The sequence below is a fragment of the Stenotrophomonas indicatrix genome (assembly GCF_002750975.1).
GTDB classification, from domain to species: Bacteria; Pseudomonadota; Gammaproteobacteria; order Xanthomonadales; family Xanthomonadaceae; genus Stenotrophomonas; species Stenotrophomonas indicatrix.
Genome location: NZ_PEJS01000001.1, coordinates 3,864,301 through 3,978,834, shown reverse-complemented (window position 1 = coordinate 3,978,834; position 114,534 = coordinate 3,864,301). Strand labels below are relative to the sequence as shown.

The following is a 114,534-nucleotide window of genomic DNA, read 5'->3' as shown; positions in this document are numbered from 1 at the left end:
CGCCCTGCGCGGCTGCTCCCATGATCATTCGTTCCCGTCCCCACGGCTGGCAACTGCTGTACATCCTGCGTGGCTCCATCGTTCCGGCCATCGCGCCGAAGGTGCTGGCCATCCTCATCCTGTCCATCGCGGTCGCCGCGGTGGTGGAACTGGCGCCGCCGATCGGCATCGAGCGCGTCTCGGTCACCCCGTTCACCCTGCTCGGCCTGGTCCTGTCGATCTTCCTCAGCTTCCGCAACAGCGCCTGCTACGACCGCTGGTGGGAGGGCCGCAAGCTGTGGGGCCAGCTTGTGTTCGAATCGCGCTCGCTGGCGCGGCAGGTACAGGTGCTGCTGGCCGACGACGCACCGCGCCGCCAGCGCCTCGGCTACCTGACCACCGCCTTCGCCTATGCACTGGCCGCGCGCCTGCGCGCCCGCGACGTCGCGCTGGCGGCGGTGCCATGGCTGGACGAGGAACAGCGCGGGCAGCTCGTCCAGCGCGGGAACGTGCCCGATGCGTTGCTGGCGATGATCGCCGCCGAACTGGCCCAGGCCCGTCGCGCCGGCACGCTCGATTCCATTCTTTATGTCCAGCTGGAAGAGCGCCTGCACGCGATGTCCTCGATCCAGGCTGGCTGCGAACGCATCCTGACCACCCCGCTGCCGTTCGCCTACACCCTGCTGCTGCACCGCTGCGCGTGGATGTTCTGCGTGCTGCTGCCGTTCGGCCTGGCCAGCTCGCTGGGCTGGGCCACGCCGGTGCTGTCGGCGGTGCTGGCCTACGCCTTCTTCGGCCTGGACCAGCTGGGTGAAGAAATGGAAGACCCGTTCGGCCTGGAGCCGAACGACCTGCCGCTGGACGCGCTGGTGCGCACCATCGAGATCGACCAGCTCGACGCCCTCGGCGAACGCCCGTTGCCCGCACCCCTGCTGCCGCAGGGCTACCTGTTGCAATAGCCACTCCCCGGAGCCTGCCATGCCTCATCCCCATTACCGCCCGCGGCGCATGCGCCATGACGAATTCTCGCGCCGCCTGATGCGCGAGAACACGCTGACCACCGACGACCTGATCTATCCGGTGTTCGTGCACGAACCGGCCGGTCGCGTTGCTGTGCCGTCGATGCCGGGCGTGGAGCGGCTGTCGATCGAAGAGCTGCTGAAGGTGGCCGAGGAAGCGCTGGAACTGGGCATCCCGGTGATCGACCTGTTCCCGGTGCTGGATGCCTCGCAGAAGTCGCTGGACGCCTCGGCGGCGTGGGCCGAGGACGGCCTGGCGCAGCGTGCGATCCGCGCGCTGAAGTCGCGCTTCCCGGAGCTGGGGGTGATGACCGACGTGGCTCTGGATCCGTACACCACGCACGGCCAGGACGGCATCATCGATGACAAGGGCTACGTGCTCAACGACATCACCGTCGAAGCGCTGGTCAAGCAGTCGCTGTCGCATGCCGAGGCAGGCGCGGACATCATTTCGCCGTCGGACATGATGGATGGCCGCATCGGTGCGATCCGTCGTGCGCTGGACGCCGACCACCACCTCAACGTGCGCATCATGGCCTACTCGGCCAAGTACGCGTCGGCGTTCTACGGTCCGTTCCGCGATGCGGTGGGCAGCGCGGCCAGCCTCGGCAAGGCCGACAAGAAGACCTACCAGATGGACCCGGCCAATGGTGACGAGGCGATGCGCGAGATCGCCCTGGACCTGGAGGAGGGCGCGGACATGGTGATGGTCAAGCCGGGCATGCCGTACCTGGACCTGGTGCGGCGGGTGAAGGAAACCTTCGGGGTTCCGACCTTTGCTTACCAGGTCAGTGGCGAGTACGCGATGATGAAGGCGGCGTTCGCCAACGGCTGGCTGGACGAGCGCGCCTGCGTGCTGGAATCGCTGCTGGGCTTCAAGCGTGCCGGCGCCGATGGCGTGCTGACCTATTTCGCGCCGCAGGTGGCGCGTTGGCTGCGCGAGCGCTGACAATAGCGCCCACGACGGACGGAGGAACACGCGATGGGACCTGAAATGGGTTGGATGCAATGGTTGATCTGGGGCACCGGTACGCTGGTGTTCGGGGCCATCATCGTCGGCGTGTTCGTTGCTGCCTGGCGCGCCGCGCGGCGCCCGCCCGAGCAGCTCTCCGCTGCGGCCCGGGTTGCCCGCGAGCAGGCCGTGCCGGAAAGCGTGCAGGCCGAACTGGCCGCCCTGAACCGGCGCAAGGACAACGGCCAGCTCAGCGAAGCGGAGTACGAACAGCAGCGCGCGAAGGTGCTGTCGCGCTGATCCCCGTGGCCCGGGACCCGGGCCATCCACGCATGGCGTGGATCTACTGGTAGTCGCCAACCTTGGTTGGCGGTCCGTGTGCCGACCGATGTCGGCACCGGCCAGACGACGTCATCCACGCATGGCGTGGATCTACTGGTGGCGCCAACCCTGGTTGGCGGTCCGTGTGCCGACCGATGTCGGCACCGGCCAGAAGGCGTCATCCACGCATGGCGTGGATCTACTGCATGCACCCGGGCACTGCCGCCACCTTCGGCACGGCCAGCCGGTATACATCCACGCCACCGGCGCGGGGCGACTTCGCCGCGCTGCTGGCCACCATCATTTCGCCCGGCTTGGCGTTGTCGACCACCGGCGCGCCGGTCCAGCCGCTGGCCTGGTTGAACGACAGTCCGATCGGCTGCAGCGCAGCGCCCGTCCATGCACAACCGCTGGTCCAGACCTGCGCGGTGTCACCGCTGCCCCGGCTGAAGGCCACCGCGCCAGCGCTGCCCAGCCAGTCGCCATCGGTTTCATCGGCGGGGCTGTTCAATGCCTGCAATGCCGTCGTCGGGCCTCGCACGCCCTGCGCGTCCAACGAGGCCACGAACAGGTCCCAGCCGGCACCACGGCCCTGCTGGCGGGCAAACAGCAGCTGTCGCCCGTCCGCGCTCAATGCCGGCCCGCGCTCTTCATGGCGGCCACCATCGCCTGCCAGCGCTTGCGGCGCCCTCATGCTGCCATCGGCGGCGATCGCCGCCCGGTACAGCCCCGACCGGCCCTCGCGGCCTGCGGCGAACAGCAGCCAGCGGCCATCGCGGCTGAAATACGGATCGCGCACCTCGCCGGACACCGCCAGCGGCAACGCCTGCGCCTGCTGCCAGCGGCCGTCGACCACGCTCGCCTGCCACAGCCCCCAGCCGGCCTCGCCACGGCGGGCGAAGACGATGCGCTGGCCATCGGCGCTGATCGTGGCCCGGCCTTCATCGGCACGGGTGGAGACCACGCCCATGCCTTCGATGCCGTACTCGTTCAACGCCATCGCCACCGGGGCAGAGAGTAGACTGGCGGCGAGCACCAGCAGGGTCGGGGCGATACGCATCATCCAGGTCCATGCACGAAAGAGCACCAGTCTAGCCAGCTTGAGGATTCCATGACCGATCGTTACGCCGTCTTCGGACACCCCGTCGCCCACTCGAAGTCGCCGCAGATCCATGCGGCGTTCGGTCGCCAGGAAGGCATCTCCCTCGACTACCGCAGCATCGATCTCGCCCCGGACGCATTCCTGGCCGGGCTGGAGGCGTTCGCCTCCGAAGGCGGTGTCGGTGCCAACGTCACCTCACCGCACAAGGAAGCGGCGTTCTCGGTGTGCACTACGCTGACCGCACGCGCGCGCCGCGCCGGCTCGGTCAATACCCTGCTGCGCAAGGGCGACCGCTGGCACGGTGACACCACCGATGGCATCGGCCTGGTGCGTGACCTCACCGACCGCCACAGCCTGGACCTGCGCGGCCGCCGCGTGCTGCTGCTGGGTGCCGGTGGTTCGGCGCGCAGCGTCGCTCCGGCGCTGCTGGATGCCGGCATCACCGAACTGGTGGTGGTCAACCGCACGCCGGAACGTGCCGATGAACTGATCGATGCCATGGGCGAGCCGGGCCGCGCGCTCAGCCGCTACTGGGACGATCTGCGCGACCTCGGTGATTTCGAACTGATCCTCAACGCCACCTCGGCCGGCCGCGATCGCGACGCCGAGTTCAAGCTGCCGCTGTCGCTGGTCAATTCGATGACCACGGCCGTCGACCTGAACTACGGCGAGGCCGCCATCGCCTTCCTGGCCTGGGCGCGCGCCGCGCAGTGCCGCAACACGGTCGATGGCCTGGGCATGCTGGTCGAGCAGGCGGCGGAGAGCTTCCTGCAGTGGCATGCCGTACGCCCGCAGACCGACGAGGTCTACCAGCAGCTGCGCGCCGGTGCCGGCGCCTTCGCCGGGCAGGACTGATCGATGGATACCCAGGCTCTGATGGTCTCCCTGCTGACCATGGTCGGCGTGCGCCTGCCGGTGCTGATTGCCCTGTGCGTTGGCCTGGTCTGGGTGATGGGCGCGCCGCGCGATCCGGCACGTACCGGCGCGCTGACCGGCCTGCTGCTGTTGCTGGCGTCCAGCATGGGCAGCCTGCTGGCCAACCTGGTGCCGATGTGGATGGTCAGCAACGGTGACTTCGGCGCGATCTCGCAGCTGAGTACCGTGCTGGGCGTGGTGCACTTCGGCCTGGCGATGCTGGATGCCGTCGGCACGGTCCTGCTGGTCTGGGCGCTGGTACGGTTGCTGCGGCTGCGCGCCGCTACACCCTGACTCCGATGGCGGCCTTGGCCGCGTCGGTAGCGTTGCGGGGCGTGCATCCAGCCATCGTGCGACGCGGCTGACCCTGTTCAGCGCCCGCGCCTCGGAGCCCGTGGCCGGCCATGCGACAATGGCCGGCCTGACCCCGCTACGGTAGTTCTGGCGTGACCGAAACCGTCGCCGCTCCACGCAAGCTCGATGACACCTTGAAGGACGCGATCCGCAAGGCGTACACGACGCTGCAGGCCAATACCCCCGGCTTCTCCACCCGCCGCTCGCAGAGCCAGATGATCGGCGTGGTGTCGCGTGCGCTGTCCACCAGCGGTGGCGTGGGCGTGGTCGAGGCGCCGACCGGCGTTGGCAAGAGCCTGGGCTACCTGACCGCCGGGGTGCCGATTGCCCTGGCCAGCAAGAAGAAGCTGGTGATCAGCACCGGTACCGTGGCGCTGCAGTCGCAGCTGGTCGAGCGCGATATTCCGAACTTCCTCAAGGCCACCGGCCTGGAGGCGACCGTTGCCCTGGCCAAGGGCCGCACCCGCTACCTGTGCACGCGCAACGCCGCCGAGGCGCACGGCGAGGGCGCGCAGAACGGCATGTTCGAGGACGAGCAGCCGCTGTTCGACCGCCCGCTGGCGCCGATCGAGATGGACATCGCCAAGCGCCTCACCGTGGCCTTCACCAGCGGCAGCTGGGACGGCGACATCGACAACGCACCGGAAACCATCAGTCCTGGCCTGCGCAGCCGCATCACCACCCCGGCCTCAGGCTGCGCGGGGCGACGCTGCGCGTACTCGGCGCAGTGCGCGGTGCTGCGCTCGCGCAACACCGTGCGCGATGCGCAGATCGTGGTCACCAACCACGCGTTGCTGCTGTCGGCGCTGTCCATTGGTGACAGCGACAACGGCCAGCCGATGATCGCCGCGCCGTCGGACATGCTGCTGGTGCTCGACGAAGGCCACCATGTTGGCAATGTGGCCATTGATCAGGGCGCGGCCAGCCTGGCATTGGATGAAATGGCCAAGCGCACCGGCCGCCTGCAGATCCTGATCGCCGGTGCCTACCGCGCGGTCGACAAGGATCGCCTCGGCAACCTGCTGCCGAACGAAGCCATCGACGCGGCCAGCAACGTGGCCAAGGGCCTGCGTGCGTTCCGCGACCACGTCGAGGCGGTATGGATGCCGGCGCCGGCCGACGAGGAGCCGATGTGGCGCGCGGCCAACGGACGCCTGCCCGAGGCCTGGCGCGAGCCGATCGAGGCGCTGGCCGACGATACCCGCAGCCTCTACAACTGGGCGCACGCGGCCACCGCGCAGGTCGCCAAGGGCAAGCCGGACGATCCGGCGCGCGAGCGCCTGCAGCGCAACCTCGGCATGGCCCTGGAGATGATCGAGCAGCAGTACAACCTGTGGCAGGTCTGGCGCCGCGAAGACAAGGAAGGCGCGCCCCCGATGGCGCGCTGGGTGACCGCCACCCGCGATGGCGACCTGGTGCTGCATGGCTCGCCGGTGTCGGCCGCGCACGTGCTGCGCAAGCTGTTGTGGGATGAAGTGGATTCGGTGGTGATGACCTCGGCGACGCTGACCGGTGGCGGCGACTTCCAGGCGCTGGCGATCGACAACGGCATCCCCGAAACCGCCGAGATGGTCTCGCTGTCCTCGCCGTTCGACCTGCCCAACCAGGCCGAGCTGATCGTGCCGCCGTTTCCGGTCACGCCCGATGACCGCGAAGGCCATCCGCGCGAAGTGGCACGGTACATCGGCAAGGAACTGGACTGGACGAAGGGCTCGATGGTGCTGTTCACCTCGCGCTGGAAGATGGAGAAGGTGGCGGGCCTGATGCCGGCCGCCAAGCGCAAGCAGGTGCTGGTGCAGGGCGAGATGTCGAAGACGCGCATGATCGACGAACACCTGCGCCGTGTCGCCGCCGGCGAGGGTTCGGTGCTGTTCGGGCTGAACTCGTTCGGCGAAGGCCTGGATCTTCCCGGTGAGGCCTGCACCACGGTGGTGATCACCCAGGTGCCGTTCGCGGTGCCGACCGATCCGCAGACCGCCACCCTGAGCGAATGGGTGGAAGCGCGTGGGCTCAATGCGTTCAACCTGATCGCGATCCCGCATGCGCTGCGCACGCTGACCCAGTTCGCCGGCCGCCTGATCCGCACCTCCACCGACACCGGGCGGGTGATCATCCTCGACTCGCGCCTGCTGACCCGCCGTTACGGCAAGCGCATCATCGACGCGCTGCCGCCGTTCAAGCGCACCATCGGCTGAGCCCGCACTGGTAGCGTCGGGCCATGCCCGGCGGAGAGCCTCAACCGCTTTCCGGCTTCCGGCAGGCCGGGTTGCCCATCGCATTGTGGTAATCGCGGTCGAAGCAGCGCAGGAAGGCATCGAGCACATCGAGATTCGGCGGCCAAGGGGCATCCACCTGCTGCCCGCCTTTGGTAGTGAAGTGGAAACGACCGTTCTTGATGTTCTCCGCCATCGTGGGTGGCGTCGGTATCGCGACCAGCGCGGCACGTGCCTTTTCCAGTCCGCTGCGATCACGCCGCAGGAACGCGATCGTGCCGTCCACGTAGGCGTTCCAGTAGCCGGGGTCGGTGTCCTTCGGCTTGTAGGTGCGCTGCATCAGCGCAATCGCCTGCGCGGTTTGCCCAAGCTCCGCGCGCAGCTGCCCTTCGTGCCAGACGAGGGTGGTGTTGCCCGTCGCCTTGGGCAATGCCGCATACGCGGCCAGCAGGTCCGCGGCTTCCTGGGTGCAGCCGCGATCGGCCAGCGGGCGCCAGCCCCCGTCCATGTCCTGGTCGAACATGCCCGGTTCCATCGCCAGCATCGCCGCGCGGTCGTAGCTGCAGTCAGGGGCCTGCGGCGGTTCGGCGCTCGCGCCCATGGCCACGGCCAGTGCGAGGAAAAGTGACGTCATCACAACCTCCGTGTCGGTGATGTTGGGATACCTTAGCGGACTACGAGGGAGGCTGCCGGCCAGCGGCCGGCACTACCGGTCTTCAGTCGCCCAGCAGGGCGGTGTTGCGCACGGCGCCCTTGTCGGCGCTGGTGGCCAGCAGGGCATAGGCCTTCAGCGCGCTGGTGACCTTGCGTGGGCGCGGTGCGCGCGGCTTCCAGCCCCGTGCATCGGCGTCGGCGCGGCGCTGGACCAGCGTCGCCTCCTCCACCAGCAGGTCGATGCGCCGCGCCGGGATGTCGATGCGGATGCGGTCACCATCCTCCACCAGTCCGATCACACCGCCGCTGGCCGCTTCCGGCGAAACGTGGCCGATCGACAGGCCCGAGGTGCCACCGGAGAATCGGCCGTCGGTCAGTAGTGCGCACTGCTTGCCCAGGCCTTTCGACTTCAGGTAGCTGGTCGGGTACAGCATCTCCTGCATGCCCGGGCCGCCCTTCGGGCCTTCGTAGCGGATCACCACCACGTCGCCGGGCTTCACTTCATCGGCAAGAATGCCGGCCACGGCGGCGTCCTGGCTTTCGAACACGCGCGCATTGCCTTCGAACACGTGGATCGATTCGTCCACGCCTGCCGTCTTCACCACGCAACCGTCGACGGCGAGGTTGCCGCGCAGCACGGCCAGCCCGCCTTCCTGCGAATAGGCATGTTCGAGTGCACGGATGCAGCCTTCGGCGCGATCCTGGTCCAGCGACGGCCAGCGCGTGGCCTGGCTGAAGGCCTCCTGGGTGGGAATGCCGGCGGGACCCGCCTTGAAGAAGGTGTGCAGGGTGTCGTTGTCGCTGCGCATCACGTCCCAGCGATCCAGTGCTTCACCGAGCGTGGCGCTGTGCACGGTCGGCACCGAGGTATCCAGCAGGCCGGCGCGATCCAGTTCACCGAGGATGCCGAACACACCACCGGCGCGGTGCACGTCCTCGATGTGGTACTTCGGCGTGTTCGGTGCCACCTTGCACAGCTGCGGCACGCGCCGCGACAGTGCATCGATGTGGGTCAGGTCGAAGTCGACCTCGCCTTCCTGCGCGGCGGCCAGCAGGTGCAGGATGGTATTGGTCGAGCCGCCCATGGCGATGTCCAGGGTCATGGCGTTGGCGAACGCGGCCTGGGTGGCGATGCCGCGCGGCAGCGCACGCGGGTCTTCGCCGCCATACCAGCGGTGGCAGAGTTCGACGATCAGGCGGCCGGCGCGACGGAACAACGCTTCGCGGTCGGCATGCGTGGCCAGGGTGGTGCCGTTGCCCGGCAGCGACAGGCCCAGTGCTTCGGTCAGGCAGTTCATCGAGTTGGCGGTGAACATGCCCGAGCACGAGCCACAGGTGGGGCAGGCGCTGCGCTCGTAGTCGGCGACCTTCTCGTCCGAAGCGCTGTCATCGGCAGCGACGACCATCGCGTCGACCAGGTCCAGCTTGTGCTCGGACAGCTTGGTCTTGCCGGCTTCCATCGGTCCGCCGGAGACGAACACCACCGGGATGTCCAGGCGCAGCGCCGCCATCAGCATGCCGGGGGTGATCTTGTCGCAGTTGCTGATGCACACCAGCGCATCGGCGCAGTGGGCGTTGACCATGTATTCGACGGCGTCGGCGATGATCTCGCGGCTGGGCAGCGAGTACAGCATGCCGTCGTGGCCCATGGCGATGCCGTCGTCCACGGCGATGGTGTTGAATTCCTTGGCGACGCCGCCGACCTGTTCGATCTCGCGCGCGACCAGCTGGCCAAGGTCCTTCAGGTGCACGTGGCCGGGCACGAACTGGGTGAAGGAGTTGGCGATGGCGATGATCGGCTTGTGGAAGTCGCCATCCTTCATGCCGGTGGCACGCCACAGGGCGCGGGCACCGGCCATGTTGCGGCCGGCGGTGGAGGTGCGGGAGCGGTATTCGGGCATGGCTGGCGGAACGGGCGGGCCGTACGACGTGGGGGTCGGTTGATCATGGCCAATTTTTTCGGTTGCTGCTGCAACCACCGGAGGCGGTCCGGCAGGGCTGCGCCCTGCACCTGCCGAATCAACGTCAACGTCAAAATCAAAAGCGGGCTATCCGCGGGATGGCGGGCTGGGTCCGGTGGCGGGGGACGCCGTAAATACGTCCATGTAGGCTCGGTCGCGCCATCCATGGCGCTCACGCCCCCGCCACCGGACCCACCCCGCCTCCGACAGGTGGCCGTGGGCCAGTAGATCCATGCCATGCGTGGATCAAGCTCGGGATGACAACGAAAATGAAATTCCGTTCATCTTTCCTACTTTGCCGATTCCGGTTGTTGGCCCGGATTTGGCATGATGGGGCATTGTTCCGACTTGAAGGCATGAGGCCATGAAACGTTCCCGCACCACCGCGCTGCTGCTGATGAGCGCTGCGCCGCTGCTGTTCACTGCCTGCCAGAAGGAAGAGCAGGTGCAGGTGCAGGAAGGCCTGTATACCTCGGTGGAGGCCTGCACCGCGGCTACCGCTGATCCTTCGGCGTGCCGCAATGCGTTTGCCGAGGCGCAGAAGAAGTCTGCCGACGCAGCGCCGAAGTACGCGACCAAGGAAGCCTGCGAACAGGATTACAAGCCTGAGCAGTGCGTGCAGCAGCACACCTCGGCCGGCACCTCGTTCATCGGTCCGATGATGATGGGCTTCTTCATGTCGCAGATGCTGAGCAACCGCGGTGGCCTGGCCCCGCAGGCGCCGGCTTCGGCGCCGGCCTACCAGGACAAGAGCGCCGGTTGGGCGCGTCCTGCCCCGGGTGGCAGCGGCGGCCTGAACACCGCCAGCGGCATCGGCGCGGGCAAGGCCGGGCTGGCCCCGGTCAGCAGCGAACCGAACCGTGCGGTGACCGCCAGCCGCAGCGGCTTTGGCAGCACCAGTGCGCGCCGCAGCGGCAGCAGCGTCGGCGGCTGATCGACCCATGCAACGTATCCGTATTGCCGAGCGCGCCCAGTGGCGGGCGCGCGCGGAGGAAGCCGGTTTCCGCTTCCACACCATCGACGGCCAGCCGTACTGGGATGAAAGCGCGTATTACGCGTTCACCCTGCGCCAGATCGAGCAGGACATCGAAGACCCCAGCGCCGAACTGCACCAGATGGCGATGGACCTGGTCGGCGATGTCATCGCCAGCGAGCGCCTGATGGACCAGCTGGCGATCCCCGCGCATTACCGCGACTGGATCGCCGACAGCTGGCGCCAGCGCCAGCCGCACCTGTACGGGCGCCTGGACTTGGCCTACGACGGCACCGGCCCGGCCAAGCTGTACGAACTGAACTACGACACGCCGACCTCGCTGTTTGAAGCCAGCTTCTTCCAGTGGCAGTGGCTGGAGGACCAGCGCAACGCCGGCCGCCTGCCGCAGCACGCCGACCAGTTCAACGCGATCCATGAAGCCCTGGTCGAACGCTTCGGCGAACTGGCCACGCAGCTGCCGCCGCCGCTGTATTTCAGTGCGGTGGGCAGCTCGGACGAAGACCGCGGTACGGTCGAGTATCTGCGCGACTGCGCTTCGCAGACGGGCCTGCACGGGCAGGCGATCGCCATCGAGGACATCGGCCTGTCCGAAGACGGGCGCTTCACCGCGCTGGACGATACGGTCATCGGCACGCTGTTCAAGCTGTACCCGCTGGAAGACCTGATGGCCGAGGAATTCGGTCGCGCGCTGCCGGGCTCGGGCGTGCAGCTGCTGGAACCGGCATGGAAGGCGGTGCTGAGCAACAAGGGCATCCTGCCGCTGCTGTGGCAGCGCAATGTCGGCCATCCGAACCTGCTGGAAGCACACTTCGATGACGGCAGCGCGCTGGCCTCGGGCTGGGTGCGCAAGCCGCTGTTCTCGCGCGAAGGTGCCAACATCGAGATGCACCTGGCCGACGGCAGCACGCAGCGCAGCGACGGTCCGTACGACGGTCCGGCGATCCTCCAGCGTGCGCATCCGCTCACCCGCTTCGAAGGCGGTTACCCGCTGATCGGCAGCTGGGTGATCGGCGACCACGCCTGCGGCATCGGCATCCGCGAGGACGACAGCGCGATCACCCGCGACAGTGCGCGCTTCGTGCCGCACGCGATCATCGACGAAGCGCCGACGCGGATCTACGTCTGATGGCGGTGCAACGCCCGCCCGGTCGGCGCGGGCGTCCTGCTCCCGTGCCGGGCCGTCATTTCGACGATGGTCGCGGCCTGAATGCGTTCGCCGACCGCATCGCGGTGCGCTGCCACCGCTGCGATACGCCGGGCTGGGTGCTGGCGAGCTGGCAGCCCTACCGTTGGACGGTGCGTTTCCGCTGCACCGGCTGCAGCGTTGCGCTGGACAGTGGCGACTGGGTGGGCGCGGTGTGCATGCAGGGGCGTCGGCCGTGCGGGTACTGCGGGCACCAATGGCTGTACGTGCATCGCCGGATAGCGTCGGGCGTTCGTTCGCCGGCCACCTTTCCCGCGCGATGTGGGCAATGTGGGCGCAGCAGCGATGTCGACGTGTCGGCCACCCCGCTGCGCGATGCCGAGCCGGCCGATCCACATTTCGGCCTTCCGCTGCATCTGGTGGAGCCGACCCGCGCAGGTCTGCTTTGGGCCTACAACGCCGAGCATCTGCAGGCGCTTCATGAGTACGCTGTCGCGACACTGCGTGAAACCAAAGGGCATCATCGCTCGATGTTCTCGCGGCTGCCGCAGTGGATGAAATTGGCACGGCATCGCGTGCTGCTGCAGCGCGCGGTGGAGCGGTTGCAGAAGCGCTTGCTGCAGGGGTAGTGCCGACCTTGGTCGGCGCCGTTGATGGTGTGCCAACCAAGGTTGGCATCTACCAAGGCGGAGCGTCGGTAGCGCCGGGCCATGCCCGGCGGTTGTGGTGATCCGCCGGCCAGCGGCCGGCATTACCGGTTACAGCAGCCCTTCGCGCTTCACCGCCAGATAGCGCTCCACCAGCGCGGCGGGCAGGGCATCGGCCGTGACGTCCAGCACCATCACCCGTTCGGCACGCAGCGCGTCATGCGCCTGCGCACGCTGTTGCAGGTACAGCGCGGCGGCACCGGCCTGCGCGGCATCTTCCACCGTGTGCACCTCGCCTTCCAGCGCAGCATCCAGCTCGCGCTCGCGCAGGCTGGCTACGCACACCAGATGACGGCGCTGCAGCAGGCGCACCGCCGCAAGCAGGTCTTCGATGTCCTCGTCGCGCACGTTGCTGACCAGCATCACCAGCGCGCGCCGGGGCTGGCGCAGTGAGACTTCGGTGGCGGCAGCCAGGTAATCGGTGGCCACGGCCTGCGGCTGCAGGTCATAGCTGGCGCGCAACAGATGCTGCACCGTGTCCATGCCGCGCTGCGGCGCCACCCAGCGACGCTCGCCGCCTACCGCGAACAGGCCGGCAGCATCGCCCTGGCGCAATGCCAGGTAGGCCACCACCAGCGAGGCGTTCAAGGCATGGTCGAAATGCGAGAGTCCGCCTTCACTGGCCAGCATGCGCCGGCCGCTGTCGAGCATCAGCAGCAGCTGCTGGTTCTTCTCGTCCTGGTACTCGCGCGAGATCAGCTTGCGGGCGCGGGCGGTGGCCTTCCAGTCGAGCTGGCGCAGGCTGTCGCCGATGCGGTACTCGCGCATCTGGTGGAAGTCGGTGCCTTCGCCACGGCGGCGCTTCACATGTGCACCGACCAGTCGCGAGGCCTGGTCGGCACTGAACAGCGCAAATCGGGTGAGTGGCACGAAGTTGGGATAGACCCGCACCTCCAGCGCCGGTGGCAGCGTGCGCTGCTGCCACCACAACCGCCATGGCGAGCGGATGCGCAGCTGCACGCCTTCGAAGGCAAAGCGGCCGCGCTGCTGCGGCTGCACGTGGTAATGCAGCGAACTGGCATGGCCCGCCCGCAACTGCACGCGTTGCGGCAGTGATTCCAGTGGCCAACCGCCTGGCACCAGATCGAATACCTGTACCTGCATGGCCTGCCCGGACTGCAGGCGCAGGCCGATCTCGCGGCGCACGCCCAGTGCCAGGGCTTCGGGCACGTCGCGCTCGACGCTGGGCGATGGTCGTCGCCGCTGCCGCCACAGATCAACCAGTGCCACCACCGCAACCAGTGCGCCGGCCAGCGCCCAGCTCCAGCGTGGCAGCAGCCCGGCCAGCACCACGCCGCCCAGCGCAGCCCAGGCCAACAGCAACGCCAGCAGCAGCGGCGCAGGCCTCATCGGCGCGGCGCTTCCACCTTGGCCAGCAGCGCACCCAGCACGTCGTCGGCACCCTGGCCTTCGATCTGCAGCTCCGGTGCCAATGCAATGCGGTGGCGCAGGGCGGGTCGGGCGATGTCGCGCACATCGTCGGGGGTGACGAAGTCACGACCGGCCAGCACCGCCTGCGCGCGCGAGGCACGCACCAGGGCGATGCTGCCGCGCGGGCCGGCGCCGACGGCGATGCCCGGCCACTGCCGGGTGGCGGCGACGATGCGCACCGCGTAGTCGATCACTTCGTCATCCACGGTGATTGCCGCGGTGGCCTGCTGCAACGCCAGCAGTTCGCCGGCACCGAGCACGCGCGGCACCTGGCTCAGGTCGAAATCACTGGCGGCACGGCCGCTGGTGATCGCCGCGACCATGCGCTTCTCGTCCTCCAGCTGCGGATAGTCGATCAGCACCTTCAGCAGGAAACGGTCCAGCTGCGCTTCCGGCAGCGGATAGGTGCCTTCCTGTTCCAGCGGGTTCTGCGTGGCCAGCGCCATGAACGGCGGTGCCAGGGTGAAGGCCTTGCCTTCGATGGTGACCTGGCCTTCCTGCATCACTTCAAGCAGCGCGGACTGGGTCTTGGCCGGGGCCCGGTTGATCTCGTCGGCCAGCAGCAGGTTGGTGAACACCGGGCCGCGACGGATCTTGAAGCTCTCGCTCTTCGGGTCGTACACCGCATGGCCGCTGACGTCGCTGGGCATCAGGTCGGGGGTGAACTGCACGCGGCCATAGTCCAGTTCCAGTGCCTGCGCCAGCGCGCGCACCAGCAGGGTCTTGCCGAGGCCGGGCACGCCTTCGATCAGCACGTGGCCACCGGCCAGCAGGGCGACCAGGATCTGGTCGAGCACATCGGCCTGGCCGATGAAGGCATGGCCGACGGCCTGGCGGATGGCGTCGACGCGTTCGATCAGGCGGGCGGTGGCGGCCGCCGGAAGTTCAGGGGCATCGGTCATAGCAGGGATCTCATCTGGAGCAGCAAGCGGATGCGCTCGCGCAGGGCGGAGGAATCATGCGGCGAAGGCGGAGTGAGTGCACTGGCGACTCGACTGACGGGCCATTGCAGCACTGCGGCGATGGCCTGGTCACGCGCAGCACCGTCGAGTGCCGCAGCGACGGGCGCGCGCAGGCGCAGGCGGTGCAGGAACAGCGCCTGCACGGCCAGGTACAGGCGCGTGCCATGGCCGAAGCGCAGCAGCAGTTCGCCACTGGCGCGGACGTGCTCCAGCAACGAACGGCGTTCGACCACCGGCGCGGGCAGGGCACTGCCGAAGCGTTGCGCGCGTGACCACAGCCAGCCGAGGATCGCCAGCAGCAGCGGCACCCACAGCGGCCAGCCCTGGTAGAAGATGCGCGCGCCCAGCGAGGGCGGGCGGCTGCCGTACACCAGCCACATCGTGCCGCGCCCATAGTTGGGATCGAGCAGGTAGCGTGTCAGGTCGCGGTGGGAGAGGTCATGCAGGCCATCGCGGGCAACGGCATCGGCGTCGACCGCGCGGCGGCGTGTTGATGCGGACGGGCCTTCACCGCGCATGACGTCCATGTCCGCCAGCACGTCGATGCGGCCCTTGCCGTGCGGCAGGCGCGCGAACACCAGTCCTTCCTGGCCACCCCAGCGGCGCTCGGCCGTGGCGTTGGCCTGGAAGCCCAGGCTGAAGCGTCGGCCGCCGCAGAACTCGACATGGCTCGGATCATCGACCACGTGGAAGGGCTGGCAGTCGCTTTCATGGAACAGGCTGTCCACGCCGATCCTGTCCAGCAGGGGGCCCTGCGTGCTGCTGGCATCGTCCTCGGCCGGTGGCTGCGTGCGCAGCAGCAGATGGCCACCCGTGCCGACCCAGTCCAGCAGGGCCTGTGCGGTGCGCGGCGGCATGTCGGCGGTGTCCTGCAGCAATACCACCGTATCGGTGGCCGCCAGTGGCATCTGTGCCAGGTCCAGCCGCTGCCGGGACTGCACCTCGATGCCGTCGGCGCGCAGCGCCTGGCCCAGCACATACAGCGGGTTGTAGCTGGCTTCGCCCTGCGGCGGCAGCACGATGGTCTCGGTCACCTTTTCGTGCGTGCGCAGGAACAGGATGGTCAGCGGCACCCCGAGCAGGACCAGCGCGCCGAGCAGCAACGACCAGAACAGGCGCGGGCTCATGCCTGCCACCCGTACTGCTGGCGCAGCGTGCTGGCCAACGCGTCGAAATCGCTGCGGCTAGGCAGGCGCCCGCCGTAGGCGGCGTACTGCCACATGCGCACGATGCGCGCGAACAGTTCACGGTCGGTGCTGTCGGACATGCGCCGCGAGGCACGCAGGCACTGTGCTTCGGTGGCACCGGGCGGCAACGCGATGCCGGTGCGCTCCACCAGCGTGCGCACGCTGGCGCGATACAGCAGCGCCAGTGCCTGCCGCGGCCGTCCCTGGTCCCACAGCAGCCCAGCCTGGGTCGCCACATCCGGCGGCAGCACCACCGGCATTTCCACCTGCTCTTCGGTGATCTGCGGTGCCTGCTTTTCCTTGCGGCGGCCGGAACCGCGCAACCACGGCAGCCACAGCCGCGCGGTCAACAGCAGCACCAGCAGCAGGACCCCCAGAAGCCCCCACAGGCCCCATTCGGCGAGCCGGGCCAGCCACAACTGGCCGCTCTTGCGCGACGTGCGGTCCGCGTTGCTGCTGCTGTCCTTCTGCAGCTCTTTCTTGTCTTTCTGCTTCTCGGCGGCGTCTTCGATCGGCTTCCATCGGCTGACCTGCCGCGTCGGCCGCTGCAGCGGATCTTCGTAGGCGCGGTTCACGGCCTGGCGGAAGCCAGCGGTATCCACCGGCGTGTCGCCGAAGATCAGCGCCGGTGTATTGGCCGGATCGTTTTCCGCAGTGGCCGCTTCTTCGGCTTCTTCAGCGTCTTCCGCTTCTGCGTCTTCATCGGCGCTGGCCGTGGTGGTCTGCGCGGCGTCCGGCGTGTCGGCGTCCTGTGCGTGCACGGGCGCCAACGGCAGCGCCAGGCACAACAGCAGCACCAACGAAGAGGCGACCGGCAGCAGGCGTTCGCGCAGGCGGCGCAGGGCGATTTCCACGTCCCAGGCTTCCATCTGCGTGCGTCGGTTCAAGTACAGGCCGAAGCCGGCGCCCACGTAGAACGGCCCGATCAGCGCCGCTGCCAGCCAGAACAGCAGGTTGAGGCCAAGCTTGGCCCACGCAGGCGCTTCCACGCTGACCATCGCCCACGCCGCGCGCCAGGATTCGGGCAGCAGTTCCAGGGGAATGAAGATGAAGATGGTTGCGATCGCGCCCACCACCAGCACCAGCTCGAATGCCAGGCAGATCACCGCCAGCACCAGCGCAGGGCCCGCAGCGCCGGCGGCCACTGCACGCCGGCGTGGGCCACGCTGGGCGGGCGCATTGCCCTCCAGCAGATTGACCGGCAGGCACAGGCTGCGCAGGCCGCTGAAACGGCGCCAGCCCAGATAGCCCCAGAAGCCGCTGCCGCCCCACTGCCGCTGTGCGCGCAGCGCATCGCGCGGGCCGACCCGTTCGCCGAAGATGCCGCGCGAGAGCACGTACAGCGGTGCGCGTTCGAACAACGGTTTGCACCACCACATCGCCAGCCACGCCCAGCCGAAGGCATCCAGCCACCAGGCCAGTGCATTGAACAGCACGAACAACGGCGCACTGGCCAGCAGCCAGCTGCCCCACACACCGCGGGCGTGGCGGCGGGCCAGCGCGCTACCCAGCTCCATCGCTTCCCAGCTGCTGCGCGCGCGCAGCACCACGTCCAGGTGGTCAATCCGCATGGCCACCTCCGCGTCCACCGCGCCACAGCCACAGCAGCACGCCGGCCCACAGCACCCCGGCCACGCTGAACTTCACTGCAGCCGGAATGTCGGCGATGGAGGACCAGAACGCTTCCACGAACGCGGCCAGCAGCAGCATGAAGGCCACGCCCAGGCACAGCCGCGCGCCGATGCGCCCGCCTTCGACCAACGCATTCACTCGGCGCCGCCGCCCGGGAGCCAGCAGTTTCATGCCCAGCTGCAGGCCGGCGCCGCCGGCAATCACGATCGCGGTCAGTTCGAACGCACCGTGGCCGGCCACAAAGCGCCAGAACGGGCCTCCATGGCCGATGTGCTGCAGGTGGCCGGCGACCGCGCCGATGGTGATGCCGTTGAACAGCAGCACCAGCAGCGTGCCCAACCCCGCCAGCAGGCCGCTGGCGAAGGTGCGCAGGGCGATGCTGATGTTGTTCATGATGTAGTAGCCGAACATCATCCAGTCGGTGCCGCTGTCGCGGCCCAGGCGCTCGGCCGATGGATCGTACATGCGCTCCATCTCGGCGATCTGGCCGTTGTCCATCAGCAGGTGGATGCTGTCCGGGTACACCTGCACCAGCACGAAGCAGGCCAGCGCGGGCACGGCGAACATCGCCAGCGCCGCCCACATGCTGCGCGCCTGGCTGCGTACCAGCAGCGGGAAATCAGCAACCAGGAATTCCAGCGCGCGCCGCCAGCGGGTCGGCGGCGTGCGGTACAGCACGCCATGGCCGTGCTGCATCAACTGCTGCAGGCGTTGCACCAGCTGCGGGCTGTAGCCGCGTTCGCGGGCCAGCGCCAGCTGCTGGCACAGCCGTCGGTAACGCTGCGGGAAGCTGACATCGCCGGCTTCTTCCGCGCCCGGCCTGCGCCGACGCCGACGCGAGGCACCGGCGCGATGCTGCAGCCACTGCTCCAGGTCATGCCATTCCTGTTGATGGCGGGCGACGAACTGCTCCTGCTTCATCGTCGTCCCAGCAACCAGTTGGCCATTGCATACAGGCGCAGCACGCCGACCTGGCCGGACGCGCTGGTCAACGGCTCGGCGATGCCGGCCAGTTCCTGCTGGCGTGCGGGTGACAGGCGTGGCGCGCGCTCGGCGAAGGCCATCACCGCCGCCTGTTCCTCCGGCCGCAGCGGTTGCGGCGGCGCCAGCGCGCTGTCGATGGTGGCCGGCGGCGGCAGGTAATGCGGCGGTGCATGTACCACCATCGTGCCGGCAACCAGATCGCCCAGGCGGCGGCCATGCGGATCGAACAGGCTGCTGATCAGGCCCAGTGCGTAGCCGAAAGGCAGCATGTCCACGGTGCGCAGCAGGTTGCGGGTGATCGAGGCCATCCAGCCCACCGGTGCGCCATCCTGCGCGAGCACCCGCAAGCCCAGCACGCGCTTGCCGAGGGTACGGCCCCACAGCGCTTCGCAGACGATGGGGTAGGCCCACATCAGCAGGAACATCAGCGCCATGTACAGGCCGCGGCCGAACTCATCGAGCAGGGCCAGCGGAATGGACAGCGCGGTGAGCGCGCCGAAGCGGACGGCCAGGTCGATCAGCCAGGCCAGCGCACGCGGCATCGGGCCGGCCGCAGGCAACTGCAGCGGCACGCCTTCCGGCGTTACCACCTCGCGGTAGGTATCGAGCATCGGCGCGGCCATCAGCGCGATGGCCGCCGAAGTGGGCGCTGGAGTCCTCTCCGGCGTGCAGCCACGGGCATGGGGGTCTCGACGGTTCCTGGTCGGGCCCAGACTTTAGCAGAGCCCGGCCATCGGCGAGGCGGCCTCAGCCCAGGTATTCGTCCTTCAGCCGCACGTAGTGGTCGGCCGAATAGTGCAGCGACTCGATCTCCTTGTCGCTGAGCGTGCGCGCCGGACGGGCAGGGTTGCCCACCCACAGCTCGCCCTCGCCCACCACCTTGCCGGGGCCGACCACCGCACCGGCACCGACGAAGCCATGGCGCTCGACCCGGGCACCGTCGAGGATGCACGCGCCCATGCCGATCAGGCTGTAATCGCCGATGCTGCAGGCGTGGATGATGCAGCCATGGCCGACGGTGACGCCTTCGCCGATCAGGGTCGGGTAGCCGGCCTTGTTGTACGGGCTGTGGTGGCTGACGTGGATGATCGTGCCGTCCTGCACGTTGGTGCGTGCACCGATGCGCACGAAATTGACGTCGCCACGGATGACCGTGCCCGGCCAGATCGATACGTCGTCGGCCAGTTCGACATCACCGATGATCGTGCAGGCCGGATCGACATACACGCGCTGGCCGAGCACCGGCATCTTGTCGCGGAAGGGGCGCAGCGGGGTCATCGGCATCTCCGGAAGAGCAGGGCAATCGCGATGATGATACCGCGTGCAGCACGCAGCCCTGCCGGTAGTGCCGGCCGCTGGCCGGCACCCGCAGAGGTTCTGTCGAAGGTGTATCGGGCTGCCGGCCAGCGGCCGGCACTACCGTTTTTTCATGCCACGCGTCCGCGCCGTGCGCGCTCCAGGTGCACCAGCAGCAGCGAGATCGCCGCCGGGGTCATGCCCGGAATGCGCTGGGCCTGGCCGATGGTCTGCGGACGCACACGCTCGAGCTTCTGCAGCGCTTCGGCCGACAGCCCGCGCACGATGGCGTAGTCGAAATCGCCGGCAATCGGCGTTGCTTCATGGCGCTGCTGGCGCTCGATCTCCTCGCGCTGGCGATCCAGGTAACCGGCGTACTTCACCCCGATCTCCACCTGTTCGGCCACCTTGCCATCGGCCACGGCCGGGCCGAGCGAGGGCACCCGCATCAGCTGCGCGTAATCCAGTTCCGGGCGCTTGATCAGGTCCAGCACGTTGGTTTCGCGGCTGACCGCCACGCCCAGCGTTTCCTGCACTTCGCGGCCCAGCGCATTGGCCGGCGTGGCCCACAGCGCACCCAGGCGCGTGCGCTCCGCGGCCACGGCAGCCTGCTTGGTTTCGAAGGCACGCCAGCGACGATCATCGACCAGGCCCATGTCGCGGCCGGCCGGGGTCAGGCGCTGGTCGGCGTTGTCTTCGCGCAGCTGCAGGCGGTACTCGGCGCGGCTGGTGAACATGCGGTACGGCTCGTTGGTGCCGTGGGTGATCAGGTCATCCACCAGCACGCCGAGGTAGGCTTCGTCGCGACGCGGGCACCAGCCCTCGAGGCCACGCACCTGGCGAGCGGCGTTGAGGCCGGCCAGCAGGCCCTGTGCGGCAGCCTCCTCATAACCGGTGGTGCCGTTGATCTGGCCGGCGAAGAACAGGCCGTTGACCAGCTTGGTTTCCAGCGAGGCCTTCAGCCCGCGTGGATCGAAGAAGTCGTACTCGATGGCATAGCCGGGGCGGGTGATGTGCGCGTTCTGGAAACCACGGATGCTGCGCACCATCTCCAGCTGCACGTCGAACGGCAGCGAGGTGGAAATGCCGTTGGGATAGATCTCGACGATGCCCAGGCCTTCGGGCTCGACGAAGATCTGGTGGCTGGCCTTCTCGGCGAAGCGCACCACCTTGTCCTCGATGGAGGGGCAGTAGCGCGGGCCGATGCCTTCGATCTGGCCGCTGTACAGCGGCGAACGGTGCAGGGCGTCGCGGATGATCTGGTGGGTCTGCTCGCTGGTGTGGGTGATCCAGCAGCTGACCTGCTGCGGATGCTCATCCACCGAGCCGAGGAAGGACATCACCGGGCGCGGCGTGTCGCCGGGCTGCTCGTCCATCACGCTGTAGTCCAGCGAACGGCCGTCGATGCGCGGTGGCGTGCCGGTCTTCAGGCGGTCCACCTGGAACGGCCGCTCGCGCAGGCGTGCAGCCAGCGTGGTGGCGGGCGGATCGCCCATGCGGCCGGCTGCGTACTGGGTCGGGCCGACGTGGATCTTGCCGGCCAGGAAGGTGCCGGCGGTCAGCACCACGGCCTCGGCATCGAAACGCAGGCCGGTCTGGGTGATGACCCCGCGCACGTGGTCGCCCTCGATGACCAGGTCATCCACCGCCGCCTGGAACACGGTCAGGTTGGCCTGGCCCTCGACGATGGCGCGGATCGCCATGCGGTACAGGTTGCGGTCGGCCTGGCAGCGGGTGGCGCGCACGGCCGGGCCCTTGGAGGCGTTGAGGGTGCGCCACTGGATGCCGGCGCGGTCGGCGGCATGCGCCATCGCACCGCCGAGGGCGTCGATTTCCTTGACCAGATGGCCCTTGCCGATGCCACCGATGGCCGGGTTGCAGCTCATCGCTCCCACCGTTTCGATGTTGTGGGTCAGCAACAGGGTGCGCACGCCGATACGGGCCGCAGCCAGCGCGGCCTCGGTGCCGGCGTGGCCACCGCCGATGACGATGACGTCGTAACGATGGAAGGAATCGATCATGGGGGCTGTTCAGCAAGGGGCAGGCGCAGCCGGAGACGGCGCCGGGGGTGGCGATTTTAGCGCCAATCGGGGCAGGGACGTTGGCGCCGGCCGGCCGGCATCGAAATCAACCCTAAAGTTGGCAGGATTTTTGCAGATAACCCAATAGCACCCACCGTGGCTGGCGCCGCAGGCGCTGGTGACCGGAATTGGAACAGGGGCCGGTACAGGCGCACGGTGGGGAAGCAGAGGGGCCGGCAGTCGGGGGACTGTCCGGCCCTGTTTTTTGGGGCGGCTGGGAACGCGGCATCCACGCATGGCGTGGATCTACTGCCCGCGCGCCCTGGTGTCCCAAACAACAAACGGCCCCGCAGTGCGGGGCCGTTCGTCTTTAAAGGTGCCGACATCCGACAGGGCCGGAACAGGGGGGATCCAGATGTTCCTGTCGGATATCGACGTAGAGCTGTTTGGGACGGGCCCTTAACGCTTTTGTCACTTTGTGACGCTGGCCGTCACCACCCGCGTAGATTGAGGCTTGGACCGTGTGAAATGCAAGATGGAACAAGCGTCAACTGTGCGCTATCTCTCACGATCCATGGCACGCCAGGGGGAACTGTTCATCCTCGGCGCACGCGGAGCCGGGGCCGGACGCGCCTGCGGCGGCGGCGAGGGGCGCTCGACCCGCTGTACAGGCTGCGGCGGTCGACGCATCGAATCCATGTTGCGCCAGGGCGAGCCGCCATTGTTCTGGCGCGGCGGCGGTGGCGGGCGGTTTTCGCCGCCGTTGCCGGGACGCGGTGGCGGGCGGTGGTTGTGGTGCGGCGGGCGGTAGATCGGCCGCTGGTAGTACGGGCCGCCATAGCCGTAATAGCCACCGCCGCCGTAATACGGATAGCCGTAGTCGGCCGGGTAGCCATAGGGGTAGCGGTACTCCACCGACGGCGCACCGTGGTAGTAGCCACCGCCGCGGCCACCGACATAGTCATAGGTGGTGCAACCGGTCAGGGCCAGCAGCAGGCCACCGGCAAGCATCAGGCGCGTTTTCATGATGGGTCCCCCCAGAGGACGGGTATGCAGGCAGCTTCAGCCGCCGGCGTTGAATCAGCCCTTAATTCCGCCGGCCAGGATGAATGGCGGTGTAGGCATGCATGCTGGCATGACCGATGGCGCCCTCGCCAGCGCGGGGCCATACGTTAATCTTGCGTCATGAGCGATTCACTGTTGCCCCGCGCTGATGACGTCCTCGCCGCCGCCGCGCGGATCGCGCCCCATGCCAGCGTGACCCCGGTGCTGCGCTCGCGCACGCTGGATGCGTTGGCCGGTGCGCAACTGGCGTTCAAGGCCGAGCACCTGCAGCGCGGCGGCGCGTTCAAGTTCCGCGGCGCGTGCAATGCGGTGTGGTCGCTGGATGCCGATCACGCCGGTGCCGGTGTGGTGACGCATTCCTCCGGCAATCACGGTGCCGCCTTGGCGCTGGCTGCCCGCACACGGGGCATTCCCTGCCATGTGGTGGTGCCCGAAGGGGCCGTGGCCGCCAAGCTGGCCAATATCGCCCGGCATGGCGCCACCCTCTGGCGCTGCCCGGCCACCATTGCCGACCGCGAGGCCACCTGCGCCAAGGTGCAGGCCGATACCGGCGCCACTCTGGTCCATCCGTACACCAACCCCGCGGTGATCGCCGGGCAGGGCACGGCCGCGCTGGAGCTGCTGCACAGCGAGGGGCCGTTCGACGTGCTGGTGGTGCCGGTGGGCGGTGGTGGCCTGGCCAGTGGCACCGCGTTGGCCCTGCAGCACGCCAGCCCGGGCACGCGGCTGGTGCTGGCCGAGCCGGCCGGTGCCGATGACACCGCCCGTTCGCTGGCGACCGGCAAGCGCCAGGAGGCATTTACCCCGGACACGATCTGCGATGGACTGCGCACGCTGATCGGCGCACCCAACTTCGCGCTGCTGCAGGCCGCGGGCGCCGAGGTCATCGTGGTTGACGATGCCGCCACCGTGGCGGCGATGCGCCTGCTGTGGGACGTGCTCAAGCAGGTGGTCGAGCCGTCCTCGGCGATCGTGCTGGCGGCGGTGCTTGCGCAGCCTGCGCGCTTCGCCGGCCTGCGCGTTGGACTGGTGCTGTCCGGCGGCAATGTCGATCTGCCTGCCCTGCGTTGGGGAGCGCCATGAGCCGCGGCCGCCATCGCGAACGTACCGGCCTGCTCGGTTGGGTGTGGCGGTTGTTCGTACTGCTGGTGATCTGGCTGCTGGGCGTGACCGCCTGGATCGTCTGGGTCGGCGAGCGCGACCAGGCGGCCAAGGCGGACGCGATCATCGTGCTGGGTGCGGCGGCCTACGATGCCAAGCCCTCGCCGGTGTTTGAAGAGCGCATCCGCCACGGCCTGGATCTGTACGATGCCGGCTACGCGCCACTGCTGATCTTTACCGGAGGCTACGGCGGCACCGGTGCGCGCTTCTCGGAATCGCAGGTGGCCCGGCGCTATGCGCTCAAGCACGGCATTCCCGATGAGGCGATCCTCATCGAGACCGCCTCGCGCAATACCGTGCAGAACCTGGTCGAGGCCAAGCGGCTGATGGACCAGCGCAAGCTGCATTCGGTGATCATCGTCAGCGACCCGCTGCACATGGCGCGCGCGCTGCGCCTGAGCAAGGCGCTGGGCATCCAGGCGTTGGCCTCGTCCACGCCGAGCACGCGCTTCCGCAGCTTCCATACCAGCTGGCGCTTCCTGGTGCAGGAGATCTACTTCTTCCACCGCGACCTGGTACGGCCGCCGTTGAGTTCACCGGCCAATACCTGAGCGGCTGCCGCTGCGCTCGCCGGGCATGGCCCGGCGCTACCCATAACGCGCGCTTGGCCGGGACCTGCTTTTGGTAGTTGCCGACCTTGGTCGGCACGGGAAGCACAGCGCCGACCAAGGTCGGCTGGTAGCGCCGGGCCATGCCCGGCGGCGCCTTCGAATCAGGTCTGCTTGCGCCGGATCGGGATCGCCGACACCGGCACGGAAGCAATGTCATGCCCACCTTCGCGGATCGGCGCGCCCGGATCCGGCGCCCAGGCATGGGCGTAGATCACTTCCCAGCTGCTGGGCAGCTTGCCATCGGCACGGCGCATCGGTTCGTACGCCGCCGCTGCCGCCGCGAACCGCCCCCGGCCGGTCAACGTATGGCGGCGATCGACCCGTGCGTTGGTCGCGCCCATCGCGCGCAGCTCGCGCATCAACGAGGGCAGGTCGTCGTAGGTCAGGGTGAACAGGTCGCGATCCAGAACCGGATCACGGAAGCCGGCCATCATCAGCGCATCGCCGAACTGGGCGATCTGCGCGAAGCGGCTCACGTGCGGGCGGTCGTCGGCGGCGGCGAAGGCCTCGTTGAGCTCGACCAGCGTTTCCGGCCCGAACGTCGAACACACCAGCAACCCACCGGGCTTGAGCACGCGGCGGAAACCGGCGAACACCGCCGGCAGGTCGTCCACCCACTGCAGGCACAGGTTGCTGAAGATCACATCGACGCTGTTGTCGGCCAACGGCAGCGCCGTGGCATCGGCGGCCAGGCGCTGGAACGGCTTCCACCAGCCGGCCTGGCGCTTGGCTTGGTCGAGCATCGGCAGTGCCACGTCCAGCGCGATCACCTGCGCCTTCGGCCAGCGCTTCTTCATCAGCGCACTGGCATGGCCGGTGCCGGCACCGATATCCAGCACCACCTCCGGCTTGCGTGCCTCCAGGTAGTCCAGCGATTCCAGCAGCCGCGACTGCACCTCGCGCTGCAGGGCGGCGGCAGCGTCGTAGCTGGTGGCGGCGCGGGCGAAGGCGCGGCGGACATGGCGGGTATCGAAGTGGGACGGCATTGCAGAAGTCTCTTAGAACGTACCGGGGTAGGCGCCGCCGTCGATCAGCAGGTTCTGCCCGGTGAGGTAACCGGCCTGTGCACTGCACAGGAAGGCGCAGGCGGCGCCGAATTCGTCCGGCGTGCCGAAGCGGCCGGCGGGAATCTGCTGGCGGCGGCGTTCGGCCACTGCCTGCACGTCCCCGCCCTGGCCGGCGGCGTGGGCGAAGTTGGCGCGCAGGCGGTCGGTATCGAACTGGCCGGGCAGCAGATTGTTGATCGTGACGTTGTGGACGACGGTGCGCCGCGCCAGCCCGGCGACGAAGCCGGTCAGCCCGCTGCGCGCGCCGTTGGACAGCGCCAGCGCGTCGATGGGTGCCTTCACCGATGACGAGGTGATGTTGACGATGCGGCCGAAGCCGCGCTCGATCATCGCGTCCACGGTGGCGCGGATCAGCGCGATCGGCGCCAGCATGTTGGCGTCCAGCGCGGCGATCCAGTCGTCGCGCTCGAACGTGCGGAAGTCGCCCGGCGGCGGGCCGCCGGCGTTGGTCACCAGGATGTCGACCTGCGGGCAGGCGGCCAGCGCCTGGGCGCGGCCCGCCTCGGTGGTGACGTCGGCGGCGATCGCACGCACTTCAGCGGCACCGGGCAGCGTACGCAGTTCTTCAGCCGCGGCCTGCAGTGCAGCGTCACCGCGGGCGACGATGACCACGTTCACGCCTTCGCGCACCAATGCGCGCGCGCAGCCCAGGCCAAGCCCCTTGCTGGCGCCGCAGACCAGTGCCCAGCGGCCGGAAATGCCCAGATCCATGCGTCAGTCCTGCACAAGCTTAGGGAGGCTCATTGTCCGCCATCGGCCGGTGACAGGCCGGCAACGAAGTGTTGCAGGGCGGCTGCAACGTCATCGGCATGGCCGAGGAAGGGCGCGTGGCCGCCATGGCCGACGGTCAGCGACTGCCCGCCGGGCGCCAGCGCGGCAGCGGCCTGCATCGCCGCCGGCGAGACCAGACGGTCACGCTGGCCGGCAATCCACAGGCTGGGCTTGCCCAGTGCGGGCAGGGCACCGCGCAGGTCGGTGTTCTCCAGCAGCTGCAGGCCCTCGTGCAGTGCGCGTTCGGTGGGCGCTCCGCGTTCGACCAGGCGCTGCCGCAGGGTGCGCAGTTCCTCGCGGGCATGCGCCGAACCCATCACGTCCAGTGCCAGGAAACGTTCCAGGGTGCCACTGAAGTCCTGCGCGAGGTCACGACCGAACTGCTCGAATACCGATGGCTCCACCGCATGCGGCCAGTCATCACCGCGCACGAAGCGCGGCGTGGCGGCGATCATCGCCAGACCGCGCACCTTCGGCAGCGTGGCCGCCGCGTGCAGCGCGAACAGGCCACCCAGTGACCAACCGCACCACACCGCTGGCGGCGTGGCTGCGGCAATGGCATTGACCACGAACGGCAGGCGCAGCGGGGTGCTGTCGTCGCGGCTGTGGCCATGGCCGGGCAGGTCGACCAGATGCAGCGTGAATCGATCGGCCAGGCGCTGCACCAGCGGCGCAAACACGCCGCCCTGCAGGGCCCAGCCGTGGATCAGTACCAGGTCCGGCCCATGGCCGGTCACTTCAATATGCATGGGGAACTACACGATCACTCAGGCCAGCGCCGGCAACGACGGCGGCAGCACTTCGCGCGCGGCAAAGGCCACGCGGTCGCGTGCAACGGCGATGGCTTCGACCAGGCCGCGTACCTGCTCGGTGGTGTGCAGCGCGGACAAGGTGACGCGCAGGCGCGCCTTGCCTTCCGGCACGGTCGGTGGGCGGATCGCGCCGACCAGCCAGCCGGCCTGCTCCAGCGCCTGCGACATCGCCATGGCAGTGTGGTCGTCGCCACACAACAGCGGCTGGATCGGCGTTTCCGATGCCATCAGATCCAGCCCATGACGTCGCGCTTCGCTGCGGAACAGGGCAATCAGATCGGCCAGCTTCGCCCGGCGCCAATGATCGCGGCGGGCCAGGCGCACCGCTTCCAGTGCGGATGCCGCCAGCGCCGGCGCCATGGCGGTGGTGTAGATGTAGGGGCGTGCGGTTTCGGCCAGGTGCTCGATCAGGTCTTCGCGGCCGAGCACCAGCGCGCCGGAACCGCCGAGCGCCTTGCCCAGGGTGACCAGCTGCAGCGGCACATCGTCCACGCCCAGGCCGGCGGTGGCGACCGCGCCACGACCATCGCCGAGCACGCCCACGCCATGCGCATCGTCCACGTAGAACAGCGCCTGCTGCAGGCGCGCGACCAGCGACAGCGCACGCAGCGGCGCGATATCGCCATCCATGCTGAAGACACCGTCGGTAGCCAGCATCGCTGCGCCATCGGGCGCATGCTTGAGTTGGCGCATCGCACCTTCCGCGTCCAGGTGCGGGTAGCGGCGCAGGCGCGCGCCGGCCAGCCGGGTGGCATCGAGCAGACTGGCGTGGTTGAGCTTGTCCTGCACGCAGACATCGTTCTCTTCGCCCAGCAGCGCCTGCTGCACGGCCAGGTTGGCGGTGAAGCCACTGCCGAACAGCAAGGCACGCGGGTAACCGAGCCACTCGGCCATTTCGCGTTCCAATGCGTCGTGCAGCGCGTGGTGGCCGCAGACCAGGTGCGAAGCACCGGCACCGGCACCTTCGCGCGCGGCGGCATCCTGCAGTGCGTTGACCACGCTGAACTGCTGGGCCAGGCCCAGGTAATCGTTGCTGCAGAAGCCGGTCAGCCAGCGCCCATCGACTTCCAGGCGCACACCATCGCGACGGGTGACCGTGCGCCGCGGGCGGCGACGGCCTTGTGCATCGCGCAACGCGCGCTGGGCTTGGAGGCGGGCGGTCAGGTCGGGGCGTGCCATGGCGGCTGGATGCGGCGACGGGGCGGCTAGGGTAGCGCGTTGCCGCGACGCCTGCTTGGCCGCCGGCTCAGGCCGCGTGAGCGCAGCCGCAGCCGGGGCCATCGGCGCTGATATCGGCATGCACGGTGCCGCCATGGTCATGACCGTCGGCGTCCACCTGCACCGCCATCGGCTGCAGGCCCAGGCGTGCGAACAGGGCCATGTCGCGCTCGCTCTCCGGGTTGCCGGTGGTCAGCAGCTTGTCGCCATGGAAGATGGAGTTGGCGCCGGCCAGGAAGCACAGCGCCTGCAGCTCATCACTCATCGCCTCGCGGCCGGCCGACAGCCGCACCATCGAACGCGGCATGGCGATGCGGGCCACGGCGATCATGCGCACGAACTCGAACGGGTCCAGCTCGGCACTGCCATGCAGCGGCGTGCCGGTCACCTGCACCAGCTTGTTGATCGGCACCGAATCGGGATGCGCCGGCAAGGTGGCCAGCGCCAGCAGCAGGCCGACCCGCTGCGCGCGTGTTTCGCCCATGCCAACGATGCCGCCGCAGCAGGTCTTCAACCCCGCATCGCGCACATGGCCCAGCGTATCCAGGCGATCCTGGTACTGCCGGGTGTGGATGATCGACTCGTAGTAGTCCGGCGCGGTATCGAGGTTGTGGTTGTAGTAGTCCAGGCCGGCGTCCTTCAACGCGCGCGCCTGCTCGCCACTGAGCATGCCCAGCGTGGCGCAGGTTTCCAGGCCCAGCGCTTTCACCCCGGCGATCATTGCCGCCACCTTGGGGATGTCGCGGTCCTTCGGCGAACGCCACGCTGCGCCCATGCAGAAACGCGAGGCACCGGCCGCTTTGGCTTGGCGGGCCTTGGCCAGCACCGCATCGGTGTCCATCAGTTTCTGTGCGTTGACCCCGGTGCTGTAGCGCTGCGCCTGCGGGCAGTACGCGCAGTCTTCCGGGCAGCCACCGGTCTTCACCGACAACAGCGTGGAGACCTGCACCCGGGCCGGGTCGAAGTGCTCGCGGTGGACGGCGGCGGCGCGGAACAGCAGTTCCGGGAAAGGCAGGTCGAACAGCGCCTGCAGTTCGTCGTGGTGCCAGTCGTGGCGGATGGCGGTTGCCATGGCGGGACCTTGGAAGGGCTGGAGCGAGGGCGCAGTCTGGGTGGGTCGTAGTGCGCTGTCAACTGTTTTGATTTTATGTAAGTTTACAGTGCGGACGAGGGTTAGACTGGGTGCTCACGCAAAGGATTGCCATGAACACCTCATTGATTGCGGTACTGAAGGTCGTGGCGGCGAACGCGCTGCAGGCGACGGCGATTGCCACTGCCCTGATGCTGACCACCGTTCCCGTCGTTGCCATTGCAGCGACGCAGTGCGTGCTGCCGGTCGCCGACGGCGGTGACATCGCTCCCTCGCCGCCCTCGGTGACGGGAACGATCGTGAAGGTCCGCGATCGCCAGCTGACGGTCCAGACCCGCGCAGGCGCGGTTCACCGCACCATCGTCAACGACGGCACCGGCTTGTGGACCGTCTATGGCGGCGGCATCGATGAAACCGATCTCAAGGTGGGGCAGCACGCATTGATCTGGCTGCAGGATTGCGGGCACGTGGGAAAGACACCGCAGGTCGCAGCTGTCGTGCAGATCTGCTCGCTTGCCGCCGAAGCATGTGCAGAGCGATAAGGCGTCTTGAGGAGATGAGCATGTCCAGAAGTCGCACTTCGCTGGTCGTCCTGCTGGCCATGGCCGGCGCAGGACTGGCCCTTTGCTCAGTGACGCAGGTGCAGGCGATGCAGGCAAGCGCCCCGGATGCCACGGATGCTGCAAGTTCCATTGGTCCGACTGCCGCACAGGTCGCAGAAAACGCGCGAATCCGCGAGGCGATCTTCAATGGTGAAGGCGGCAATCCCAGGCTCGCTGACTACCCCGTAACAAAGATCCATAGCGGGCCGGCCGCATCGCTGGACCTCAGCGATCCGCGCGCCCGCATGTTCAGGACACGCCTGTCAGCAGCCCTGAAGGACGGAGAGGTCGGCTTTGCCGGCGAGTACACGCTGGTGGGATGGGGATGCGGAACCAGTTGTGTTTCGATGACCTTCGTCAGCAAGCGCACCGGCAAGCTGGCCACCCCATCGCTGGGCGGAGAGCTCGGCCCGATGGTGGTCAAGGTCGATCCGCACAGCGCGCTGGTAGTGGCCGAGGGCGGGGAGTTCGACGACAACTATGCCAGGACCGGCAACTTCGCCTTCTTCTACGTGCTGGAAGGACGCGCGCTCAAGTTGATCCGCAAGGTGCCGCTGCCGGTGGCCCTGGGCGAGGAGTGAGCGGCTGGATGGAGTTGCAGGCCACGGCCGTCGCTACGATGCGATAGAGCTGCCTGCACCGCCCGACCTGGAAATGCACGCATTGGTGCCACGGCGATCGTCCGCTCCGTGCGCCGAGCACCCACGGCTCAGCTCTGCTTGAAGACGGTTCTCTGCCCGATCGCGCTGGACTTTCGAACGTCGGACCGGCCCAGCCCGGGAATCAGGAAATCGGCAGGGCTGCGGCCATGCTTGGTCTTCTGGGCAAGCCAGCGCGGCATCCGGCCGCGGCCCGACCACGTATTGCGCTTGTTGTCCGGGTCGCGGTACTTGGCCGCCACTTTGCCTGCCTTGCGCCGTGTGGCAGGTTTGCGGACCGGTGCAGCGGCCTCGGCGGGCGCGGCCCCGATCAGCTCTTCAATCGTGTAGCCGCACTGCGCGGCGAAGGCGATCAGCTTGCGACGGACAACGGCCACGGGGCGGCGGCTGGCAACCAGCGCCCTCCGCTGCTCGGCAGCAGTCACAAGGGCGTTCAGTTCGCGCAGGCTCAGGTGTTCGACGTCGATTGTCATGCCGCGAAGGGTCCGGACATCCCGGCAGCCTGTCAAGCAGCGGACGGGTATCTAGCCTAGGCAACCAGTCCCCCAGCCGGGCGCCACCAGGCATCTCGCCACCAGTGTGGGTAGGCCCAGGGCGTCCAGCATGCTGCTGACGCTGTGGGGTATGTTGTTGAAAGGCGGCGGACCCAGCCGCCACCTTGTCGAGTACTTTTACTTTATCGATGCCGCTGAGCGTGGAACGAGACCAGACCGGAAACATGCCCACAACTGACCGAAAGCTCCTGGTGCTCGATCTCGATGAAACGCTGGTTCATGCCAGTGCGCGTCAGTTGCACCGTCCTGCTGACACTCAAGTGGTGGGCTATCACGTCTACAAGCGTCCCTACGTTGACGACTTCCTGGATTTCGCATTCGCGCACTTCAACGTAGGGGTGTGGACATCTTCCGGCAGTCTGTATGCCGAGCCACTGGTGGCATGGTTGATGCCAGGGCGCACGCTGGAGTTCCTGTGGTCGTCCCAGCGCTGCAGTACTGCGCGTGATTGGGAGACCGGTGGCTACACCAGCCAGAAGCGCCTGGCCAAACTGAAACGTCTAGGCTTTGCGCTGGAGCAGATGATCGGCATTGACGACACTCCCAGCAAGTACGCCAAGAACTACGGAAATCTGATACAGGTGCGGGAGTTCACTGGTGATGGTTGCGACGATGAACTGCTTCATCTTTCTCGATATCTGGATGTACTGCGCGCGCAGCCCAACATCCGGACCGTGGAGAAGCGCCGTTGGCGAGAGCGCATGATGGAGTGAATCGGCAGGATCATTGATTCACCCGCTTCCAGTGTCGTTTGCGGAAGTGTCACGCTGCGCACACCACCGCACTCCTGTGCGCGGTGCCCGCAGCCGGCCCCCTTTCTGGTTTCACCAACGTCTCTGCGCTTTCGTATGAAGCGGACGACCAGCAATGTTGAAGGGACGCGTGGGCGGGTTCTTCGCCGATTCAATGATGCTGGCCGACGTTCCTTCCAGTACGATTCCGCGAACGTTCGCAAGCGCAAGGATGCCTTCGATGTCGACCGCTCAGCACTCTCGAATGATCAATGCTGCAGCCAGAACGGTGCTGCGCCCTCTGGGCTGCGTGCAGAAGGGACGCTCCAGAATCTGGATTGACGACCAGGTATGGTGGATCGGCGTGGTTGAATTCCAGCCCTCTTCGGGACGGAAGGGAAGCTATCTGAATGTTGGAGCGTGCTGGCTCTGGCATGAGAAGGACTTCCTTTCATTCGACGCCGGGCACAGAGTGGGAACCTTCCACGAATTCATCGACGAGGAGCAGTTCTCGGCGGAGGCCACGCTGCTGGCCAGGCGTGCAGCGCAGGAAGTCGTTGCGCTGCGCGATCGCTTCCCCTCGATTGCCCACGCGCTGGCGTGGACCACTGCCAATGCATCGCCCACGCTATGGAACACGTACCACTCGGCGGTGTTGGCGGTGTTGGCGGGTGAGGTCGAACGCAGTGGGTTGTTGTTTACAGAAGTGATCGCCGATCCAAATGACGTGCCATGGGCCGTTGAGCTGAAGCAGAGGGTTGTCGGGCTGCTGCATTGCCTGGAGTCAGGGGCTGGCTTTGAACAGGAGATCGCGGCCACGATCGGGCGAACGCGTATCGCGCTGGGACTGCCTGCCTGCCAGCGTGCAGCCAATGGGATCGAGTTTTGAGGGGAATTCACGGTGGTCGATCCGCTGCGTGCGGCTGACCCCCGGTGAGCCCAAGCCAGCCACGTCCAGCCTTGGGCTGCCGCCGCCAGGAGCAGGGCAAGCCCTTGCGTGGTTGCACCGTCCTATTGGCCATCCTGGCGCGGGCGAGTGCTGACCGGGGAGCTGGGGGGGCTCCCCATCGTCATATCGCCCTGATCAGGAACAGGCGGAAGTCTGTTCCTTCTGACCCGGCTGGGACGCTGCACGCCATGCCCATCCTTGCAAGATTCCGTTCCCAGAATGCGTGCGCCACATGATCCTTGCGGAATGTGGCCAGCAGCCATTCCCCCGACTTAGGCCGCACAAGCTCTGCGACCACTGCGGACGCGATGCCTTTGCCCCGATGCTTTGGAAGGATGAACAGATCGGCCAACTCTGGCAGGCGCCGCCCCTGGAACTCGACTTCATCCACCTGGACGAATCCACACAGCTGGCCATCGAGCCAGAGCAGACGGGTCCACTCCGGCTCTTCCTGCAGGCGGACCCGGACATCGGCAAGTGCGCAGTCGTAGAGACCATCGGCAAGGATCTCCTCACCACTCCAGGCAGAGGCTTCGAAGTAGTACAGCTGCATCAATCTGAAGACCACATCTGCGTCCTGCGCAGTTGCCTTGACCAGCGTCAGTCCGTCCATGCAGTAGAGGTCCATCCAGGGCGACTGCGCCCATCCTGATGATAGCTGGCGCAGGATCGGCCAGTGCTGGTTCTGCAGTTCCGGCCGTATGTGGATGGAAGCGCGCGGTAGCAGGTGCGATGCAGGTCCACGGCCTGGCAAGGTGCAGTCCCCATCGGCCAACGCTCCCTGTACTGACATGCAGGCAGCCCCTTCACCGATGGGCAGCCTGCGCTTGCAGGGCGATGCTGCGGCATGCGCCTCCCACTGCCTTCTGTCCTTGGTGAACCGTTGCAGGCCGCCTTTCGCCTGTTGCTGTCCCTGCGCTGCCTGGTCTGCAGCGAGCGCGGTCACGACACCCTCGACCTCTGCGTCGCCTGCCTCGCCGACCTGCCGTGGGCGGGTCGCGCCTGCCTTCGCTGCGCGCTGCCGCTACCGGACGACGCCCTGCCCATCTGCGGCACCTGCCGTGACGAGCCGCCGCCGCAGACCGCTACCCACGCCAGCCTGCTGTACCTGCCGCCGATCGATCAACTGCTGGTCCGCTACAAATTCCACCAGGACCTGGCTGCTGGACGCCTGCTTGCGCAGTTGATGCTGCGCAACCCGCCGCCATGGTCGTGCCCACCGCTGGTACCGGTGCCGCTGCATCCCAGGCGACTGCGCCAGCGCGGCTATGATCAGGCAGCCGAGCTGTGCCGGCTGCTGCGGACGCCGAGGTGGCGCGGGCTGTACCGTCGCCGTCATACCGCGCCGCAGTCCGAACGCAGCGCCGAGCAGCGCCGCGACAACCTGTTCGACGCCTTCGATGTGCGCGGTGCCGTCCCCGCGCGGCTGACCATCGTCGACGATGTGATGACCACCGGCAGCACCGTGCTGGAAGTCGCCGAGACGCTGCGGCTGGTGGGGGCTGAAGATGTGCGGGCATGGGTCTGTGCGCGGGTGCCGTGATCGCACCTTTCATTCCGTAGGTCTAGGATGTCCACGAACCCGGATCGAAGGAGTGGTCATGAATTCCCCTCTGTCTCCCTTGTTGTCGGCCGTTGGACGCAGCTGGTGGATCCTGCTGCTGTACGGTCTGGTCGCGCTGGGCTTCGGCATCATCGCGATCGGCTGGCCGATGTCGGCGGCCATCGCGCTGGCGTGGACGCTGGGCGTGATGGCGATCGTGGAAGGCGTCATCAGCCTGCTGGCGTTGATTACCGGTGGTAGTGGCGCCTCGCGTGGCTGGCTGCTGCTGTACGTGGCCGCCTCGCTGGGCTTCGGCATCCTGGCGGTGATCAATCCGCTGGCCACCGCCAGCGTGCTGGTGCTGTTCCTGGCGGCATGGCTGCTGGTGGCAGGCATCTATCGCATCGTCTTCGCCATCCGCGTGCGCAGGCAGATCCAGGGTGAGTGGTTGCTGATCCTCAGTGGCGTGCTGGCCATCGTGCTGGGCCTGCTGTTCGCGGCCAACCCGTATGCCGGCGTAGCGGTAACCACGTTGTGGATCGGCATCGGCAGCCTGCTGTACGGCGTGCTGCAGGTGCTGGTGGCGTTCAAGCTGAGGAAGCTGCGCTGATGCGGGGCTGGAACAGATGGGCGTTGCTCGGCGGCGGCCTCGCGGTGTTGCTGCTGGCGGGCTGCAACCGGGTGCTTCCGGCGGAGACACGGCATCCGCCGCGGGAGGGGGTGCAGGTGCAGATGCGTGAGGTCGATCCCGATGGCCGCGCTACCCTGCAGTGGCAAGGGCGCAGCATCGCCGTGAAAGCGCCGCCGATGCTCACCAGTGCCGATATCGTCGACGTGCGAGCGGCGTTGGACGCCGCCCACCAGCCCGTACTGGAACTGACGTTCCGCAAGGAGTCCGCCGGCCGGTTGCTGCACGCGACCGAGGCCCTGGTGGGCAAGCAGGTGGCGCTTACCGTCGATGACCACGTGCTGTCCGTGGCCACCATAGCGGGCCCTTTTGGCGAGTCCATGCAGGTGGCCGGTACCAACATGAGCGTGGCCGAAGTGCACGACATGGCGCGCTACATAGTGCACGGCGGCCCTGCGCCGCCACAGCAGCGCTGAATCAGCGCTGCTTTCCTGCAAAGCCGGCTTCGATCTCTTCCAGCGAGCGCCCCTTGGTTTCCGGCAGCCAGAATGCGGCCACCAGGAAGAACACGAACGTGCAGCCCGCCCAGAACAGGAACATGCTGGCGTAGCCGTAGTGCCCCACCGTCGGCAGGAAGATGGCGGCAATGGTGGTGGACACGAACTGGTTGATCAGCAGCGCGATGCTCATGCCGTTGGAGCGGATGCGGTTGGGCATCAGCTCGGACAGCGCCAGCCACACGCACACGCCTGGGCCAACTGCGAAGAACGCCACGAATACCAGGATGCAGGCAGCGACGGCCCAGCCATGCGCGGGCGGCGGAATCGGGCCGATACGGGCTTGCTCGATGCGCAGCGGTGCCTGCGCGGCACTGGCCGGGTCGGCGAACGGATTGAGGTGCATCGTGCGGAAGAACGCGCCGATGACGCTGTCCGGTTGCACGGTGCCGGCGCGCTCGATGCGCAGCTCGCGGTCGGTCAGGTTGTCGCTGCGCAGCGCGCGCACGTTGGTGAAGTCGCCATAGGCGTAGGACACGGTCAGCTGCAGCGGCCGGCCCTCGCGGTCGACGCCACCGGCAAGATGCTGCCACTGCGCGTCATCCAGTACCAGTTGCAGGCCATCGCCACTCACTGCGGCCTGCAGGTGCGGCTGCACGTCGGCGCGGCCCCGTTCGGCCTGGAAGAACAGCGTTGCTGCGGCCAGCAGGGCCACGCAGATGCCACCGCTGCCCAGCATCAGCAGGAACTTGCGACCCTTGCGGTCGACCAGCAGCAGCGCGGCGACGGTCATCACCGCGTTGAGCAGTTTGATCGCCACGTCGGCGCCGTTGGCCACCGAGCCGGACAGGCCTGCCTGGTTGAGGATGTTGACCGCATAGGCCAGCACCGAGTTGATGCCGGTGGCCTGGGTGCAGGCCAGCACCACGCAGGCCAACACGAATGGCACCACGTAGCGGCGGCTGAGCAGCGGGTCGCGCTTGCCGCTGCTGCTGCTCGATTCCGGAGCCTGGATCTGCGCCAGGGTGGGCTCGACGTCGGCAGCGGGCAGCACGCGCTGCAGGCTGCGGCGCGCATCATCGATGCGGCCACGACGCACCAGCCAGCGCGGTGATTCGGACAGCCAGAAGATGCCGGCGCAGAACAGCAGGCCCGGTGCCAGGCAGGTCCAGAAGATGGTGCGCCAGGCGTGGTCCTTCACCGTGAACAGCTCCTGTGCCTGCTGCGCGACCGGCAGCGAGCGCACCGACTCTGCGGCAGCGTCCACGGCATGGGCGTGGTACAGGCCGATCAACGCGGCCAGCACCAGGCCGACGGTCAGCAGCAGCTGGAACATCGCCGCGCCGCGGCCGCGCCGTTCCGGGCTGAGCACTTCGGCCAGGTACAGGGGAATGACCACGCCGATCAGGCCGCCGCTGACACCCTGCAGCAGGCGCCCCAGCAGCAGCGGGGTGTAACCCGAGGCCAGTGCCATGATCGGGATGCTGGCGGTGAACAGCACGCCGGCCAGCAGCATCGCGCCACGGCGGCCGATGAGGTCGGCGATCATGCCGGCGAACAGCGAGGACAGCACGCTGCCCAGCAGCACCGCAGCGACGACAAAACCGAGCTGCTGGCTGCTGAGCTGCCAGGCGTGGCTGGCGGTGGCTTCAAGATAGGGCAGGGCGCCAGCGATGATGCCGATGTCGATGCCGTACAGCAGGCCACCGAGGCCGCCGATGAAGAGCAGGTAACGTACGGGCCAGCGCGGGGCGGTGGAAGCGGGTACGGCAGGTGCAGTGGCTGCGGTCATCGGCTCGTTCCTGGACTGACGGGATGGTGCGTGGCTGATGCAATGCGCTTGCGCGCCTTGAGTGCGGCATCCGGGCCGCATGGCGTGTGTCAGTCCAGATCGATCAATCGACCGCCCACCACGACCTGCTGCAGGCGCAGTTCCGCATCCAGCACCACCAGGTCGGCGCGGGCGTCGGGCGCAATGCGGCCGCGATCGCCCAAGCCCAGGTAATCGGCCGGGAAGGTGGACACGCGCTGCGATGCGTCAGCCAGATCCAGACCCACCTGCACCAGGTTGCGCAGCGCCTGGTCCATGGTCAGCGCGCTGCCGGCCAGCGAGCCGGTGGCCAGGCGCACGCAGCCGCCGCACTTGTGTACGCGCTGCTCGCCCAGTGCGTACTCGCCATCGGGCATGCCGGTGGCGGCCGTCGCGTCGGTTACCGCATACAGGCGCGGAATCGCGCGTGCGGCCAGACGGATCACGCCGGGATGGATGTGCTGCAGGTCGGGAATGATCTCGGCGTACTGCGCATGCGCCAGGGCAGCGGCGGCGATGCCCGGCCGGTAGTGGTCGACGCCGGTCATGCCGTTGAACAGATGGGTGAAGCCGGAAGCGCCGGCCTGCAATGCGGCCACGCCTTCCTCGTAGGTGCCGGCACTGTGGCCGAGCTGCACGCGGATGCCCAGTGCGGACAGCGCGGGGATCAGCGCGGTGTGCTCGCCGATCTCCGGCGCCAGCGTCATCACCCGGATCGGTGCCAGCGCGTGCAGCTGCCGCACCAGCGCCATCGTCGCCTCGATCGTACGATTGGGTTGTGCGCCCAGCCGCTGCGGGCTGATGAAGGGGCCTTCCAGGTGCACACCGGCGATGCAGGCGGCATCGGCATCGGGCGCTGCCATCGTTGCCGCAACGCCCTGCAGCGCGTATTCGATCTCGTCCAGGCCAGCGGTCATGGTGGTCGCCAGCAGCGTGGTGGTACCAAAGCGCGCATGGGTACGGGCGATGGTGCGGGCCACTTCGCCGCCCTGCATCAGGTCGACGCCGGCCGCGCCATGCACGTGCAGGTCGATGAAGCCGGGCAGGATCACCGGCAGCTGCGGGTCATCGCCGCCGCTGTGGTCATTTACCTGCAGCTGGCGCACGTGCGAATCGAACTGGACCTGGCCGCGACGCCAGCCCAACGGGGTGAGGATGCGGCCATGCAGGGAGCGGGTGTCGGTCATGCGGGGGGCTCGGCGATGATCACTTCGATGCCCAGCCGCTGCAGCCCCTCGCGGGTCGCGTCGTCGATGCCGGCGTCGGTGATGATGGCGTGGATCTGATCGAGGCGGGCGATGCGGTGCAGGCTGACGCGTCCGAATTTGGAGGCGTCGGTGAGCACCACGATGCGCCGCGCGCGTTCGACCATGCGGTGGTTGAGGCGGGCTTCGGCTTCGTCGTGGGTGGTCAGGCCGAACTGCAGGTCCAGGCCATCCACGCCCAGGAACAGGGTGTCGAAACTGTAGGAGTTGAGGCTGGCTTCGGCCTGGCTGCCCTGCAGCGACAGCGATTGCTGGCGCAGCAGTCCGCCGGTCAGCAGCACGGTGATGCCGGCCGCGTTGGCCAGTTCCCAGGCGATGTTCAGGCCGTTGGTCATCACCGTCACATCGCGGTGTTCGCGCAGATGGCGGGCCAGGGTCATCGTGGTGGAGCCGGAGTCGATGATGATGTTGTCACCGGCCTGCACCAGGCGCGCGGCCGCCGTGCCGATGGAGTCCTTCAGCGGCAGGTTCAGCGCATCCTTTTCATGGATGTCCTGCTCCTGCGGCGGCGTTCGCACCAGGGTGGCGCCACCGTGGGTTCGCGTGGCCAGCCCCTGCGATTCGAAGTGGGTCAGGTCGGCACGGATGGTCACCGCCGACACGCCGAAGCGCTCGACCAGATCGGCCACCTGCACCGTGCCGTGCTCGATCAGCAGCTGCAGGATCTGTTGCCGGCGGGAGCGGGTGTTGCGCATGGCCATTCTCGGTTTCGCAGGGAAAGGTAGAGATTAGCCGTTCGCAAGATCGGCGGCAGCCGGACTTGCGTTGTGCTTGCGGGTTCCTGCCTGGTTGGCGCTGCAGGCGCGGGCGTATTCGCCCAGGCACAGGCCGATGCGATGCTGCACCAGGGCGGTAGGCGTATTGGCCAGGGTGCCCTCGCGCACGGCGCGGTACTGCTCCGGCAGGTACTGGCTGAGCAGCACCAGCGGCGGCGCGTGCAGTTCCAGGTTGGCGAACAGGGTCTGCACGGCCTGCACCAGCGCCGGCTCGCCCCAGTAGTAGCGGCAGCGGTCACTGAAGGAATAGCTGCGCAGCAGGCGCAGGGTCGCTTCGTCGCCCTGGTAGTAGGACTGCCAGGACTTCGGCTGCGCCACCATCACCTCGTCCAGCACCTGCGGCAGGCGCGAGCACTGCGCGGCCGGCAGCAGCTCGGCTTCGATGGCAGCGAGTGCGAACAGCGCTTCGCGGTAGGCGAAGGTGGCCGCGGGGCCAACCTTGAGGATGGCGAAATGGTCGCGCACCAGGGCATGCAGGCCGCTTTCGCGCTGGTAGTCGGTCGAATGCGCTTCGAACACGATGCGCGGCTGCTGTTCGAGGAAGTCGGCCAGCTCGCTGGCGGCGGCCGCGTCGTACTCGTGCACGCTGCTGTGGTCGAAGTCCACGCCCGGCTGCACCACCATGGCCAGCACACGCTGCCATGCATCGCGCAGCAGCGGGGTATCGAAGGCCTGCCGGTGGATGGCCAGGGTCTGCGCAGCGGCAGCCGGGGTGGTCACCTGCAGGCCACCGGCCAGCGAGGCTTCGCCACCGGGAATCGGCACTTCGGTACCGATGACATAGACCGGCGGCGGCAGGCCGTTCTCGGCGGCGGTGCGCTCGGCGATCTCGGCCAGCTCGGCCGAACGTGCAGCAACGATGGCATCGGGCAGCGGCACCGGGTCATCGGCGCAGGACATGCTGCAGTCCAGGTGGATCTTGTGGAAACCAGCGGCGACGTAGGCCTCGATCAGCACGCGCGCATGGGTCATCGCTTCGGCGGCCGGGCGCTTCTGCCACGCGTTCGGGCCAAGGTGGTCACCGCCGAGGATCAAGCGCTCGCGCGGGAAGCCTTCCTCATCGGCCAGGGTGCCGACGTAGTCGCGGTACTGCGGCGGGGTCATGCCGGTGTAGCCGCCGAACTGGTCGACCTGGTTGGAGGTGGCTTCGATCAGCAGCACGGTATCGTGCGCCAACGCCACGTGCATGGCCGCGCGCAGCACCTGTTCGTTGCTGCAGCAGACGCTGTACAGGCCGACGTTGTGGCCGGCGCGGTGGGAGGCAAGCAGGGTCTGCAACGGGGACATGGTCAAGCTCCGGACATCAGGAAAACGAGGGTTGGCAGGCCAGCAGGGCGGCACCGCGTGCACCACCGGCATCGCCGAAGCGCGGCGGAACGATGGGTGGCACCTGCACGCCGTTGAACAGATGCGCGGCGATGGCCGCCGGCAACAGCTGGTACAGCGGTGCGTACTGGGACAGGCCGCCACCGAGCACGATCACGTGCGGGTCCAGTGCCAGCACCAGTGCGGCCAGGCTGTGGCCGAGCAGGTCGCGATGGATGTCCAGTGCCTGCCGTGCACGTGCATCGCCGGCCTCGGCCAGGGCGACCACCACGCTGGCATCGGCAGCGCTGCCACCGAGGTGGCGCTCGATCATCGCCAGGCCACTCCCGGACACGTAGCGCTCCACGCAGCCTTGCAGGCCACAGGCGCAATCGATGAGCGGCAGGCCATGACGCTGCAGCAGGTGACCCGGCACGCTCCAGTGGCCCCATTCGCCGGCCAGGCCGTTGAAGCCGGACAGCAGGCGCCCCTGCAGGCAGAAGCCGCCACCGGCACCGGTGCCGAGGATGGCGCCGAACATGCTGGGGTAGCCATCGGCGGCGCCACCGTGCGCTTCAGAGAGCGCAAAACACTGCAGGTCGTTGCCGAAATGCAGCGGGCGCTGCAGGCGTGCCTGCAGATCAGCCGCCACGCATTGACCGGTCAGCGCAGGCACATTGGCGCTGAGCTGGCGGCCGTTGCGACGATCACGCACGCCGGGCAGGGCGATGCCGATGGCCGCATCGCTGCGACCCAGCGCAGCATCGGCTTCAGCAACCAATGTCACCACCGCCTGCAGGAAGCCGTCGTAGTCGCCCTGCGGGGTAGCCACGCGGCGGCGCCAGGTGACCTGCATCGCCGCATCGCACACCACCAGCTCGATCTTGGTGCCGCCGATGTCGATGCCGTAGCAGGCGTTGGCGATCAGCTCAGCCATGGTGGATGGTGACACCCTTGACCACGCGGTTGACGGTGCCGTCCGGGAACGGATTGTCGGGGGTCAGGCCGAGTGCGGCCGAACGCTGAAGCGCGTACAGCTGCGCAAAGCCCAGCCACACTGGGGCCAGCCACGGGTCATCCAGGGCAGGCACGGTGAGGGTGTAGTCATCGTCGGCGCCGATATCCGAATGCGGGCCGATCGACAGCACCTGGCCGGCGACGCCGTCGCGGCGCAGTTCTTCCAGCAGGTCCTGCTCATAACGGCGCGCCAGCGGCTGCACGCTGCGCAGCACGACCACCAGGGTGCTGCCGTCCAGCGTGGACTTCGGTCCATGGCGGAAGCCGAGCGGGGTGTTGGCCAGCGCCAGCACGCGGCCGGCGGTGAGCTCCAGCACCTTCAGCGCAGCCTCGCGCGCCAGTGCTTCCAGCGGGCCGCTGCCAAGGTAGATGACCCGGTTGAACGGGCGCTGCGCCAGCGCGGCCACAGCTGCATCCCATTGGGCCTGGCCTTCGCGGGCCAGACCGGCAATCTGCTGCAGGCGCGCGATGCGCGCATCCCACGGCGAACGGTCGAACACGGTCAATGCCGCCAGCAGCATGCAGGTCAGGCTGCTGGTCATGGCGAAGGCGCGGTCGCAGCTGGCCGACGGCATCAGCAGGGTGAAGGTGTCGGCACGGCCGGCGCCACGGCGGGCCAGCTCGCCCTCGGCATTGCAGGTGATGTCCAGGAAGCGCGCATCGTCCACGTCACTGCGCACACGGTCGACGGCGGCAACGCTTTCGGGGCTGGAGCCGCTGCGGCCGAACGACACCAGCAGGGTCGGACGATCGCGCTGCAGGTACAGCGCAGGATGGGTGAGCAGGCTGGTGGTATGCACCACGCGCACCTCGGCCGGCCACTGCGCGTTGATGGCATCGGCCACCATTTCAGCGATGAAGCCGGAGCTGCCGGCGCCGGTGAACAGCACGCGCTGGTTCGGGTCGTTGAGGCTGTCGCCGAGGAAGGCCTGCAGGCGGTCGCGGGCACGCGACAGATCCTGTGCAAGGGCTTCCCACAGCGCCGGCTGCTGGGCGATTTCGGTAGCGGTATCGGCTCCGCCGCGGCGCTGCCAGGCGGACACATCGGAAAGCAGGGTGACGTCCATTCGGAGGTTCCAGTTGGGCCAGCGCACCATCTGTGTTTTCTTTCGAAATGTCAAATACCGAAAGTAAAAAGAAAGATATCGCGGTGATGACTTTCCTCGCGCGGCATCACTCTGGAAACGAAAGAAACCGCCGGATGCCGTATCGCACAATGCTTAACAGGCGCCTGCAAGCGGTTACACAAAGTATTGCGCCGCAACAACTTTCGTTTCATCCAAATATATCTTCCTTTTTCCTTTCAATTTGTTGACATCTTTCGAATCGCTGCCCTAGAGTCGGCCCAACCGCTTTCGAAACGCCCGGTGAACGGGTTGGGAGTCCGTGTGGAAATCTGCGTTCGTCGTTCGCCACTGCTGCTGGCCCTGTTGCCGGCACTGCTGTCGGCGTCCCTGTCGGCCCAGGCCGCACCGGTCGGCAACCTGCGCTCGGTCAGCGCCAGTGCCAGCACCGAGGGTGTAAACGGCTGGGACCTGCAGACCGACAACGGCACGCGCATCCGCATTGAACTGCCGGCCACCGACATCATCCGCGTACAGGCCGGCCGCAACGGCAAGCTGACCGGTGCCGGCGACAAGGCCGCGCCGATCGTGCTGCCACAGCCCAAGGCCAACGTGCAGGCACAGCTGGAAGAAGACGCGCAGGAGATCCGCGTGCGTACCGCTGCACTCGTGCTGCATGTGCAGCGGCAGCCGTTGCGCCTGCGCCTGGAGCGTCTGGACAACGGCCAGCCCACCGCGCTGTGGCAGGAACTGCAGCCGCTGGACCTGGATGCCGCGCAGAGCGTGCAGGTGCTGTCCTCGCAGGCCGATGAAGGCTATTACGGCGGTGGCCAACAGAACGGCCGCTACCAGTTCAAGGGCCGCGAACTGGACGTCTCGTACTCCGGCGGCTGGGAAGAGGGGGATCGCCCGAGCCCGGCACCGATGCTGCTGAGCAGCCGTGGCTGGGGCATGCTGCGCAATACGTGGAGCGATGGCAGCTACGATCTGCGGCAGAGCGACCAGGCCACCCTGCTGCATCGCGAAGACCGCTTCGATGCGTATTACTTCGTTGGCGCCGATCTGCCGAAGCTGATCGAGCGCTACACCCAGCTGACCGGCCGCCCGAACATGGTCGCGCGCTGGGCGCTGTCCTACGGCGATGCCGATTGCTACAACGACGGCGACAACGGCAAGAAGCCCGGCACCGTGCCCGAGGGCTGGAGCGACGGCCCGACCGGCACCACCCCCGATGTGATCGACAGCGTAGCCAAACAGTACCGCGCCAATGACATGCCCGGCGGCTGGATCCTGCCCAACGATGGCTATGGCTGCGGCTACAAGCAGTTGCCGGAGACGGTGAAGGGCCTGGCCGGGTACGGCTTCCGCACCGGCCTGTGGACCGAGAACGGCGTCGACAAGATCGCCTGGGAAGTGGGCAAGGCCGGCAGCCGCGTGCAGAAACTGGACGTGGCCTGGACCGGCAAGGGCTACCAGTTCGCGATGGATGCCAACCGCCAGGCGTTCAACGGCATCCTCGACAATTCCGATTCGCGCCCGTTCCTGTGGACGGTGATGGGCTGGGCCGGCATCCAGCGCTATGCCGTGGCCTGGACCGGCGACCAGAGCAGCAGCTGGGACTACATCCGCTGGCATGTACCGACCCTGGTGGGTTCGGGCCTGTCCGGCATGGCCTACGCCAGCGGCGATGTGGACGCGATCTTCGGCGGCAGCGCCGAGACCTTCACCCGCGACCTGCAGTGGAAGGCGTTCACCCCGGTGCTGATGGGCATGAGCGGCTGGTCGTCGAATGCGCGCAAGCATCCGTGGTGGTACGACGAGCCCTACCGCAGCATCAACCGCGATTATCTGAAGTTGAAGATGCGCCTGACCCCGTACATGTATGGGCTGGTGCATGAGGCCGCACAGACCGGTGCACCGCCGGTGCGTGGCCTGATGTGGGACAACCCGCGCGATCCGCACGCGCAGGATGAAACCTACAAGTACCAGTTCCTGCTCGGCCGCGACCTGCTGGTTGCACCGGTGTACCGCAGCCAGGCCGCCAGCCGTGGTTGGCGCCGCGACATCCACCTGCCCGCCGGCGGCTGGATCGACTACTGGGATGGCCGCCGCGTGCAGGCCGCTGCCGATGGCCGCCAGCTGGACCGCCAGGTGGACCTGGCCACGCTGCCGGTGTTCGTGCGTGCCGGTGCGATCCTGCCGATGTACCCGTCGATGCTGTTCGACGGCGAGAAACCGCTCGATGAAGTGACCTTCGACCTGTACCCGCAGGGTGATTCGCAGTACACGCTGTACGAAGATGACGGCAACACCCGCCGCTACCAGCAGGGCGAATCGAGCACGCAGCGGATCAGTGTGCAGGCGCCGGCACGGGGCAGTGGCCCGGTGCAGGTACAGATCGATGCGGTACAGGGCCAGTACAACGGCCAGCTGGCACAGCGCCGCTATGGCCTGCGCGTGCTCAGCCGGCAGGCGCCGCGTGCGGTGCAGGCCGCTGGCCGCGCGCTGCCGGCGCTGGCCGACGCGACCGCATTCAACAGCGCCAGCGAGGGTTGGTACTTCGATGCCAAGGAGCGTCGCGGCACCCTGCATGTACGCACCGCGGCGCAGGACATCCGCCAGCCGCTGCAGCTGCAGCTGGACTTCGCCGTCGCCGCAGCGGCCGCCGACGATGCCTATCCGGCTGCACCGGTGCTGGGCCGCGAACTGCCGGCCGACAGCCTGCTGGTGGTCAACCGCCCGGCCGAAGAACCCGGCCATGCGCTGGAAAATGCCTTCGATGATGATCCGGCCACCTGGTTCCGCAGCGTGCGCAACCAGGCCGTGCGCACCGGTGCCCACGAGTGGGTGATCGGTTTCGGCGAACGGAAGATGATCGATGGCATCGACATCGCGCCGCGCAACGACAAGAACTGGAAGCACGGCCAGGTGCGCGACTACGAGGTGTACCTGGGCGACAGCAACGGCGAGTGGGGTGAACCGATTGCCCGCGGCCACCTGCAGCTGAAGGAAGGCACGCAGCGCATCGACTTCCCGGCCCACGCCGGCCGCCTGCTGCGCTTCCGCGTGTTGAGCGTGCAGAACCCCGAAGGTGATGGTGCCTCCAGCACCGATCCGATGGTGACCGCTGCACAGGGCAGTGCGCGTGCCTTCGACGCGCTGCAACCGCGCGACGTCGGCCCGATTGCGCTGTCCACCTTCCACATCCTCGAACACCAGGAACCGGAGCGACCGGCCCGGCAGCGCTATCTCTCCGAGCTGCCGGTGCCGGCCGCGCTGGCCAGCCAGGTGCACGCCGACAAGGCGTTCACCGGCGACGCCGGCATGCGCATGAACGGCCTGCAGTTCCGCCGCGGCCTGGGCGTGTCCGCCAACAGCCGCATCGACCTGCGCCTGCAGGGGGGATGGCGCCTGCTGCGTGCCGACCTCGGCATTGACGACGCCTGCCGCACGGCCGGTGGCCTGCAGTTCCAGGTCTGGGGCGACAACCGCCTGCTGTATGACAGCGGCCTGGTGAAGGCGCCCGGCGTGGTCAAGCCGGAGCTGGACATCCGTGGCCTTTCCACCCTGAGCCTGCGCACGCTGGGTGCGCAGGGCAGCCAACCCGCCCAGGTCTGTGCCAACTGGGCCAACGCCGTGCTGATCGGCCAGGAGGGCGACTCCGCCAGCATCGTCGCCCCATGACCGCCACGTAACACCGCTCCTCCCCCGCCCATTCCGACTACGGCTTCACCACGACGGTGGGAGCCGTGGCCCGGGAGCGTTTTGCCCGCCGATCCACCATTCGCGCCGCACCCCTGCCAGGAGAGAACCCCGATGTTGCCCGCCCGCCACCACCGCCCCCCCTGTCGTTCGATCGCACCGTTGTCGCTGGCCATCGCCGGCGTGCTGCTGTCGGTCGCCGTTCCTGCCTTCGCCCAGGAGAGCAAGGACAAGGCCACCGACCTGGCCCGCATCGAGGTCACCGGTTCCAACATCCGCCGCACCGACGTTGAAACCGCCTCGCCGGTGCAGGTGATCAGCAAGCAGGACATCCAGAACATGGGTGCGCGCACGCTGCTGCAGGTGCTCGACAACCTGCCGGCCGCCCGGCCAGCGCAGCAGGATTCGCGCTCGCTGTTCACCGGCTCCGACGGCGCTTCGCAGGCCAACCTGCGCGGCCTCGGCGCACAGGGCACGCTGGTGCTGTTGAATGGCCGCCGCCTGTCGTACTACGGTGCGCCGGCGGGTTTCCAGACCCAGTTCGTCAACATCGATGCGATTCCCGCCGCCGCCATCGAACGCATGGAAGTGCTGACCGACGGCGCCTCGGCCGTGTACGGCACCGACGCGGTGGCCGGCGTGATCAACGTGATCACCAAGCGCAACTTCCAGGGCGCGGAGATCAGCTTCACCAACGACACCTCCTCGCGCATCGATTCCTACGGCGAGCGCCAGGCCAGCATCACCGCCGGCTTCGGTGACCTCACCGAGAACCGCTTCAACATCTACGGCGCGGTGAACATGTACCGCCGCGACGCGATTCCGCTGGCCGACTTCTATGACAAGCGCCCGGACCAGTACTACGTCAACAACCCCAACTACCTGAACAACCTGCGCCTGGGCGTGGGCAGCAAGCCGGGTGAGTTCAACCCGGGCAGCTATTTCGCGTTCGATCCGGTGACCGGCCGCCGCGTGCAGGAAGCCGCGCCCGGCTGCAAGAACGTGCTGACCAGTGAAGCGGCCGGCCCGCGTTGCGTCTGGGAAACCTGGATGAACAACGAGATCGACGCCGGCGCCAAATCCGAGCGCAACACCGCCTACCTCAACGGCACCTTCCTGGTGGGCGACAGCACCGAGATCTTCGCCGAGGCCACCTATACCGATATCGACCTGCGTGCCAACGGCGGTACCCCGCGCAGCTACGGCACCACCACCGGCAACCCGACCAGCTGGTTCTCGCGCGATACCGGCAACAACGTCAACCAGTTCCTGTATCCGTTCCTGGGCCCGAACAACGAGTACAACCACGCCAGCCCCGAGCTGAAGGCCATGATGGGTGGCGTGGTCGGCCTGCAGTACCTGCTGCAGGATGCCGGCGCCAACTACTTCGGCCAGCGCAACACCGACAAGAGCTACCGCGTGCTGACCGGCGCGCGCGGCAACGTCGGTGACTGGAACTGGGAAACCGCGTTCGCCACCGCCGGCACGCACTCGACCACCTACCAGACGATCAACGTCAACGTGAAGGGCTTCGAGAAGGCCTTCGGTCCTTACAGCATCGACCCGGGCACGGGTCGTGTGATCATCTCCGATCATCCGGCGTACAAGTTCGGTGAGATCAGCGAGGCCAACGCCGCACTGATCCGCGGCGCCTTCCCGACCTTCGACATCCAGTCGTGGACGCGCCTGCATACCCTGGACGGCAAGATCGAAGGCCCGCTGTTCCAGCTGCCGGCCGGTGACATGCGCGCCGCGTTCGGTTTCAACGCCAGCCGCGAAACCTTCTACACCCCCGGCAACGCCGACGCGGCCGCCGGCCTGATCACCCAGCAGGGTGGCTCGTGGTTCGATGGCGCGCGCAACACCTATGCGCTGTTTGCTGAAACGGTGGCGCCGATTACCGAGAAGCTGGAGCTGGATGCGGCGGTGCGCGTGGACAAGTACCCGAACTTCAGCGCCAACGTCGCGCCGAAGATCGGCTTCAAGTACCAGGCATTCGACCAGCTGATGCTGCGCGGTACCTATTCCACCGGCTTCCGCGCCCCCAGCCTGGCCGAGTCCGGCAACGGCGGCGTGTACGCGCAGCTGGGCGGCTACCGTGATGAACTGCGCTGCGCCGAGACCAACGCCATCGCCAACCTGCTGCTGAAATCGCAGCGCGGCGGTGATGTCGACCTGGGCAAGAGCCTGCTCAACGTGGACTGCAGCCGTACCGTGGCCCGCATGACCCAGCCGAACCAGAACCTGAAGCCGGAGAAGGCGAAGATCGCCACGCTGGGCTTCGTCTACGAGCCGGCCAGCTGGCTGTCGGTGTCGGCCGACTACTGGTTCATCTACCGCGACAACGAAATCGTTGCTCCGGACTACCGCCGCGCCGAAGACATCATTTCCTCGTCGCGCTCGCCGATCACCGACAGCGACCGCGCCAACCTGGCGCAGCTGGCGGCGATGTGCGCCGACCCGGCAAGCGGTGTGAGCTGCCCGGGAACGCTGCCGGGCTACTCGGCCGGCAACGTGGCCAGCGTGGTGGGCCAGTACAAGAACCGCGGCAAGACCCTCATCGATGGCTTCGACATCGATGCGCGCAGCCGTTTCTCGCTGGGTGAGTGGGGCGGGCTGAACATCGGCCTGGCCGCCACCATCGCCAACCGCAACCGCTTCTACATGGATGAACAGAACGGCTGGTACTACGGCGACGTGGTGGGCTATTACAACAACCCGCGCCTGCGTGCGACGCTCAATGCCGACTGGACCTACAAGCAGGTCACCACCAGCATGTTCGTCAACTACGTGGGCGGCACCAAGTGGGCCACCGACCAGATCGACGAAGAAAGCAACAACAAGGAAACCTGCACCGGCGGCTACCTGGCCCTGGAAAAGAGCAAGTGCGATGGTGCACCGTCGTGGTGGACCGCCAACATGAGCGTCACCTGGCGCCCGGATGACGCGTGGAACCTGAGCTTCACCGTCAAGAACCTGTTCAACCGCCTGCCGTTCTACGATCCCAACAGCTTCCTGGGTGACTCCAGTGACTACGCCACCATCTTCGGTCGTGGTTACAGTGTGACCATCGGCTACCGGTTCAAGTAATTCCGTTTGCGTGACCAGGCGCGCCGGCCCGGGCTGGCGCGCCTTCAAGAGGAGAGTGTTTGCCATGAAGCGTAGGGAATTCATCGCGGCCAGCGCCGCTGTCGCCGCCAGCAGCCTGCTGCCGCAGACCCCGGCATGGGCACGTGGCCGCAAGGTACGCCTGGCCGTGATCGGTACCGGCATGCGTGGCCTGGTGCTGCTGAAGGAACTGGTGCGCCGCGACGACGTGGAGGTCGTTGCCCTGTGCGATATCGAGCCGATCATGCTCGGCCGCGCCGTGGAGATGGTCAGCAAGGCGGGCAAGCCGGCGCCGAAGACCTACGGTCAGGACCGCGACATCAACGCATGGAAACGCCTGCTGGAGCAGAAGGGCATTGATGGCGTGATCATCGCCACGCCGTGGGAGTACCACGCACCGATGGCGATTGCCGCGATGCAGGCCGGCGTGGCCGTGGGCTGCGAAGTGGTGGCCGGCATCACCCTGCAGGATCACTGGGACGTGCTGAAGACCCAGCTGAGCACCGGCACCCCGTACATGCTGCTGGAAAACGTCTGTTACCGCCGTGACGTGATGGCGACCCTGCAGATGGTGCGGCAGGGTCTGTTCGGCGAACTGGTGCACCTGCAGGCCGGTTACCAGCACGACCTGCGCGGGGTGAAGTTCAATTCCGGCGACCCGAACCAGCCCTACGACAGCGGCGTGGAATTCGGCCCCAAAGGCTGGAGCGAAGCACGCTGGCGCACCGAACATTCGGTGGAGCGCAATGGTGAGCTCTACCCCAGCCACGGCATCGGCCCGTGCGCGATGTATACCGGCATCAACCGCGGCAACCGCTTCACCCACATCAACGCATTCGCCACCAAGGCGCGTGGCCTGCACGAATACACCGTAGCCAAGAGCGGCGGCACCACCCATCCGAGCACCAAGGTGAAGTTCAAGCTCGGTGACATCGTCACCACCACGCTGGCCTGCGAGAACGGCGAGACCATCCTGCTGCAGCACGATACCTCGCTGCCGCGACCGTATTCGATGGGCTTCCGCGTGCAGGGCACCAAGGGCCTGTGGATGGACGTGAACCATTCGATCCACATCGAAGGCCGCAGCCCGCCGCACCAGTGGGAAGAGTTCAAGAAGTACCAGGACCAGTACGAACATCCGCTGTGGAAGCAGAATGCCGATACCGCTGCCAGCGCCGGCCATGGCGGCATGGACTGGTTCGTGATCCATGCGTTCGTGGAAGCGCTGAAGGCCAAGGCGCCGATGCCGATCGACATCTACGACGCAGTGACGTGGAGCGCGATTACCCCGTTGAGCGAGCAGTCGATCGCCAACAGTTTCCAGACGCTGGAGTTCCCGGATTTCACTGCGGGCCTGTGGCAGAAGCGCAAGCCGATTTTTGCGTTTGACGGAAAGTACTGAGGTCTACACCCTTCCACGCTGTGACGGAAACGCCGGGCACTGCCCGGCGTTTTTGTATCTTCGGGCCGCTATCGATGGTTGGCGGTTATCAGAAAACTCTGAAATTCAACCGGTTCCACACTTTCTGACTTGAATGCGTAACCCACATCGGAGATAACGTCCCCATGCGGCCACGCCGCAATCCGGAACAGGGACGATCCGAAGCAGGGCGGGAAAGGGCAATGGCTGCCCGAGCGCCTTCGTTCCTCCCGGTGCGGTAACCGTCCAGGAAGGAGAACAGGGATGTTGAAGCGATTGAAGGGTCTGTCGTGCGCAGTGCTGGCGATGGCCGCGCTGGGGTGCGTGGGTACCACTGCGGTGCAGGCGCAGGAGGTGCAGAAGAAGTGGGAGAGCTATCTGTCGATGGGCCAGCCGCGAGCCACCGAAGCGGCGGTGCAGAAGGACATCAAGTCGCTCTTTTCCCAGTACGAGAAGGACAAACCCTTCGATTGGCATGTCAAACGCCAACGCGTCCTTGGAAAGAAGGTCATCTACGATTACCGGGTGAGACCCGAGAAGATCGTTACTACCGACTGGGTCTACACCCACTCAGGGCAGGAGTACTCATCCGAAGATCAGATTCGTAGCGTGATCCTCGCTACCCGCGTCAGCGACCCGCAGTGCCCGGCGACTACCCTCACGGAGGATCCTTGGGTGGAGCTCCTTGGACTTGGCAGGGGCGACGACGGTAGCGTCACCAACGAGGAGAAAGATTTTCATTACACCTTGAACTTCTATCACCAGAGCACTCAAGAATGCTCGTCGATAGTGGGGTGGGAGCATGTGCGCCGGGCCAGAACGGCGCTTTGTCCGAATCGACCGTCCCTGACGTGGAATGAGGCCCTGCAGATGTGCTCTCTGGTCCGGCAGGACGAGCCGCACATGTCGCCCATGCTCTCCTACACAAGCGCGCCGCTGCCGCCGCAGCAGTGTCCTGTTGGTAACCCGTGTGATCCGACCACTGGCGATAAATCCCAGCCTGAGCCGGATTTCAACCTTGGATGGGTGAGCTTCGAACGCCACTATCACTCCCTGACAAGCACGGCGGGCGGCGCGTTGGGTACGGGCTGGACCCATTCCCACAATCTGCGGCTTACCGCAGGCGTAGACGACGCCACCTTCCCTCCCAGCCCTGAACTGAAAGTTGGGCTGATCGGCGCCGATGGCGGGCAGACCGCATTCCAGAAAGTGGGGGCAAGCTACGAAGCCATGGACGGAAGCGGCGATCGCGCGGTCCAGCAGGGCACCAACTGGCAACTTTCACGTGCCGGAGAGCGCATTCATTTTGATGCCGCTGGCTTGATGCAGCGCCGCGATTTCGAAGACGGAACGTCGCTGATCTATGCACACGACAGCCGTGGCCGCCTGCTCAGCATCACCCATTCAACCGGTCGGCGCGTGGACGTCCAGTACTTGGTGCAGGGCGACGATTCACTGATCTCGGCCCTGGTGGTTGCCGGCCAGCCTGTGGTGAGCTACGCCTACTCCCCCGCCGGCGAATTGATCAGCGCGACCTACGCAGACGGTGCCAGCCGCACGTATCACTATGAGGACGCCCGCTTCCCGGCCTATCTGACCGGCGTGACCGCCGAAGACACCCGTCGCTACAGCTGGTTCGGCTACGACGCCAAGGGGCGGGTCACCTGCAGCCGCCATTCCGGCGATTGCAGTCAGGCCGACGTGGGCATTGATGGCGTGCGCTTGGAGTACACCCAGGCAGGCACCACCATCGTCACCGACGCACTGGGCAAGCAGAGCACCTACGCATTGACTGCCAGCGGTACCAGCGGCCTTCCGCGCAAGGTCAATGGCATCACCGAAAGCAACGGCAGCACCACTCGCGCCTATCTGCCCGAGGGCACCGATTTCCGGCGTCGGCTGCAGTCGGTGACCGATCGTCGTGGTGTCGTCACCAGCTACGCCTATGCCGAGGCCAGCGATGCTGCCGTAGGCGCCGTCAGCGTGACCACCACCACCGAAGCGGCCGGTACTCCGGATCAGCGCGTCAGCGAGACGCGCGTCGCCATGGACAGCAATCGGCTGGTGCAGCAGACCGTCGGTAACCGTGAGATTCGCATCGCACGCAATGCGCGCCTCCAGCCAACCACCATCACCGTGCGCGACATGGTGACCGGTGACACCCGCATCACCACGCAGACCTACTGTGAGGCAGAGGGCCCGGAGTGCCCGCTGGTGGGACTGCTGCGTAGCGTGGATGGCCCGCGCAGTGATGTGGCGGATGTCTCCACCTATGCCTACTACACCGCGGACGACGCGGGATGCGCGACCAGTGGTGCCTGCAGTTATCGCAAGGGCGACCTGCGCAGCGTGACCAATGCGCTGGGCCAGACGGTCGAGACCCTGGCCTACGACGCACTCGGGCGGCCGTTGTCGGCGAAGGACGCCAACGGCGTGGTCACCGATTACACCTACCATGCCCGCGGCTGGCCGACCTCCGTCACCGTGCGCGGTGCTACCACAGCCGAGGACCGGGCTACACAGATCAGCTACTGGCCGACTGGCCAGGTACAACGGACCACCGAACCCGACGGCAGCAGCGTCACTTACGTCTACGACGCCGCGCAGCGGCTGACGGACATTGCCGACAGTGCCGACAACACCATTCACTACACTCTGGACAACGCCGGCAACCGCCTGCAGGAGAACACGGTCGATGCGGATGGCACGCTGCGCCGCACGCTGGCCCGTGTCTACAACACACTCGGGCAGCTGACCACGCTGAAGGATGCCGGCAACAATGCCACCGGCTTTGCGTACGACGCCAATGGCAATCCGCAGTCGGTCACCGATGCCCTGCAGCGTGAGACGACCCAGCAGTACGATCCGCTGAACCGGCTGGCGCAGACCCTGCAGGACGTGGGCGGTGTTGCCGCGGAAATCCGCAGCCAGTACAACGCGCTGGATCAGGTCACCCAGGTGACCGATCCCAAGGGCCTGCACACCACCTACGCCTACAACGGCTTTGGTGATCTGACCGGACAGGTCAGCCCCGACAGCGGGAACACTACTTTCACTGTTGACGCCGCTGGCAACCGCAAGACTCGCACTGATGCGCGCGGCGTGACCGCCACCTACAGCTACGACGCGCTCAATCGACTGGTCGGCATTGCCTATCCGGATCCCAACCTGGACGTGGGCTATCACTACGACACCGCACCAGCCGTATGTGCCAGCGACGAGCGTTTCGCCAAGGGTCGCCTGGGCCAGGTGCTGCACGCCAATGGCAGCACCGCGTACTGCCATGACCGCTTTGGCCAGGTCACCCGCAAGGTGCAGACGATCAACGGTGTAGCCAGCACGCTGCGCTACGCCTACAGCAAGTCCGGTCGCCTGACCGCGTTGACCTACCCGGACGGCAGCGTCGCCGACTATGTGCGCGACGCCCAGGGGCGGATCAGCCAGATTGGCCTGACCCGCCCGGGACAGGCCCGGCAGGTGGTGGTCAACAACGTGACCCACGCAGCCTTCGGGCCGGCGACCGGCTGGACCTACGGAAACGGCCGCCAGCTGCAGCGCCCGCTGGATTTGGACTACCGTCCGCAGGCGGTGCATGACCCCGCGGCGGGCGGTCTGTCACTGGGCTACGGCTACGATCCCGTCGGCTCGATCACCGAGCTGAAGAGCGGTGCGGGCTCGGAAGTGCTGGCCAAGTACGCCTATGACACGCTCGGCCGACTGACCCAGACCCAAGACGGTGCGACGGGCACGCCGATTGAAACCTATGGCTACGACGCCACCGGCAACCGCACCTCGCTGACCACGTCGGCCGGGACCGCAAGCTATACCTATCCGGCTGACAGCCATCGACTGATTGCCGTGGACGGTCAGGCGCGCAACCAGGATGCCGCAGGCAACACCACCAGCATTGGCAGCAAGACGTTCGCCTACAACGATGCCAATCGCATGAGTGCGGTGAAGCAGGGTGCTGCTGTCGTGGAGAGTTACGGTTACAACCACCGCGGTGAGCGCGTGCTGCGTGCGCCAGCCAGTGGTGATGCGCAGATCACTGTCTATGACGAAGCCGGGCAGTGGGTCGGCAACTACTCGGCGACCGGGCAAGCGCAGCATCAGGCGATCTGGCTGGACAACTACCCGGTGGCGTTGATCCAGACACCCGCCACGGGCGTGCCGGGGCTGGCGTACATCCAGCCCGATCACCTGGGTACGCCGCGTGTGGTGATCGACCCGATGCGCGATGTCGCGATCTGGGAGTGGAGTAACAAGAGCGAGGTGTTTGGCGATCAGGCACCGGCCAATGACCCGGACGGGGACGGTGTGGCGTTTGAGCTGGCGCTGCGCTTCCCGGGCCAGCAGGCGACGGATGCGAGTGGCTTGTTCTACAACTACCAGCGGGAGTACGAGCCGGCGGTGGGGCGGTACTCGCAGAGTGATCCGATTGGGTTGGAGGGGGGAGTGTCGACCTTTATTTACGCTACAGGCAACTCCGTCGAATTCACGGACCCCTTGGGATTGAATAAGCAAGTCGGGGTTGGGGGTTCGGCGGGGGGGGCTGGCCCAGGTGTGGCAGTGACTGGATCGATAAACGTCGGGGTATCGATTCCAAAAAATTTGGGCAATGTTTCCTGCTACCAAATCTATGGTTCATTGCAGATAAGCGGAATGCTTGGCGGGGGGGCGTATCTAGGTGCAGGTACATCAATAAGTGCCTCGGAGAGTTCTGGCCCGTTGCCAGACAGATCTTGGGGCGTTTATCGATACTCTGAAGTGGCCGGCGGCTGGGGGCCGTCCATTGGCGGCTCCGTTCAAGGATCCACCAACCTGTTGGAAGGAAATAAGGAGGGCGACAACTGGGCTTGGCTGCGTCGCCTCTTCTCGTTGGAAGATATGGAAAGAGATAAGATGAGTGGTGGATCCATCTCCATCCCACCGCTTCCTGGTGTTGGATTTGGTGCAATGACTGGATCCGGGTATACGATCTCAGGGCAGATGGCTACGCCAACTGGCAAAGGGTGCGGGTGTCCTTGATATGACTGGATGGAAGAATTTTCTTCAGGCTTACTACACCATGTTTTTCTGGGCGATGAGGGTGGTGGCTTGCCTTATAGCTACTGCTAATCTAGTAATGCTTATTTTTGTTGTAATTGACCTTTCGAATCAGGGCGGTCGGTATGGATTTGCAGGTCTGGCATTCGTTGTGATCTCCCTCGCCATAGCTTTTGTTATGTGGAAAGTTGGGTCTGTCGGCTTGCTTCGGCTTCGGCGGGCGAAGGCGGAATAGATGTGCGTCTAAGCGCTTCCATTGCGGGGTGTGCTGGGGTATCCATAGCGCGCCGCGCTCGGCCAACTGACCCAAACCCAGGACGGTGCGACGGGCACCCTTATGGCTACGACGCCACCGGTGACCGCACCTCGCTGGTCACGTCGGCGGGGACGGCGAGCTACACCCTATCCGGCTGACGGCCATCGCCTGATGCCGTGCACGTTCAGGCGCGCAACCAAGATGCCGCAGGCAATGTGTGCCAGCCAGTGGCGATGCGTAGGTCACTGTCTATGACGAAGCCCCGGGCAGTGGGTCGGCAACTACTCGACGACCGGGCAAGCGCAGCAACAGGCGATCTGGCTGGACAACTACCCGGTGGCGTTGATCCAGACACCAGCCTCGGGCGTGCCGGAGCTGGCGTACATCCAGCCCGATCACCTGGGGACACCGCGCGTAGTGATCGACCCGTTGCGTGATGTTGCGATCTGGGAGTGGAGCAACAAGAGTGAGGTGTTTGGCGATCAGGCGCCGGCCAATGATCCCGATGGGGATGGCGTGGTGTTTGATCTGGCGCTGCGCTTCCCGGGCCAGCAGGCCACCGATGCGAGTGGCTTGTTCTACAACTACCAGCGGGAATACGACCCGGGAGTGGGGCGGTACTCGCAGAGCGATCCGATTGGGTTGGAAGGGGGCGTAAGCACCTATGCCTATGTACATGGCAATCCGGTGAGCTACGCTGATCCAGAGGGTTTGCAGAGCGTTGGACCCATGGGGGCGTACATCGGGGGTGAGCCTCGGGCCTCTGACGCGTGCGTGGAGGCGGCAATCCTCGATTCTGCTCTAAATCTGACGCCCGGAGTTGGAACAATCAAAGCGTTCACTGAGGGTGCCCATTCTCTGGATTCAGCCTCTGCGGTGATGAGCACGGCTGCAGCGGCGACTGAGGTGCACACGTGGAGGGCAGATGCCGCTGCCAACGCAAGGCTTCAGGAACTTGATCGATGGGGAAGGAATCTTAGAGAACAATCTCAAATTAGAACGGGCATCCAAGCTAACAAGAGCCTAAATCAGCTTTTTCGAGTCATTGGACGCAATTTGGGCTTGCTAAGCTTGGGCGTCGAAGCGATGAAATTCGCCGAAGCGGCTGAGGAGTGCTGGTGCAAGGTCAAATGATGAAAAGTACAAAGAGCAGATTGATGACATGCTTCGTTCTGGCGTCGCTTGATTTCATGAGCGTGCTGTTTCCACCATTGACAGGTTGGAAAATGTTCATTCTTGTTATCGCTGGGCTGATGCTGAACTTGGTTGTGGTGTTCCTAGTCTTGAAAAGTGTGGCTCCACTGATGAATGGGGGCGAGCACGAGATAAATGTCACATTATCAAGGAGATGGGTGTCTGCTGTCGGGATGGCTGGAACACTGGCTATTCTTGCGGCTGGATTCCAGGGCAGCATTGAGAGGCTGAGTGGATATATGCTGCTGCTGATCGTTCCCGGAAAAATTCTGAGCTTGGCCGTTGCTCGGGGAATGGATGAGGCTGATGGTAAGTAAATCAAAACGAACGATTTCGACTTCGCGAAGCGACGCTAAAGTTGGCGTCGCACGCAGGAGGCGCGCGATTCGGGAGAAGTATTCAGCGAGCGTTGCCTTGAGCGGGCGCCAGAAGATCTTCGAGGTGCTGAAAGCTGTCCTTTACGTTTTGGGCGGGCCCCTGGTATGGATAACAAAGTCGGCAAGAAATAATTGATCCAAAAGAATTGTCGTCATTTCTGATGGGATGGCCATGATTCCGTCGGTTCGATCACCGAATTGAAGAGCGGTGCGGGCTCGGAAGTGCTAGCCAAGTACGCCTATGACGCGCTCGGCCGACTGACCCAGACCCAAGACGGTGCGACGGGCACGCCGATTGAGACCTCAAAGAAGTAGCGTGCTCCACACTCTGTTTCGCGCTATCCAGTTGAGCGTAGGATCAGGTCCTGAAGGTGGCCGATCTTAAGCGGCTGCCCCTCACCTACGTCTACAACGGTTTCATCAATCTGACTGGCGGCTACCCGGTGGCGATGATCAATGTGACCTCAATCGCGCAAAGATCGTTTTGCAGAACGGGTTGCAGATGGTACTCAGCATTTAGCGCGACCCTTCCACGCCTCTCATGTCTATTCAGGTAACGAATATTTCGCTGCGGATCTGGCACCCCTCCATGCGGGCGTCTGATATCGCGTTGGAGTTCGGTCTGACGCCCAGATTCTCAAGGACAGTGGGCGATCCACGCCCGCCATCTTCGGATGGGAGCCTGTGCGAGGAAACGTACGTTTCAATGCAGCTCGTGCGCAAGGCGAGTGTTGAGTTGGACGAGGAGCTGCGTAGGTGGTGCGATGTGCTGTCCGCCAAGGCTCGGTTCTTGGATGAGATTGTCGGTGGCGGTGGGAAGGCGGAGTTCTATGTAAGTCTCTTTACGGAAGCGTTGGGAGGTTTTGAGCTTGATCACAGCTTGCTCAAAAGAATTTTTGAACTGAGCCTTGGTGTCTCAGTTGAAATCTATCCTCCTGTAGTGGGGTGAAGCTGTTCGCTTGGCCTCTCAACCGGGAAAATCTGGGATGCATCGAAATAAAAGTATTGAATCAGCCGGAAGGCCGCATGGTGGACCGCAGACGATCGCCGAAGCATGGGTTCAGTTCAATCGACTTCCCATGGGCGCCAGTGAGCGGCAATCGCACATGCAGGTGCTGGATGTTGTCGATGACATCATTCAGCGGGATGCCGACGGAGGATGGGAATTCATTGAGGCCGTCAGGCAGATGGATGTGGATGCACCTCTGCTATCCAGTCTCGCTGCCGGACCATTGGAGGACTACTTGGTGGCCCATGGCGAGGCAGAGATCGAGAAGCTGGAGAGCCTGGCAAAGCAGCACCCTTCTGTTCGTGAGCTGCTTGGCCGAACGTGGAAGAACTTCATGTCGGACGAGGTCTGGCGGCGAGTACAGCGTGCCGCCCGGTCAGGCTGATTCCCAGCACGCCGGGGGAAGTTCCCGAGTGTGGACGACGCTGACGACACCCATCGATGAGCACACACGTGTTAGAAGCATCGCAATGAGTATGGCCCCTCGGCGAGCTGGCACCCACATATTGCCGAGCCGACAAGAGGCATGATAAGTGCAATCGTTCGACTGGAGAGGGTCGCGCAATGAAAATGGAAAAGGTGGAACTGCAGGCCGATAGTGTGGTGTTCTACTCCCCACGGGACGAAGCGCAATTCTTCGGCTGGCTGGATCAGATGGAGTGCGTCATGGAAGTGGTTGGCCGGGGCCGGATCATCTACATCCAGGTCGACAAGCGACGGGTGGATGCCGAGGTGCTACGTGACATATTGGCTTTCTTCCAGCGCTACCGTATTGCCATGGAACAGCTCAAAGTTTTCGATTCTGAAGCCTTCTCGACCTGGTTCAGGCGCAGTGACGCCTATTGGTACCGCAGTGTGTTTGGCGCGCGCGCTCAAAGCAGCGTCACAGCATGATCTTCCTTTTCAGTTGAGGAGGTCTGTCTGTTGAACATCGAAAATCCAGATGGACGGAGCATGAGCTGTCTGCATGATCTGCACATTGATGGACTCCGCATTGAAGATCGCCGCCGTCTTGCACTCTCTCTGTCCACGGAATGCGGAAGATATGTGCATGAGGTCATCTTCGATGACATTGTCCGCCTCAGTATCGATGGCTTCTCGATGCAGAACATCATTCTGGACCTGAGTGTCTTCACTGAGCGCGAAGCATCATTCGAGTTTGATCGTGCGTGTGCCCTGCTTGGAGTGGACCCTGCGGACCCGCATGAACTCGATGGGACGGGGTGCATTGTCCTCATCGAAGCGACGATCGGTGCCGAAATTGCATGCCTCATGTCACAGCATTGGCAACTGGTGCTCCATCAAACAAGTCGAAACGTTCGAGCATGAGGCGAGCGCTGGCTCTGGACGGGAGATGGACCTATGCCAACGTGCTGCCAGAGCCAGGAAGGAGGTACCCCGCATGATCCTTGAGTTCAACGCACTGCCCTGGTCGGACGCCATCTTGACTGCGGTGTCCGTAGACCGCAGCAATCCGGGCATCCAGGATGAAGTAGTGGTCCACGTGCGCTGGCCCGACGGGCGCAATGCGCGGGTGGTGTTCCTTGAATGCCGCGGCGCACGATTGGCGCTCAACTTCGGTGTCCTGGGTGAGGACACGATCGACCGCGCATATGTCGATGAGGACAGCAAGCTACTGGCCGATGGCAGACGGCGCTGGGCGGCCTCGGGTGTGTTGCTGCCAAGGCTTCAGTGCTTCCGCATCGAAACCTGTACCACTGCCAGCTCACTCGACATCCTGGCCCTGGGCTGGCGGATAGACTCGCAGTGACGTCCGGTGTGGAAAATTAGGAGTGGCATGGCATGCATGAGACGCACCGTGGCCGGGTATCGGCGAGTGATTCCGTTCGGGTGGGTCCGCCCACCAGCGGGCATCTGGCCGCTCTGTGGCGCGGCAAGTGCAGGGAGATTCCAGGTGCCCCAGCAAGGGACATCATCAAAGGGCCGGTGGCTGGCATCTTGCGCGCAGCGCTGCTGGTCTTGCCAATGCTGGGCGGGTGCAGCATCAACAAATTTCAACACACGGAATGGAGGTCGGACTGGGTAGATGTTTCATCCGACGCGATCTTCCCTGGCAATTCAACGACTCTGCCGCTTGACCGCATTTCCACGCTTGATCCGGATAGTGAAGCCGCCATAGCGGAGTGGATGTTGAAGAGCTCACTGGTCGCAGTATCGGCATCAGAGGTTGAAGGGAAGATTGGTTCAATGCCGTTGAGTGGCCTGGAGCCAGCCCCCGGGGAGAGCGTCTATCTCGTCAGGACCGCTTCGGATGAAGGTAATGGCAGGTTCATCGGCTACGTCAACGACAAGGGACTTCTCATCATGTATGGGGTCATGGGGGGCTGCGGCGAGCAGAAACACCGGGTGGTTGCCGTGAGCCTGCGGGAGAAGCCCGCCAACGTGTTCGGTCGATGCTCGGCGGCGCTGTAGTGCGCTAAGAAGTTGAGCAGCGGCAGTGTGCAGGTGCCTCGCCGCCGCTGCCGGGTCATCCAGTAATCGGCACGCGGAACATCAATGGAGGATCTGCAGCATGACCAAGCAGGACGTCCATCGTGCCCGGCTAACCGGTGACGGTGCTGTTCGACGGCGACGGCGCGTTTCTGCCCGGCGCGACCAGCGCTGGGGAGGAATTCTCGATCATCGTCCGCGACGCGCAGGGCTCCGCCTACCGCTCGATTCCCTTCCAGCTCAGCGCAACGGAGCCGCAGCGGGGGATCGGGAAGCCGAATGAACCCACGACCAGCGCGCCATGCCGTGGTGGCAGGCGAGGACGGAAGACTGAGGGAAGATGGCGCGCCCGGAGGGATTCGAACCCCCGACCAATGGCTTCGGAAGCCACTACTCTATCCGGCTGAGCTACGAGCGCGTGGTGGAACCGCCGCGCCGTCGGCCAGGGCCGGGGCGGGCATCGCAACGCAATGAGGCGGTGCGGGATGGGCATTCTATCCAGTTTCGCCGCACAAATCTCCCCCCGCCGGCAAAGTCGGTCCGAAGGCACAGGAGTATCCTAGTGTCATGGCTGATACCCCCCTTTCCGCGCCGCATCCGGCGCCGACGCCGCGTTGGCGGCATTACTGGTCCCTGATGCGCGCCGATCGCCCGATCGGCACGCTGCTGCTGCTGTGGCCCACCTGGTGGGCGTTGTGGCTGGCCGCTGGCGGCCTGCCGCCGCTGTGGACCCTGTTCGTGTTCACCGCTGGCGTCTGGCTGACCCGCTCGGCCGGTTGCGTCATCAACGACTACGCCGACCGCTGGCTCGACCCGCACGTGGAGCGCACCAAGGCGCGACCGCTGGCGACTGGTGCGATCAGCGGCCGTGCGGCGCTGGCGCTGTTCGCGGTGCTGATGCTGGTGGCCTTCGGCCTGGTGCTGACCCTGAACGGCCTGACCATCGCCCTGAGCTTCATCGGCGTGTTCCTGGCGGCCAGCTATCCCTACCTGAAGCGCTACACCCATCTGCCGCAGGTCTACCTGGGCATGTCCTTCGGCTGGGGCATCCCGATGGCCTTCGCCGCCGTGCAGGGCGAGGTGCCGATGCTGGGCTGGCTGCTGTATGCCGGCAACATCCTGTGGTCCACCGCCTACGACACCTGGTACGCCATGGTCGACCGCGAAGACGACCTGAAGATGGGTTCGCACTCCACTGCGATCCTGTTCGGCGACCTGGACCTGGTCATCCAGGGCGTGCTGTACGCGCTGTTCCTGGCCACGATGACGCTGGTGGGCGTGCGCGGCGGGCTGGGTGGGTACTACCTGGCCGGCGTAGCGGTGGCGACGCTGCTGGTGGTGTACGAGTTCTGGATCTGCCGCAACCGCGAGCGTGGGCCGTGCTTCAAGGCCTTCCTGCACAACAACTGGGTGGGTGCCGCGCTGTTTGCCGGTATCGCCGTGGATCTGGCGCTGCGTTGAGAAGGCGGCCGGGCATGGCCCGGCGCTACCCCGCGCCATGTGCACGGGTCGGAATCCTCGGCCGAACTGGTAGCGCCGGGCCATCCCCGGCGGGCGGCCACCTACGACCAATAGGTGGCTGACAGCCCGCACCCCACCGCCCAGAATCAGGCCATCGAACCTGGGAGGGTAGGTGATGGCCTCGACGGCAGCAGTACAGGACGGCTGGATGGCGCGCGCCGCGCTGCGCTCGGCCGCCTGGGCGGAAAGGTGGTTCCCCGATGCGTATGTATTCGCGGTGCTCGGCGTGGTCATCGTCGCGCTGGCGGCGATGGGCTTCGGCGCCACCCCGCAGGCCACCGCCAGCGCCTTCGGCGACGGCTTCTGGAGCCTGATTCCCTTCACCATGCAGATGGCCTTCGTGGTCATCGGTGGTTATGCGGTAGCCACTGCACCGGTGGTCGCGCGCTTCATCGACTACCTGGCCCGGGTGCCACGCACCGGTCGTGGTGCCGTGGTGTACGTCGGCCTGGTCAGCATGCTGGCCTCGCTGCTCAGCTGGGGCTTCTCGCTGGTGTTCGGCGGCCTGCTGGTGCGCGCGCTGGCCCGCCGCACCGAGCTGCGCATGGACTATCGGGCGGCCGGTGCCTCGGCCTACCTGGGCCTGGGCGCGGTGTGGGCGATGGGCCTGAGTTCGTCGGCGGCACAGCTGCAGGCCAACCCGGCCAGCATGCCGCCGGGGCTGCTGGAGATCACCGGCGTGCTGCCGTTCACCGAAACCATCTTCCTGTGGCAGTCGATCGCGCTGACCTCGGTGTTGATCGTGGTCTCGCTGCTGATCGCCTGGCTGACCGCGCCGGCCGCCGGCAGTGCGCGTACCGCCGAAGATTTCCCCGGCGCGGCGCAGGCCGAACCGGAGCCGCTGCAGCGCCGCACCCGTCCGGGCGAGTGGCTGGAGTACAGCCCGTTGTTGACCGTGCTGCTTTCGCTGCTGGCCTTCGGCTGGCTGTTCAACGAGTTCGCCAACAAGCCATTGGTCAGCGCGATCGCCAACCTCAACACCTACAACTTCATGTTCATCTCGCTGGGCCTGCTGCTGCACTGGCGCCCGCGCAGCTTCCTCAACGCGGTGGCCAAGGCGGTACCGAGCACCACCGGTGTGCTGATCCAGTTCCCGCTGTACGGCGGCATCGCGATGATCCTCACCCATGCTGCCGGTGGCGACGGTGAGACGCTGGCGCACCGGCTGTCGAGCCTGTTCGTGCACGTGGCCAGCACCGATACGTTCGCGCTGGTGATGGGCGTGTACTCGGCGGTGCTGGGCTTCTTCGTACCGTCCGGTGGCGGCAAGTGGATCATCGAAGCGCCGTACGTGATGCAGGCCGCGAACGAGCTGAAGGCGCACCTGGGCTGGGCGGTGCAGGTCTACAACGCGGCGGAAGCGCTGCCGAACCTGATCAATCCGTTCTGGATGCTGCCACTGCTGGGCGTGCTCGGCCTGAAGGCCCGCGACATCGTCGGCTTCACGTTCATCCAGCTGCTGGTGCACATCCCGCTGGTGCTGGGGTTGCTGTGGCTGCTGGGCATGACCCTGGCCTACGTGCCGCCGGTGATGCCGTAGCGCAAGCACGGGGTCATGTGGGGTCAGATCCCTTTCGAAGGAAGGGCTCTGACCCCGGAGACCCTCAGCCAGCCGCCGCCTGCTTCTCGATCTCGGCCTTGCGCAGCAGGAAGCGCTGCAGCTTGCCACTGGGCGTCTTTGGTAGTTCCGCCACGAACGCCACCTGGCGCGGGTACGCATGGGCGGACAGCCGGCGTCGCACATGCTGCTGCAGTTCCTGCGCCAGCGTGTCGCTGCCGCTGAACCCAGCGCGCAGGATCACGAACGCCTTGACGATCTCGGTGCGCTCTGGATCGGGTACGCCGATCACCGCCGTTTCCGCCACCGCAGGGTGTTCCATCAGCACGCTCTCCACATCGAATGGACCGATGCGATAGCCTGACGAGGTGATCAGGTCGTCCGAGCGGCCGATGAAACTGATCGAGCCGTCGTCCTCGCATTCCACCGAATCACCGGTGAGGTAGTAGCGATCGCCCAGCGCCGGTGTGTCGGCACCGTAGTAGCCGGTGAACCACATGATCGGCGACTGCTGCAGGTCCACGGCGAGGATGCCGGGCGTGCGCGGCGGCAGTTCGTTGCCGGCATCGTCCAGTACCGCCACGCGGTAACCGGGCATCGCAAAGCCCGATGATCCCGGCCGCACGGCGTGGTCCAGTGCGTGGTGGTTGTTGACCACCATGCCGGTCTCGGTCTGGCCGTAGTGGTCGAGCACCGTGGTGCCCAGATGGGCGGCGAACCAACGGGCGATCTCCGGGTTCAGCGGTTCGCCGGCGCTGCTCACCACCCGCAGCTTGCCGTTGATGGCCGCACTGGCCTCGGGTCCGGCGGCGATGATCTGCCGGTACGCTGTGGGCGAGCCGGCAAGATTGGTGACACCCAGCCGCGTGACGATGTCGTTCAGCCCCTGCACGCTGAAACCGGCTTCGCTGAAGGTGGTGGCCTGGCCCAGCAGCAGCGGGCCGATCACGGCGTAATACAGCCCGTAGGCCCAGCCGGGATCGGCGATGTTCCAGAACACGTCCTCTGGGCGCAGGTCCACGGCCAACTGCATGTAACTGGCAAAGGCCAGCAATGCGCGCAGCGGCACCGGCACGCCCTTGGGGCTGCCGGTGGTGCCGGAGGTGGACAGCAGTGCCATCAGCGCATCGCCGCGCAGCATCACCGGCGCGAAATCAGGTGTGGCATCGGCGGTGCGTGCGGTCCAGTCGATGTCGCCGGCACGTAGTGTCTGCTCCGGTGCCAGGAGGGTGGCGACCGGCGGGCAGCCATTGACCTCGTCCAGCTTGCTGCGGTTTGCGCTGTCGGTCACCACCAATGCGGTGCGCCCGGTTTTCAACCGTGTTTCGATGGCCTTGGGGCCGAACGCAGTGAACAGCGGCTGGTAGATCGCACCCACCCGCCAGGTGCCGAGGATGGTCGCCAGCAGGTCCGGTGTGCGCGGCAGCAGGCCGGCCACCACATCGCCCTTGCCGATGCCCTGCGCGGCCAGCACCTGGGCAACACGCGCAGAGGCATCGCGCAGGTCCTCGAAGGTGTACCGATGCAGGGCACCGTGGGCGTCCACCCAGCGCAGCGCCAGCGCGTTGCGGCCGCAGTGGCGGTCGCAGCACTCCACGCAGGCGTTGATGCCGGTCTGCAGGTCACCGTGCAACTGTCGCTGTCCGCGCTCGATGCTGAAATCGGCCAGTGCCTGTTCGTAGGTGGGGTGTGCTGCAGTGTCGCGGGCCATGCGCATCTCCGGGGTGACGTCATTCCGACGATAGGCGGCGGCCCTGCATGCTGCAAATGGGACCATGGGCGTAGGCCGCCGCTGCGCGCGCCGCGGCGGGCAGGCACGCTGAATGCGTTCGTTTCCGGCTGCAGCATGACGACATGCCAAACCCGCATGAATCCTTCAGTCGCTTGTGCCGCAAGGGCTGGCGCCGGTTCATTCACGCACGTACACATGGGTGTAGCCCGCTCACAACGCATGGTTAACCAATCGCTGCCGACGATGGCCCCGTCCACCGCATTCCGCGCGTGGCATTTGGAGATCGGACATGGCACAGCAGAACCAGAACCCGAACCAGAAGCAGCAGGGCCAGCAGAACCAGCAGGATCAGCAGCAGGGGCGCGGCCGCGACCAGCAGCAGCAACAGCAGCAGGAGCAGCAGAAGCGCAACCAGAACCAGCAGCAGGGCGGGCAGGACGAGGAAGAGTGATCCTGGCAGCCGCCATCCATCACCGACGAAGCCCCGCCCCGCGCGGGGCTTCGCTTATTCCAGTACGCCGATCCGCTGCAGCACCGGTGCTGCAGCCATGTCGTTGGGGTTGGTACCGGGCAGGCCCTGCGGTACCTCCATGCCCATGCCGCGATACAGATCAACCCAGTGCCGGGAGATCTCACCGGTCTGCGGGTTGCGGAAGTTCATGGGCTGCAGTGCGAACACATGGTGCGCACGGAACGCGCGCTCGATGAAATCCGAGCAGTAGTAACTGTCGTCGTTCAACACGTAGGCAGTGTTGTACGGTTTGCCCAGCATCGTGCGCGCGGTGGCCACGGCATCGGCGATGGCATTGTCCGGCGGCGCACGCAGGCGATAGACCACGATCTGCCGCTGCTTGCCTTTCGCGTCCTCGCGGAACTGTTCCAGCGTCTGCCGGCGCGAGCCCTCTTCATCGGCGTGCAGCACCTCCCAGCCCTGCGGTGCGGAAGCCACCAGCGCGACATGGTCGAAGCTGGGCGCGCCTTGTTTTCCGGTCGCATCGTCGATGGCCGCACTCAGGCCGCCATGGCCGGCGGTGACGAACAGCAGGTCGCCTTCCTGGACCTCCAACACCTCCAACGCGGCCACCGAGCAGGGCCACAGCGCAGGTACCAGCAGGAATAAGACAAGCAGGAATACGCGCATCGGGCCAGGGTCAAAGCGGGGGGGGCGGGGGTAGTCTAGCGGCAGCCGCGACGACGACGGCTTCAATAGTAATGTGATATCCATCTCATTTCTGAGTGTCGGGATATTCCTGACAGCGTGTGTTGAAACTGAATTGACAAAGGCATGGCTATCCTTGCCTCCCTACCGCGCCGGAACCGCGCGCGACCGCCCGGAATCAGGAGGATCCCGTGAACCAGCTTCGCCCCGTTGCCCTGCTTGCCCTTGCGTTGGGGGTTGCGCTGTCGGGCTGCAAGCCCGCCCCGCAGGCTGCCCCCGCTGATGCCGCCGCACCCGCTCCGACCAGCACGGCTGCAGCCACGACGCCCGTCGCACCGGGCGCCACGACCGCGGCAGAGGCCGCTGGCAACTGCCCCCATCCGGTCTTCGACGAGTTCCTCAAGCACTTCGGCAACGAGATCGCGTTGCAGGAAACGTCCACGGCCGATCCGCTGCTGGACAGCCACATCGATGCCGAAGCCGAGCCGGAGCCGCGCAAGGTGGAGGAGAAAGTGCCACTGGCCAAGGTCGAATGGCCGGTGATGCCGGATCCGGCCACGCTGCAGCGGCAGGGTCGCCAGATGCAGGTCACCCGTCTGCCTGACGGACAGGTGCAGGTGCAGATGCGCACTCCCGATACCAGCGACCAGCAGACCTACACCTTTGCCCAGAAGCCGTGCTGGCAGCTGGTCAAGCGTGAGGACGAATCGATCTGATCCTCCGCGCGACCGCCTGCGGGGGGCGCGTGGTTCACCCCAAGGAGCATCGCATGCGCCTGTTTCCCGTTGCCCCCGTGCTGGCCCTGATGCTCGCTGCCTGCAGCGGCCCGGAGGCATCCGCGCCGGCGGCGACCCCTGCTTCTTCGAACCCGGCAACGACGCCGGCCGCACCTGCCGCCGCGGCCGCATCCCTTCCCACCTCCCCTACGCGCGATGAGACCGGCATGCATATCGATTGCCAAGGCACCCGCCTGCACCTGGCGGCCCTGCCCACCCAAGACACGGACGCTTCCCGGCTGACCACGCTGGAAATCGAAAAGGACGGCACACGCCAGGCCATTGCCGTACCCAAGGAAATGGACGGCTACACCGCCGTCGGCCTGGCCTGCGTGCAGGACCGGAGCGGCACGCCGTATTTCGTCGTGCAGTACGGTGAACTGCCGTTCGGCTGCAGCTTCTGCGAGTGGTACTACCTGTACGACGCCAGTGGCCGCCAGCTGACCCACAGCACGCCGCCGCTGCGTGGCACGGAAGGCGATGAGCAGGAGCCCAACAACGACGAGTACGAGAAGCTGATCGACACGCTCGGCATCAAGCACCCGGAGGTGAACTACATCGAAGACTGAGCGCAGCGGCAGGACGTCGCATGTGCGCTGCGAGCGCAGTACCGCAACACCGGAAGTACCAGGAGCAGTACCCCTTAAGGAAATTCCCTTTTTCATAGAATGGATAGCACAGACATGGCAGACATCTACCAGGACATGGTCCAGCCCCGCGGGGCGGCCTACAGCAGTGACCGCATCAAATCGTGGAGCCACTACCGCGAGCCGATCGACCAGAGCGACGGGCGCCTGCACGGGAACTCCCGCCGGTGGGGCGATGCAACCCCGGAGGTGCAGTCACGGGTGATCGACACGCTCATCGAGTCGGCGCGCGAGAAGGGACTGACCCCGCGCGAAACCGCACACGTACTGGCCATCGCCCGCGTGGAATCGGGATTCAACCCCGATGCTGCCGCAGGCACCACCTCGGCCTCGGGCCTGGGCCAGTTCATCGACAAGACCGGCAATCACTACCACCTCAACAACCGTAACCGCTTCGACGTCGGCGCCCAGTCCGATGCATTGGTTGACCACTACATTGACAACCGCAACCTGGCACACAAGCGCGGCCAGGGCGAGGAATACATCTACAAGTACCATCACGATGGTCCGACCCGCGACTACGGCGGCCTCAACCTTTCCGAAAAGAAGGTGATGCCATACGTGGACAGGTACGAGCAGTTCGTGGAGCAGCGCCTGGCGCAGACCCACGGCCAGTCCCATGGTGGCCAGACCGCAGCCGCCGTGGGCGCCGCTGCACAGGCGCAGGCCAAGCCGGCAGCGGCACATGCTGAAGGCCAGACCCGCAACTTCGAGCAGACGATGCAGGTGATGCTGCCCCCGCAGAACGGGGTCAAGCCGCACGTTACCGGTGAGTTCGGCGAACACCGTGCGCACAAGCCGCACGGCGGCACCGACTTCAACTACGTCGGTGGCCAGCACGGCCGCAACCTGCAGCATCCGACCGTCAATGCGCCGATTTCCGGCACGGTGACCTTTGTCGGTGGCGACTACGGCACGGTGAAGATCAGAGATGCGCAGGGCAACTCGCACGAGATCCTGCACCTGCAGTCGACCCAGGTGAAGGAGGGCCAGCCGATCAAGGCCGGCGAACCGATCGGCACCATGGGTGGGCGTGGCCCCGGTGGTGCAGGGCAGTATGCCCAGCACGTGCATTACCAGTTGAAGGATCCGCACGGCAAGCTGGTCAGCCCGCAGGATTTCTGGGACCAGGGCAAGCTGAAGGAAACCGGCAAGGGTGGCCATGCGCACGATGGCGACCACGGCGGTGTACTGCGCCAGGGCGCCAAGGGCGAGGAAGTGACTGCCATGCAGAAGGAGCTCAACCGCTTGGGCGTGCGCGACAGCCACGGCAACCGGCTGAGCGAGGATGGCAACTTTGGTGCCAATACCCGCGATGCGCTGACTGCCTACCAGAAGCAGCAGGGCCTCTCCGCCGACGGCGTGGCCGGTCCGGCCACGCTGGGCAAGCTGGCCGAAGGCCGCAGCCAAGCCGAGGCGGCGCCGAAAGGGCCGCAACTGGGCGACAAGGCGCATCCGGATACGCCGCTGCACAACGCGATCCGCGGCCACATGCCGGGCATGATCTGCAACGAGATGGCCGCCCATGTGACTGCCCAGGCCAAGGCCGCCGGCATCGATTCGCCGGAGAAGCTGCAGGGCGTGACCTTGCAGGATGGCAAGGCATTCGTGATGGGCACCGTTCCCGGCTTCCGCACTGCGGTGGACATGACCCAGACGGCGCCAAGCGTGCAGGAGACCAGTGCTGCACTGCTGGCCAAGCATGAGCCCTCGCAGCAGCACGTACAGGACGAGCAGCAGCGAGTGGCCATGGGCCGTTGACCGCTGCCTGACAAGAGGTGTGTGGTAAAGGAGGCCGGCCGGGGCGACCCGGCCGGCTTTTCCCTTTCCGGAGTGAGGAAATACACGGATGCCGTTCCGAAGCATGTGTACCACCGTCATTGCCGAGCAACGGGTCGGCCCCACGTCGTGCTCTGCACGTGCAGAGCGCGGCAGCCCCATGAGGCGGGTGCGGCAGTGGCGCAACGCAGGGCACTGGGCATGGCTTGCACTGCTGCTCTGCCTGCTGCCGATGCTGGCGCTGGCGGCAGCCCCGGTCCCAGCGTTGAATGACCCGGTGGTGGACACCGCCAATGCGCTGTCCGCCAGCACCCGCGCCGCGCTGCGCGAGCAGGCATTGCAGCTGCAGGCACGCAAGGGCGCGCAGCTGCAGGTGCTGGTGGTGCCCAGCGTTGGCGAGGAAGGCATCGAAGCCTATGCGCAGCGAGTGTTCGACCAATGGCAGCTGGGCCGCGCCGGTGTCGATGACGGCGTACTGCTGCTGGTGGCGGTGCAGGAGCGGCGTGTACGCATCCAGACCGGCTATGGCCTGGAAGGCACCATTCCCGATGCCTATGCCGCGCGCATCATCGACAAGGCGATCGTGCCGCGGCTGCGCGAGGGAGACCTGGACCAGGGCGTGCTGGACGGCACCCACGTGCTGGTGGCGCTGGTCGACGGCGAGCAACTGCCGCCCTGGGAAGATACGCCGGCACGCAACGTGTTGCCCGCGGACTGGCGCACGGGGGATTCGGTCGTCGCGCTGACGTTGCTGGCGGGCTTCCTGGCCGGTCTGTGGCGATCGCCGCCGCGTCTGCTGGCGACGAGGACCGAAGCCGATTTCACCGGTAACCGCCGCGAGCGGCGGCGCAAGGCACTGGCAGCCAATGCGGCGATGCCCAGGTCAACGTGGCCGACATTGCCTGCGTGGGGCAGACCGCTGCTGGTGACGGCGGTGATCGCCGCGGGAGGGCTTTCTGCGTCGCTGCTGCTGCCGCGCCACGTGCTGCCGGCGTTGGTCTTCGTGCTGCTGCCCGCCGTACCGGTGGCAACCCTGCTGGGCTGGTGCTGGCGTCGCAGCGGCGGCGTACGCATCGTGCTGTACGGCATGCTGGCCGTCAGCACCGGCTTCTTCGCGGTGATGCTGGTACGCGGCCAGTTGCCGCCCAGCCTTGCGCTGCACACGCTGCTGAACCTGGCGGTCGGCATCGCCGCCATGCTGGTGTTCTTCCTGGTGCAGGCCGGTCGCGCGCGTTGGCGGAAGAACCGCAACAGCTTCGCCATCCGCTTGGTGGTGCTGGTGCTGCTGACCGGTGGCTATGCGCTGGGCGCGCTGCTGGCCATCGACCGTGCCGGCGAGGAGAACGCCCGCGTGCTGGCGACGATCGTGTCCAGCATGGGCACGCTGTTCCTGTACTTCATCTGGGTGTTCACTCTGCTGCCCGGCGAAAAAAACCGCGGCGGCCGGGGGGCGTCCAGAGGCTACCGCTCCTCGTCCAGCACCTCGTCGTCCAGTGCGTCCTCAAGCAGTTCCAGCGACTGGTCCGGTGGTGGTGGCCGCAGCGGAGGCGGTGGCGCCTCGGGCAGCTGGTAACTCAGGCCGCCTGCACCCGCCAGCCCAGCGCGGCATCGTGCAGCTCGCCGCTGCTGCTCACATCGGCCACCTCCAGCTGCAGGCCCTGCGCGTTGGGCAGGTCCTTCTGCTCGGGGAACCAACGGCGATCGGCAGCGACCACGATCAACAGGCCCTCGTCATCACCCATCGGCGCGAACTGGGGCGACGGCGGGCTGATCGGCCGCAGGCCGAAGCGTTGGTTGGATTGTTCGCGCACCGCAGCGACATCATGGCTGGGCAGGCCGACCTCGCTCAGGCAGGTCAGTTCGCTGCCATGGAAGGCGCCACTGCGGTCGCTGGCCGGCAAGCGCCTGCGGCCGATCAGTTCGAGGATCAGGCCATCGGGTCCGGTGAAATACACCGACTGCGACTGCCAGCTGCTTTCCAGTGCGAAGTAGTCCAGCCCTTCCGGATTGCATTGCAACGGCGTGCGTGCACGCAGCCAGCTCATGGCGTCGGCGAAGCGGTTGTCCGGCACATTGAAGGCAAGGTGCACGCCGCCTACCGGACGGCCATTCGCCGGTTGCAGCTGGATCGTGCTCCAGCCAATGCGGACTTGGTCGCCGGCCACCTCCAGCTGCAGCACGTCGCGGAAGTACGCGGCGACGTTGGCAACATCGGATACCGGCAGAGAAAGATGCAACAGGCGCATGATCGATCCTCCGTGGAGCGCTGGGTGCAGTGTAGTCCCGCGCACCTTTGCGCCGCGTCATCACCTGTGCAACGAATCGTTGTTGCCAGCCCTGGCATCGAGCCGTGCTCGACTGTCTTCAGCGCAAGGCTTCCCCGAAGAAGCGCACCGCGTCTTCCACCGCCACCGCATGCGTCTGCTCCTTCGGTACCGCAGTCATGCACAGCGCCTGCAGCCGCTCATCTGCCAGTGGCGTGCAGGCAGACAGGAAATCGTAGTGGCCGACACCGGGCAGCGCGTGCAGCGTTGCTTTCGGAATCAGCGCCGCCGCCACATCACCGTTGGTCACCGGCGGCGCCACTTCATCCGCTGAACCCAGCACGATCATCACCGGCTGCCGCAACACCTTCAGCTGCTCCGGTGCAAACGCCTGCACGATGGCGGGCGCCAGCACGAACACCGCGCGCACGCCGGCAATCGAACGATCATCCTGTGCATGCTGCACGTACGGTTGCAGTTGTGGTGACGCCGCCGCAGCAAGACGCGCCGCCATCGTATGCGCGGCCGCTTCCTGCTGCGGCCTGCACACGCCGTCGTCCGGGTGCGCCTGGCAGAACGCCAGCAGCCGCGTCATGTCCGGCCGTGCGCCGGCGCTGAGCAGTGCGGTGAAGCCGCCAGCGGAATAACCCACCACGCCCAGCCGCGACGCATCAACATGTGGCCCCAGCTGCGGGTCGGCCTGCACGGCCGCCAGCGCCGCCTTCAGGTCGTCGGCGCGCAGCCAGGTCAGCACGCTGCCGGCCAGCGTCATCTCATCGGCGCCGTTGTTGCCGGGGTGGTCCACGGCGATCACCAGGTAGCCGGCCCGCGCCAGCGCGGTGCCCAGCCACCCCATCATGCGCGCGGTGCCGCCATTGCCATGCGACAGCAACAGGGTTGGCAGGCGCCCGCCGGCAGTGGGGGCATCCTTCGCCGCGCGGCCCACCTCGAACAACGGCGCATCCGGAGGCCCGATGGTCAGCGGCGTTTCTTCGCTGCCTGGCATTGCCGGGTACCACACGGTGAAGCGCAGCACCTCGCGCTGCGCACTATCGCGGATCGCCGCGCTGTTCAGCGTTGTCACGCCATGACGTTCACCGGCAATGGTGGGAGCGGCCGCCATCGCCATCGGCGCCAGAGCAGCCAGCAGCAGTGTCAACATCCATCGTGTCGCGCGCATCATCGGTTTCTCCGGGTCAGTCAGGACGGTGATCGACCGGCAGCCAGATCTCCACGCCGCCATGGCCGGTATGCTCGTCGAAGCGGGTGTCGTAGCGTTCAAGATCCGGCGCGTTGGCCAGGTGGAGGCTGCTTGCCGGCAGGTACTGGTCCAGCAGCCAGAACCAGGTCGAGCGGATGGTGGAGATATGGCCGCCATGCCAAGCCACCAGGTAACGGCGCGCAGGCACATCCACCCGCTGCCAGTGTGCAGGCACCGATGGCAGTGCGTTCACCGGCAAGGCTGCGATGTAGTCGAAGCCACCCTCGTCGTCGCTGTTGCAGCACACACCGAAACTGACCGGCGCCGGTGTTGGCCATTCGCGGTTGAGCTGTGCCCACTGCCCGGGAATCGCACCGCCGCTGTCGCGGCTGTGGCGCATGCCGATGCCGGCCACCTGGAAGGGCGTGCAGTCGATCAGCCTGGGCGCCTCGGTGCAGGCCTGTGGCGCGTCGTCGAGGCGGATCGCGTGCACCAGTGCCAGTTCCTGCAGGCCCCGCTCGCGCACGCGCTCCGGGGTCTGCCCGAACTGCTCGCAGAAGGCACGGGTGAACGCGGCATGCGTGCTGTAACCGGCTGCCAACGCCACCTGCAGGATGTCGCCGGCACCGTTGGCCAGCTGTTGCGCGGCGGCGGTCAGGCGGCGTCCGCGCAGGTAACGCACCACCGAGGTGCCGGTGCGGGCCTGGAACAGGCGTGACAGGTGGAAGGGCGACAGTCCGGCGGCTGCCGCGATGTCGGCCAGCGCCAGCGGCTTGTCGGCATGGCTTTCGATGTACCACAACGCTTTGCCGGCTGCGCTCATCGCGCTGTCCCTCGTTCGAATGCCGGGCAGCGTACCGGATCGACGGGGTGGGGCGCTTAGCAGTTCTTGCGCCGGCAGGGCTTTGCGTTTGCCGTTGCACCGGCAACAATGCGGTCTTCATGGACACGATCGAGGCCAGGGACATGCCGGAAGTCACCGCTATCAGCCAGACCGCGCAGATCGCCGCATGGTGATGATCATTGCGATTGCCCTGCTGCCGGCGCTGCTGCCACTGGCGCTGCTGGTGCTCATGTGGCGGCGGGCACCGCGCTGGCGCGGGGACCCTTGGCTGTACCGGGTGATGTTCTCATTGCTGGCGGCACTGCTGGCGCCCACGTTGTTGATGGCAGGCCATGGCGGCCTGCCGTGCCCGACCATCGGTGGCCTTGTGCTGGTGCTCATGGACCTTGAGTGGATCGGCCAACTGCAGGTGAACCTGATTGCCTTCGGAACCGAGGACACTGCCATCCTCTCCGCGCCTTTCCTGTTCGTTTTCGCGATCGCGCTGTTCATCCCGCTGCGCACGGTGCGGCCCGCCGTCTTCGGCTTCGACGACGACACTGCATAGCGCAGAGCCCGGCATGGGTGGCGGCTGCACCTCCAGTGGTCGCAACTGTCGTCTCCACGTCATCGCTGCTTCACATCCCGCCCCGAGACTGCGCGCCTTGTCCAGGTCCCACCTGGCCCTGTCGTGCCTTCCCGGAGTCCTGCCGTGCATCGTTCGAAGCTGTCGCGTTCCATCCTCCTCGCCCTTGGTCTGGTCAGCGCAGGAGGCGCGATCGCTGCAGATGCCGGAACGGCAGGCACCAGCAGCAGTGGCAACGCCGCTGCGCCCACCCAGCTCGATGCGATGCTGGTCACCGGTACCCGTGCCTCCAACCGCACCCAGTTTGAAACCCTGGCGCCGGTGGACGTGTTCACCAAGCAGGACATCCAGTCGGTCGACTCCACCGACCTGAAGGACGTGCTGGCACAGCTGGTGCCTTCGTTCGTGGTGCAGCGCCTGCCGATGGCCGATGGCCAGGTGTTCGTGCGCCCGGCCACGCTGCGTGGCCTGTCACCGGACCAGACGCTGGTGCTGGTCAACGGCCGCCGCTTCCATCGCAGTGCCTTGCTTGGCAACCGCGGCGCACAGGCCGCCGACCTGGCGCAGATTCCGACCAGCGCCATCAAGCGTATCGAAGTGCTGCGCGATGGCGCGTCGGCGCAGTACGGTTCGGATGCCATCGCCGGTGTCATCAACATCATCCTGGAGGACAGCCCGGGCACCGAGATCACTGCGGGCTATTCGCAGTACGCGCAGGGCGATGGCGGCTCGCGCGACTTCAGTGCGCGCACCGGCTGGACGCTGGGTGACTACGGCAGTCTCGCCCTGTTCGCCGAATCGTCCAACTCCGATGCGACCTCACGCACGCGCCAGCGTCCCGACGCCATCGCCTTCCAGGCCGCGCATCCCGAACTGGACGTGCCCAACCCGGTGCAGCGCTGGGGCCAGCCGGAGCTGGAAAGCCGCCGCGTGGGCTTCAACCTGAAGGCCAATGCCAGCGACACCCTGGAGTTGTATGCCTTCGGCCTGTACAGCCACAGCGACGGCGTCAGCGATTTCAACTGGCGCAACCCCGATACCACCACCGGCGCGTACCGTACGACCAGCATCTTCCCGGGCTGGAACCTGCGCTCGCTGTATCCGGTGGGCTTCAGCCCGCAGTACGGCAACACCCAGAACGACCTGCAGCTGGTCGCGGGCCTGCGGGGTGAGATCACGCCCAAGCTGCGCTGGGACCTGAGCGCCTCGTATGGCCGCAATGCCATCGACTACAGCCTGGACAACTCCATCAACGCCTCGCTGGGCCCGGACAGCCCGACCTCCTTCGACCTCGGCCGGCTGACCCAGACCGAGAAGAACGCCAATGCGGACTTCAACTACGAATGGGACGTGGCTGCGCTGTCGAAGCCGGTCAACGTCGCCTTCGGTGCCGAGTTCCGCCAGGAGACCTACCAGGTGCGCGCCGGCGACCCGGCCTCGTATGCGGTGGGCCGTGGCGCTGCGGCGGGCCTGGAAGCCAATTCCAACGGCGCGCCGGGCTTCTCGGCCAGCCAGGCCGGGCAGTGGAGCCAGCGCAGCAAGGCCGCCTACGTGGACATGGAAGTGCCGCTGGGCGAGCGCTGGAGCATCGGCGCGGCCGGTCGCTATGAAGACTTCTCCAGCTTCGGCAGCACGGTGGATGGCAAGCTGTCGGCACGTTTTGCGATCACCCCGGACGTGGCGCTGCGCGGCACGCTCTCCACCGGCTTCCGCGCGCCCACGCCGGCCCAGCTCAACACCACCAGCACCACCCAGGGCCTGGACACGCGCACGCTGCAGATCTTCACCAGCGGCCGCTTGTCGCCCAGCGATCCGTTGGCGCAGCTGCTGGGTGCCAAGCCGCTCACCCCGGAAGAATCGCGCACGGCCTCGCTGGGCCTGACCTGGCGCACCGAGCTGGGCCTGTCAGGGTCGGTCGATGTCTACCGGATCACGCTCAGCGACCGCTTCAGCCAGTCGGCCAGCTTCGCCATTCCGGCCGGCACGCCGAACCCGCTGGGCTATACCTCGGTGAACTACTTCACCAACGATTTCGACACCACCACCACCGGCGTGGATGTGGTCGGCAACTACCTGCGCGACCTCGGCGCAGGGCGGATGACGCTGACCCTGGCATACAACTACAACCAGACCCGCGTCGACAACGGCAGCACCTCGGTGGCCACCAACGAAACCCAGCGCGTGCTGTTCGAAGACCGCCTGCCCGAGCACAAGGGCAGCTTCACCGGCAGCTGGGACATCGGCGCGTGGTCGTTGATGGCACGCGTGCGCTATTACGGCAAGTGGACCGACTCCACCGGCAATGCCACCGGCGATATCTACCAGCAGTTCGGTGCGATGACCTTCCTCGACCTGGCCGTGGGCTATCGCATCAACGAACACCACAGCCTGCGCGTGGGCGCCGACAACGTGTTCGACCGCTACCCGGACGAAGCCACGTTCCAGGCCAGCCGTGGCCTGATCTATTCGCGCAACGCGCCGTACGACACCGATGGTGCCAACGTGTACGCGCAGTACCGGCTGACCTTCTGATGGACCACAGCCGCCGCTCCCTGCTGCGCGCAGGTGCGCTGTTGCCGGCCAGTGCGGCGCTTGCCGCGCTGGCTGCTCCGACGGCCGCGCGCTACGCTGTGCCGATGGACATTCCTGCACCTTCCACGACGCCGGATGTGCTGGCCCGTGACGAGTCGTACTGGTCCGCCGTCGCCAGCCACTTCGACATCACCGATGAAGTGAACCACCTGGAGAACGGCTACTGGGGCGCGATGGGCAAGCAGACCCTGGCCAGCTACCAGCGGCATACCGCCGAAGTGAACCGGGGCAATGCCTGGTACGGTCGCCACGCGTTCCCGGCGCAGTACGTGGCCGTGCATCGGCAGGTGGCCGACATGCTTGGCGTCGGCGCCGACGAGATCGCGCTGACCCGTGGCGCCACCGAAGCGATGCTCGCGCTGATCGGTGGCTACAACCGGTTGGCCGCGGGCGACCAGGTGCTGTACGCCGACATCGACTACGACAGCATGATCAACGCGATGCGCTGGTTGCAGCAGCGTCGTGGCGTGCAGGTCGAGCGCATCGCACTGCCGGTGATGCCCACCCATGAGCAGATCCTGCAGGCCTACGATGAGGCATTCGCGCGCCTGCCGCGCCTGAAACTGGTGCTGCTGACCCAGGTCAGCCACCGCCATGGGCTGGTGCTGCCGGTGGCCGAGCTCGCCGAGCGTGCGCGGGCGCGCGGCATCGATGTGATTGTCGATGCCGCACATGGCTTTGGCCAGATCGACTACGCGGTGCCGGACCTGAAGGCCGATTTCGTTGGCATCAACCTGCACAAGTGGATCGGCGCACCGGTGGGCGTGGGCGCGATGTACGTGCGCAAAGGACGCGTGGCCGACCTGGATCCGTACATGGGCGAGACCGACGACGGCCGCGTGGGCAGTCGCGTGCACACCGGCACGGTCAACTTCGCCGCCTATCTGGCGCTGCCGGAGGCCATCGCGCTGCATCAGCGCATCGGCGCAGCGAACAAGCAGGCGCGGCTGCGCTACCTGCGTGAGCGTTGGACGGTGGCGGCGCGGCAGATGGCGCATATCGAGGTGCTGTCGTCGCCGGATCCGGCGTTGGCCAGTGCATTGGCCAGCTTCCGCCTGCGTGGCCATGCCTCGGTGGAAGACAACCTGGCGCTGCAGAAACGGCTGCTGGATGAACATCGGATATTCACCACCCATCGCGATGGCCTGGACTCCGGCGCCTGCGTGCGGGTGACACCATCGGTGTTCACCCGCCCCGCGCAGATGGATGCGCTGGTGCAGGCGTTGGCCGCGCTGGGGTAGTGCCGGCCGCTGGCCGGCAACCTCATGACCGTAGTGTGCATGCCGTTGCCGGCCAGCGGCCGGCACTACCAGGTGCAACACCCATCCACGCATGGCGTGAACGGGCATTGCCAACCAAGGTTGGCATCTACCGGAACAGGCCCAGTAGATCCACGCCATGCGTGGATGCCCTTCCACTACCGGTCAATCGCCGGCAGCGCATCGGACAACAACAACCGATCGATCCGCCGCAGCGCGTTTTCCAGTTGCCGCCGGTCCGCAGCCAATCCCAACGACAGCCGCACCCCGCTCGCGAACGTTGCGCCCGGCGAACAGAACGCCGATGAAGGCGCGATCGCCAGGCCCTGCAGCTGCGCCGTACGCACCAGCGTGGCGTCGGTCCACGGCGCTGGCACCCGGCACCACGCATGCAGCCCATCGGCGCGCTCCAGCAACGAGGGCGCCAGCAGATACCGCGCCATCCGAGTGCGCTCTCGCGCTTCCTCGCGTACCTGCGCCAGCAGCGCCTGCGCCGAGCCATCCAGCAGCAGCTGGCTGGCCAGCGCGGATACCAGCGGGTGACCCATCAACCGCGTGGCACGCAGTGCGGTGGCCATCGCCTCGGCATGGGCGGCGCCCGGGCATTGCACGAACGCGGTACGCAGGCCAGGGCTGATCACCTTTGAAAGCGTGGCCACATGGAACACGTGTCGCGGTGCCAGCGTCGCCAGCGGAATGGGCGCGGTGACGGCCAGGTGCCAGTACGGATCGTCCTCGATCGCCAGCAGGCCTTCGCGCTCCAGCACCCGCGCCAACGCTTCGCGCCGCGTGGTGGGCACGGTCAGTGCCGTTGGGTTCTGGCAGGTGGGGTTGAGGTAGACCAGTCGCGCGCCACATTCCCGCGCCCGGCGGGCCAGCGCCTCCGGGCACATGCCGTGTTCGTCGCCCTCCACCGTGACCAGCCGCCGTCCCAGTGCGGCGGCGGCCTGCAGCAGACCCGGATACACCAACCGGTCGCAGAGGATCGCATCGCCCTCGCGCCCCTGGCTGAGCAGGATCGCCGCCAGCGCCACCTGCGCGCCTTCGGTCAGCAGCAGGCGTGCGTCGTCCACCGTGCCCAGCATCGGCTGCAGCCAGCGCGCCGCCGCGTGGCGGTCGGTCGGGTTGCCACCGCCCAGGTGATAGGTCATCAGGTTCGGCGCATTGCTGCGCGCAAGCACCGCCGCGGCGCCTCGACGCAGCATTTCCGCCAGTGCATCGGCGTCGGGTACCGGTGGCACGTTCATGCTGAGATCGACGGCCTGGTCAAAGCCCGCCTTGGGCGGCGCGATGAAGCTGCCCTGTGGCCCGCGTGCTTCGATCAGTCCACGCTTGCGTGCTTCATCGAAGGCGCGGGTCACCGTGGTCAGATCCACGCCGAGCTGCTGCGCCAACGCGCGCTGCGAGGGCAGCCGTTGCCCGGGCGCAAGGCCACCGCGATTGATGGTGCGTTCCAGCGTGTTGACGATGCGCAGGTAGATCGGGCCGCTGTGCACGTGCACGTCCTGCACCCAGCCCAGCCCTGCAATGCCAGGCCCTGCGACATCGGGTCGCGGCATGTACGGAGGATGTCGGGGCGTATCGTTGCTTCCAACGGCGGGAGCCTGTCCATAACCATCGGTCGGTTCGGACAGGTGACCGCCGTTGTTGTGTGTGGCGGCTGCGCCAGCCAGCGTCGGTGATGTCATCGCGCGTCCTCAGCGCTGGGCCTGCCAGGGGCAGTAGCAGCCCACGGCAAGCAGTCCTTTCGGGCGCACGGTTTCCCCGCGCACCAGTTTGTCCAGCAACGGTTCGACGAAGCTGTTGGCCGAATTGCAGACCATGCCGATGCTGTACGGGCCGGCATAGGCCAGGTGGCCCTGGCGGTCCCAGATCGCCACCGCCGGGCTGGCCGGAATGTTCCCGATGCCGTCGATGGTCGGCAGGGTGATCACCTTGCTGCGCAGCGGCTCGGGCAGTTCACCCTGGGTGCCGGGGCGGCGGATGGCATAGAAGTCGATGCCGGCGCGGCGATACATGCTGATCAGGTAGCTCAGGTGCGCACCGGTTTCCCGGTTGCACACGCCGCAGGCCGGGTCCCAGAAATGCACCACGCGGATGCGGCCGGTGTTACCGGCCAGTTCCGCCGGCAACCGCAGCTGCGAGTCATCGAAGACGATGGCCTGTTCGGCAAACGTGGACTGCTCGCCATAGCCGAAGTACTGCCACAGTGCCGCCGCCACGCCGGCCATGAACAGGCAGGCGAGGGCGATCATCACCGGCAGCATCGAACGGCGTGGGCGCGGCGCGGCTGCGCCCATCAGGAGCCGTCCGCGCCGAACTTGTGCACGTACTGCTTGCGCATCTCGCGGCAGGAGTCGGCCTGGGCGCGGCGCTGGATCTCGCTGCGCGCCGCGTCCTCGCTGCGTTGCAGGCACTGTTCAATGGCGTGGCGCTCGGCGGCCTGCACATCCACGGTCTGCGGTTGCAGGCAGACCCAGGCCAGGGCGGCCAGCATCAGCACGACGAACCCGCCGCAGCCGGCCATCACCAGGTGGAACTTCAGTTTGTCGGCGGCCATCTGCGGCACATCCTCCGTCCATACATTGCATACAAGATATCATCTTGTATGGGTATGGCCCACGGGATGGCTCAGACGATCGCCGAATGCCGCGCGTCGGGCGCCTCGGACAGGATCTCGTTCAGCTTGGCCAGCGCGCCGGCCAGTGCCTCCTGGTCCACCGCACCGCCCAGCGACAGGCGGATGGCGTTGCCCGGTGGCGGTTCCTCCACGCTGAAGGCGTCGGAGCTGGCAATGCCCAGGCCCTGTTCCTGTGCCGCCTGGATCAGCCGGTACTGGTCCAGCCGCGGCGGCAACGGCAGCCACACATGCAGGCCGGCCGGGTGGGCCTGGCGGCGGGCGGGCAGGTAGCGGGCAGCAATGGCCTGGCGCTCGCGCAGTTCCTGCTGGAAGCGCTGCACCATCGCCTGCGCCTGGCCGGTGCGGATCCAGTGCGAGGCCACGGCCACCATCGACTGGGTGGGCATCAGCGCGATCGCACGCAGGGCGTCCAGCACCGGCTCCATCGGCTCGCCGCCCGGCACTACCAGGTAGGCCGTGCGCAGGCCGGGGGCCAGGCACTTGGACAGGGTGGAGATGTAGTAGACCGGGCAGCCACCGTCGGCCAGCGCGGCCAGCGGCGGCGCGGCATCGCCGGCCAGCAGCCAGTAGGGATCGTCCTCGACCACGGTCAGTTCGTGCCGCCTTGCCACCGCCAGCAGGGCCTGCCGGCGCTGCGCCGACATTGTCGCCGTGGTCGGGTTCTGGATGGTCGGCACCAGGTACAGCAGGCGCGGCCGGCGCAGCTGGCAGGCTTCGTCCAGGGCATCGGGCAGCATGCCCTCGGCGTCCATCGCCACCGGCACCACGCCCCGCTGCAGCACGCGCGCAGCGGCCAGCAGGCCCGGATAGGTCAACTGCTCGGCGGCGATCAGTTCGCCCGGCTGGGTGCGGGCCAGGATCAGTGCGCACAGCGCAGTCTGCGCGCCGGGGCAGATCACCACCCGCTCGGCGCCCACCGGGCCGAGCACCGGCGCCAGCCATTGCACGGCCGCAGCGCGGTCGTCGCGGCTGCCGGCACCGACGTGGTAGCTCATCAGCTCGCCCTGGCCCAGCTGCTGGCCCAGGTGCTGGAAACCGGCCTCCATGCCCTGTGCGAACGGCGCGCTGCCCAGCAGCGGCGGGATGTTCATGCTCAGGTCGACCGAGGTGCTGCGGTTGCCGGCGGACATCGCAATGAAGGTGCCGCCCGCGCCCTGCGCGTCCAGCAGGCCGGCCTGGCGCAGTTCGGCGAAGGCGCGGGTGACCGTGGTCAGGTCCACCCCCACCTGCTGGGCCAGGTCGCGCTGCGGCGGCAGGCGATCGCCCGGGCGCAGCACGCCATCGTCCACCGCCTCACGCACCTGCTGGGCGATCTGCAGGTACAGCGGTCCTGCGCCCTCACGGAACGGGCGGACCCAAGTCCGGTTGGGGTGTTTCAGGCGGCGGCCGGCAGCAGGAGGCGTCATCGGTCGGATTTTTCCATACGTGCAGATGCACAAGTCCATACAATGCTGTATCTTGTATGGGCTTGATTGGAGTGGCTCGCCTGTTTGTAGGCGACCTCGTACCCACAGTGTAGCCGCTCCACGCCCGGGCGCTGCGCGCAGGCGAGCCGGTCAAGCGCGCATCTTCAACAGGGTTGACCACCAATGAATATCTGCTGGAACCGCATCCGCCTGGCGCTGGTCGCCCTGGCCTGCATCGCCCTGACGGGCTGCGATTGGGTGCTGCTGGATTCGAAGGGCATGGTCGGGATCGCACAGCGCGACCTGATCCTGATCTGCATCGGCCTGATGCTGATCGTCGTCGTGCCGGCCATCGTGCTGACCTTCGTGTTCGCCTGGCGCTTCCGCGCCGGCAATACCAAGGCGAAGTACACGCCGGACTGGTCGCACTCCACGAAGGTGGAAGTGGTGGTCTGGGGCGTGCCGTTGCTGATCATCGCGGTGCTGGCGGTGATCGTGTGGAAGTCCACCCACGAGCTCGATCCGTACAAGCCGCTGGACGTGGCCGGCGAACCGCTGCACGTGGACGTGATCGCCACCGACTGGAAGTGGGTGTTCGTGTACCCGGACCTGGGCATCGCCACCGTCAACCAGCTCAACTTCCCGGCCAACCGCGCGCTGGCGTTCAACATCACCTCCAACTCGACGATGAACACCTTCTTCATCCCGCAGCTGGGTGGACAGATCTACGCGATGGCCGGCATGCGCACGCAGCTGCACCTGATCGCCAACGAGCCCGGCCAGTTCCGTGGCATGTCCGGCAACTACAGCGGCCATGGCTTCTCGAACATGAAGTTCATCGCCACCGCCAGCAGCAACGAAGACTTCGATCGCTGGGTGGCCGAGGTGCGCAGCGCGCCGGATGCGCTCAGCTTCGAGCAGTTCAAGGCGCTGGCCGCACCGTCGAAGAACGCGCCGGTGCAGCACTTCTCCAGCGTCGAACCGCTGCTGTTCAAGAAGGTCATCGACCAGTTCATCGGCGTCGGTGAGAACACCGCTGCTGCAACCCCGGCGGGCGCTGCCGGCGGTGCCCAGGTTTCCCAGGAGTAATGAACATGTTGGGTAAATTGACGTGGGAGGCCGTGCCGCTGCACGAGCCGATCGTCGTGGTCACGTTGGCGGCCATGGTGCTGGGCGGCCTCGCGCTGCTCGGCGCGGTAAGCTATTTCAAGCTGTGGGGCGTGCTCTGGCGCGACTGGTTCACTACCGTGGACCACAAGAAGATCGGCATCATGTACGTGGTCGTCGCGCTGGTCATGCTGGTGCGCGGCTTCGCCGATGCACTGATGATGCGCGCACAGCTGGCGGCGGCCGGGCCGGGCAGCGATGGCTTCCTGCCACCGGAACACTACGACCAGATCTTCACCGCGCACGGCGTGATCATGATCTTCTTCGTGGCCACCCCGTTCGTGGTCGGCCTGATGAACATCATCGTGCCGCTGCAGATCGGCGCGCGCGACATGGCGTTCCCGTTCCTCAACGCCTTCAGCTTCTGGATCTTCGTGGTCGGCGCCGCGCTGATGATGATCTCGCTGGGTGTTGGCGAATTCGCGATGACCGGCTGGGTCGCCTATCCGCCGCTGTCGGGCATCGAGTTCAGTCCGGGGGTCGGTGTCGACTACTACATCTGGGCGTTGCAGGCCTCCGGCATCGGTACGTTGCTGACCGGCGTCAACCTGTTCATCACCATCCTGCGCATGCGTGCGCCGGGCATGACGTTGATGAAGATGCCGGTGTTCACCTGGACCGTGCTGGTCACCAGCGTGATCATCATCGCCGCCTTCCCGATCCTGACCGTAGCCCTGGGTGCGCTCACCCTGGACCGCTACCTGGACTTCAACTTCTACACCAACACGTTGGGTGGCAACCCGATGATGTACGTGAACCTGGTGTGGGCCTGGGGCCACCCGGAGGTGTACATCCTGGTGCTGCCGGCGTTCGGCATCTTCTCTGAAGTGACCGCCACCTTCTCGCGCAAGAAGCTGTTCGGCTACAAGTCGATGGTCGGCGCCACCCTCGCGATCGGCATCCTGTCCTTCATCGTCTGGCTGCACCACTTCTTCACCATGGGCTCCGGTGCCAGCGTCAATGCCTTCTTCGGCATCATGACGATGATCATCGCCATCCCCACCGGCGTGAAGATCTTCACCTGGTTGTTCACCATGTACGGCGGCCGCGTGGAGTTCAGCGTGCCGATGCTGTGGACCATCGCCTTCCTGGTCACCTTCACCATCGGTGGCATGACCGGCGTGCTGCTGGCCATCCCGGGCGCGGACTTCCTGCTGCACAACAGCCTGTTCCTGGTCGCGCACTTCCACAACACCATCATCGGCGGTGCGCTGTTCGGCTACCTGGCCGGCTTCGTCTACTGGTTCCCGAAGGTGTTCGGCTTCACCCTCAACGAGCGCCTGGGCAAGTGGTCCTTCGCCTGCTGGGTGATCGGCTTCTACCTGGCCTTCATGCCGCTGTACATGCTGGGCTTCATGGGCATGACCCGGCGCATGAACCAGTACGACAACCCGGCGTGGACGCCGTACCTGATCGCCGCCTTCATCGGTGCGCTGTTCGTGTTCGCGGGCATCATCCTGATGCTGGTGCAGATCTACGTCAGTGTGCGCGACCGCAAGCGCAACCTCGACCTCACCGGCGACCCGTGGAATGCACGCACGCTGGAATGGGCCACGCCATCGCCGCCGCCGTTCTACAACTTCGCCGTGGTGCCCAAGGCCGATGAGCTGGACGCCTTCCACGAAGCGAAGAAGCGCGGCCTGCCGCCGCCGCCGAAGAAGTACGCACCGATCCACATGCCGAAGAACACCGGTGTGCCGCTGATCCTCAACGTCTGGATCCTGGTGCTGTGCTTCGCCCTGGTGTGGCACATCTGGTGGATGGCCGGTGCCAGCTTCATCGCGATGATCGCCACCCTGATCGCGCGCTCCTACAACGAGGACGTGGATTACTACGTCAGCTCCGAAGAGGTGGCGCGTACCGAAGCGGCCAACCACGCCAAGCTGCAGGAGGCAGGCGCATGAACCTGTTGACCCGTCCGCAACTGGACAGCGATGTGCTGGTCCACGACGACCATCACGAGCACGATCACGCCCACGAACAGGGCGGCATGAAGGTGTTCGGCATGTGGGTGTACCTCATGTCCGACCTGGTGCTGTTCGGCTCGCTGTTCGCCTCGTACGCGGTGCTCAGCACCGCCTACGCCGGCGGCCCGACCGGCAAGGAACTGTTCTCGCTGCCGTTCGTGATGGCCGAGACCTTCATCCTGCTGGTGTCCAGCATCACCTATGGCCAGGCCGTGCTGACCATGCACCGCCTGGACAAGGCGGCGGTGCTGCGCTGGCTGGGCGTGACCTTCGTGCTCGGCGCCTCGTTCATCGGCATGGAGCTGTACGAGTTCTCGCACCTCATCCATGAAGGTGCCGGCCCCAGCACCAGTGCCTACCTGTCGGCGTTCTTCGCCCTGGTTGCCACCCACGGCCTGCACGTGGCCAGCGGCCTGATCTGGATGGCGGTGGTGATGCACCAGGTGTATCGCCGCGGCCTCACCCCGACCAACATCACCCGCGTGTCCTGCCTGAGCCTGTTCTGGCACTTCCTGGACCTGGTGTGGATCTGCGTCTTCACCTTCGTCTACCTGATCGGAGCCTTCTGACATGGCCCACGTCGAAACCTCGCGCGCCGGCAATGCGCACGGTTCCACCAAGTCCTACCTGATCGGCTTCGTGCTGTGCGCGCTGCTGACGGTGGTGCCGTTCGCGCTGGTGATGAACCCGGTGCTGTCACGGCCGGTCACCCTGTTCCTGCTGGTCGGCTTCGCGGTCGCGCAGATCCTGGTGCAGCTGGTGTACTTCCTGCACATGGACCGCAAGTCCGAAGGTGGCTGGAACCTCGCCAGCTTCGTGTTCACCCTGGTGATCCTGTTCATCGTGGTCGCGTTGTCGATCTGGATCATCTGGAGCATGCACTACCACATGATGATCAACTGACCGTGGCCGGGGCGATCGGCAAGGAGTGCGCGATCGCCCTGGCACCTCAGCCCTCTCTTCCCCCAGGGCAGGCCTGACCGAGACCGCGCCCACCTCGTGTTGGTGGTACCCGTGATGCGTGTTGCTTCCGTTGTTCGTTCCCTGCGCTTGCCGCTGCTTGCCGCAGGCCTCGCACTCGGCCTGCTGGCCGGCTGCAGTGCGCAGTCGCGCATGGATTTCTATTCCAAGGACATCGCCTGCGAGGAACTGGGCCAGCACTGGACCATGCCTGACAGCGCCGGCACCCTGCGTGGCCCGAAGGACCTGCAGGGGCAGGTGACCTATCTGTTTTTCGGCTTCACCAGCTGCCCGGACGTGTGCCCGACCACCATGGTCGAACTGAGCCAGGTCAAGCACCTGATGGGCAAGGATGCCGACCAGCTGCAGGTGGTATTCGTCAGCGTCGATCCGGCGCGCGATACCCCCGAAGTCGCGCACACCTATGTGCACGCGTTCGACCCGAAGGCGATGGCACTGGTCGGTGACGAGGCACAGCTCTCGGCGATGGCCAGCGACTTCAAGGCGTTCTACGAGAAGGAGCCCGGGCAGCTGCCGGACACCTACACGATGAGCCACATCGCCGGCGGCTACGTGTTCGACCGCCAAGGTCGCCTGCGCCTGTTCGCGCCCTACGGCATGCCGGTGGAGCAGCTGTTCTCGGACGTACAGCGGTTGCTGCTGGAGCCGGAACATCCGGCCGCGGGCAGTGAAGCGTTGGCGGCGTGCAAGCTGCCGCACAGCGCGAGCATCGCCACACGCTGAACGACGCATCGACCTGGTAGGTGTCGACCTTGGTCGACACGCGATGAATGAATCTGGCAGGTGCCATTGGATTGTGGTGGGTGCCGACCGTTGGTCGGCACGCCCTCCCGCTCGCCAATCCCCCGGCCGGCCAGGAGAGCCAACCGGCCGGGGGCACCACGCAACGCCCTAGATCACTTCTTCTCTTCCCACTGCACCACGTCCGGCTCGGCTGCGCGCACGCCCGCAGTCGACAGCAGCCGGGTGCTCGCATCCAGCGCCGCGTTCACCGACGGGTACTCGACGATGGCCAGACCGGCAGCCTTGGACACCTTCACCACGGTGCCGCCCGTGGCCTTTGCCGCGCGCTGTGCAGATGCCGCATCGGTAAAGAACACCTTCACCCGCGAGGTCGCCACCACTGGCGCACCATCGTTGGACACCGCAGCGGCGAACTTGCCGGCGCCGGCATCAGCGCCGGCTGCTGCCGCGCCATCCAGCGAACGCTTGCTGCGCGAACTGGTGGTGGCAGCTGCCTGCGGCGTGATCCGGAACTGGCCGCCCGCAGCCTGCTGCACCGTGGTCGACGGGGACAGCTGGAAACGCGTGCCGCCCACGTCGAACGAACGGCCGGTGGCCGAAGCTTTCAGTTCCTGTGCATCCACGGTGGACAGGCTCCGTGCCGGTGGGGTCTGCCCCGAGCTCTGTGCCCAGGCAGGGGAGGTCATCGCCGCGAAGGCGAGCGTGCTCAACAGAATGGTCGTTTTCATCATCAGTGCCCCAGAACGCGGATCTTGAAGAATTCGAGGTTGCCGCGCGATGCAGCATTCGCGGCCTGCCCCATGTCGGTCACTTCCAGCGTCCAGGTGCCGGTGGCACTTTCATCCAGGAAGGCATTGCTGGACAGCAGATCCCAGTTGGTGAAGTTGCGCTGCACGCCATTGGTACCCGAACCGATGGCGGTGAAGGCCGGCTGCACCACGCTGCGCGTACCACTGGGCGAAACAAGCACGAACTGCAGCTGGCGGGTATTGCTGTGGTTCACCCGGAAGCCCAGCTGCACCGACTCGATGTTGCGTGCGCCATTGGCCAGCTGGAAGGTCAACCGCGCGGCGGCGGCGGAGGTGTTGCCGATGGCCACCGTGCGCGTGGTGGTGCGCCAACCCGTATCCAGCAGCGGGCCCAGCGACTGGAAGTTCTCGGCGACCTGCACGGCGCGCGCCGCGTTGACCACACCGAAGCCGTACCAGTTGCTGTAAGCGCGGTTGGCTGCATTCACCGTCCAACCCGGCACCAGCGTGCGGCCGTCGGCCAGGGTCACCGCCGGCTGGTTCGGATGGTTGCGGGTGGCCGTGGTGGCGAGGATGTACTTCACATCTCGGTAGGACAGGTTCGGATTGGCCTCCAGCACCAGCGCCGCCACGCCCGACACCATCGGCGCCGACGCCGACGTACCGTTCATCTTCGCGGTGTAGTTGCAGGTGCTGTCGATCGCCGACAGGTTGCTGTCCAGCGTGTTCTGGCGGTTGGTGTTCTTGTTGCTGCCCTGCGTGCAGCCGGTCACGTCGGTGGTGACGATGGCCGGATCGTACGCACGTGCCACCAGGTTCGGTGCGTACTGCGCCTGCAGGCCGTACTCGCCACCAAAGGCCGACACCCACAGTGCCGAACCGGTGGACGAGTACGACGAACGCACGCCATCGGCGCGCACCGCACCCACGGTGATCACGTTGAACAGGTTGTTGCGTGGATCGCGGCCAGCCGGCACACAGCCGGTGTTGCGGTTCTTGGTATCGGTGGTGCAGACGTCCTGGGTCTGGCTGATCGAGGCGTTGTTGAAGTTGTTGCCGGCCGACTTCACGTAGATGCCGCCACGGCCACCGCGCGTGCCCGACAGTGCCTGCTCGTACGAACTCACCGTGTTCTGGCTGTAGGCCACGGGCAGGTTGGGGTTGCCCGGGCCAGCGCCCCAGCTGTTGTTGAACACCTGCACATCGGCCGACTCGGCGCCATCCCACCAGGCGTATTCGATGTTGCTCTGCTGGTTGCCCTGCGCATTGGAGGCCAGCACGTTGAAGCCCTTCAGCGTTGCCGCCGGGGCCACGCCACGCACGCCCAGGTTGTTGGCGCCCACCGCACCGGCGATGCCGCCCACCATCGTGCCGTGGTTGTCAGCATCGGGATTGGACGGCGTGGGATTGTTGGAGCCGTTGGCGAAGTTCTTGCCCGCTACCGCCGCCACGTTCGCGGCCAGGTCCGGGTGGGCGATCTGCAGGCCGTCATCGACGATGCCGATCACCACGCCCTGGCCACGGATGCCATTGCGGAACAGGCCATCGACGTTGAGATCGTTGCCGGCCACCGGCAGCGTATCGGCCGGCACCGTCTGCCCGGTATTGAGCAGGTGCCACTGGATACCCGCCAGTGGGTCGGCCTGTTGCGCCTGGGCGGTAACGGCCAGGCTGCCGAGTACCAGGGCAGTGGCCAGGGCCAGGCGCGCAGAGCGCGGTGGCGCGGAGCGTTGCGTGTGTCGCTTCATACACGAATCCTTCTGTTGTGAATCGGCATGGCAGGACGGCGGGGCGGATCTGCCCCATCGCAACGAGCCAAACGCGACACAACGAACAACCCCCTACCTCTTCACGCAGCCGATGTGCGGATGTGCCAAATACGTCACAAACACTTATGCCGCCTTGTAATGACGACTGCGCCGCTCTGGTCGGTGCCCCGGTAGGTGCCAACCTTGGTTGGCACAATCCACCCGCACCGGAACCCCACCGCCATGCCACCATGCCCAGGCTCCCCGGAGGACACCGGATGAAACGCCCCAATGCCCGCGCCCGCGCCGATCTGGCCCCACTCACCGTGGCCACCATCCGCAAGGTGGTGCTGTCGATGTATCACCGTCGTCACGATTGCTGGACCGACGCCGACATCGCCGAGCTGCTGCCGGAGCTCAGCGCATTCAACATCACCACGGTGAAGCAGCTGCGCCTGCTGATGAAACGGCACCGCCGCGCGCTGCTGCGGGAGGAAAGCACAAAGATGCCCCGGGCGCAGACACTGGATCTGCTGGCAGGGGGCGGTTGGCATGGCATCGATGTGCACGCCAATACCAGCTGGTACGGCATTGGCGGCCTGGTCCGCACCAGCATGGAACACGAATTCGGCTTCGAAACCATGCTGCCATTCCATGAGATACGGGACGCTGCCATGGAGCTGGATGCGGAGGCGCAGACGTGAAGAACCTGGCGTGGCTGTTGGCGATGGCAGCCGTGTTTTACGTGGCGGGATGCTCGGCTACTTCCATCCTGGCCGAGCGCGGCATCGCTTCCCTGCAGCCCGGGGACCGTCGAGAGGCCGTCATCGATGCGCTGGGCGCACCCGATGTCACAGAGCCGCGTGGACAACGGTTTTCCCGCTATGCCAGCACCCCATGCAGTGGCACCTGCGTGGAACGGCTGTGGTACGAAAATCCATTCCTGCCCCATATCGAGGCGTGGTCGGTGGAGCTGGATGGCACTGGCCACGTCGTGCGGACTTCGCATTGGGCATCGCCATAGCGTCGAGGCCATCCGATGCCCAGATCATCGCACCCCCTCCCGCCCCCCTGTGCTACTACAGCCCGTGCACCCCTTCCCCGAACGGAGCACGACCATGGTCAACCCCGTCGCCCAGGCCCATCGCGGCCTCGGCACAACACTCTTCAGCCTGTTGAATCCGATACCGTTCGGCTTCTTCGTGGGCGGCCTCATTTTCGACATCCTCTACCTCAACACCGCCGAGGTGATGTGGGGCAAGTCAGCGGCGTGGCTGATCACCTTCGGCCTGCTGATCGCCATCCTGCCGCGGCTGATCAACCTGTTCGCGGTCTGGCGCCGCAACGGCACCGCCACCGGCACCGACCGCCTCGATTTCCTGCTCAACCTGGTCGCCATCGTGCTGGCCGTCTGGAACGCCTTCGTGCACAGCCGCGACGCCTATGCGGCGGCCGTGCCGGGCACCATCCTCTCTGCGCTGACGGTGGCACTGATCGCGCTCGGCTTCATCGTGCTTTCGCTGCAGCAGCCGGTGCTGCAAGGAGCCCGTCATGGCTAAGCGCATCCTGCCCGCCGTGGGCGTGCTCTCGTTGTCCCTGGCGTTGGTCGCCTGTGCCGGCAAGGCCGAATACCACCCGGCCGACCAGTCCGGCGCGCAACCGCCGTTGCCCAAACCCGAGAACTACCTGTTGCCGCCGATGCAGGTGCCCAAGGGCGTGGGCTGGGCCGAGGGCCAGGCACCGTCGGTGGCCGACGGCCTGAAGATCGAACGCATCGCTGCCAACCTGCAGCACCCGCGCCGGCTGCTGTCGCTGCCCAATGGTGATGTGCTGGTAGTGGAAGGCAACGGTCCCGGCGAAGAGCCGGTCACCACGCCCAAGCAGTGGATCGCCGGCAAGGTGAAGGCGCGCTCGGGCAAGGCCGGCAAGGGCGGCAACCGGGTCACGTTGCTGCGGCGCGCGCCGGGCACCGGCACCTGGACCCAGCACGTGTACATCGAAAACCTGCACTCGCCGTTCGGCATCCAGCTGATCGGTGACACGCTGTATGTGGCCAACACCGGCAACATCATGAAATACCACTACGTGCCGGGCGAAACCCGCATGTCCGACAAGGGCAGCGAGTTCACCGACCTGCCCAGCACCATCAACCACCACTGGACCAAGGAACTGCTGGCCAGCCGCGATGGCAGCAAGCTGTACGTGGGCGTGGGCTCCAACAGCAACATCACCGAGAACGGCCTGGCCGTCGAGTACCGCCGCGCGGTGGTGCTGGAAGTGGACGTGGCCACCAGCGGCAGCCGCATCTACGCCTCGGGCCTGCGCAACCCCACCGGCCTGGACTGGGAGCCGAGCACCGGCAAGCTGTGGGCGGTGGTGAACGAACGCGACGAGATCGGTGCCGACCTGGTGCCCGATTACCTCACCTCGGTGCAGGAGCACGGCTTTTACGGCTGGCCCTACAGCTACTACGGCCAGCATGTGGACGAGCGCGTGCAGCCGCAGCGGCCGGACCTGGTGGCCAAGGCAATCCGCCCGGACTTCGCCATCGGCTCGCACGTGGCACCGCTGGGCCTGCTGTTCTACACCGGCCAGGCACTGCCGGCGAAGTACCACGGCGGTGCCTTCATCGGCGAGCACGGCAGCTGGGACCGTTCGCCCCTGAGCGGCTACGAAGTGGTGTACGTGCCGTTCAAGGACGGCAAGCCGGCCGGCCGCCCGGAAGCGGTGGTGAGCGGGTTCGCGTCCAAGGATGAGAAGACGTTGATGGGCGCGCCGGTGGGCATGGCCATCGATGCGGAGGGCGCGCTGCTGGTCGCCGACGATGTGGGCGACGTGGTGTGGCGGGTGTCGGCGAAGTAGCCGGCTGCCCGCGCATCACCCGTGCTGTAGAGCCGAGCCCATGCTCGGCTCTACAGCGCCGATGACCCGCTGCGGAAGCCACTGAACACCGATTCGGCCGCAAAGCCCACGCCGCCCAGCAGCACACCGAAGTACACCACCGACGCCACCACGAAGCCGTAGCCGGCTGCCACCGCCGCGCCATCGCGCTGGATGAAGCCGATCGCAAAGGACATCAGCGCCAGCGCCGGCAGCGTGTTGCTGAAGGGAATCGGCCCGGCCGGCAGCATCAGCAGGATCGTGGCGAACACCAGCGCCAGGTTGTTCAACCGCATCATCTTCTTCGAGCGCACCATCGCTGCCAGCCGCATCGGCCGGGACAACCGCTCCATCCGATGCACCCATTTCAGGGCACGGCCCAGGTTGGCTTTCAGCTTGTCGGTGGCGATCTGCTTGTCGGCCAATCGCTGCGGCACCCACAACGGACGGTCGCGCACGCGGCTCAGGCCGATCAGCAGGATGGACGCACCGAACACCGTGCTCAGCCCGGGAATCGATACCGGAATCAGGAAGATCGCCGACAGCAGGATCACCACCAGCATCAGGCCTTCGTCGCCCAGCGCATGCAGCAGCGTGCCGACGCGGATATGGTCGCCGGGCAGGCCGTCGATCAGGTCTTCAATCTGCTGGGCGAGAGGGGCGGTGTCAGTGGCGTCGGGCGCTTGGTAGGTCATGCGTCGAAAGAGTGTCCAGGGAAGGGCGGTCGATAGGGCCGTCCTGCGGTGGGGGACGCACAGGCCCCACGAGTATCCCCGGCCAGCGCCGCGCAGAGGTGAACGATGCATGAGGCCGGCGTTGCCAGGCGGCCTGGCCTAAAATGGGCGTCCCCCGCACTGGTTGAAGATGATGGACATGGGTCGCAGGCAATCGACCATCGAACTGGTCGCCATCGATATGGATGGCACCCTGCTGGACCCCGCCCACAAGCTCACCGCGCGCGTGAAGCAGGCCATCGCCCAAGCGCGCGCGCTGGGCGTGCACATCGTGCTGACCAGCGGCCGCCCGGTTCCAGGGCTGGCGCCGTTCCTGCATGAGCTTGGCATCGAGGGCGACGATGACTACTGCATCGCCTGCAACGGCGGCCTGGTGCAGCGCATCGGCCCGCGCGAAACCGTGGTCGAGTATCCGCTCAGCTTCGACGATTTCGTGTACTGCGAACAGGTCGCCCGCGAGATCGGCGTGCACTTCCAGGCACTGGACGCGCAGCGCATGTACACGCCCAACCAGGACATCAGCATCTACACCGTGGCCGACTCGCATCTTTCGCGCATGCCACTGTCGTACCGCCGCGTGGCCGACATGGACCCTGGCATGTCCTTCATCAAGCTGATGATGATCGACGAGCCGGACGTGCTGGACGCCGCCATCGCGCGCCTGCCGGCCGCGCTGACCGAGCGCTTCGCGGTGCTGAAGAGCGCGCCGTTCTTCCTGGAAGTATTCGACCACCGCGCCGGCAAGGGGCCGAGCCTGCAGAAGCTGGCCGAGCACCTGGGCATCGACCGCGCCAACGTGATGGCCATCGGCGACCAGGAGAACGACCTCACCATGCTGCAGTACGCCGGCACCAGCGTGGCGATGGGCAATGCCATCGATGCGGTGAAGGCTACCGCGCGCTTCGAGACCGCCACCAACGCCGATGAAGGCGTGGCCAGGGCGATCGAGCGCTTCGTGCTGCAGTAAGAAGCCGGCAATACGAAGAAGGACGCCGCCACGCACGGTGGTGGCGTCCCACCAACGGTTTTACTGGCAGACGTACTCGTTGCCCGACTGGACGCTCTCTACATCGAGCTCATGGTTCTGGATCTCGATCGTTTCCATGCGGGTCGAAACAACCACCGCACGGGCACCGACGTTGCAGCTGGCAGGCAGGCCGCCAGCGTAGACCTGCCCATTGATCGCATACGCCAGGCCGTAGCAGGCCGAGCCGAGCTTCTGCGAGTCGAAGTGGCAGGCATTGAGCTGGTTGTTGGCCGATGCGCTGGCGGCATTGTAGTTGGTCGTCCAACCGCTGAACGGATCGTTGGCGCAGGTGCCCGGGAAGTCCTGGATCGGCGTGCCGCCGGTCGTGCAGGTGTGTTCCCATGCGCTGGAGAAGGGGCTTTGCTTGAAGTACGCAGTGCGGCCGCTGTCGACCCATTGCGCGGCGGCGGCATTCTCGGCGAAGGCGGACAGGCCGAGCAGGCAAAGTGCAGTTGCGGCGAGCGGTTTCAATCCATTCAACATGACGTTCGTCCTTTGAAGTGTCGAGTTAACGCGTCGGAGCCTTGCATGGCAGCGCGTGCGGAAGGCATCGCAGATATCCGCGCGGCCGCCGCCGACATGATCATTCAGCATCCAGGGCGGCGCAAGTCGAGCCAGGAACGAATAGTCGAAAGGCTGACCGAGCGCACAGACATCACGCTGCAACGTGCAGGTGATAGCGCGGCATCGAAAGCGATACCTGCGTATAGCCGCGCTTTCCCACGGTGCAATGGCGGATGTGGCGGTCCGATGCAACACTTGCGCACGCCGAATCACGCCATCGAATCGTTCGGCAGCTGATCGTCTTCGTCTGCCGCTGACCGGCGCGTGCGCAGCGCCGGTCCCGCCTTCAACGCAATCGCGTCACCAGCCACTGCATCGCCATCCGGCGCTGCATCGCGCTGGGCGTGCGCCTGCGTCCTCTTCTCCCTGCACCCTGGATCTGGCCATGAACACTCCACCTACGCTTCTTGCCCTGGCAATCGGCACCGCCCTCGTTGCACCGCTGCACGCTGCCGAATCCACCGGCGCCGCGCACGACACCCCCACCACCTTGAACGCGCTGCAGGTCATCGCCACCCCACGCGGTGCTGCTGTCGCCCCCACCCAGGTGGTGGGCCCGAACCGCTACGTCATCAATGCCACCGACCTGGATGCGATGGTGACCGGCAACAACGGCCTGTCGATGCTGAAGAACGTGCCGGGTGCCAGCTACACCGCCACCGACGGTCTCGGCCTGGATATTTCTGCCACCAGCCTGTTCGTGCGCGGTTTCCGCATGAATGAAATGGGCATCACCTTCGAAGGCGTGCCGCTGAACGACAACGGCTTCCTCTCGCTTACCGGCACCAGCGTGGTCAACGTCGGCGTGCCCGATGGCATCGGTTCGATCACGGTCAGCCCGGGCGGTGCACCAGTCAGTGTGTTCTCCAGCAGCGTCAATGGCGGCAGCCTCGAGTACCGCCTGCGCGACCTGCAGGACACCCCCAGCCTGCGTATCAAGCAGGGCGTGGGCAGCAACAACACACGGGTCACCACGGTCTCGGGCCAGAGCGGCCAGCTGGGCGAACACGGCCCGAAGCTGCTGGTCGACCTGCAGCGCGTGTCGGCCGACAAGTACCAGGGCGCCGGCACCCAGAAGTTCCTGCGCGGTGACCTGAAGGCCCAGCAGGATGTGGCGTGGGGTGACTTCACCGTGTTCCTGTCCGACAGCAAGGCCGCAGTGTGGGGCTACAACAACATCTCCTTCGACATGATCCGCAAGCTGGGCTGGAAGGCCGACAGCTTCTATCCGGACTATGCATGGGCGTACTACGTGGCCTCGCCGGAGAACGCCGACACGTCCTGCGGCGCCTACACCTGCGGCGAGCTGTCCGAGCTGATTCCCTACGACACCGGCCAGGTGACCCGCGACCGCGTCGCGTCGATCAACCATCGCTTCCAGATCACGCCCGCGCTCAGCGGCAACGTGCAGCTGTACAACGCCAACAGCCACACCCAGGCCACCTTGACCGACCCGACCGTGCCCTCGCCCAACGGCGCGCCTTTCTCCGAACAGGTGCAGACGCCGCACCTCAATCGCCTCGGTGGCATGTTCAACCTGCAGTTCGAGACCGGTGCGCAGACCCTCACCGCCGGTTTCTGGCAGGAGAAGAGCAAGGCGGCCGCGAAGACCGAGTGGTACCAGCAGCCGCTGCTGGGGCAGGGCAAACCACTGAAGGCGACCGGGCCGTTCGATGTGTACGGGCCGGCGTTCCAGACCGACAACGCATCCAGCTGGGTGACCCGCTCGCGGCAGTTCTACCTGCATGACAATTACGCCGTTACCGACACGCTGGTGCTGGGGCTGGGCTTCAAGGCCGTGGACTTCACCACCACCGGTGGCGGCATCGGCGATGCAGCGGAGCGGCCGGTGTCCGGCACGCTGCGCGCAAAGAGCAACTTCCTGCCGCACGTGTCGCTGTACTGGAGCCCGACCGAGCGGACCGATGCCTTCATCGACCTGGTCAACACCATGAACGGCTATCGCGTGGCCCAGCGCGGCAACATCGGCTATACCGCGTCGGCCTGGACCATCAGCGACCAGAAAGAGTTCGACCGCGTGGCCGGCACCCTGCGCCCAGAGAAGAACTGGAACCTGACCGTGGGCGCCAGCCACCGCTTCGACCGCCTGACCGTGACCGGTGATGTGTTCTACAACGACATCCGCAACCGCCTGCTGTCGGCGGCCATCGGCACCCAGTTCGCGCAGATCAACACAGTGCGCTTGATGCCGAAGATGCACGTGATCGGCGCAGATCTCGGCATCACCGCCGACCTGACCGACCACCTGCAGTTCTACCAGGGCATCGCGCTGGCGCGCTCGTACTACGACAGCGATTTCGTGGTGGGCGATACCGTGTACCCGATCAAGGGCAACGCGCAGCCGGGCTACCCGCAGCTGTCGCTGGTCAGCGACCTATCCGCGCACTTCGGTGACTGGCGTTTCGGTGCCACCAGCACCTCATACCTGCGCCAGCCCTTCACCTATGAAAACGACATCCGCGTGCCAACGTTCTGGCAGGTCAACGCGTACACGGCCTACACGCTGGGCCCGGACAGCCTGCTGCCGGGGCTGGAGCTGCGGCTGGACGTAAGCAACCTGTTCAACCGCAACAACATCGGCACCGCCACCATCGCCGGCTCGTCGTTCTCGGGCGACTACCAGACCCTGCAGCGCAGCGCCCCCCGGAAGGTGATGTTCAGCACCTCGATAACCTTCTAAGTAGATCCACGCCATGCGTGGATGCACTTCGCGGCAGGCTGGGTAGCGCCGGGCAATGCCCGGCGAAATCCCTCCGGCGCCGACGCGCCTTGCCAACCAAGGTTGGCATCTACCCAAGCGGGCCCCCTCGCCGCACGCAATCTGGTAGCGCCGGGCTATGCCCGGCGGAATCCCTCCGGCGCCGACGCGCCTTGCCAACCAAGGTTGGCATCTACCCAAGCGGAGCCCTTCGTCGCACGCAATCCGGTAGCGCCGGGCCATGCCCGGCGAAATCCCTCCGGCGCCGACGCGCCTCGCCAACCAAGGTTGGCATCTACCCAAGCGGGGCCCTCGCCGCACGCAATACGGTAGCGCCGGGCCATGCCCGGCGAAATCCCTCCGGTGCCGACGCGCCTTGCCAACCAAGGTTGGCATCTACCCAAGCGTGGCCCTTCGCCGCACGCAATCTGGTAGCGCCGGGCCATGCCCGGCGAAATCCCTCCGGCGCCGACGCGCCTTGCCAACCAAGGTTGGCATCTACCCAAGCGTGGCCCTTCGCTGCACGCAATCCGGTAGCGCCGGGCCATGCCCGGCGGAATCGCTACACCCAAGCGGGCCATCCGCCGCACTTTGCACAATCAGCACTGATATTCCGGCACCAACGCAAGGTTCCCACAATGTTGCTGGGTCATCCTGTAGGCATGGCACAGCACAACCCCCGTTTCCCTCCGGTTCGCAGGCGCGCCCATGGACGTGCGCGTCCGGTGCCGTTCGCAGCACCGGCGGTCGACCTGCAGGCCGAATACCAGTTCTGGCAGGTCTATGACCGCGTAGTCCGCCCCCTGCCCGGGGGCGGGTTCCGCCTGGCCTGGCTGGTGCTGCAGGCCGTGTACCGGGCGCGGGCGCGCTATCCCGCCGACACCCACAAGGCGGCGCTGTCGCGGGTACTGTTCGGTACCAACATGACCGACGCGCGCGCGGCCGAACTGGAAGAACTCTACACGCTGGTCAGCCGCAGGCTGGCGGCGGTGGCCGTGCGCACGCTGGCACCCGGCAGCACCGCCTAGCCCGCCTTGCAGGGCATGCAGATCCGTCCCACCCCGCCGGCACCGGCGCGCAGGTCAGGGTCGAAGAACTCTTCCTGGCTGCGGATCTGCCCACAGCGGCTGCAGACTTTCTTCTCCTTCGATTCCAGCCCCTGCACCTGCTCGATCACCTGGTCGACCGCTGCCGAGCGGATCTCCGTGCCGGCCACTTCAATCAGGCGATAGAGCCGGTCGGACAGTGTCTGCACCGGGTCGCTGCCGAGGTTGAACCGGTTGATGCGCAGGAAGCGGTAGCCGTAGCTTTCCAGGGTCAGCTGGCGCTCGACATCAGCCTCCACCAGATAGCGCTCGTGGTTGCCCACATGCACCGGCTTGTCGCGGCGGAAATGGAATTCGAAGCCGTCGTACTCGATCACGATCTGCAGCGCGCCGCGCACGGTCTGCACGGTCACCAGGAAGTCCACCCGCCACGCCGGGTGCTGATAGGTCGGGTCGAGCTGGCGCAGGTAGTCACCCACCGGGAACTGCGGAATGATCTCGACCGCATCACCATGGGCAAGCACGAACGGCGTCTGCCGCAGCCACTGCAGCACCTTCGATTCCATCGGGCTGCGCGCATCGGTCTGCGCGGCGTCGGGCGCGGGGCGGTCCAGCTGGCTGGCGTAGTAACGCAGCGCATGGCCAATCGCGCCGCGGAACGCATCCACCGGCATCGAATGTACGAACCAGATCGCCTCCTGCGCACGGGAGAAGCCGACATTCAGACGCTGCACTTTCAGCTTGTCTTCCACCGCATCCACCGCGCCGCTAAGGCTGACCGGGAAGATGTAGTTCAGCGCATCCTGGCCGGCGGTCGCCACCATCGAATAGAAGATCAGTCCGCGTTCCTCACCCTGGCAGGAGTCGACCGTCATCACCTTCAGGCGAAGCCGCCCTTCGAACTCGCGGCCGCGCGGATGGTTGAACAGCGTCTTGGACAACAGCGTCTGCTGCTCGCGGAACGGCGTGATGATGCCGACCGTGGGCGGCGCGTCCGTATCCAGCAGTTCCACCAGGCGCTCGGCAATGAACGCCGCTTCGGCGTCGTTGGTGCTGCGGCTGGTGCGGTGCCCACTGGCATCGACCTGGCTGAAGCGGATCACCTCCTGCAGCGGCCGGCTGCGGATCTTCAGCGCCTGCAGCTGGTGGTTGTAGAAGGTGGAGGACGAGAACCCGATCAGTTCCGCATAGCTGCGGAAATGCTTGCGCAGCATCACCGAGTACGAGGCCGAGAGCGAGCAGAACTCCAGCACCGAGCGCTTCACATCGAACATGGCCAACCGCTCCAGCACGTCGGCCTGCTGGCTGACGTTGGTGCGGAAATAGTTGACCAGGTCCGAGCGGTACTTGTCGTTCAGCGCGATGCTGGCGTTGGCGGCCTTGACGTTGGAAAACTGCTTGGAATCGCCCAGTACCACCACCTTGCGCGCGCGCAGCAGCGCCGGCAGCGCCTGCGCCACCGAGACCTGCGAGCCTTCGTCGATCACCAGTACGTCGAACAGGTCCGGTGCCAGCGGCATGTATTCGCCGAACTCGCGGATGCTGGCGATCATCACCGGGAACGACTCGCGCACGCTCTCGAACTTGTCCACCGGGAATTTCTGCCGGTTGGCGATCACGCCCGCCAACGCCCGCGCATCGGCGCGGTGATGATCCATGAAGCTGATCAGGCGCCCATCCACATGGGCATTCATCACCGAGGTGTTCAGGCGCTCCAGCTTGGTCTTGGTGCCCACATAGTCGTACTGCGGCGCGTCGACGAAGGCCTTGCGCGTGGCCATCCAGCCCTGCAGGAAGCGCAGGGTCAGCGCCCACAGTGCGGGGTCGTCCTTCGGCTCGGCCAGCAGGGCCTCGACGATGGCCGGATTGAGCCGCGCCAGCAGGGTCATCGCCTGCCGTGCAACCGCCGCACCCGGGCCCGGCGCGGCGCCGTGGGCGATCTGCCGATAGCTGGCCGGCAGCTGCGTGCCCAGGCCTTCGGCCTCCAGCTTCATGCGCAGCGCGTTTGCGCCCTGCACGATGTCCTGCAGGGCAGCTGCATCCTGCTTGAGCAGCAGCGGGCGGGTGGTGCCGAGCTGGTTGAGCTGAAGCTCCAGCCCGCGCACCGCATTGCCACGCAGCAGATAGCCCAGCAGCGGCATCTTCAGCTGCTGGTACTGCAGCAACAGCGTGCCCAGCAGCCGTATCTGCTCGGCATCCAACGACTCGAACAGCGCCCAGCCGTTAACCGGTCGGTCGGCGAGGAAGGCGGTGGTCACCGCATCGCGGCGGATACGTTCGTCCAGTGAGGCCGGCGTGTAGTCGGTGCTGCCGAACAGGTCGGCAAGATAGGCTTCCAATGCATCCGCCTGCGCGGTCACCGCTTCCAGCTCGGACAGCACGTTGGCATCCATCACCGCGTGTACCTGCTGCAGCACCGCGGGGGCGCGCTCGCCCAGCGCCGCTTCCTGCTCGTGCATGGTCTTCACTGCAGCAAGCGATACACGCCCCAGCGTCTGCACGGTAGTGGAGATGGCCTGCCGCAGTGTCTGCGCCGTGTCCTGGCGCTCGCTCTCAAGGGCGGGCTGGTTGGCTTTCATCGCCTTGGCGAAGGCCGAAATCTGGCTGATCGTGCCGGTGGAAGTCAGGCGCTTGAAGTTGGCCGCCTGCTGGCCCAGCCGCAGGATCGGGTTGGGGAAATCGCGATCATGGCGAACCCGGCTCATCGCATCGGACAGCTTGTCGTACACCACGTCCAGCGCTTCGGTCTTGTCCGACAGCACCAGGCAGCTCTTCTTGTTGAAGGCGCAGTCGGCGGCGATGGCGGTGATGGTGTGCGACTTGCCGGTGCCGGGCGGGCCTTCGACCACCACGATGCGGCCCTGTGGCTCGCGCACGGCCAGCAGGATCTTGCGCTGTTCCTCGTTCAGCGGAATGGGCGAATCGAACACCATGCGCTCCACCAGCGGCAGCGCATCCCAGGCCGATTCCACCCGTTCCCCGATCGGCTCGGGGTTGCGCATCAGCACGCCTTCCACCATGCCGTGGAACAGATCCACCAGCTTCGACCCCCCATTGCGGGCCTGGTCGATGATCTCCTCGAAATCATTCAACAGCGCCTCGTCGGCGCGCTCGAACGCAGCCAGGTGCAGGGCAGGCGACAGCGCAACGGTGGCGGTGGATGCCTCGCTGGCAGACGAGGAAAGCGAGACGTCGCCGCCCAGATCCACCGCGTTGGCCACCTGCCGGAACAGCGACGCCGCCACTTCGAACAGGCTCTGTGCCGGGTCGAGGTACTGGATGCGCTCCTGGATCGGCGACACCCACTCGCGGGCCATGCCCACGGCCAGTTCCTGCAGCACGAAGTCGATCGCGCGGCGGTTGGCGAACAGGCGGTTGCTGAGGGTCAGGGTGTAACCCGAACCATCCTTGGCCCGCACCACGTCCAGCGGCAGGTAGAACACCGGGTACTGCACCCCCGCGTACTTGAGCGTGCCCACGTAGAGATACAGCTGCAGACCATCGCCGGTGGCGACATAGGTTTCCAGGTCGCGGAACTCATGGAAGGCGTCGGCCGCCACGAAGTTCTCGAAGAACGCCATCAGCGCGCTGATCGTGCCGTCGCGGGTCAGCTGGTGCTCGCAGGCCTGCTGCAGCGGCAGTTCATCACCGGTGGCCAGCAAGCGCGCCAGCACCTCCGGCAGCGTCTGGTGCAGATCCACAACGGAGCGGGTGACCAGATCCGACTCGGCCGCGTGCAGCGAATCCATCACCCAGTACGCCTGGCCCTGCAGTGGGCCGGCCAGATGCGCGATCAGCGGCCGCACCACCTGCACGCACATCGCATCCACCAGGGTGCCCTGCACCGATTCCACCCAGGCTTCCGGGTCTTCCAGTGCACCGGCCATGCTGGCGCGCGCCTTGTCCAGCACGGCCACGCGCACCGTGGCGATGGCGGTCTCGGTGATGGCGTTCACTTGTTCTTCGACGATGCGGCGCAGCGTCGCGCTGATCGGCCGGGTATAGCTGCGCGGGCCGATGGTGAACGAAAGCTCCTCGCCGGAGGGCCGGCTGAGCAGCTTCCACAGCTCCTTGTCCAACGCCGGATACGGCGCGGTGCGCATGCCCGCGCGGAAGCCGGAATCGCTGGTAAGCACGATGCGGCGCCGCGGTGCCTGCGCGCGCTTGAAATCCGATTCAAGGAAATCGCGGAAGTACTGCGAGATCCGCACCGCGATTTCGCGCATCTTCGTTTCACCCAGAGGCCCGCCGCCGCCGGTTGCCGCAGGTATCAGCGGAGTGGATGCATCGGAGGTCGGCAGGTGCGGCGGCTGGGGAGTGCTCATGTATGGCTGGGCGGGCACCTGGCAAGACAGGCACCGCTAGGGACTGGGTCCTGCATGGTCGCACGCGTCGCCCACGGCGGGGAGGGGGCCAGTGCCCTCCAGTACCGACGGCAGGATCATGTGCGACGTCAGCGATCGCCAGAACAGCGACTCGTCGTAGCTGTCAAAGTCGGTCCGGACCAGAATCGGCGACGGCAGGCCCTGCGCGCGCAGGCGCAGGCGGATACTGGCGACTTCCTCGCTCAGCCCCATGCCGAACAGCACCAGCTGCACCTTCGCATCGCGCAGCACGAACGATTCCTGCAGGCGCGTGCCGAGGCCGGCCGCAAGGAACGTTCCCACCAGGTCGTAGTTGCGCCATTCCAGCACCGACAGGCCGCTGTCCACGCTGTAGATCGATTCCATGCGGATCAGGCCGCGCCGTCCTATCGTCCGTGATATCCGCTGACGGGCGGCCTCCTGCCCGCCCATGATGAGCATCCTGAGCAAAACCGCGTCTCCTTGTGTATGGGCTCGCGGAAATGGTCAGGGCGCAGGTGGCATGGCAGATATCAGATGAATCTGATTCCTTCGTGCATGCAACAGAGTGCTATGCACCTGGCTTGCCCCGGTCCAGCTGCCGGTAGCCAACGGCCTCGGCCAAGTGTGTGGTCTGGATGGTCTCGCTTTCGGCAAGATCGGCAATGGTGCGTGCCACGCGCAGGATGCGATGCATCGCCCGCGCCGACAGCTGCAGGCGCTCGATGGCTTGTTCCAGCAGGTCCTGGTCGGCTTCGCTCAAGCGCGTGCACGCGCGCAGGGCAGCAGGCGGCAGGTGCGCGTTGAGGCCACCGCGCGCCTGTTGCCGCGCATGTGCCGCTTCCACCCGCGAACGTACGCTGGCGCTGGGCTCGCCCAGCGGCGTGCTCTCGCGAAGCTCCACCGCATCCATGCGGCTCACGTTGATGTGCAGGTCGATGCGGTCCAGCAACGGGCCCGATACCCGTGCGCGGTAGCGGGTGATGCGCTCGTCGCTGCACAGGCAGCGGTTGCTGCGGTCGCCGGCCCAGCCACAGGGACACGGGTTCATCGCCGCCACCAGTTGGAAGCGTGCCGGGTAGACCACGCTGCGCGCTGCGCGGGAGATGCGGATGTGGCCGGACTCCAGTGGCTCGCGCAGGGTTTCCAGCGCACTGCGGTTCCACTCCGGCAGTTCATCCAGGAACAGCACGCCGTGGTGCGCCAGCGAGATTTCGCCGGGGCAGGGCGGATTGCCGCCCCCCACCAAAGCCGCAGCGCTCGCACTGTGGTGCGGCGCGCGGAACGGCCGCTGTCGCCAACGCTTCGGGTCCAGTCCTTCGCCGCTGACCGAGGTGATGGCCGCCAACTGCAGGGCATCGATCTCTTCGCTATCCGGCAGCAGGCTGGGCAGGCGCGAGGCCAGCAGGGTCTTGCCGCAGCCGGGGCTGCCGATCAGCAACAGATGATGGCCACCGGCGGCGGCCACCTCCAACGCTCGGCGTGCGAGCGCCTGCCCGCGGACATCGGCCAGATCCGGCAGCGGCAGCGGCGTAGTGTCCACGCGTTCCACCTGCGGCAGCAGGCGTGGATTGCCCAGCCCGGCGCAGCATTCCAGCAGGGTGCGCGCCACGCGCACATCGGCGTGCTGGGCGAGGGCGGCTTCGGCAGCGTTGCCTGGCGGCACGATCAGGATGCGCCCCGCTTCGGCGGCGGCAATGGCGGCGGGCAGCGCGCCGGACACAGGGCGCAGCTCGCCGGTCAGGCCCAGCTCGCCGATGAACTCGTACTGCAGCAGCGACTGCGGATCGACCTGGCCACTGGCAGCGAGGATGCCCAAGGCAATCGCCAGGTCATAGCGACCGCCTTCCTTGGGCAGGTCGGCGGGCGCGAGGTTCAAGGTGATGCGCCGCTGCGGGAAGTCGAAGCGCGCGCAGAGCAGGGCGGCACGCACGCGCTCGCGTGATTCGCGCACGCTGGTCTCGGCCAGGCCGACAATCTGGGTGACCGGCAGGCCGCCGGAGAGATGCACTTCGATCCGCACCAGCGGGGCATCGACCCCGGCGCGGGCACGGCTGTGGACCAGCGCCAGGCTCATGTGTGGATTCCTGCGGAGGGGCGCTTGATGGTGAGGGGGCGACATTCGGGCCACCATCGGGACTTTCAGGTGGTGCGACTAGGGGGATTCCGACCATTGGGGGGAAGCGGGAATTTCGAGAGGACACCCTGCGGCGGTTCCCTCTTGGCGTCGAGGTTGCAAGCGGCTTTCGCCGCGGAACCAGCTGGCGCCCACTGTCCAGCGCGGAAATTGGGCACTACGAAGCCTTGAGGGGGGGGCAGACACTGGCACAGCAAGGCTGTCTCGCACGAGGGGGAGGCCTACTGGTCGAGCTTGGGCGTTCTCTCGATCTAAGGCCACTTTGCGGTTCAACTCATGACGTTTACGCATGGTCGCTACTGGCCGGAAGCTGACATTAACCTGGTCGTAAGGCAATGAACCACCACGCTTCACAACGCTGCCTGGGAACCCGGATTGATGCCCGTCTCTCGTCCGGCCTGACGAACGAAGTTCGAATGATAAGCCTCGGGGCTGTTGAAGGGTGGCAGGAGCACCTCCTTTGGCGGGGGTGAGTGCCAACGGAGGTGCTTGACGGTGCCCATGTCATCGATTCCGAAAACGGTTTCGTCGATCCACATCGATGGATTCGTGTTCGCAGAACGCCCTTGGGTTCGACAGGCAAGTCATGTTCTTGCCCGCGGGTCTGGGAAGGAATCTTGTCAAAACATGCCGACCCAGTCCGCTGTGCCAAGCACAGCGCGACATTTGTCGGAATGCAGGTGCGCTCGGAAACTGAAAATGTCCCTGACCAAGTACACGGAGCGTTGCGATGCGCAATCGAATTGCAGGAAAGGCACTTTCCTCCCTCACGCTGATCATTGCGGGCACTGCGGCGACGTCGGCCGCTCCAGTTCATTCGCAGGTGAACACTGCAGAAGCAGGGTTGAATGCCCTGACGGCGATTGACCTGGACGCACTTCGCAGCAGCGAATTCTCCGCTCACCAGGACGGGGCTCTCGTTGCCCACAACCATTCGGACTCGCTTGACACGTGTCATCCTCACCACGATACGGGCGTTGACACTCGCAATCTGACGGACGTCGCAATCCCGTCGGACTCTCGATTTAACGTCTGAGCCAGATTCCCGGCCGCGTCCTGTTAATTCTCTGAAGAGATCGTTGGCCTAGGTCCATGAGACCCCGCGTGCCAGCTGCACGTACTAGATATACGTCTCTGCGCTTTCCATCAGCGCCAGGAGGTGAAGCAGGAAAGACATCGGAAGGTGTTTTGAAAGCTCCACCATCCTGGCCTCAAGGCTCGAGCGTGTGCCAACGGTCTCACCGGTGCGCTTCATCTGCTCGCCGGCTACAAGCCAGGACACGCTCACATTCATGATGCGGGCCATGCCCTGCAGATGGTCGATCGTAGGAGAGAAACTCTCCTCTCGTTCCCAGTGTCCGACGGTAGCGCGGTTGACGCTCAGCGCCTTGGCCAAGTCGGTCTGCGACAAACCGCTGCTGATCCGGGCAAAGCGGATCCGGGCAGAGAGCGTGTCGAATTCCATATCCATATAGAGCCCCTGACTCGCAACGCGACCCTGGTGAGGAGGTTTTGGCTTCGAGTCTGCTCAATTGTCACCCCAGAGTCAAACAAGGTTCATCAACCACGAAAATGAGCATTCGCACTGTGCTGTGCACGACACAGCGTAACGTTTGTGTGAATGCAATGTGTCTGCCTGTAATCGATGCCCGCAGTGCGGATTCGTACTGCACTGCGGGAAGCTTGTTTTTCCAACCGATTACATGGAGTGTTTCAATGAGCAATCGAATCGCAGCAAAGGCCCTCTCGTCTCTTACGCTGATCATTGCGGGCACCGCAGCAGCGTCGGCGGCACCGGCTCACTCGCAGGTGACCTCTGCGGGTGCTGAACTGAACGCCCTGACGTCCATCGAGGCTGATCTGGACCTGCTTCGCAACAGCGAGTTCTCCACTGGCCAGGAACAGATGCTGGCAGACGGCCACCATTCGGACTCGATCGGGTCCCACCACCATCACGAGGCCACCAAGAAGGAAATGGCATCCGTCGCTGCCATCTCCAACTCGCGATTCGACGTCTGAGCTCGCCCACCCGATCAAAAGGAACTGGAAATGAAAGACAACCGAAGCACGGCCAAAACCCTTTCTGCGCTCACCATGCTGGTAATCGGCAGTGCGGCCGTCGGTGGGGCTGTCGCATCGCCGATTTCTGGCGCCCAGCTGGAGCCGGCAATTGAAAGCGCAACGTCGTTGACCGTCGTCAATGACCTGTCGATGGACGAGTTCGAGAAGGTCGCCACGGGCAATCGTCTGGAGGCCTTGGTTGCCGGGGGGCATCACGACGACTCCTTCGGCTCGCACCACCACCATGAAGCGGCCATCGAGAAACAGACCGCGATGTCTGCCGATCGCTTCAACGTCTGAGGCCGGAAGCAGGCGAGCCGGGGGCCTGTTGCCGCTGGTGGTCACCTGCACGCAGACGCAATGGTGATTCGAGCTGCTGTGCTCTGCACAGCAGCTCGATTGCGGGTCTGCCCATCATGTGGCAGTAATCCTCTTTCAAGTCGGTGCCGGACAGTCGTAGGTGGCAAGGACGGCGAGCACTGCATGGAGCAGAAAAGTGAATGCGATTACCCAGTTGCAAACTCCCGACGTGAGCAGCCCGGCCTGCTTGATGGAGATCGCGGATACGACGGAGCATATGGAGGCCGTCGTCGAGGGGATTCTGTGGTCAAGATTGCGCAGGATGAAAGCGCGACTGCAGGAAGTGCTTGCCGACCCGCGGTACGGGACGACGGCTCGTGCCATGCATCAGATGTACCAGTCAATCGGGTCCGATCGCCAGGCTCGCGTACTGCTGAGTTCCGAGTTCTGCGAGCAGTATCTGTGCCTGGAGTCCGCGCGCAAGGGCAGGCTGGAGGCCGGAGCTGACGAGCAGGAGAGGGCAGAGGAACAGGCCCGCGCGCTTGGCGCGCTGCACGACATCATCGCTCGGGAGAAGTCGATCGCCGAGCTGGCGCAGGGGCGGACCGGCAGATATCTGAGAGAGGCGCGGCAGTGGCAGCTCTACAGCCCGGTTGGAGACTGCGTTGCGGAAAAGGATGCCACGGGCGTGTGGACCCTTCGGCAGTTGCCGAAGCTGGGTGACTGTATCGCGCTGGACCTCGAGAGCCCGCCAGCGCGGCACCATGAGCCGCGTTCTGGGGTGCTCAGCCAACCGTGCCTGCCGCTGACCGATGCGGAGCGTGAGCATGTCTCGCGAAAGCTGGCAGAGGCGCTGGCGGCGATTGATCGGTCAGAACCCATGTACGGCCTTCTCATCCGCAACTTCGTCCGGCGGATCACCGTGCGCAAGTCGGCAGAAGTCACGTCCGATGAAGCCGGCCGCTACGGCTCGGAGCATGTGCCGAGGCAGCCGGGTTCCATTCGGCTGCTGAACACGCATAACCCTGAGCTTCTGGTTGAGGCGTGCATGGAGAGCATCATGCATGAAAGCACGCACAACTATCTGGCCGCGTGGGAGCTTGCCAACGGGTTCTTCGTTGCCAATGACTACCAGCACCGTGTCGTGTCTCCGTGGTCCGGCAATCCCATTCCCAACTCCTCCTACATCCACGCGGTCTTCGTCTATTACGTGTGTCATCGCCTGCTCAAGCGTCATCTTGAGATCTCTCCGGGCCTGGGTGAAGCCGCCAAGCGCCACGTCCAGCGCAGGTTGGCCGTCTGCGCCGCCGGCTTCCTGATCGAGCAGGATCTGAGCGGTCGGTTGATGACCAAGGACGCCATCAATGGCGAGGTCGGGCAGATGATCGATCAGATGCAGGCCGAGATGAAGCGTCAGTATCGCTACGGGGAGTGGCAGCAATGAGCAGAACAGTCGTCATCCACGCGGATCACCTTGACCCGGTCGCGCTGCGGGCGCTGGCCACGGGTGTCCCCGCCATACACATTGATGAGCTGATACCAGTAATGGAGGTTCAACCCTGGCCTGAGGTTCTCCGGCTGAGCCCAGGTGCGCATCTTGAGAGTCTGTTCCGCGGAACCAAAGTGGTGAACCGGGTCTTCTCCCTGGAAGGAACGCAGGTCGAACGGTTCCTGGCCGAGCACGGCGTGGACGCCCGATGGTTCCATATCCGCCTGCAGCCGCTTCTGGCGCTGGGGGTGAGCCTCTGTCACGACACCGGCACGCGCGGCGTATCCCGGTGTCTGGCCCCGCTGAATGTGCAGTGGTTTGAACTCGAACGCGCTCTTCCCGAGGCGAATACGCCTGACTTCGCCTATAGCTTTGGCTACGAAGAACCAGACCTGTCCCGCATTGAGGACCCCATGCAGAAGTCGGTCTGGTCGCTTTTTGACTGGCGACAGGAACGGCAGCTTGATGACGAAGAGCGCCGCAGGCATCAGTTCCACGTGTCCAGGCCGAAGGGCGTCCCCGTGATCGCCTGGTTCCTTGGGCGGGACTACAACGGAATCCACTTTCCCCGTGAAAGCGTTGAGGTCGATGATGCTGTGTGCGGGCAGCTGACGCGAGCAGCTGCACAGGCCTTCCGTGCCGAAGCAGGAGAGATGCTCCTGTACGTGACGGACGAGGCAGTCACCTTCCACGCATTCTCGCCCTACCTTCGTTCCGTCGCCGTCGATACCGCGGTGCAGGATGCATTGGACGCGTGGTTGCTTACCGGCGGCGCCGGAGGTGTGAATGCTGCTTGAGAAGCTGAGCTCGCTGCGCGAGTCCATGGGCTGGGTCTACGGAAGCGAGGACCTGTGCGTACTGTTGTACAGCCTGGTCAAGCGGACCCGCCCGCGCATCGTGGTCGAACTGGGCACCGGCTTTGGCGTCACTGCGGCCTGGATGGCCGGTGCATTGCGGGAGAACGGCAGCGGTGTCATTCACACCTACGATAATGGCTCGCACTTCTCCAGTGAGCCAGGCATCAGGTTTGTCGAGGGCCTGCAGGGGCCGCTTGCCGATTCACTGCGGGAGATGGGGCAGGACTATCCCGCTTTCCTGCAGCACGTGTTCCAGTGGGCCGGGGTCGAGAATCACGTTGTCGCCAATTGGCAGGAGATCGGCTTTGCCGAGATTGCCCAGGCCCCCGCCTTTGACGGCGGAATAGACATGGTCTTCTCCGACTTCAACCACTCCCAGGACAGCATCCAAGCCTTGCTGGCGGCGTTTCTGCCGCGCATGGCGGAAAGCGCTTCGATCTTCATCGACAGTGCCTCCACCCAGCGGCTCAGCTACCTGACCCTGGAGGCCGTTGTGGACGCCCTGAATCAGAATAAGATACCCAGGGCGTTCATCAAGGATCGCAGCGAGCAGGACATTGACGCGCTGCTGCGTATGGTCCAACGCTCGCGCTTCCGGCTGATGCATCTGCTGGAAGCCTGCGACAGGGCGCAGAACAGCACAGCGTGGATCTCGATTGAACCGGTGGACGTGATTCCGACTGCGGCCACCTTCCTGCATTAGAGAGATGTATATGTTCGGCTATTACTTTGCGCTGGCCCGCACCAGGCTTATGGAAACCAAGGGGATGAGCGCCGCGCTGATCCTGGCGCTGGGGTTGGGCATCGGCGCAAGCATGACAATGCTGACTGTCGTGCGGACAATGACGTGGGATCCACTGCCGGGGCGGAGCGAGCATCTCTATCACCCCTTCATTGACGCGCTTCCCACGTCCTACGACGTCAGGCCGGGCATGGACCCGCGCGTGGCTCTCACCTGGGTGGATGCGCAGAACCTGCTTCGGCAGGCCCCCGCCTCCCATCAGACCGCGCTGGCGTCTGCCCGTCTGCTGGTGGATGCGCAGCGCAGCGTGCAGATTCCATTCTTCACGCAGGGGCAGTATGTCACTGCAGATGCGTTCGCCATGTTTGGCATTCCCATGGCGCAGGGCAGGGCCTGGACGCGTGAAGATGATGCTGCCCACGCCCGGGTTGTCGTGCTGGGCCAGGATCTGGCTGCTCGTCTGGGCAGTGAAGGCCTGGTGGGAGCCACCGTCCGGCTTGGCGGCCAGGCATTCAGGGTGGTCGGTGTCGCCGGTCCGTGGAGCCCGCGCCCCCGGTTCTATACGGACCTTCAGCAGGATGTCTTCAAGGGGCGCGAAGACTTCTTCATCCCGATTGGTGTTGCAGCGGAAATGCAGATGGCGGTGTCCAGCAGCGTCTTCTCATGGAGCAGTGACAAGCCCCTCAATCGCCTGCAGGACGCCCGCACATCATGGGTCCAGTTCTGGGCCGAGTTGCCTGACGCGGCCAGTGTCGAGCAGTACGAGCGCTTCCTGGGCAACTACGCACGTACACAGCACCAGGCGGGAAGGTTTGACAGGACAACTGCACCGCGGATGGTGTCCCTGAAGGACTTCCTGGTCGAGCATCGCATCATCCCCAACGAGGTGAAGCTGCAGCTGGCGCTGTGCCTGGGGTTCCTGATCGTTTGCCTGCTGAACATGAGTGCCTTGATCTTCGCCCGCTTCATCCGCCGGTCCCATGAAATATCGGTCCGTCGGGCGCTGGGTGCGCGCCGGCAGGACGTCATCTATCAGCTCTGCACTGAAGCACTGATCATCGGCGGCTTGGGCGGGGCGGTAGGGTTGATCGTTGCAGAGGCCGGCCTCTACCTTGTGCGGATGCAGCCGGAAGACTACGCCTCGCTGGCCAACATGGATCTGAGCATGGCCGCTCTCACCGTGGGCCTGGCGTGTGTCTCCAGTGTCATCGCTGCGTTCTTCCCTGCGCTGCGCGCTACCTCAGGCCGTCTGGCCATGCAGATCAAGGCGTCAGAATGAGCATTGCAGAAGTCCCCCTTATCGTCCGCGCGCTCACCCGCAACCGCTTCATCGCGTCCATTCTCCTGGTGCAGGTGCTGGTTGCCACGGCGTGCGTGACGAACCTTGCGTTTCTGCTGTCCGAGCGGCTGGGAACCCTCACCTACAAGACGGGCCTGGAAGAGGCGAACCTGGGCGTCATCGAGACCGAATACCTGGGGCCTGCAGCAGCCAACCCTGCAGCCTCGATCAGGACCGACCTGGAGGCCATCCGCCAGCAACCAGGCGTCGAACAGGTAATCGCAGCAGAGTCACTTCCGCTTGCCCAGCACAATTGGTCGGCCGGGTTCACCAACAAGCCGCTTAAAGGCAATGACATTTCCGGCATCGTAGAGGCCGAACCGACTGTCTATACGGCATCGTCGCCTGCCGCCAAGGTGCTGGGCCTGACCCTTGTTGCCGGCCGTGACCTGTCTGCGGGAGCGTTCGTGCCGATGGAAGCCAGCGCCGACTATGCCGGGCTCTACAAGGCAAGCGAGGCCGTTGTCTCGCAGGCACTGGCAGACAAGCTGTTTCCGGAGGGCGGCGCAGTCGGCAAGTTCCTGTATGCCGATGCGCAGCACCCCATCCAGGTGGTCGGCATCGTCAAGACGCTTTCCCGGCCTGTTCTGAAGACCGATGCAGACAATGACATGTCACTCATTCTGCCGCTGATTCCGGACGGGCCTCGCGTGATGTTCGCCATCCGTGCCGCGGATGGGCGAGTGGCGGATGTGATTGCGTCCAGTGAGGCGACCTTGTCGCAGCGCGACGCAAACCGCACCATCGCCCGCAGCACCTCGTTCCGGGAACTGCGCGCCGACTACTTCCGCCACGATCAGACCATGGCGATCATGTTCCTGAGCTCCGGGTTGGCGCTGTTGGTGGTAACGGCTACGGGCGTGTACGGACTGGCCAGCTTCTGGGTTCGCAAGCGGTATCGTCAGATCGGTATCCGGCGCGCATTGGGCGCCCGGAAATCCGACATCCTCCGGTACTTCCTGGTGGAGAACCTGATTCTCACCGCCACCGGGTCTGTTGTCGGCACCGTACTGGCCATCGGCCTGAACATGGCCGTGGCCCGGTACTACGAGGTGGCCAGGATCGAGGCGCCATTTCTCGCCATTGGCGTACTGACCGTGCTTCTGTTGGGCCAGGCCGCAGCATTTGTTCCGGCCCGACGAGCAGCCAAAGAGGCCCCGGTGGCGATCCTGCGTAGCGCCTGACCCGGACGGGTCTGTCATCCGGCCAGTGCTCGCGCCAAAGCACCGTTCCTTACGGCTACGCGATGGCGACTCGGAGGCGCTGCGATGGACAAGGCGTGTAACACGGCAGTGGAAGAAAGGAGTAACCGGCAATGCGATGCATTCGGATACCAACCCTCCTCTCGCTCGTCCTGGGCCTGCTGGGGTGCAGGGACGAGGTGGAGAGTTCAACGTATCCCATGGGTCA

Annotated in this window: 104 protein-coding genes and 1 tRNA gene; 61 read left to right on the top strand and 44 right to left on the bottom strand. The window is 66.1% G+C overall.

Annotated elements, in window-relative coordinates:
- The first annotated feature begins 20 nt into the window (after positions 1–20).
- Genes CR918_RS18365 through CR918_RS18355 form a run of 3 tightly spaced genes read left to right on the top strand, consistent with a single transcriptional unit; the run spans position 21 to position 2,250 of the window.
- Positions 21–938: a bestrophin family protein gene (locus CR918_RS18365; protein WP_099844089.1), complete on the top strand. Its 918-nt coding sequence runs from the start codon at positions 21–23 to the stop codon at positions 936–938.
- A 19-nt stretch (positions 939–957) separates the two neighbouring features.
- Complete coding sequence (gene hemB / locus CR918_RS18360) at positions 958–1,947, top strand: porphobilinogen synthase (RefSeq protein WP_025877543.1); 990 nt, start codon at positions 958–960, stop codon at positions 1,945–1,947.
- 33 nt (positions 1,948–1,980) lie between these two features.
- Entirely contained in the window at positions 1,981–2,250 is a 270-nt protein-coding gene (locus tag CR918_RS18355) for a gas vesicle protein GvpG (RefSeq protein WP_025877541.1), read from the top strand.
- A gap of 220 nt (positions 2,251–2,470) precedes the next feature.
- Here the strand turns inward: CR918_RS18355 and CR918_RS18350 are convergent, their stop codons facing one another.
- Entirely contained in the window at positions 2,471–3,334 is an 864-nt protein-coding gene (locus CR918_RS18350; protein ID WP_099844087.1) for a PD40 domain-containing protein, read from the bottom strand.
- A 48-nt stretch (positions 3,335–3,382) separates the two neighbouring features.
- On the opposite strand from CR918_RS18350, the gene aroE reads away from it, so the two are divergent.
- From aroE to dinG, 3 genes are all read left to right on the top strand, one after another.
- Positions 3,383–4,228 (top strand): shikimate dehydrogenase, encoded by an 846-nt coding sequence (aroE, locus tag CR918_RS18345; RefSeq protein WP_033832490.1) that lies wholly within the window; start codon positions 3,383–3,385, stop codon positions 4,226–4,228.
- A 3-nt stretch (positions 4,229–4,231) separates the two neighbouring features.
- A complete protein-coding gene (locus CR918_RS18340; RefSeq protein WP_088101842.1) occupies positions 4,232–4,582 on the top strand; it encodes a hypothetical protein in 351 nt (116 codons plus the stop codon).
- A 152-nt stretch (positions 4,583–4,734) separates the two neighbouring features.
- A complete protein-coding gene (gene dinG / locus CR918_RS18335) occupies positions 4,735–6,837 on the top strand; it encodes an ATP-dependent DNA helicase DinG (protein WP_025877533.1) in 2,103 nt (700 codons plus the stop codon).
- 40 nt (positions 6,838–6,877) lie between these two features.
- Here dinG and CR918_RS18330 read toward each other — a convergent pair whose 3' ends face one another.
- Together CR918_RS18330 and ilvD are read right to left on the bottom strand one after the other, a co-directional pair.
- Positions 6,878–7,489, bottom strand: a complete 612-nt coding sequence (locus CR918_RS18330) for a hypothetical protein (RefSeq protein WP_099844085.1) — start codon at positions 7,487–7,489, stop codon at positions 6,878–6,880.
- Between the two features lie 82 nt (positions 7,490–7,571).
- Positions 7,572–9,410, bottom strand: coding sequence for a dihydroxy-acid dehydratase (gene ilvD, locus CR918_RS18325; RefSeq protein WP_025877530.1), 1,839 nt, complete (start codon positions 9,408–9,410; stop codon positions 7,572–7,574).
- A 424-nt stretch (positions 9,411–9,834) separates the two neighbouring features.
- Between ilvD and CR918_RS18315 the strand changes: the two genes are divergently transcribed.
- The 3 genes from CR918_RS18315 to CR918_RS18305 are packed head-to-tail and all read left to right on the top strand — an operon-like array spanning position 9,835 to position 12,237.
- Positions 9,835–10,404, top strand: coding sequence for a DUF1190 domain-containing protein (locus CR918_RS18315; protein ID WP_099844083.1), 570 nt, complete (start codon positions 9,835–9,837; stop codon positions 10,402–10,404).
- A 7-nt stretch (positions 10,405–10,411) separates the two neighbouring features.
- Complete coding sequence (locus tag CR918_RS18310) at positions 10,412–11,590, top strand: glutathionylspermidine synthase family protein (RefSeq protein WP_025877526.1); 1,179 nt, start codon at positions 10,412–10,414, stop codon at positions 11,588–11,590.
- Entirely contained in the window at positions 11,590–12,237 is a 648-nt protein-coding gene (locus CR918_RS18305; RefSeq protein ID WP_025877524.1) for a hypothetical protein, read from the top strand. Before CR918_RS18310 ends, CR918_RS18305 begins: the two co-directional genes overlap by 1 nt.
- Before the next feature lie 129 nt (positions 12,238–12,366).
- On the opposite strand, the gene CR918_RS18300 is transcribed toward CR918_RS18305, so the two are convergent.
- The 9 genes from CR918_RS18300 to CR918_RS18255 all read right to left on the bottom strand — a co-directional run bounded on the left by CR918_RS18300 (position 12,367) and on the right by CR918_RS18255 (position 22,854).
- Positions 12,367–13,665 carry a DUF58 domain-containing protein gene (locus CR918_RS18300; protein WP_025877522.1) on the bottom strand — a complete coding sequence of 433 codons (1,299 nt, stop codon included), beginning with the start codon at positions 13,663–13,665 and terminating at the stop codon, positions 12,367–12,369.
- Positions 13,662–14,648 (bottom strand): AAA family ATPase, encoded by a 987-nt coding sequence (locus tag CR918_RS18295; RefSeq protein WP_025877520.1) that lies wholly within the window; start codon positions 14,646–14,648, stop codon positions 13,662–13,664. The genes CR918_RS18300 and CR918_RS18295 overlap by 4 nt, the downstream gene beginning before the upstream one ends.
- Positions 14,645–15,835 (bottom strand): DUF4350 domain-containing protein, encoded by a 1,191-nt coding sequence (locus CR918_RS18290; RefSeq protein WP_099844081.1) that lies wholly within the window; start codon positions 15,833–15,835, stop codon positions 14,645–14,647. Before CR918_RS18290 ends, CR918_RS18295 begins: the two co-directional genes overlap by 4 nt.
- Positions 15,832–17,466, bottom strand: a complete 1,635-nt coding sequence (locus tag CR918_RS18285) for a DUF4129 domain-containing protein (protein ID WP_099844432.1) — start codon at positions 17,464–17,466, stop codon at positions 15,832–15,834. The genes CR918_RS18290 and CR918_RS18285 overlap by 4 nt, the downstream gene beginning before the upstream one ends.
- On the bottom strand, positions 17,456–18,448 hold the full coding sequence (locus tag CR918_RS18280; RefSeq protein WP_099844079.1) for a stage II sporulation protein M: 993 nt from the start codon (positions 18,446–18,448) through the stop codon (positions 17,456–17,458). Before CR918_RS18280 ends, CR918_RS18285 begins: the two co-directional genes overlap by 11 nt.
- On the bottom strand, positions 18,445–19,134 hold the full coding sequence (locus CR918_RS18275; protein ID WP_032976856.1) for an RDD family protein: 690 nt from the start codon (positions 19,132–19,134) through the stop codon (positions 18,445–18,447). The genes CR918_RS18280 and CR918_RS18275 overlap by 4 nt, the downstream gene beginning before the upstream one ends.
- 124 nt (positions 19,135–19,258) lie before the next feature.
- Positions 19,259–19,789 carry a gamma carbonic anhydrase family protein gene (locus tag CR918_RS18270; protein ID WP_059065523.1) on the bottom strand — a complete coding sequence of 177 codons (531 nt, stop codon included), beginning with the start codon at positions 19,787–19,789 and terminating at the stop codon, positions 19,259–19,261.
- Between the two features lie 149 nt (positions 19,790–19,938).
- The gene (gene mnmG, locus CR918_RS18265; RefSeq protein WP_099844077.1) at positions 19,939–21,828 is read right to left on the bottom strand and encodes a tRNA uridine-5-carboxymethylaminomethyl(34) synthesis enzyme MnmG; all 1,890 of its coding nucleotides are present in this window, start codon (positions 21,826–21,828) and stop codon (positions 19,939–19,941) included.
- Between the two features lie 558 nt (positions 21,829–22,386).
- Entirely contained in the window at positions 22,387–22,854 is a 468-nt protein-coding gene (locus CR918_RS18255; RefSeq protein ID WP_099844075.1) for a hypothetical protein, read from the bottom strand.
- Positions 22,855–23,013: 159 nt separating this feature from the next.
- Here CR918_RS18255 and CR918_RS18250 point away from each other — a divergent pair, with 159 nt between their 5' ends.
- Both CR918_RS18250 and CR918_RS18245 read left to right on the top strand, forming a co-directional pair.
- Positions 23,014–23,976 (top strand): pyridoxal-phosphate dependent enzyme, encoded by a 963-nt coding sequence (locus CR918_RS18250; RefSeq protein ID WP_025877505.1) that lies wholly within the window; start codon positions 23,014–23,016, stop codon positions 23,974–23,976.
- Positions 23,973–24,605, top strand: coding sequence for a YdcF family protein (locus tag CR918_RS18245; protein ID WP_025877503.1), 633 nt, complete (start codon positions 23,973–23,975; stop codon positions 24,603–24,605). The genes CR918_RS18250 and CR918_RS18245 overlap by 4 nt, the downstream gene beginning before the upstream one ends.
- A 161-nt stretch (positions 24,606–24,766) precedes the next feature.
- On the opposite strand, the gene bioC is transcribed toward CR918_RS18245, so the two are convergent.
- From bioC to bioB, 5 genes are all read right to left on the bottom strand, one after another.
- Positions 24,767–25,651 carry a malonyl-ACP O-methyltransferase BioC gene (gene bioC, locus CR918_RS18240; RefSeq protein WP_099844073.1) on the bottom strand — a complete coding sequence of 295 codons (885 nt, stop codon included), beginning with the start codon at positions 25,649–25,651 and terminating at the stop codon, positions 24,767–24,769.
- A 12-nt stretch (positions 25,652–25,663) separates the two neighbouring features.
- The gene (locus CR918_RS18235; RefSeq protein ID WP_099844071.1) at positions 25,664–26,443 is read right to left on the bottom strand and encodes an SDR family oxidoreductase; all 780 of its coding nucleotides are present in this window, start codon (positions 26,441–26,443) and stop codon (positions 25,664–25,666) included.
- A 29-nt stretch (positions 26,444–26,472) separates the two neighbouring features.
- A complete protein-coding gene (bioH, locus tag CR918_RS18230; RefSeq protein ID WP_059065511.1) occupies positions 26,473–27,252 on the bottom strand; it encodes a pimeloyl-ACP methyl ester esterase BioH in 780 nt (259 codons plus the stop codon).
- Positions 27,253–27,270: 18 nt separating this feature from the next.
- Entirely contained in the window at positions 27,271–28,494 is a 1,224-nt protein-coding gene (gene bioF, locus CR918_RS18225) for an 8-amino-7-oxononanoate synthase (protein ID WP_099785789.1), read from the bottom strand.
- 67 nt (positions 28,495–28,561) lie between these two features.
- Positions 28,562–29,605, bottom strand: a complete 1,044-nt coding sequence (bioB, locus tag CR918_RS18220) for a biotin synthase BioB (protein WP_099844069.1) — start codon at positions 29,603–29,605, stop codon at positions 28,562–28,564.
- Positions 29,606–29,736: 131 nt separating this feature from the next.
- Between bioB and CR918_RS18215 the strand changes: the two genes are divergently transcribed.
- Together CR918_RS18215 and CR918_RS18210 are read left to right on the top strand one after the other, a co-directional pair.
- Positions 29,737–30,165: a hypothetical protein gene (locus CR918_RS18215; RefSeq protein WP_099844067.1), complete on the top strand. Its 429-nt coding sequence runs from the start codon at positions 29,737–29,739 to the stop codon at positions 30,163–30,165.
- A gap of 20 nt (positions 30,166–30,185) precedes the next feature.
- A complete protein-coding gene (locus CR918_RS18210; protein ID WP_165780912.1) occupies positions 30,186–30,806 on the top strand; it encodes a hypothetical protein in 621 nt (206 codons plus the stop codon).
- 128 nt (positions 30,807–30,934) lie between these two features.
- Here CR918_RS18210 and CR918_RS18205 read toward each other — a convergent pair whose 3' ends face one another.
- The gene (locus CR918_RS18205) at positions 30,935–31,357 is read right to left on the bottom strand and encodes an H-NS histone family protein (RefSeq protein WP_099844062.1); all 423 of its coding nucleotides are present in this window, start codon (positions 31,355–31,357) and stop codon (positions 30,935–30,937) included.
- Between the two features lie 272 nt (positions 31,358–31,629).
- Between CR918_RS18205 and CR918_RS18200 the strand changes: the two genes are divergently transcribed.
- Together CR918_RS18200 and CR918_RS18195 are read left to right on the top strand one after the other, a co-directional pair.
- Complete coding sequence (locus tag CR918_RS18200; RefSeq protein ID WP_157804433.1) at positions 31,630–32,151, top strand: HAD family hydrolase; 522 nt, start codon at positions 31,630–31,632, stop codon at positions 32,149–32,151.
- 259 nt (positions 32,152–32,410) lie between these two features.
- Positions 32,411–33,058, top strand: a complete 648-nt coding sequence (locus CR918_RS18195) for a hypothetical protein (RefSeq protein ID WP_238379129.1) — start codon at positions 32,411–32,413, stop codon at positions 33,056–33,058.
- Positions 33,059–33,239: 181 nt separating this feature from the next.
- Here CR918_RS18195 and CR918_RS18190 read toward each other — a convergent pair whose 3' ends face one another.
- Positions 33,240–33,731 carry a GNAT family N-acetyltransferase gene (locus tag CR918_RS18190; RefSeq protein WP_157804432.1) on the bottom strand — a complete coding sequence of 164 codons (492 nt, stop codon included), beginning with the start codon at positions 33,729–33,731 and terminating at the stop codon, positions 33,240–33,242.
- A 234-nt stretch (positions 33,732–33,965) separates the two neighbouring features.
- Here CR918_RS18190 and CR918_RS18185 point away from each other — a divergent pair, with 234 nt between their 5' ends.
- Genes CR918_RS18185 through CR918_RS18175 form a run of 3 tightly spaced genes read left to right on the top strand, consistent with a single transcriptional unit; the run spans position 33,966 to position 35,765 of the window.
- Complete coding sequence (locus CR918_RS18185) at positions 33,966–34,661, top strand: ComF family protein (protein WP_099844058.1); 696 nt, start codon at positions 33,966–33,968, stop codon at positions 34,659–34,661.
- Positions 34,662–34,719: 58 nt separating this feature from the next.
- Positions 34,720–35,271, top strand: coding sequence for an HdeD family acid-resistance protein (locus tag CR918_RS18180; protein ID WP_099844056.1), 552 nt, complete (start codon positions 34,720–34,722; stop codon positions 35,269–35,271).
- Positions 35,271–35,765 carry a SecDF P1 head subdomain-containing protein gene (locus CR918_RS18175; protein ID WP_088101832.1) on the top strand — a complete coding sequence of 165 codons (495 nt, stop codon included), beginning with the start codon at positions 35,271–35,273 and terminating at the stop codon, positions 35,763–35,765. Before CR918_RS18180 ends, CR918_RS18175 begins: the two co-directional genes overlap by 1 nt.
- A gap of 1 nt (position 35,766) precedes the next feature.
- On the opposite strand, the gene CR918_RS18170 is transcribed toward CR918_RS18175, so the two are convergent.
- From CR918_RS18170 to CR918_RS18145, 6 genes are all read right to left on the bottom strand, one after another.
- Positions 35,767–37,578: an MFS transporter gene (locus CR918_RS18170; protein ID WP_099844054.1), complete on the bottom strand. Its 1,812-nt coding sequence runs from the start codon at positions 37,576–37,578 to the stop codon at positions 35,767–35,769.
- A gap of 89 nt (positions 37,579–37,667) precedes the next feature.
- Positions 37,668–38,783 carry an N-acetylglucosamine-6-phosphate deacetylase gene (locus tag CR918_RS18165; RefSeq protein ID WP_099844052.1) on the bottom strand — a complete coding sequence of 372 codons (1,116 nt, stop codon included), beginning with the start codon at positions 38,781–38,783 and terminating at the stop codon, positions 37,668–37,670.
- Entirely contained in the window at positions 38,780–39,556 is a 777-nt protein-coding gene (locus CR918_RS18160; RefSeq protein ID WP_099786165.1) for a DeoR family transcriptional regulator, read from the bottom strand. The genes CR918_RS18165 and CR918_RS18160 overlap by 4 nt, the downstream gene beginning before the upstream one ends.
- A gap of 33 nt (positions 39,557–39,589) precedes the next feature.
- The gene (locus tag CR918_RS18155; RefSeq protein ID WP_099844050.1) at positions 39,590–40,924 is read right to left on the bottom strand and encodes a D-tagatose-bisphosphate aldolase, class II, non-catalytic subunit; all 1,335 of its coding nucleotides are present in this window, start codon (positions 40,922–40,924) and stop codon (positions 39,590–39,592) included.
- A gap of 16 nt (positions 40,925–40,940) precedes the next feature.
- Entirely contained in the window at positions 40,941–41,879 is a 939-nt protein-coding gene (locus tag CR918_RS18150; RefSeq protein WP_099844048.1) for an ROK family protein, read from the bottom strand.
- The gene (locus CR918_RS18145; protein ID WP_099844046.1) at positions 41,872–43,026 is read right to left on the bottom strand and encodes an SIS domain-containing protein; all 1,155 of its coding nucleotides are present in this window, start codon (positions 43,024–43,026) and stop codon (positions 41,872–41,874) included. Before CR918_RS18145 ends, CR918_RS18150 begins: the two co-directional genes overlap by 8 nt.
- A 321-nt stretch (positions 43,027–43,347) precedes the next feature.
- Here CR918_RS18145 and CR918_RS18140 point away from each other — a divergent pair, with 321 nt between their 5' ends.
- The 12 genes from CR918_RS18140 to CR918_RS18080 all read left to right on the top strand — a co-directional run bounded on the left by CR918_RS18140 (position 43,348) and on the right by CR918_RS18080 (position 61,568).
- On the top strand, positions 43,348–46,707 hold the full coding sequence (locus CR918_RS18140; RefSeq protein ID WP_099844044.1) for a TIM-barrel domain-containing protein: 3,360 nt from the start codon (positions 43,348–43,350) through the stop codon (positions 46,705–46,707).
- Positions 46,708–46,839: 132 nt separating this feature from the next.
- Positions 46,840–49,815 carry a TonB-dependent receptor domain-containing protein gene (locus tag CR918_RS18135; RefSeq protein WP_032976876.1) on the top strand — a complete coding sequence of 992 codons (2,976 nt, stop codon included), beginning with the start codon at positions 46,840–46,842 and terminating at the stop codon, positions 49,813–49,815.
- Positions 49,816–49,879: 64 nt separating this feature from the next.
- The gene (locus tag CR918_RS18130; protein ID WP_099844042.1) at positions 49,880–51,235 is read left to right on the top strand and encodes a Gfo/Idh/MocA family protein; all 1,356 of its coding nucleotides are present in this window, start codon (positions 49,880–49,882) and stop codon (positions 51,233–51,235) included.
- Positions 51,236–51,517: 282 nt separating this feature from the next.
- Entirely contained in the window at positions 51,518–56,281 is a 4,764-nt protein-coding gene (locus tag CR918_RS18125) for an RHS repeat-associated core domain-containing protein (protein WP_243379143.1), read from the top strand.
- A gap of 610 nt (positions 56,282–56,891) precedes the next feature.
- Entirely contained in the window at positions 56,892–57,689 is a 798-nt protein-coding gene (locus CR918_RS21455; RefSeq protein ID WP_415846989.1) for an RHS repeat domain-containing protein, read from the top strand.
- Complete coding sequence (locus tag CR918_RS18110; protein ID WP_133119706.1) at positions 57,689–58,066, top strand: hypothetical protein; 378 nt, start codon at positions 57,689–57,691, stop codon at positions 58,064–58,066. Before CR918_RS21455 ends, CR918_RS18110 begins: the two co-directional genes overlap by 1 nt.
- A 766-nt stretch (positions 58,067–58,832) precedes the next feature.
- Entirely contained in the window at positions 58,833–59,075 is a 243-nt protein-coding gene (locus tag CR918_RS18105; RefSeq protein ID WP_099844037.1) for a hypothetical protein, read from the top strand.
- A 37-nt stretch (positions 59,076–59,112) separates the two neighbouring features.
- The gene (locus CR918_RS18100) at positions 59,113–59,520 is read left to right on the top strand and encodes a DUF6869 domain-containing protein (RefSeq protein ID WP_157804429.1); all 408 of its coding nucleotides are present in this window, start codon (positions 59,113–59,115) and stop codon (positions 59,518–59,520) included.
- 179 nt (positions 59,521–59,699) lie between these two features.
- Entirely contained in the window at positions 59,700–60,029 is a 330-nt protein-coding gene (locus tag CR918_RS18095; protein ID WP_099785759.1) for a hypothetical protein, read from the top strand.
- Between the two features lie 30 nt (positions 60,030–60,059).
- Positions 60,060–60,464 (top strand): hypothetical protein, encoded by a 405-nt coding sequence (locus CR918_RS18090; RefSeq protein ID WP_133119363.1) that lies wholly within the window; start codon positions 60,060–60,062, stop codon positions 60,462–60,464.
- A 73-nt stretch (positions 60,465–60,537) separates the two neighbouring features.
- Positions 60,538–60,906, top strand: a complete 369-nt coding sequence (locus CR918_RS18085; RefSeq protein ID WP_093819373.1) for a hypothetical protein — start codon at positions 60,538–60,540, stop codon at positions 60,904–60,906.
- A gap of 32 nt (positions 60,907–60,938) precedes the next feature.
- Positions 60,939–61,568, top strand: a complete 630-nt coding sequence (locus tag CR918_RS18080; RefSeq protein ID WP_238492709.1) for a hypothetical protein — start codon at positions 60,939–60,941, stop codon at positions 61,566–61,568.
- 359 nt (positions 61,569–61,927) lie between these two features.
- On the opposite strand, the gene CR918_RS18075 is transcribed toward CR918_RS18080, so the two are convergent.
- Positions 61,928–62,004, bottom strand: a tRNA-Arg gene (locus CR918_RS18075).
- Positions 62,005–62,153: 149 nt separating this feature from the next.
- Between CR918_RS18075 and ubiA the strand changes: the two genes are divergently transcribed.
- Together ubiA and CR918_RS18065 are read left to right on the top strand one after the other, a co-directional pair.
- Positions 62,154–63,047: a 4-hydroxybenzoate octaprenyltransferase gene (gene ubiA / locus CR918_RS18070; protein WP_099785755.1), complete on the top strand. Its 894-nt coding sequence runs from the start codon at positions 62,154–62,156 to the stop codon at positions 63,045–63,047.
- A 175-nt stretch (positions 63,048–63,222) separates the two neighbouring features.
- Positions 63,223–64,647 carry a short-chain fatty acid transporter gene (locus CR918_RS18065; protein ID WP_207759531.1) on the top strand — a complete coding sequence of 475 codons (1,425 nt, stop codon included), beginning with the start codon at positions 63,223–63,225 and terminating at the stop codon, positions 64,645–64,647.
- A gap of 64 nt (positions 64,648–64,711) precedes the next feature.
- Here CR918_RS18065 and CR918_RS18060 read toward each other — a convergent pair whose 3' ends face one another.
- Entirely contained in the window at positions 64,712–66,376 is a 1,665-nt protein-coding gene (locus CR918_RS18060; protein ID WP_207759530.1) for an AMP-binding protein, read from the bottom strand.
- A gap of 310 nt (positions 66,377–66,686) precedes the next feature.
- Between CR918_RS18060 and CR918_RS21195 the strand changes: the two genes are divergently transcribed.
- A complete protein-coding gene (locus CR918_RS21195; protein WP_164745118.1) occupies positions 66,687–66,848 on the top strand; it encodes a hypothetical protein in 162 nt (53 codons plus the stop codon).
- 54 nt (positions 66,849–66,902) lie between these two features.
- Here CR918_RS21195 and CR918_RS18055 read toward each other — a convergent pair whose 3' ends face one another.
- Positions 66,903–67,538 (bottom strand): YiiX/YebB-like N1pC/P60 family cysteine hydrolase, encoded by a 636-nt coding sequence (locus CR918_RS18055; RefSeq protein WP_099844029.1) that lies wholly within the window; start codon positions 67,536–67,538, stop codon positions 66,903–66,905.
- 209 nt (positions 67,539–67,747) lie between these two features.
- Between CR918_RS18055 and CR918_RS18050 the strand changes: the two genes are divergently transcribed.
- The 4 genes from CR918_RS18050 (at position 67,748) to CR918_RS18035 (ending at position 72,331) form a co-directional block, all read left to right on the top strand.
- Positions 67,748–68,272: a hypothetical protein gene (locus CR918_RS18050; RefSeq protein WP_099844027.1), complete on the top strand. Its 525-nt coding sequence runs from the start codon at positions 67,748–67,750 to the stop codon at positions 68,270–68,272.
- Between the two features lie 53 nt (positions 68,273–68,325).
- The gene (locus tag CR918_RS18045) at positions 68,326–68,901 is read left to right on the top strand and encodes a hypothetical protein (RefSeq protein WP_223483019.1); all 576 of its coding nucleotides are present in this window, start codon (positions 68,326–68,328) and stop codon (positions 68,899–68,901) included.
- Between the two features lie 114 nt (positions 68,902–69,015).
- Positions 69,016–70,740, top strand: a complete 1,725-nt coding sequence (locus CR918_RS18040; protein WP_099844025.1) for a peptidoglycan-binding protein — start codon at positions 69,016–69,018, stop codon at positions 70,738–70,740.
- A gap of 178 nt (positions 70,741–70,918) precedes the next feature.
- On the top strand, positions 70,919–72,331 hold the full coding sequence (locus CR918_RS18035) for a TPM domain-containing protein (protein ID WP_243379183.1): 1,413 nt from the start codon (positions 70,919–70,921) through the stop codon (positions 72,329–72,331).
- Position 72,332: 1 nt separating this feature from the next.
- On the opposite strand, the gene CR918_RS18030 is transcribed toward CR918_RS18035, so the two are convergent.
- The 3 genes from CR918_RS18030 to CR918_RS18020 all read right to left on the bottom strand — a co-directional run bounded on the left by CR918_RS18030 (position 72,333) and on the right by CR918_RS18020 (position 75,046).
- Entirely contained in the window at positions 72,333–73,004 is a 672-nt protein-coding gene (locus CR918_RS18030) for a VOC family protein (protein ID WP_099844022.1), read from the bottom strand.
- Positions 73,005–73,122: 118 nt separating this feature from the next.
- Positions 73,123–74,184, bottom strand: coding sequence for an alpha/beta hydrolase family protein (locus CR918_RS18025; protein ID WP_415846990.1), 1,062 nt, complete (start codon positions 74,182–74,184; stop codon positions 73,123–73,125).
- Between the two features lie 34 nt (positions 74,185–74,218).
- Positions 74,219–75,046, bottom strand: coding sequence for an AraC family transcriptional regulator (locus CR918_RS18020; protein WP_093819354.1), 828 nt, complete (start codon positions 75,044–75,046; stop codon positions 74,219–74,221).
- A gap of 187 nt (positions 75,047–75,233) precedes the next feature.
- Here CR918_RS18020 and CR918_RS18015 point away from each other — a divergent pair, with 187 nt between their 5' ends.
- From CR918_RS18015 to CR918_RS18005, 3 genes are all read left to right on the top strand, one after another.
- A complete protein-coding gene (locus CR918_RS18015; RefSeq protein WP_099844020.1) occupies positions 75,234–75,614 on the top strand; it encodes a hypothetical protein in 381 nt (126 codons plus the stop codon).
- A 144-nt stretch (positions 75,615–75,758) separates the two neighbouring features.
- On the top strand, positions 75,759–78,164 hold the full coding sequence (locus CR918_RS18010) for a TonB-dependent receptor plug domain-containing protein (protein ID WP_099844018.1): 2,406 nt from the start codon (positions 75,759–75,761) through the stop codon (positions 78,162–78,164).
- Positions 78,164–79,465 carry an aminotransferase class V-fold PLP-dependent enzyme gene (locus CR918_RS18005; protein ID WP_099844016.1) on the top strand — a complete coding sequence of 434 codons (1,302 nt, stop codon included), beginning with the start codon at positions 78,164–78,166 and terminating at the stop codon, positions 79,463–79,465. Before CR918_RS18010 ends, CR918_RS18005 begins: the two co-directional genes overlap by 1 nt.
- 176 nt (positions 79,466–79,641) lie before the next feature.
- On the opposite strand, the gene CR918_RS18000 is transcribed toward CR918_RS18005, so the two are convergent.
- The 4 genes from CR918_RS18000 to CR918_RS17985 form a co-directional block, all read right to left on the bottom strand.
- The gene (locus CR918_RS18000) at positions 79,642–81,171 is read right to left on the bottom strand and encodes an aminotransferase-like domain-containing protein (RefSeq protein ID WP_099844014.1); all 1,530 of its coding nucleotides are present in this window, start codon (positions 81,169–81,171) and stop codon (positions 79,642–79,644) included.
- Between the two features lie 9 nt (positions 81,172–81,180).
- Positions 81,181–81,783 carry a DUF6436 domain-containing protein gene (locus CR918_RS17995; RefSeq protein WP_099785736.1) on the bottom strand — a complete coding sequence of 201 codons (603 nt, stop codon included), beginning with the start codon at positions 81,781–81,783 and terminating at the stop codon, positions 81,181–81,183.
- A complete protein-coding gene (locus CR918_RS17990) occupies positions 81,783–82,043 on the bottom strand; it encodes a hypothetical protein (RefSeq protein WP_025877432.1) in 261 nt (86 codons plus the stop codon). The genes CR918_RS17995 and CR918_RS17990 overlap by 1 nt, the downstream gene beginning before the upstream one ends.
- Positions 82,044–82,114: 71 nt before the next feature.
- Positions 82,115–83,530 carry an aminotransferase-like domain-containing protein gene (locus CR918_RS17985; protein ID WP_049466404.1) on the bottom strand — a complete coding sequence of 472 codons (1,416 nt, stop codon included), beginning with the start codon at positions 83,528–83,530 and terminating at the stop codon, positions 82,115–82,117.
- Positions 83,531–83,713: 183 nt separating this feature from the next.
- Here CR918_RS17985 and cyoA point away from each other — a divergent pair, with 183 nt between their 5' ends.
- From cyoA to CR918_RS17960, 5 genes are all read left to right on the top strand, one after another.
- Positions 83,714–84,619, top strand: coding sequence for a ubiquinol oxidase subunit II (gene cyoA / locus CR918_RS17980; RefSeq protein ID WP_025877429.1), 906 nt, complete (start codon positions 83,714–83,716; stop codon positions 84,617–84,619).
- A 5-nt stretch (positions 84,620–84,624) separates the two neighbouring features.
- Positions 84,625–86,601 (top strand): cytochrome o ubiquinol oxidase subunit I, encoded by a 1,977-nt coding sequence (cyoB, locus tag CR918_RS17975; protein WP_025877427.1) that lies wholly within the window; start codon positions 84,625–84,627, stop codon positions 86,599–86,601.
- The gene (cyoC, locus tag CR918_RS17970; RefSeq protein WP_099844012.1) at positions 86,598–87,233 is read left to right on the top strand and encodes a cytochrome o ubiquinol oxidase subunit III; all 636 of its coding nucleotides are present in this window, start codon (positions 86,598–86,600) and stop codon (positions 87,231–87,233) included. Before cyoB ends, cyoC begins: the two co-directional genes overlap by 4 nt.
- Position 87,234: 1 nt before the next feature.
- Positions 87,235–87,567, top strand: a complete 333-nt coding sequence (gene cyoD, locus CR918_RS17965; protein WP_025877422.1) for a cytochrome o ubiquinol oxidase subunit IV — start codon at positions 87,235–87,237, stop codon at positions 87,565–87,567.
- 114 nt (positions 87,568–87,681) lie between these two features.
- A complete protein-coding gene (locus tag CR918_RS17960) occupies positions 87,682–88,368 on the top strand; it encodes an SCO family protein (RefSeq protein WP_099844424.1) in 687 nt (228 codons plus the stop codon).
- 173 nt (positions 88,369–88,541) lie between these two features.
- Here the strand turns inward: CR918_RS17960 and CR918_RS17955 are convergent, their stop codons facing one another.
- Together CR918_RS17955 and CR918_RS17950 are read right to left on the bottom strand one after the other, a co-directional pair.
- Positions 88,542–89,120 carry a S8 family serine peptidase gene (locus CR918_RS17955; RefSeq protein ID WP_025877417.1) on the bottom strand — a complete coding sequence of 193 codons (579 nt, stop codon included), beginning with the start codon at positions 89,118–89,120 and terminating at the stop codon, positions 88,542–88,544.
- On the bottom strand, positions 89,120–90,886 hold the full coding sequence (locus CR918_RS17950) for a S8 family serine peptidase (protein WP_025877415.1): 1,767 nt from the start codon (positions 90,884–90,886) through the stop codon (positions 89,120–89,122). The genes CR918_RS17955 and CR918_RS17950 overlap by 1 nt, the downstream gene beginning before the upstream one ends.
- A 326-nt stretch (positions 90,887–91,212) precedes the next feature.
- Between CR918_RS17950 and CR918_RS17945 the strand changes: the two genes are divergently transcribed.
- The 4 genes from CR918_RS17945 (at position 91,213) to CR918_RS17930 (ending at position 93,748) form a co-directional block, all read left to right on the top strand.
- Positions 91,213–91,590: a hypothetical protein gene (locus CR918_RS17945; RefSeq protein WP_243379141.1), complete on the top strand. Its 378-nt coding sequence runs from the start codon at positions 91,213–91,215 to the stop codon at positions 91,588–91,590.
- Positions 91,587–91,910, top strand: a complete 324-nt coding sequence (locus tag CR918_RS17940; protein ID WP_099844008.1) for a hypothetical protein — start codon at positions 91,587–91,589, stop codon at positions 91,908–91,910. The genes CR918_RS17945 and CR918_RS17940 overlap by 4 nt, the downstream gene beginning before the upstream one ends.
- A gap of 94 nt (positions 91,911–92,004) precedes the next feature.
- Positions 92,005–92,445, top strand: coding sequence for a DUF2231 domain-containing protein (locus CR918_RS17935; RefSeq protein WP_099844006.1), 441 nt, complete (start codon positions 92,005–92,007; stop codon positions 92,443–92,445).
- Positions 92,438–93,748 carry a PQQ-dependent sugar dehydrogenase gene (locus tag CR918_RS17930; protein ID WP_059065442.1) on the top strand — a complete coding sequence of 437 codons (1,311 nt, stop codon included), beginning with the start codon at positions 92,438–92,440 and terminating at the stop codon, positions 93,746–93,748. Before CR918_RS17935 ends, CR918_RS17930 begins: the two co-directional genes overlap by 8 nt.
- A gap of 50 nt (positions 93,749–93,798) precedes the next feature.
- Here the strand turns inward: CR918_RS17930 and CR918_RS17925 are convergent, their stop codons facing one another.
- A complete protein-coding gene (locus tag CR918_RS17925) occupies positions 93,799–94,461 on the bottom strand; it encodes an exopolysaccharide biosynthesis protein (RefSeq protein ID WP_025877405.1) in 663 nt (220 codons plus the stop codon).
- A 172-nt stretch (positions 94,462–94,633) separates the two neighbouring features.
- Between CR918_RS17925 and yidA the strand changes: the two genes are divergently transcribed.
- Positions 94,634–95,467 carry a sugar-phosphatase gene (yidA, locus tag CR918_RS17920; protein ID WP_099844004.1) on the top strand — a complete coding sequence of 278 codons (834 nt, stop codon included), beginning with the start codon at positions 94,634–94,636 and terminating at the stop codon, positions 95,465–95,467.
- A 60-nt stretch (positions 95,468–95,527) separates the two neighbouring features.
- Here yidA and CR918_RS17915 read toward each other — a convergent pair whose 3' ends face one another.
- Positions 95,528–96,010, bottom strand: coding sequence for a hypothetical protein (locus CR918_RS17915; protein WP_032976916.1), 483 nt, complete (start codon positions 96,008–96,010; stop codon positions 95,528–95,530).
- Positions 96,011–96,055: 45 nt separating this feature from the next.
- Here CR918_RS17915 and CR918_RS21095 point away from each other — a divergent pair, with 45 nt between their 5' ends.
- The 3 genes from CR918_RS21095 (at position 96,056) to CR918_RS17905 (ending at position 99,838) form a co-directional block, all read left to right on the top strand.
- A complete protein-coding gene (locus CR918_RS21095; RefSeq protein ID WP_133119705.1) occupies positions 96,056–96,328 on the top strand; it encodes a hypothetical protein in 273 nt (90 codons plus the stop codon).
- A 148-nt stretch (positions 96,329–96,476) separates the two neighbouring features.
- The gene (locus CR918_RS17910) at positions 96,477–98,792 is read left to right on the top strand and encodes a TonB-dependent receptor (protein ID WP_099844003.1); all 2,316 of its coding nucleotides are present in this window, start codon (positions 96,477–96,479) and stop codon (positions 98,790–98,792) included.
- Positions 98,793–99,535: 743 nt separating this feature from the next.
- Positions 99,536–99,838: a hypothetical protein gene (locus tag CR918_RS17905; RefSeq protein ID WP_223486888.1), complete on the top strand. Its 303-nt coding sequence runs from the start codon at positions 99,536–99,538 to the stop codon at positions 99,836–99,838.
- On the opposite strand, the gene CR918_RS17900 is transcribed toward CR918_RS17905, so the two are convergent.
- The 4 genes from CR918_RS17900 to CR918_RS21090 all read right to left on the bottom strand — a co-directional run bounded on the left by CR918_RS17900 (position 99,835) and on the right by CR918_RS21090 (position 106,875).
- Positions 99,835–104,181: an AAA domain-containing protein gene (locus CR918_RS17900; RefSeq protein WP_133119704.1), complete on the bottom strand. Its 4,347-nt coding sequence runs from the start codon at positions 104,179–104,181 to the stop codon at positions 99,835–99,837. The genes CR918_RS17905 and CR918_RS17900 overlap by 4 nt on opposite strands.
- 36 nt (positions 104,182–104,217) lie before the next feature.
- Positions 104,218–104,652 carry a hypothetical protein gene (locus CR918_RS17895; RefSeq protein ID WP_165780911.1) on the bottom strand — a complete coding sequence of 145 codons (435 nt, stop codon included), beginning with the start codon at positions 104,650–104,652 and terminating at the stop codon, positions 104,218–104,220.
- Positions 104,653–104,770: 118 nt separating this feature from the next.
- Positions 104,771–106,276, bottom strand: coding sequence for a YifB family Mg chelatase-like AAA ATPase (locus tag CR918_RS17890; protein WP_099843997.1), 1,506 nt, complete (start codon positions 106,274–106,276; stop codon positions 104,771–104,773).
- 410 nt (positions 106,277–106,686) lie between these two features.
- On the bottom strand, positions 106,687–106,875 hold the full coding sequence (locus CR918_RS21090) for a hypothetical protein (RefSeq protein WP_133119702.1): 189 nt from the start codon (positions 106,873–106,875) through the stop codon (positions 106,687–106,689).
- Positions 106,876–107,066: 191 nt separating this feature from the next.
- Between CR918_RS21090 and CR918_RS21085 the strand changes: the two genes are divergently transcribed.
- A complete protein-coding gene (locus CR918_RS21085) occupies positions 107,067–107,372 on the top strand; it encodes a hypothetical protein (protein WP_133119701.1) in 306 nt (101 codons plus the stop codon).
- An 84-nt stretch (positions 107,373–107,456) separates the two neighbouring features.
- On the opposite strand, the gene CR918_RS17880 is transcribed toward CR918_RS21085, so the two are convergent.
- Entirely contained in the window at positions 107,457–107,807 is a 351-nt protein-coding gene (locus CR918_RS17880; RefSeq protein ID WP_099843995.1) for a helix-turn-helix domain-containing protein, read from the bottom strand.
- A 245-nt stretch (positions 107,808–108,052) separates the two neighbouring features.
- Between CR918_RS17880 and CR918_RS17875 the strand changes: the two genes are divergently transcribed.
- The 7 genes from CR918_RS17875 (at position 108,053) to CR918_RS17845 (ending at position 114,308) form a co-directional block, all read left to right on the top strand.
- Positions 108,053–108,355 carry a hypothetical protein gene (locus CR918_RS17875; RefSeq protein ID WP_099843993.1) on the top strand — a complete coding sequence of 101 codons (303 nt, stop codon included), beginning with the start codon at positions 108,053–108,055 and terminating at the stop codon, positions 108,353–108,355.
- Between the two features lie 30 nt (positions 108,356–108,385).
- Entirely contained in the window at positions 108,386–108,697 is a 312-nt protein-coding gene (locus tag CR918_RS17870) for a hypothetical protein (protein ID WP_099843991.1), read from the top strand.
- Between the two features lie 196 nt (positions 108,698–108,893).
- Entirely contained in the window at positions 108,894–110,141 is a 1,248-nt protein-coding gene (locus CR918_RS17865) for a hypothetical protein (RefSeq protein WP_099843989.1), read from the top strand.
- Complete coding sequence (locus CR918_RS17860) at positions 110,138–110,983, top strand: hypothetical protein (protein WP_099843987.1); 846 nt, start codon at positions 110,138–110,140, stop codon at positions 110,981–110,983. Before CR918_RS17865 ends, CR918_RS17860 begins: the two co-directional genes overlap by 4 nt.
- Entirely contained in the window at positions 110,973–111,746 is a 774-nt protein-coding gene (locus CR918_RS17855) for a class I SAM-dependent methyltransferase (RefSeq protein WP_099843985.1), read from the top strand. Before CR918_RS17860 ends, CR918_RS17855 begins: the two co-directional genes overlap by 11 nt.
- Before the next feature lie 4 nt (positions 111,747–111,750).
- Positions 111,751–113,064 (top strand): ABC transporter permease, encoded by a 1,314-nt coding sequence (locus CR918_RS17850; protein WP_223486882.1) that lies wholly within the window; start codon positions 111,751–111,753, stop codon positions 113,062–113,064.
- Entirely contained in the window at positions 113,061–114,308 is a 1,248-nt protein-coding gene (locus CR918_RS17845) for an ABC transporter permease (RefSeq protein WP_223486880.1), read from the top strand. Before CR918_RS17850 ends, CR918_RS17845 begins: the two co-directional genes overlap by 4 nt.
- Positions 114,309–114,534: the final 226 nt, after the last annotated feature.

Coding starts and splice junctions, on each gene's coding strand:
- CR918_RS18365 (WP_099844089.1), top strand. CDS start 21: ATGATCATTCGTTCCCGTCCCCACGGCTGGCAACTGCTGTACATCCTG.
- CR918_RS18055 (WP_099844029.1), bottom strand. CDS start 67,538: ATGCGCGTATTCCTGCTTGTCTTATTCCTGCTGGTACCTGCGCTGTGG.
- CR918_RS18210 (WP_165780912.1), top strand. CDS start 30,186: ATGTCCAGAAGTCGCACTTCGCTGGTCGTCCTGCTGGCCATGGCCGGC.
- CR918_RS18295 (WP_025877520.1), bottom strand. CDS start 14,648: ATGACCGATGCCCCTGAACTTCCGGCGGCCGCCACCGCCCGCCTGATC.
- CR918_RS18105 (WP_099844037.1), top strand. CDS start 58,833: ATGCAGCTCGTGCGCAAGGCGAGTGTTGAGTTGGACGAGGAGCTGCGT.
- CR918_RS18280 (WP_099844079.1), bottom strand. CDS start 18,448: ATGAAGCAGGAGCAGTTCGTCGCCCGCCATCAACAGGAATGGCATGAC.
- CR918_RS18110 (WP_133119706.1), top strand. CDS start 57,689: ATGAAAAGTACAAAGAGCAGATTGATGACATGCTTCGTTCTGGCGTCG.
- CR918_RS18000 (WP_099844014.1), bottom strand. CDS start 81,171: ATGACATCACCGACGCTGGCTGGCGCAGCCGCCACACACAACAACGGC.
- CR918_RS18250 (WP_025877505.1), top strand. CDS start 23,014: ATGAGCGATTCACTGTTGCCCCGCGCTGATGACGTCCTCGCCGCCGCC.
- hemB (WP_025877543.1), top strand. CDS start 958: ATGCCTCATCCCCATTACCGCCCGCGGCGCATGCGCCATGACGAATTC.
- CR918_RS21090 (WP_133119702.1), bottom strand. CDS start 106,875: ATGTGGATCGACGAAACCGTTTTCGGAATCGATGACATGGGCACCGTC.
- CR918_RS18270 (WP_059065523.1), bottom strand. CDS start 19,789: ATGACCCCGCTGCGCCCCTTCCGCGACAAGATGCCGGTGCTCGGCCAG.
- CR918_RS18160 (WP_099786165.1), bottom strand. CDS start 39,556: ATGCGCAACACCCGCTCCCGCCGGCAACAGATCCTGCAGCTGCTGATC.
- CR918_RS18340 (WP_088101842.1), top strand. CDS start 4,232: ATGGATACCCAGGCTCTGATGGTCTCCCTGCTGACCATGGTCGGCGTG.
- CR918_RS18025 (WP_415846990.1), bottom strand. CDS start 74,184: ATGTTGACACTGCTGCTGGCTGCTCTGGCGCCGATGGCGATGGCGGCC.
- CR918_RS18060 (WP_207759530.1), bottom strand. CDS start 66,376: ATGGCCCGCGACACTGCAGCACACCCCACCTACGAACAGGCACTGGCC.
- CR918_RS18355 (WP_025877541.1), top strand. CDS start 1,981: ATGGGACCTGAAATGGGTTGGATGCAATGGTTGATCTGGGGCACCGGT.
- CR918_RS18290 (WP_099844081.1), bottom strand. CDS start 15,835: ATGAGCCCGCGCCTGTTCTGGTCGTTGCTGCTCGGCGCGCTGGTCCTG.
- CR918_RS18175 (WP_088101832.1), top strand. CDS start 35,271: ATGCGGGGCTGGAACAGATGGGCGTTGCTCGGCGGCGGCCTCGCGGTG.
- CR918_RS17990 (WP_025877432.1), bottom strand. CDS start 82,043: ATGGCCGCCGACAAACTGAAGTTCCACCTGGTGATGGCCGGCTGCGGC.
- CR918_RS18030 (WP_099844022.1), bottom strand. CDS start 73,004: ATGCGCCTGTTGCATCTTTCTCTGCCGGTATCCGATGTTGCCAACGTC.
- yidA (WP_099844004.1), top strand. CDS start 94,634: ATGGACATGGGTCGCAGGCAATCGACCATCGAACTGGTCGCCATCGAT.
- CR918_RS18100 (WP_157804429.1), top strand. CDS start 59,113: ATGCATCGAAATAAAAGTATTGAATCAGCCGGAAGGCCGCATGGTGGA.
- CR918_RS18125 (WP_243379143.1), top strand. CDS start 51,518: ATGTTGAAGCGATTGAAGGGTCTGTCGTGCGCAGTGCTGGCGATGGCC.
- CR918_RS17870 (WP_099843991.1), top strand. CDS start 108,386: ATGAAAGACAACCGAAGCACGGCCAAAACCCTTTCTGCGCTCACCATG.
- CR918_RS18300 (WP_025877522.1), bottom strand. CDS start 13,665: ATGAGGCCTGCGCCGCTGCTGCTGGCGTTGCTGTTGGCCTGGGCTGCG.
- bioF (WP_099785789.1), bottom strand. CDS start 28,494: ATGGCACGCCCCGACCTGACCGCCCGCCTCCAAGCCCAGCGCGCGTTG.
- CR918_RS18165 (WP_099844052.1), bottom strand. CDS start 38,783: ATGACCGACACCCGCTCCCTGCATGGCCGCATCCTCACCCCGTTGGGC.
- CR918_RS18205 (WP_099844062.1), bottom strand. CDS start 31,357: ATGACAATCGACGTCGAACACCTGAGCCTGCGCGAACTGAACGCCCTT.
- CR918_RS18255 (WP_099844075.1), bottom strand. CDS start 22,854: ATGAAAACGCGCCTGATGCTTGCCGGTGGCCTGCTGCTGGCCCTGACC.
- CR918_RS18310 (WP_025877526.1), top strand. CDS start 10,412: ATGCAACGTATCCGTATTGCCGAGCGCGCCCAGTGGCGGGCGCGCGCG.
- CR918_RS21085 (WP_133119701.1), top strand. CDS start 107,067: ATGCGCAATCGAATTGCAGGAAAGGCACTTTCCTCCCTCACGCTGATC.
- CR918_RS18285 (WP_099844432.1), bottom strand. CDS start 17,466: ATGCGGATTGACCACCTGGACGTGGTGCTGCGCGCGCGCAGCAGCTGG.
- CR918_RS18135 (WP_032976876.1), top strand. CDS start 46,840: ATGTTGCCCGCCCGCCACCACCGCCCCCCCTGTCGTTCGATCGCACCG.
- CR918_RS18170 (WP_099844054.1), bottom strand. CDS start 37,578: ATGACCGCAGCCACTGCACCTGCCGTACCCGCTTCCACCGCCCCGCGC.
- CR918_RS18315 (WP_099844083.1), top strand. CDS start 9,835: ATGAAACGTTCCCGCACCACCGCGCTGCTGCTGATGAGCGCTGCGCCG.
- CR918_RS18180 (WP_099844056.1), top strand. CDS start 34,720: ATGAATTCCCCTCTGTCTCCCTTGTTGTCGGCCGTTGGACGCAGCTGG.
- bioH (WP_059065511.1), bottom strand. CDS start 27,252: ATGCATATTGAAGTGACCGGCCATGGGCCGGACCTGGTACTGATCCAC.
- aroE (WP_033832490.1), top strand. CDS start 3,383: ATGACCGATCGTTACGCCGTCTTCGGACACCCCGTCGCCCACTCGAAG.
- ubiA (WP_099785755.1), top strand. CDS start 62,154: ATGGCTGATACCCCCCTTTCCGCGCCGCATCCGGCGCCGACGCCGCGT.
- CR918_RS17845 (WP_223486880.1), top strand. CDS start 113,061: ATGAGCATTGCAGAAGTCCCCCTTATCGTCCGCGCGCTCACCCGCAAC.
- CR918_RS18035 (WP_243379183.1), top strand. CDS start 70,919: ATGAGGCGGGTGCGGCAGTGGCGCAACGCAGGGCACTGGGCATGGCTT.
- CR918_RS18235 (WP_099844071.1), bottom strand. CDS start 26,443: ATGGATCTGGGCATTTCCGGCCGCTGGGCACTGGTCTGCGGCGCCAGC.
- CR918_RS18080 (WP_238492709.1), top strand. CDS start 60,939: ATGCATGAGACGCACCGTGGCCGGGTATCGGCGAGTGATTCCGTTCGG.
- CR918_RS17915 (WP_032976916.1), bottom strand. CDS start 96,010: ATGTTGAATGGATTGAAACCGCTCGCCGCAACTGCACTTTGCCTGCTC.
- CR918_RS17995 (WP_099785736.1), bottom strand. CDS start 81,783: ATGGGCGCAGCCGCGCCGCGCCCACGCCGTTCGATGCTGCCGGTGATG.
- mnmG (WP_099844077.1), bottom strand. CDS start 21,828: ATGATCGATTCCTTCCATCGTTACGACGTCATCGTCATCGGCGGTGGC.
- CR918_RS17925 (WP_025877405.1), bottom strand. CDS start 94,461: ATGACCTACCAAGCGCCCGACGCCACTGACACCGCCCCTCTCGCCCAG.
- CR918_RS17890 (WP_099843997.1), bottom strand. CDS start 106,276: ATGAGCCTGGCGCTGGTCCACAGCCGTGCCCGCGCCGGGGTCGATGCC.
- CR918_RS18215 (WP_099844067.1), top strand. CDS start 29,737: ATGAACACCTCATTGATTGCGGTACTGAAGGTCGTGGCGGCGAACGCG.
- CR918_RS21195 (WP_164745118.1), top strand. CDS start 66,687: ATGGCACAGCAGAACCAGAACCCGAACCAGAAGCAGCAGGGCCAGCAG.
- CR918_RS18085 (WP_093819373.1), top strand. CDS start 60,538: ATGATCCTTGAGTTCAACGCACTGCCCTGGTCGGACGCCATCTTGACT.
- CR918_RS17960 (WP_099844424.1), top strand. CDS start 87,682: ATGCGTGTTGCTTCCGTTGTTCGTTCCCTGCGCTTGCCGCTGCTTGCC.
- cyoB (WP_025877427.1), top strand. CDS start 84,625: ATGTTGGGTAAATTGACGTGGGAGGCCGTGCCGCTGCACGAGCCGATC.
- CR918_RS18065 (WP_207759531.1), top strand. CDS start 63,223: ATGGCCTCGACGGCAGCAGTACAGGACGGCTGGATGGCGCGCGCCGCG.
- CR918_RS17910 (WP_099844003.1), top strand. CDS start 96,477: ATGAACACTCCACCTACGCTTCTTGCCCTGGCAATCGGCACCGCCCTC.
- ilvD (WP_025877530.1), bottom strand. CDS start 9,410: ATGCCCGAATACCGCTCCCGCACCTCCACCGCCGGCCGCAACATGGCC.
- CR918_RS18040 (WP_099844025.1), top strand. CDS start 69,016: ATGGCAGACATCTACCAGGACATGGTCCAGCCCCGCGGGGCGGCCTAC.
- CR918_RS17930 (WP_059065442.1), top strand. CDS start 92,438: ATGGCTAAGCGCATCCTGCCCGCCGTGGGCGTGCTCTCGTTGTCCCTG.
- CR918_RS18150 (WP_099844048.1), bottom strand. CDS start 41,879: ATGGCTGAGCTGATCGCCAACGCCTGCTACGGCATCGACATCGGCGGC.
- CR918_RS18350 (WP_099844087.1), bottom strand. CDS start 3,334: ATGATGCGTATCGCCCCGACCCTGCTGGTGCTCGCCGCCAGTCTACTC.
- CR918_RS18020 (WP_093819354.1), bottom strand. CDS start 75,046: ATGAGCGCAGCCGGCAAAGCGTTGTGGTACATCGAAAGCCATGCCGAC.
- CR918_RS18305 (WP_025877524.1), top strand. CDS start 11,590: ATGGCGGTGCAACGCCCGCCCGGTCGGCGCGGGCGTCCTGCTCCCGTG.
- CR918_RS17855 (WP_099843985.1), top strand. CDS start 110,973: ATGCTGCTTGAGAAGCTGAGCTCGCTGCGCGAGTCCATGGGCTGGGTC.
- CR918_RS17935 (WP_099844006.1), top strand. CDS start 92,005: ATGGTCAACCCCGTCGCCCAGGCCCATCGCGGCCTCGGCACAACACTC.
- CR918_RS18190 (WP_157804432.1), bottom strand. CDS start 33,731: ATGGACGGACTGACGCTGGTCAAGGCAACTGCGCAGGACGCAGATGTG.
- CR918_RS17860 (WP_099843987.1), top strand. CDS start 110,138: ATGAGCAGAACAGTCGTCATCCACGCGGATCACCTTGACCCGGTCGCG.
- CR918_RS17955 (WP_025877417.1), bottom strand. CDS start 89,120: ATGATGAAAACGACCATTCTGTTGAGCACGCTCGCCTTCGCGGCGATG.
- CR918_RS17900 (WP_133119704.1), bottom strand. CDS start 104,181: ATGAGCACTCCCCAGCCGCCGCACCTGCCGACCTCCGATGCATCCACT.
- CR918_RS18275 (WP_032976856.1), bottom strand. CDS start 19,134: ATGGCCGCGCCGATGCTCGATACCTACCGCGAGGTGGTAACGCCGGAA.
- CR918_RS18330 (WP_099844085.1), bottom strand. CDS start 7,489: ATGACGTCACTTTTCCTCGCACTGGCCGTGGCCATGGGCGCGAGCGCC.
- CR918_RS18045 (WP_223483019.1), top strand. CDS start 68,326: ATGCGCCTGTTTCCCGTTGCCCCCGTGCTGGCCCTGATGCTCGCTGCC.
- bioB (WP_099844069.1), bottom strand. CDS start 29,605: ATGGCAACCGCCATCCGCCACGACTGGCACCACGACGAACTGCAGGCG.
- CR918_RS18145 (WP_099844046.1), bottom strand. CDS start 43,026: ATGGACGTCACCCTGCTTTCCGATGTGTCCGCCTGGCAGCGCCGCGGC.
- CR918_RS21095 (WP_133119705.1), top strand. CDS start 96,056: ATGGCAGCGCGTGCGGAAGGCATCGCAGATATCCGCGCGGCCGCCGCC.
- CR918_RS17850 (WP_223486882.1), top strand. CDS start 111,751: ATGTATATGTTCGGCTATTACTTTGCGCTGGCCCGCACCAGGCTTATG.
- CR918_RS17895 (WP_165780911.1), bottom strand. CDS start 104,652: ATGGGCGGGCAGGAGGCCGCCCGTCAGCGGATATCACGGACGATAGGA.
- bioC (WP_099844073.1), bottom strand. CDS start 25,651: ATGCCGTCCCACTTCGATACCCGCCATGTCCGCCGCGCCTTCGCCCGC.
- CR918_RS17880 (WP_099843995.1), bottom strand. CDS start 107,807: ATGGATATGGAATTCGACACGCTCTCTGCCCGGATCCGCTTTGCCCGG.
- CR918_RS18005 (WP_099844016.1), top strand. CDS start 78,164: ATGGACCACAGCCGCCGCTCCCTGCTGCGCGCAGGTGCGCTGTTGCCG.
- cyoC (WP_099844012.1), top strand. CDS start 86,598: ATGAACCTGTTGACCCGTCCGCAACTGGACAGCGATGTGCTGGTCCAC.
- CR918_RS17875 (WP_099843993.1), top strand. CDS start 108,053: ATGAGCAATCGAATCGCAGCAAAGGCCCTCTCGTCTCTTACGCTGATC.
- CR918_RS17950 (WP_025877415.1), bottom strand. CDS start 90,886: ATGAAGCGACACACGCAACGCTCCGCGCCACCGCGCTCTGCGCGCCTG.
- cyoD (WP_025877422.1), top strand. CDS start 87,235: ATGGCCCACGTCGAAACCTCGCGCGCCGGCAATGCGCACGGTTCCACC.
- CR918_RS17985 (WP_049466404.1), bottom strand. CDS start 83,530: ATGACGCCTCCTGCTGCCGGCCGCCGCCTGAAACACCCCAACCGGACT.
- CR918_RS18195 (WP_238379129.1), top strand. CDS start 32,411: ATGTCGACCGCTCAGCACTCTCGAATGATCAATGCTGCAGCCAGAACG.
- CR918_RS18185 (WP_099844058.1), top strand. CDS start 33,966: ATGCGCCTCCCACTGCCTTCTGTCCTTGGTGAACCGTTGCAGGCCGCC.
- CR918_RS18095 (WP_099785759.1), top strand. CDS start 59,700: ATGAAAATGGAAAAGGTGGAACTGCAGGCCGATAGTGTGGTGTTCTAC.
- CR918_RS18155 (WP_099844050.1), bottom strand. CDS start 40,924: ATGTCCCCGTTGCAGACCCTGCTTGCCTCCCACCGCGCCGGCCACAAC.
- CR918_RS18015 (WP_099844020.1), top strand. CDS start 75,234: ATGGTGATGATCATTGCGATTGCCCTGCTGCCGGCGCTGCTGCCACTG.
- CR918_RS18130 (WP_099844042.1), top strand. CDS start 49,880: ATGAAGCGTAGGGAATTCATCGCGGCCAGCGCCGCTGTCGCCGCCAGC.
- cyoA (WP_025877429.1), top strand. CDS start 83,714: ATGAATATCTGCTGGAACCGCATCCGCCTGGCGCTGGTCGCCCTGGCC.
- CR918_RS18245 (WP_025877503.1), top strand. CDS start 23,973: ATGAGCCGCGGCCGCCATCGCGAACGTACCGGCCTGCTCGGTTGGGTG.